Below are 111,401 nucleotides of genomic sequence, written 5' to 3'. Positions count from 1 at the left end.
GCCACGTTGCTGGCCCGGCGTGGCGCGCTGCGGCGCTATTCGATGGGTGATTACGCCGGTGCGATGCGCGACTTTGCCGACAGCGTCGCACTCTTCCCGGACCACGGCTTTGTCCCGGCCATTGGCGAGCCTTTCCATAGCCTTGTTTGCCTGGTGCTGTTCAATGAGGCCGAGGACGATTCGCAGGTATTGCGTACCGTCATCGAGCGGCTCTGCGACGACCGTCGACAGGCAGCGGCCTGCGCTCTGCGGGCTGCGGGGCACCAGTTTGGCTTGTGGGGCTTTGGGCAATCTGCCGAGCAGGCTGGAACGTGGTTGCGCATGGCGGTCAAGCGCCAGTGCGGGCGAGAGGGGCAGGGCTTCGATGTGCTCGATGTGCCGCGCCTGCTCTGGGCTGCCAATCTGCATGAAGCCGCGCACTTTCTGTATGAAGCCTGTGCGGAGCTGAAACTGCCGGATGCGGCCATCGCGCTGTACGACCTGCATCGTGGCTGGCTGGACAACACCCCCGCGCAGTATCTGAGTGCCAAGGCTGCCGAGCACTGGCTGTTGCGGGCGGCGGAATCTGGCCATCCGCTTGCCAAGCTCGACCTGGCCCGTCAGCGTATGGGTTCTCCACAAGGGCTGGAGGACCGCAAGGCAATGCTGGCGGTCAAGCGACTGCTGCTCGACGCAATGGGCGATCCGAACATCCATGCCAAGGCGCAGTTGCAGTTAGGCATCCTGCTGCGCCAGTACGGTGATTCGCTGGAGCGTGTCGAGGCGGTCGACTATCTGCTGGGGCTGGCCGAGCACCCCGATGCCTGGACCGCCGCGCGTGCCTGTGCGGAACTCGGGCTGGCCTGGATGCAGGGCAGCGGTACGCGCAAACAGAGCCGCTTTGCGGCAATCGAATGGGCCAATCGTGCCGTTGCGCTGCAGTCGAGCGATCCGCTCATCGAGGAAATTCAGGCCGAGATCCGCAATTCGCACAGCCGGGTGAAGACGTTGTTCACGGTATGTGGGGCGGCGTTGTTCCGTGGCGACCTGCATGCCAGCGAGCTACCGCCCAAGGCCACCGGCCATCACAGGGCTTCGGCCTGATCGAAATCGGGGGTGACTACTCGTTATCGATTGTTATTCCTGCGACGCTGGCGCCATCCGCGCTTCCAGTTCGGCGACCTGCTTCTCCAGGGCCTCGAGGCGGGCGCGGGTGCGCGCCAGCACGACCATCTGGCTGTCGAATTCTTCACGGCTAACCAGGTCCAGCTTGCTGAAGGCGCCTTGCATCAGCACCTTGAACTGGCTTTCCAGTTCCGCGCGGGGTTGGGCGGTATCGCTGCTGAACAGGCGCGAGGCCTGGTCGCTCAGGGCGTCGAGAAGGGCTTTTGGCGCGAGCATGGGCGGCTGTCCACTGAATACTGAGAAATGGCCCGCAGTGTAGCACGGGGCAGACCTGCACCATTGACCTCAGGCCATTGCACGCTTTTTGAGCAACTCGCCGGGCCTGCCTGCACCGAAGTTGTGCATGTACGCCATGCTGGCGAGTGGCCAATCCCGACTGATTCACATAACTCGCTGTTTTCCGGTGTTTTAACGGAACTGGCAAGGTTTCTGCAAAGACCTGTACGAGCCATGCACTGATGCAGTTCCTTGTGACCAGGCAGTGCGCACGCGGAGCCGGATGCCGACGACGCGTTACAAAGCCAACCGCTGCGCTTAGACTTGAGACGGGTTTGTTTTCCTGGGGCAAGTCCACCAAATCGGGAGAGAGTTTCATGAAGCTAGTCACAGCCATCATCAAGCCGTTCAAGTTGGACGACGTGCGCGAGTCGCTGTCGGAAATCGGCGTGCAGGGCATTACCGTCACCGAAGTCAAAGGTTTCGGCCGGCAGAAGGGCCACACCGAGCTGTATCGCGGCGCGGAGTACGTGGTCGACTTCCTGCCCAAAGTGAAGATCGACGTCGCCATCGACGACAAGGACCTTGATCGAGTGATCGAAGCCATCACCAAGGCAGCCAACACCGGCAAGATCGGTGACGGCAAGATCTTCGTGGTGAATCTGGAGCAGGCGATCCGCATCCGTACCGGCGAAACCGATACCGACGCGATCTAAGCGCCGAAAAAAGCCTCACCAAACCCAACGCCCCAGGAGAAAACAACATGACTCTGCGTAAGATCGCAGGGCTAGGAGCCCTATTGTCCCTCGTAATGCCCGGGCTTGCCCTGGCAGAGGAAGCAGCTGCCCCAGCGCTGAACTCCGGCGACACCGCCTGGATGCTCACCTCGACAGCGCTGGTGCTGTTCATGACCATTCCGGGCCTGGCCCTGTTCTACGGCGGCATGGTGCGTTCCAAGAACGTGCTGTCGGTGATGATGCAGTGCTTTGCCATCACTGGCCTGATCAGCATTCTCTGGGTCATCTACGGCTACAGCATGGCCTTCGATACCACCGGTATGGAAAAGGGCGTGCTCAACTTCAATTCCTTCGTCGGCGGGTTCTCCAAGGCGTTCCTCAGCGGCGTTACCCCGGCCAACCTGACTTCGGCCACCGCGCTGTTCCCTGAAGCGGTGTTCATCACCTTCCAGATGACTTTCGCCATCATCACCCCGGCGCTGATCGTCGGTGCCTTTGCCGAACGCATGAAGTTCTCGGCGATGCTGGTGTTTATGGGCATCTGGTTCACCCTGGTCTACGCACCGATCGCGCACATGGTCTGGAGTGGTGACGGCGCGCTGCTGTGGGACTGGGGCGTGCTCGACTTCGCTGGCGGGACCGTGGTGCACATCAACGCCGGTATCGCAGGCCTGGTCTGCTGCCTGGTGCTGGGCAAGCGCAAAGGCTACCCGACCACCCCGATGGCCCCGCACAACCTGGGTTACACCCTGATGGGCGCGGCCATGCTGTGGATCGGCTGGTTCGGCTTCAACGCCGGTTCCGCCGCCGCCGCCAACGGTACTGCGGGCATGGCCATGCTGGTGACCCAGATCGCCACCGCCGCCGCAGCAATGGGCTGGATGTTCGCCGAGTGGATCTTCCACGGCAAGCCAAGTGCCCTGGGCATCGCCTCGGGTGTGGTCGCCGGCCTGGTCGCCATTACCCCGGCTGCCGGTACCGTGGGCCCAATGGGTGCTTTGGTGATCGGCCTTGCCTCTGGCGTGATCTGCTACTTCTGCGCCACTACCCTCAAGCGCAAGCTGGGTTATGACGACTCCCTCGACGCCTTCGGCGTGCATGGCGTCGGCGGCATCATCGGTGCCATCCTCACCGGCGTGTTCGCAGCACCGGCCCTGGGCGGCTTCGGCGCAGTCACCGACATTGGTGCTCAGGTCTGGGTTCAGGCCAAGGGCGTGATCTTCACCGTGGTCTACACCGCCATCGTCACCTACTTGATCCTCAAGGTGCTGGATGTGGTGATGGGCCTGCGGGTCAACGAAGAAGAAGAGTCGGTCGGCCTCGACCTGGCTCAGCACAACGAACGCGGCTACAACCTGTAACCGCGACGCTGGAAAAACTTGCCCGGTTCGCCGGGCATTTTTTTGCCTGTTTTTTGCCATTTCCCGCAGTGCAAACGGTTTATCACTCACGTTCGCGACGTAGGCCAAAAACTTACAAGTCTTGGGGCGTTTATGGTGCTTTGCTTTTTCCACGGGCGCGCTAGAATGCGCGCCAAAGGGTGTTTGACGAGTAGTCCGCACGCTTTACCAGCCTTTGCTAGGCTTGCCAGTAGCGAGTGGCCAGCAGGGTTCAAGGATTTGTCAGGTCCTGCCAGGAGCAGGGCCTGCTGGGTACCGCCTCCCATCAGGAGCGCCGACCCAAGGGCAGTGGCCTAACCCACGGCCAGTTGAATTTTCACTGGTGGCTGCCGGTCTACGGCTGCACTGGTCTATAACTAACCTGCTTTTCGCAAGTCATGAGGTAGAACATGAGCGACGACGATCTGGAAAATGATGACCTCGAAGTAGGCGACGAAGACGAGGCTGATGAAGGCCTTGAAGCGGCGGCTGACGATGGTGCGGAAGATGCTGGCGATGACGACAGCAGCCCGGCACCGACTGCCAAGGGTAAATCCAAGGCCGCTGTCTCGGTAGACGAGATGCCGAGCATGGAAGCCAAGCAGAAAGAGCGTGATGCCCTGGCCAAGGCGATGGAAGAGTTCCTTTCGCGCGGCGGCAAGGTGCAGGAAGTCGAGGCCAACGTGGTCGCCGACCCGCCCAAGAAACCGGACAACAAGTACGGCAGCCGCCCTATCTGAGTGGCTGAATGCAAAAGAGCCCGCCGTCGCTGCGGGCTTTTTTGTGCCTGTCTGTCAGCGCCAGCGCGCCAAGACGTCCGGCACCTGGGACAGCCGCTGAATCTCTGCATCCGGCGCCTGATCGCCAGCCCAGGCCTTGCCCTGCGGGTTGAACCATACCGCGCGCAAACCGGCGCGCTGGGCCCCGGCAATGTCGTCGCCCGGGTGATCACCAATATGCACCGCCGCACTGGCCTCGACTTCGCCGAGCTTGAGGGCCTCCATGAACGGCGCCGGGTCCGGCTTGCCAATGCCCAGATCCTCCGCGCACAGGGCAAAGCGGAAGTAATCCGCCAGCCCCAGGCGGCGAACATCGGCGTTGCCGTTGGTGACCACGCCCAGGGTGTAGTGATGGCGCAGGATCTCCAGCACCGGCTGCACTTCAGGGAACACTTCGACCTGGTGGCGGGCATGCAGGAACACTTCAAAGCCCTCGTTGGCCAGTTCCTGCGCCTGCTTCTCGCTGTAGCCGACTTCCTCCAGAGCGTGGAACAGCACACGCCGACGCAGGGCGCTGATGCGGTGCTTGAGGCCTGGCTCAGCCTGCACCAGGCGTTCGCGAATGGCGAACAGGTGTTCCACCGGCACACCACCAAGGATCGGGGCGTTGGCTTCGAGCCAGTCGCGCAGCACGACCTCGGCGCTGGCAATCACGGGCGCGGTGTCCCACAGGGTGTCGTCGAGGTCGAAGGTGATCAGCTTGATGCTCATGAGTCTGTGCCTTTGCTGCGTTTGGCCCGAGGGTGGGCGCTGTCGTACACCGCGGCCAGGTGCTGGAAGTCCAGGTGGGTGTAGATCTGCGTGGTGCTGATGTCGGCATGGCCGAGCATTTCCTGTACCGCGCGCAGGTCCTGGGACGATTCCAGCACATGGCTGGCGAAGGAATGGCGAAGCATGTGCGGGTGCAGGTGCTGGCCTAGCTCGCGCTCGCCGGCGGCCTTGACTCGCAATTGGATGGCCCGTGGGCTCATGCGATTGCCTTGGCGGGTGATGAACACTGCGCTGTCGCGCGGGCCGCCGATGCCGCGCAGCTTGAACCAGGCCTGCAAGGCCTCACGGGCCTTGCGGCCAACCGGTAGCACGCGGGTCTTGCTGCCCTTGCCAAGCACCTGCACCAAGCCGGCGGCCAGGTCGAGCTGCTCGAGGTCGAGGTTGTTCAGCTCGGACAGGCGCAAGCCGGAGGAATAGAACAGTTCGAGGATGGCCTGGTCGCGGCGGGCGATGAAGTCGTCGTCGACGCCGCCATCGAGCAGTTGCAGGGCGCGGTCGGTGTCCAGCACCTTGGGCAGCCGACGTTCGCCCTTGGGCGCGCTCAGGCCGGTGGCCGGGTCGTGCTGGCACAGGCCTTCGCGGTTGAGGTAGCGGTACAGGCCGCGCACCGCCGACAGCAATCGCGCCAGGCTGCGCGAGGACTGCCCCTGGTGGTGCTGGCGCGCGACCAGTTGGCGCAGCTGCTGGATCTGCAGCGCGCCCCAGCCGGCGATGCCCTGGCTGTTGCAGTATTCGATGACCTTGTCGAGGTCGCGGCGATAGGCCAGCAGGGTGTGTTCCGACACCTGGCGCTCGTTGCGCAGGTGTGCGCAATAAGCCTCCAGCTGGCGTTCCATCAGCGCACCGAACGCAGGGTCTGGGTCACGCGTGGTACCACGCGGCCGAGCACTTCGGCGATATAGCCGAGGAACAAGGTGCCGACGCTGCTCTTGTAGTGCTGTGGGTCGCGGCTGCCGATCGCCAGCACGCCATGCAGCCCCTGGTATTCGAGGGCGGCAACCGCACTGGAGCCGACTTCCTGCTGCTGCTCCTTGCCGAACAGGAAGGCCAGTTCGTGCTCGCGCAGGTTGCCGCTGACCGTCTTGCCGCCGCCGAGCAGGCCGCCGATGGCTTGCTGGGCTTCGGCATTGCTCACCCAGCGGCCGACGGGGGCTGCATTGTCGCCGAACAGGATCAGGCTGACGAAAGGCACCTGGAATTCCTGGCGCAAGCTGTCTTCGACGGCCATCACCACTTCTTCCAAGCTGCTGGCATCGAGCAGGTCGAGGATCAGCCGGCGGGTCTTGTCGAACAGCCGGTCGTTGTCACGGGCCACGTCCATCAGTTGCGACAGGCGATGGCGCATCTCGATGTTGCGGTCGCGCAGCAGCTTGAGCTGGCGTTCCACCAGCGACACGCTGTCGCCGCGCTGGTGGGGGATGCGTTGCTCGATCAGCAGCTCGTCGTGCTCGGCGAAGAAGGTGGGGTGGGCGCGCAGGTAGGCGACCACCGCTTCGGCATCGAGCTCATCGGGCTGCTGGGGTACTGGCTGATCGGTCATGGCGGTTACTCGCTTAGAGACGAACCTGTCCTTCGAAGACGCGTACGGCTGGGCCGGTCATCAACACGGGCTTGCCGGGGCCGGCCCATTCGATGTTCAGGCGACCACCCGGCAGGTCGAGGGTCACCGGGGAGTCCATCCAGCCCTGGCTGATGGCGGCCACGGCCGCGGCGCAGGCGCCGGTGCCACAGGCCTGGGTCTCGCCAGCGCCACGTTCCCATACCCGCAAGTAGGCGCGGTGGCGGTCGATGACCTGGAGGAAACCGGCATTCACCCGCTGCGGGAAGCGCGGGTGGTTTTCGATTTTCGGGCCCAGTTCATGGACCGGTGCGGTGTGCACGTCATCGACGCGCAGCACGGCATGCGGGTTGCCCATGGACACGGCGGCAATCGAATGCACCCGGCCGTCGACCTCCAGCGGGTAGTTCAACGCCTGTTCTTCGGCAATGAACGGGATGTCTGCCGGGACGAAACGCGGTGGGCCCATGTCGACACATACCTGGCCGTCGTTCTGCACGTCCAGCTCGATGATGCCACCCTTGGTTTCCACGCGGATGCGCTTCTTCGCGGTCAGGCGCTTGTCCAGCACGAAGCGGGCGAAGCAGCGCGCGCCATTGCCGCACTGCTCGACCTCGGAACCGTCAGCGTTGAAGATCCGGTAGCGGAAGTCCACTTCCGGGTTGCTCGGCGCCTCGACGATCAGCAGCTGGTCGAAGCCGATGCCGGTGTGACGGTCGCCCCATTGCTTGGCGTGCTTGGGCTGGATGTGCGCGTGCTGGCTGACCAGGTCTAGGACCATGAAGTCGTTGCCCAGCCCATGCATCTTGGTAAAGCGCAGCAGCATGGGCTCACTCCGGCAGCAGGCTTTCGCCAGCGTACAGTTCGGCGATGGTCTCGCGGCGGCGGACTTCGAAAGCCTGGTCGCCGTCGACCAGGATTTCCGCGCAACGGCCACGGGTGTTGTAGTTCGAGCTCATGACGAAACCATAGGCGCCCGCCGACTGCACGGCCAGCAGGTCACCTTCGGCCAGGTTCAGCACGCGGTCCTTGGCGAGGAAGTCGCCGGTTTCGCAGATCGGGCCGACCAGGTCGTAGGCACGGCCTTCGCCCGCCCGCGGGGCGACCGCGCTGACACCCATCCAGGCCTGGTACAGGGCCGGGCGGATCAGGTCGTTCATCGCCGCGTCGATGATGGCGAAGTCCTTGTGTTCGGTGTGCTTGAGGTACTCCACGCGGGTCAGCAGGGCACCGGCGTTGGCCACGATGTAGCGGCCAGGCTCGAACACCAGGGCCAGGTCACGGGTGCCGACGCGCTCGCGGATGGCCTTGATGTAGTCGGCCACCAGTGGCGGCTCTTCGTCGCGATAGCGCACGCCAACGCCGCCGCCCAGGTCCAGGTGGCGCAGGTGGATGCCGCACTCGGCCAGGCGGTCGACCAGGGCCAGCAGGCGGTCGAGGGCATCGAGGAACGGGTCGACGGTGGTCAGCTGCGAGCCGATGTGGCAGTCGACACCGACCACGTCCAGGTTCGGCAGCTGCGCGGCGCGCACGTAGATGGCTTCGGCGTCGGCGATGGCGATACCGAACTTGTTCTCTTTGAGGCCGGTGGAAATGTACGGGTGGGTGCCGGCATCGACGTCCGGGTTCACACGCAGCGAGATCGGCGCAACCTTGCCCATCTCGGCGGCCACCACTTGCAGGCGCTCGAGCTCATCGGTGGATTCGACGTTGAAGCAGTGCACACCGACTTCCAGGGCGCGGCGCATGTCTTCGCGGGTCTTGCCGACGCCGGAGAACACCACGCGATCAGCGCGCCCACCAGCGGCCAGCACGCGCTCAAGCTCACCGCCGGAGACGATGTCGAAGCCTGCGCCCAGGCGCGCCAGGACGTTCAGCACGCCAAGGTTGGAGTTGGCCTTGACGGCGAAGCAGACCAGGTGCTCGGTGCCCTGCAGGGCGTCGGTGTAGCTGCGGTACTGGGCTTCGATGTGAGCGCGCGAGTACACGTAGGTCGGGGTGCCGAAACGTTCGGCGATGGCCGACAGGGCCACGCCTTCCGCGAACAGTTCACCGTCGCGGTAGTTGAAAGCGTTCATCTGAATTCCTTACTGCTCTGGCGTCTGCTCGGGCTGGATTGGCTGCTCTTCCTGCGGCTGGACCGCTGGAGCGTGCTGGTGCTGGTGCGTCTTTTTCGGGCCTTTGCCGTCCTTGCCGTCTTCTGGCAGGTACAGGGGGCCCTTCTGACCGCAGGCCGAAACGAGGCAGGCAACCGCGACCAGCGCCGCGAGCGAGGAAATCAGGCGCTTCATGGGTGAAATCCTTTGAAATATGCAGTATTGCGCCCGAGTATACCGAGCGACCGGCGGATTGCCTACGCAAGAGCCGGTCCGTCGGGCGGGCTATGCTTAGGGGTTATCGCCGCCGGTAGTGGGCCCGTGCCGGCAGCGGCTAAACCTTTGCATTCATGGCCCGGCGCCCGTATCTTGCCCGGCTTGCCCGTAAAGCAGCCAATTTCGAGGTTCCTGCAATGAGTTTGAGCGAAGCGCGTTTCCATGATCTGGTCGACGCGACCCAACAGGCACTGGAAGACCTGTTCGACGAGAGCGGCCTGGACCTGGACATGGAAAATTCCGGCGGCGTGCTGACCGTCAAGTTCGAAGGCGGCGCCCAACTGATCTTCAGCCGCCAGGAGCCGCTGCGTCAGCTGTGGCTGGCCGACCGTTCCGGCGGCTTCCACTTCGATTACGACGAAGAGAACGGCAAGTGGGTGTGCGAGAAGAGCGAAGAGCTGCTTGGTGAGATGCTCGAGCGCATCGTCTGGGAGCGGGCCGGCGAGAAGCTGGACTTCGACGAGATCTGACATGACCAGCCAGCTGCGGCCACCCAAGCCGCTGTACAGCAACGTCAGCCCGGCGGTGCCTTCACCCTGCATCAGCGTTTGCCGGTTGGATGAGCAGCGGGTATGCACCGGCTGCCACCGGCACGTCGAGCACATCCGCGAATGGCGCTCGGCCGACGACGAACGGCGCCGGCAGATCTGTCGCGAAGCCGAGGCCCTGCGCGTACGGGCTTGAGTATTTGCCCGGCTGTGGTAGTGTCAGGGGGTGCGTCGTTGACGCAAAAGCATTCACAAACCCCGCCCTTGGGCGGGGTTTTGCTTTATCTGCCTGCAGGAAACAGCCTGTTCAAAGGAGTCTGACTGGATCATGAGCACCAAGCCTTCCCTCATCCTCACCCGATTGGACGTACAGCGTCTCGAGCGCCTGATCGAAGGCCTCGACGAAAATACGCCGGGTGTGCTCGCCTTGCAGGAGGAGCTGGACCGTGCCGGTCAGGTGGTCGGCCATGATGAAGTGCCCGCCGGTGTGGTGACCATGAACTCGCGCGTGCATTGCCGTGAGGAAGCCAGTGGCAAGGACTACCACCTGACCCTGGTGTACCCGAAGGATGCGGGTGGCGAGGGCAAGGTGTCGATCCTTGCGCCGATCGGCTGTGCGCTGCTGGGCTTGTCGGTGGGTGAGCAGATCGACTGGCCGGCACCGGGGGGCAAGACCCTGAAGCTGAAGTTGCTGGAAGTCGAATACCAGCCTGAAGCGGCTGGTGATTTCGACCTCTGAGACTGGTCGTTCAGGGGGCGTTCTGCGCCCTGAGCTGGCAGGCGTGAATACAGTTATCGACTATGCGGCTGCGCAGCGACCAATCGGTATTGATGATGTGGAAGCCCTGGATGTAGCTGTCCAGGTCTTTCGAGTCGAACCACTGATCGATCTTGTCGCTGAAATCATCAGGCGTGAACACCACCTTGTTGTACTTCGCGCACTGAATCGAGCGTAGCGTGCCGTCAGGCTTGTAACGCTGGCTATGCTGGTCGATGAACGCTTTCAGTTCTTCTGTGGAGGGCGTGTTCTCACCCATCCAGACCTGCTCCACACCATTCCAGTGGTCCCCGCCGGCGGGATCGTTATAGGCAATGACCACGGTTTTGCCTGGGTGGTCATTCCACAGTTGATCCAGGGTCAGAGCATGCAAGTCATAGGGGATGATGCGCTGCCCCATGTGCTTGTCCAGCATCGCCAGCAGCCACTCATGCTCCCGGGCGCTGAAGTTATCGAATTCATGGAAGTCGAGGATGATGATTTCTCGCTCGTTGGCAGGATCTTCATAGAAAACACCAAGCTCGGACACTACGTCGCCGAGAACAGTGCGTCCCGATGTACTCAGGTGATAGAGCTTGTACCGGTAAGGTGAGTCGGGTGAATACTCGCGGTTTGCCCTTACACGAAGGTCCAGTACGCGAATGCCGGCACGGATCTGCTCGATGCACGGAACGTCCTGGGTCACTTCCTGCGGTGGGACGATATTGTCCGCCTGTTTGTCCATTCCCGAATCATGGCTGCCGGGCAAAATCAGCTGATCAATACGCAGGCGACCCAGTTCAGGCAAGTTACCCATCCAGTTCTGATTGTTCATGATGCACCTCAGTCATTGAATGAGGGCAAAGCATGCCGCTGGCCAGGAGAGCCGTGCAGAAGGAAATGCCTGCTGGTTCAGCAGGCGAGCTCAGCCTGGATCTTTTCCAGCCCCTGATTGAGCGCATACTCCAGCTCGCGCTTGTAACGCAGATACAGGCTGGTCGAACCCTGTTCATCCTCTAGCAGTTCTGAAAGCTCCAGGTCGGTGATATAGCAGCGGTAGTGCCCGGCACTGCGGCGCTGGCCGAGGATCTGCCGGGCGACAACCTCATACAGCTGGTCGCCATGCTCCAGCTCGGAAAACTCCCGCTGGTCGCAATACAGTGTGACCTGTACCTCGCCACCGGCACCGGCCTGCAGAATGGCCTGCACCTCGTAGTAGGGCTGATCGGTGGCAACGCTCGGTGTCGGCCTGGGCTCGATGCAGCGTGCCTTGCCTGGCCCTGAAGGCAGCAATTGCGCGTAGCGGATTTCCAGCGATGCCTGTTGCAGTCTGTCCAGCGGCAAACGCGCGTCGTGGCGCATCACCACCGATCGCAGGAAGCGCTGCATCGGCAGCAGCAGATGGTTTTCATCATGCAGCGGCAGGCGCTGCTGCCACAGGGCATTGTACTCATCCAGCACGTACAGGTCGGCCCAGCCGTCGAGCAAGCGGTAGAACACCTGGATGCAATTGCGCCGACCGTGTTCAAGTACCAGGGGCAGGTCGTAGTCCTGCATCGCATTGCCATCCAGGTGCAGCGGGCTGTAGCGGCTGCGCACTTGGCCCAGGTGATCGAGCACGGCGTCATGCTCCGTCATGGTTGCCAGGCTTACCTGGCCGGGCAACAGTTCCAGCACATGGGTGTATTGCGCTACCTGCAGCAGGTAGCGGTGGTTCAGGCCCTGGTCGAGCAGCAGTTGCGCCGTGTCGAAGACCTCCTCGACACGCTGGCTGATTGCCTGGGCGCGGTTGTGGCAGAAGCAGCGCACCCGTACCTTAGGGCGGTGGCTGCGTTGGCCGAGGCTGTTGAGGAAGTCACGCAGGCAGCGCAGCAGCGCGTGTTCACCGTCGTAGCGCTGCACCAGCACTTCGTTCCAGCTGTTGAGGGTGATCTGGTCGACGGTCAGCACCAGGTTCTCGCGTACGCCAGCGTAGCTCAACGAGTCGGTGCGCTCGGTGGTCATCAGGATGTTCAGGTCGCGGTGATGGCGCAGCGGGTCCACGCCGACGTTGACCAGCAGCAGGATCTCGTCAGCCACGCTTGGTTGCAGCAGGCGCTCTTCGCTGACACTGCCCAGCGGCAGCGGGATGCTCTGCTGCAGGCTACCCAGCAGGTTGAACAGCTCGAACTCGCTGAGGTCGCTGTCGCCCGGGTGCAGGGCAAGCCGTGTGGTACTGTCGATGACGCCGTTGCGGTGGGCCCAGGTCAGCAGTTCGAGCAGCTCGCGGCAGCGCTTGATTGGGCTGAAATGCTCCCATTCGTGCACCCCCAGGTTACCGTTGTACAGCCCCCAGTGGTGGCTGCCAGGCTCCTTGCGGTTTGGCGACTGGACCAGCGTCAAGGTGTCTTCGGCGATGTCCGGGGCAATGCCCGGGTTGATCACTTCGATCTTGCCGGCGCGGCGTTCGAAGGCCGCGTACAGGCGCCGGCCCAGAACATTCAGGTCACGCTGGTCGGCGCGGCTGCTGGCAGCCTGGCTTTGCGCGAACTGGCCCAGAAAGCGATAGCTGTGGTTGAGCTCGGCCACCAGTTCACGGCGTTCGACGGCGACCTGGCGGACCTTCCACTGGCTGCGGCTGTCGAGCATGGCCAGTTGCCGTTCGTCCCAGCCCCACTCATCGGCCAGGCGCTGCAGCAGTTGCCGTTGCCAGCCGTTGCTGCGGCTACGGTCCAGGCCGCTCAGCTTTTTGTTGACCTTCAGGTACAGGCTGCGCCTGACCAATTCGAGCCGCGCGGTTTCGCCGCGTTGCTGCAGGTAGCGCTCGATACGCCGGTACACCATCACATAGGGGTCGAGTTCGTCGAGGTTGAGGTGGTTGGCGAACACTGCCTGCTTGTAGTCCAGGCTCAGGCAGCGCACGGTCGGATGCTCGCTGGCGTAAACCTCGGTCAGCAGCAGCTTGAGCAGCGACTTGTAGGGCGAGTCGATGCCCTTGTACAACTGCCACAGCCCAGCCCCGACATACTCGCCGGGCGGAATATGCGCAAGGTTGCCAAGGTCGAGGGCGTCCTGATTACGGATGAAGCGCTTGGACAGCAGGGTCTCGGTATAGGCCTGATAGTTGTGCTCTTCGTAGACCGGCACCAACCACCACAGCGGCGTGCGCCCGGCGAGCCAGATGGCCGTGCGGTAGAACTCGTCGAGCAGCAGGAAATGCTGGGTAGTGCCGCAGTCATCGGAGCTGAGCTGGCTGTCGCGCAGGCCCTGGGCAAAACTTTGCGGGTCGATCAGGAAGAAATGCGCCTCGGCACCCTGGCTGGCCGCCCAGGTCTCCAGCAGCTGGCATTTGCGGCGCAGTTCCTCACGCTCGGTTTCGGCCAGGCCCGGGGCATGGCACACCCACAGGTCCATGTCGCTCTGTTCGGCCTGGGCCAGTGAGCCGAGGCTGCCCATCAGGAATAGCCCGTGGATCGGGCGTGGCGGGTTGCCGTGGCGCGCCTTGTAGGCGAACGAGCGCGCCAGGCGCTGGGCATCGGCAACCTGTTCGGCATCCGGCTCGAACCCCGCCACCCCGGCCGGTGTGGCGCCGGATACATAACCGGGCAACAGCGGGTGGTTGACGTGGAACAGCAGCGGCAGGAGGGTCAGGACCAGCTGCTGGCGACTCGACAGGCCTTCCATCGCGCGTTCGAGCCGGCACTGGTTGATGTGCAGGAAGCGCGCACGCAATGTCGCCAGCACCTTGCGGTCGATGCCTTCGTCCAGGTCAGGGCGGATTTCGTGGGGGTGGTTCATTGCACACTCAGGGCGGGCCAGAAAAGCTGAGGCGAGTTTAGCCTGAGTGGGGCAGTCGGATAAGCGGAATATGGATTATTGGCGCCATTTTTCTATCGTCTGTTCTGGCCTCTTCGCAGGCTTGCCCGCGAAGAGGTCGGTACAGGGTTATGCGGGCTGTGTGGACTTGAGGATGCTAAGCAACAGTTGGACGCTTTCAGCCGCATCATTCCCGAGGCTGGTGAGGTAGCCACCATCGGGCTGGTCGGTGAGTTCTTTTTCATGAAGGCGCTTGGCAGCAGCGATCAGGGCGGGCGACGCGTTACTGCCAACTTTGATGCCTTCCTGGTGGTTGTCCAGGTTGAACAGGGCGAGCACTTCCAGTTCGGCGATCAGTTCGGGGGTAAAAGACATGGCGACTCCTGACTTCCAGACGAGGATGGCGGCACCGCCAGCGGTGCCTGATCCTGGAGTGTAGTCGGCTTATTCGTCGTCGCCTTGATCCATCTCAGGCGGCAGCTCGGGCAGGGCGCGCAGGGCGGTCTCGTACCACTCGCCGTTGAACGGGCGGTCTTCCTGGAGCATGTTGTCGATTTCGAAGGCCAGCACGTGGGCCATGAGGTTGAGGATGTCTTCGCGCTCGTAGCCGACCAGGGTCAGTTTGTTGAAGGTGGCCTTGGCCGCTGGCGGCTCGCCGCTTTCGATCTGGTTTTCGATGGCTTCGGTCAGCGTCGCTTCGGCGAAGGCTTCGTCGTCATTGCCGATTTCGTCGTGTTCGCTCATGGCGCTACTCCTATGGTGGGACGCACAGTTTGCCATGCCCGCGTCGGCAATGCCCGATCATCGACCCGGTGCATGACGCTGGTCAGGCACCGGCGGACCGTCTATAACAGCCGAGCTATCCCCACACGGCCTGGAGGCTGTAACCCCATGCTCAAGCTTCACGGATTCTCGGTCAGCAACTACTACAACATGGTCAAGCTGGCCCTGCTGGAAAAAGGCCTGCGTTTCGAGGAAGTCACCTTCTACGGCGGGCAGGCACCGCAGGCCCTGGAAGTCAGCCCGCGGGGCAAGGTTCCGGTGCTGGAAACCGAACACGGCTTCCTCAGCGAAACCAGTGTAATCCTCGACTATATCGAGCAGACCGAGGGTGGCAAGGCGCTGCTGCCGAGTGACCCGTTCGGCCGGGCCAAGGTGCGCGAACTGCTCAAGGAAATCGAACTGTATATCGAGCTGCCGGCGCGTACCTGCTATGCCGAGTCGTTCTTCGGCATGGCGGTGGAGCCGCTGATCAAGGAGCGTGCGCGTACCGACTTGCTGGCAGGGTTTGCCACGCTCAAGCGCAATGGCCGTTTCGCGCCTTATGTGGCGGGTGAGCAGCTGACGCTGGCGGACCTGATGTTCTGCTTCTCGGTGGACCTGGCGTACGCGGTAGGCAAGAAAGTGCTGGGCATCGACTTCCTGGCGGACTTCCCGCAGGCGAAGGCGTTGCTGCAATTGATGGGCGAGAACCCGCACATGGCGAGGATCGTTACAGACAAGGAGGCCTCGATGCCGGCCTTCATGGAGATGATTCGTAGCGGTAAACGTTGAAGGCTGGGGCTGCAGGGCAGCCCCAGACTCTACTTAACGCGAAGCCAGCAGGGCCTTGCCGCGCACAACGGCGGCACGTACCTGCGCAGGCGCCGTACCACCGATGTGGTTACGGGCATTCACCGAGCCTTCCAGGGTCAGCACGGCAAACACGTCCTGCTCGATCTGGTCGCTGAACTGGCGCAGCTCGTCCAGGCTCATCTCGGCCAGGTCCTTGCCGGTGTCGACGCCATACTTCACGGCGTGGCCGACGATCTCGTGGCAATCACGGAACGGCAGGCCACGGCGCACCAGGTAGTCGGCGAGGTCGGTGGCGGTGGAGAAACCGCGCAGGGCCGCTTCGCGCATGATGGCGTGCTTGGGCTTGATTGCCGGGATCATGTCGGCGAAGGCGCGCAGCGAGTCGCGCAGGGTGTCTGCGGCGTCGAACAGCGGCTCTTTATCTTCCTGGTTGTCCTTGTTGTAGGCCAGAGGCTGGCCTTTCATCAGGGTCAGCAGGCCGGTCAGAGCGCCGAAGACACGGCCGCTCTTGCCACGCACCAGCTCCGGAACGTCCGGGTTCTTCTTCTGCGGCATGATCGAGCTGCCGGTGCAGAAGCGATCAGGTAGGTCGATGAACTGGAACTGGGCGCTGGTCCAAAGCACCAGCTCTTCGGAGAAGCGCGACAGGTGCATCATCGCCACGCTGGCGGCAGCGCAGAATTCGATGGCGAAGTCGCGGTCCGAAACGCCGTCCAGCGAGTTGCCGGCCACGGCTTCGAAGCCCAGCAACTTGCAGGTCAGTTCACGGTCGATCGGGTAGGTGGTGCCGGCCAGCGCGGCGCTGCCCAGAGGCATGCGGTTGGCGCGCTTGCGGCAGTCTACCAGGCGCTCGTAGTCGCGGCTGAGCATTTCGAACCAGGCCAGCAGGTGGTGGCCGAAGGTGACTGGCTGGGCGGTCTGCAGGTGGGTGAAGCCGGGCATGATGGTCTCGGCTTCACGCTCGGCCTGCTCCAGCAGGCCCTGTTGCAGGCGGGTGATCTCGGCCAGGATCAGGTCGATCTCGTCACGCAGCCACAGGCGGATGTCGGTGGCAACCTGGTCGTTGCGGCTGCGGCCGGTGTGCAGTTTCTTGCCGGTGATGCCGATGCGGTCGGTCAGGCGTGCTTCGATGTTCATGTGCACGTCTTCCAGGTCGACGCGCCAGTCGAAACTGCCAGCCTCGATTTCGCCCTGGATGGTTTTCAGGCCATCGATGATGGTGTCGCGCTCGGCATCGCTGAGAACGCCGACCTGCGCCAGCATGGTGGCGTGGGCGATCGAACCCATGATGTCGTGGCGGTACAGGCGCTTGTCGAAGTCGACCGAGGCGGTGAAACGGGCGACGAAGGCGTCGACGGGCTCACTGAAGCGGCCGCCCCAGGACTGATTGGTCTTGTCGGTGCTCATGGATTCACTCTATGCAGGCGTGAACGAAAAAGTGGCGCCGATAATAGCAGGGTTGGGCCGACTGCCGCAGGGCGTCGGTCGACAGAAACCGGAGGGAAACATCCATAAAGGCAGGGCAGGACGATATTCAACGATTGAACGGCAGTGTTCCACGGACCGTCTACAGTTGGACAGAGGACTGGCAGCGTTTCTGCCGGCTCAGTGAATCTTTGGCCTTCGTATCGGTCTAGAGCGTGACCGCAGCGTCGCTCGACCTGCTCTTGTCTACGCTATACCTGTGCGAGACTCACTCAGGAATCCAGAGCAATTATGAATGTCCTGATCGTTGATGACGAACCCCAAGCCCGTGAACGCCTCACACGGCTATTCGCTGAACTGGAGGGGTATTCCGTGCTGGAGCCCAGCGCCACCAATGGCGAAGAGGCCCTGGCATTGATCGAAAGCCTCAAGCCCGATGTGGTCCTGCTGGACATCGGCATGCCAGGCCTGGATGGCTTGCAGGTCGCCGCTCGCTTGTGCGAGCGCGAGGCGCCACCGTCGGTGGTGTTCTGTACCGGCGACGATGAATACGGTGCAGAGGCCTTCAAGGAAAGCACCCTCAGCCACGTGACCAAGCCGATTCAACCTCAAGCCCTGCGCGATGCCTTGCGCAAGGCCGAAAAGCCCAACCGCGCCCAGCTGGCGGCGTTGACCCGGCCTGGCAGTGAAGGTGGCGGCCCGCGCAGCCATATCAGTGCGCGCACGCGCAAGGGGATCGAGCTGATTCCTTTGCCCCAGGTGATCTATTTCATCGCCGACCACAAGTACGTGACCTTGCGCCACGAAGCCGGGGAAGTGCTGCTCGACGAGCCGCTCAAGGCGTTGGAGGACGAGTTCGGCGAGCGCTTCGTGCGTATCCATCGCAATGCGCTGGTTGCCCGCGAGCGCATCGAGCGTCTGCAACGCACGCCGCTGGGGCATTTCCAGCTGTTCCTCAAGGGCCTGGACGGCGATGCCCTGACGGTCAGCCGCCGGCATGTGGCGGGCGTGCGCAAAATGATGCAGACGCTTTGACGCAGTACCGGCGTCCTCGCCGGTACAGGCCACAACTGGATCCTGACCCACATCTGCTAGCGATGCCGGTGATGCTGTTATCATCAGCGGCATTTCTCTGGATCGGGGCGTTCCATGTCCACTCGCGAAATCCGCATTGCCACCCGTAAAAGTGCCTTGGCCCTGTGGCAGGCCGAATACGTCAAAGCCCGCCTCGAGCAGGCCCACCCCGGTCTGCTGGTGACCCTGGTACCCATGGTCAGCCGCGGCGACAAGCTGCTCGATGCACCGCTGGCGAAGATCGGCGGCAAGGGACTGTTCGTCAAAGAGCTGGAAACAGCGCTGCTGGACAACGAAGCCGACATCGCTGTGCATTCGATGAAGGACGTGCCCATGGACTTCCCCGAAGGTCTGGGCCTGTACTGCATCTGCGAGCGCGAAGACCCACGCGATGCCTTCGTCTCCAATACCTTCGCCAGCCTCGACACCCTGCCGGCCGGCAGCATCGTCGGCACCTCCAGCCTGCGCCGCCAGGCCCAGTTGCTGGCACGCCGGCCGGACCTGAAAATCCACTTCCTGCGTGGCAACGTCAACACCCGCCTGGCCAAACTCGATGCCGGTGAATACGACGCCATCATCCTCGCCGCCGCCGGCCTGATTCGCCTGGGCTTCGAGGAACGCATCACCGATACCATCAGCGTCGACGACAGCCTGCCAGCCGGTGGCCAAGGCGCGGTAGGCATCGAGTGCCGCAGCGCCGACAGCGAAATCCATGCGCTGCTGGCTCCGCTGCACCATGCCGATACTGCTGACCGCGTAGTCGCCGAGCGTGCCTTGAACAAGCGCCTCAACGGCGGCTGCCAGGTGCCGATCGCCTGTTATGCCGTGCTTGAAGGCGATCAGCTGTGGCTGCGCGGCCTGGTTGGCCAGCCAAGCGGCGGTACCCTGCTGGTGGCGGATGCGCGCGCACCGCGTGAGGCTGCCGAAACCTTGGGCGTGCAGGTTGCCGAAGCTCTGCTGGGCCAGGGCGCCGAAGCCATTCTCAAGGAAGTCTACGGCGAGGCCGGGCATCCGTGAGCCCCTGGCGCCTGTTGCTGACCCGGCCTGAAGAGGACTGCGCGGCACTGGCGCAGAGCCTGGCCGCTGCCGGTGTGGCCAGCAGCTGCCTGCCGTTGCTGGCCATCGAGCCCGTCGCTGTGGCTGACGGGCAGCGTCAACAGCTGGCCGGGCTGGCGCAGTACCAGGCGATCATCGTGGTCAGCAAGCCGGCGGCCCGACTGCTGCTTGAGCAGTTGCAGCGTGCTGGCATGCAAGCACCGTCTGCAGGCTGGTTTACCGTGGGCGAGGCAACGGCGGCGGTGTTGCAGGGCGCGGGCCTTCAGGTGAGATTTCCCGGGCAGGGTGACGACAGCGAGGCCTTGCTCGCGCTCCCGGCCTTGCGCCAGGCTATTGCGGCGCCTGGAGCGCGCGTGCTGATCGTGCGTGGCGTCGGAGGTCGCGAACTGCTGGCCGAGCGTCTTGCAGAGCAAGGTGCTAGTGTCGAATATCTGGAACTGTATCGCCGCTGTCTGCCGGAGTACCCGGCGGGCACGCTGATGCGCCGCATAGAAGCGGAACGCCTCAATGGCCTGGTGGTCAGCAGTGGGCAGGGTCTGGAACATTTGCAGCAGATGGCCGCAGCCGATTGGCCGCGAGTAGCCTGCCTGCCGTTGTTCGTACCCAGCCCGCGAGTCGCTGAACAGGCCCGGGCCGCCGGGGCCCAACAGGTTGTGGATTGCCGTGGCGCGAGTGCCACGGCCTTGCTGGCAGCCGTGCAGCGCAGCGCTGCACCTGCTTTTCAAGGCGCTTCGCACTAGCGCGAGGTGCCCCCATGCAAAGGATGGATACGTGAGCGAAACTGTCTTGTCCAACAATGATCAGCCGTCGGCGCAAGCGTCGGCGCAACCCGTCACCGACAAGCCTGTAAAGCGCTCTGGCAGTGGTCTGGCCGTGCTGGCGCTGTTGCTGGGTGCGACCGGGGTCGCAGTAGGGGGTTGGGGTGTGTGGCAGGTGCGGCAACTGCAAGGCAGTGAAGTGAACCAGGGCCAGCACCTTGAAGCCCTCAGCCAGCGCGCTGCGGCACTGCAGCAGCGTGAGCAGCAGATCAGTGCACAACTGGCCAGCCTGCCGGCCGCCAGCGAGCTGGAAGACCGCCGCCGCCAGGTGGCGCAGCTGCAAGGCGACCAGCAGCGTCTCAGCCAGCGTCTGGAAACCGCACTCGGCGAAAGCCGCAAGGAGTGGCGTCTGGCCGAGGCCGAGCACCTGCTGCGCCTGGCTACCCTGCGCTTGTCGGCACTGCAGGACATCACCAGCGCCAAGGCCCTGGTCGAAGGCGCCGACGAAATCCTCCGCGAACAGAGCGACCCGGGCGCCTTTGCCGCCCGCGAGCAACTGGCGCGCAGCCTGGCCACGCTCAACAGCACCCAGCAGCCGGACCGCACCGGCCTGTTCCTCAAGCTTGCCGCCCAGCGTGAACTGGTTCAGGAACTCAGCGCCCAGTCGCCCGAGTTCGCCAGCAACGCCGATGCGCTCGGTGCGCTGACTGCCGATGGTGACGGTGCCAGTCGCCTGTCGCAGTGGTGGGCAGAAATCTCCAAGTACTTCCAGATCGACTTCAACGCCGACGAAAATGTGCGGCCGTTGCTGGCCGGCCAGCAGCTGAACCAGCTGCGCCTGGCCCTGAGCCTGACCATCGAACAGGCGCAGTGGGCTGCGCTCAATGGTGAGGCCAAGGTCTACAGCCAGGCCCTGGATGATGCCCGCAGCGTGCTGCTGGCCAACTTCAATGCCGACAACCCACAAAGCAAGGCGATGCTCGACAGCCTCAATGCGCTGGCTGAGCAGCCCGTCTCGGTAGTAACCCCGGACCTGAGCGAAAGCCTGGCGGCGGTGCAGGCGTACATCCAGCGCCGCCATCTGCCAGCCGAGGCTGAAGGAGGCAAGCCATGAAGCGTGTCTACCTGCTCGCCGTACTGGCGATCGTGGTTGCCGCAGCGCTGGGCATCGCGGTGGCCAAGCACAGTGGTTATGTGCTGATCGCCTACGGTGGTTTCCGTTACCAGTCCGGATTGTGGGCCGCGCTCGCAGCGCTGGCTGCCGTGGTCGGGTTGCTGTTGCTGCTGCGTTACCTGGTAGGCCTGGTGCTGACCTCCAGTGGCGTGGTCAACCCGTGGTCGCGGCGCAACCGTAGCCGGCGTGTGCGGATCGCCATCGAACAGGGCCAGCTGGACCTGGCCGAGGGCCGCTGGGCCAGTGCCCAGCGCCACCTGCATCGTGCTGCCGAGGCCGAGCGCCAGCCGCTGTTGTATTACCTCGGCGCCGCCCGCGCCGCCAATGAACAGGGGCGCACGGAAGACAGCGACAACCTGCTGGAGCGTGCGCTGGAGCGTCAGCCGCAGGCCGAGCTGGCCATTGCCCTGACCCATGCGCAATTGCAGATGGACCGCGGCGAGCGTGATGGTGCGCTGGAGACGCTGTTGGCCATGCAGGAACGGCATCCCCATAACACCCAGGTCCTTCGCTTGTTGCAGCGTCTGCATCTGGAGCGCGGCGACTGGTCGGCGCTGATCCGCCTGTTGCCGGACCTGCGTAAGGGCAAGGTGTTGCCGGCCGATGAGCTGGCGGCGCTGGAGAAGCGCGCCTGGGGCCAGAACCTTGGCCTGGCGACCACCCGTGGCGAGGATGTGCAAAGTGCCCGGCAGGCGCTGGAGCGCGCCTGGCAGCAGCTGACCGCAGCTCAGCGCCAGGAGCCGCAACTGGTGCTGGCCTATGCCGAACAGCTGCGCCAGGTGGGCGCTCAGGGCGAGGCCGAGCAGGTATTGCGCAGCGCGCTCAAGCGTGAGTACGAGAGCCACCTGGCTCGCCTGTACGGCCTCGTGCGCGGTGATGACCCGGCGCGCCAGCTACAAACCGCCGAAGGTTGGCTGAAGGCCCATCCAGAAGACCCGAGCCTGTTGCTGACACTCGGCCGCCTGAGCCTGCAGAACCGCCTGTGGGGCAAGGCGCGCGACTATTTCGAAAGCAGCCTGCGCATGGAGCGTAATCCGGAAGCCTGCGCCGAGCTCGCGCGCTTGTTGGCCAGCCTGGGTGAAACCGAGCGCAGTAATCAGCTGTTCGAGGAAGGCCTTGGCCTGCTCGATGAGCGTCTTCTGGCGCTGCCGCTGCCAGAGGGCGTACGTGCTTGAGCCTTCCATGAGCCCGCGCAGGGGCGCGGGCTCATGGGCTTGGTAACTAGTTCTGCGTTAAAAGTTATATCTGCAATCTCTTCTTCGGAAGTTTCCTACAGCTTGGATGGAGACTTCCCCTGCAATACAGCGACTTGTCACTCCAGTAGTGCCTTGAAACAAGCCTGGCCTTTCCTCTACCGTTCCAAGCCACTTCAACTTCCCGGGGCTGTTCTTCCCATGCCGATGGCCAGTCTGCGCACGCTTTTCATTCCGGCATGCCTTGCTTCGCTGGCAGTGCTGGGTGCGTCCTTCTATCTCGAAAGTGCCGTTGGGCTTGTGCCTTGCCTGCTGTGTTTCAGTCAGCGGCTAATGCTAGCCGTGTATGCACTGGTGTGCCTTTGTGCGGCGCTGCATGCGCCTGGTATTGCCGGGGCACGGCGTTACGCGCGAACGACGTTGCTGTGCGCGGCCAGTGGTGCTTTGCTGGCGGCACGGCATGTGTGGTTGCAGGGCGCGAGTGATGCAAGCCATCTGTGCCCGTTACCCATCGGTCACATGTTCGAACAGTCATGGCGTGAAGCTGCGCGGCAACTGTTGCTGGGCGGCCCCGATTGCAGCTCGCTGACCTGGAGTTTCCTCGACCTGACCTTGCCGGAGTGGAGCCTGCTGGCGTTTCTGCTGCTGACGGCGCTGCCCTTGAGCTGCCTGCTGGCGTATCGTTTCCGCTCACTTGGCAATCCTTGACCTGGCGCATGCTGGCGGTCGATAGCGCGACCAATGGTGGTGCATCGGGGTATTAAACACTTGTATGAACTTTGTCCGCTGCGTACCTTGATGCTAAGCACGCGCGGGAATAATCTCCCAGCACGCATACCGAAAACACAACTGCTCGATGCCGTCCTGCTGATGACACCTTTGTGCTGCACGGTCGTAGTGCGAGGTGCAGCGGCATCTACCCAGAAGGGAAGAGATCGCCATGCTCGATAGTTGTCAGAACGCCCAGGAACGCTGGGGTGGGGTTCACAAGCTGATCGACCGTTGGCTCGAGGAACGCGAGGAGCTGGTTCAGGCTTTCCGCACCTTGCGCGACGCCAAGCCGGCCTTTGCCGACAAGGACACGAACGGCGACTTTTGCACGCTGCTTGTCGACTACGTTTCGGCGTGGCATTTCGAAGTCAGCGAGCAACTGGTCAGTGAAGCGAAAGCGTTCGGCGATACACGAGGCCTGGAACTGGCCACGCAGATCAATCCGCGCATTGATGAAAGCACTCAGTTTGCCTTGGCCTTCAACGACCATTGTGACAAGGGTGAGTGCAAGGACCCTGCGCGCTTCGCCGAAAAGCTCGGCAAGCTGGGCGGCCTTCTGCACGAACGCTTCGAGCTCGAAGACTGCCTGATCGAGGTGCTGCATAACGCGCACAAGGAAGAGGGCGCGGTCGAAGCCTGAAGGTCGGCGTCAGTCGCCGACCGCCAGTAACTCGATTTCAAACACCAGCGGCGTGTAGGGCGCGATCAGGTCACCTGCGCCCTCGGCACCATAGGCCTGTACCGAGGGGATCACCAGGCGCCAGGTCGAACCCGCTTTCATGTGTGGCAGCGCCGCCTGCCAGCCCTCGATCACCGAGTCCAGGTTGAACCATTGCGGTTGCTGGTTCTGGTCGAACACCGAACCATCCGGCAGCCTGCCGACATAGCGCACCTGCACCTTGCCGCCAGCTTTGGGGTGCGCGCCATTACCCGCTTTCAGCTCACTGTACAGAATGCCCTCCGGCAGCTCGTGCACGCCGGCACGGGCCCGCTCGTTGGCCATGAAGCGCGTTTCCACGGCCTGCAGCTTGGTCACTTCGGCTTGCTCGGCGGCGGCGCCGGCCTGCTCTTCGTGCTGCTGGAGAATGGCCTCCATCCGCGCCTTGTCGAGTTTCAATGGCTGGCCCTGATAGGACTGGCGCAGGCCTTCGACCAGCGCATCCAGTTGCAGGCCGGGCACTTCCTGACGCAAGCGCTCACCCAGGCTGGCGCCGAGGCTATAGGCCAGGTCTTGATCGTTGGCAGGGGCGGTATCGTTGGCGGCCAGGGCGAATGGCGCCATCAGGCACAGGCCGAAAGCAAGATAACGCGGCATGTCTAACTCCAGCTCGATGAGCGGGGAAGTATGCCAGCGTTGTTGTCTCGACATGTGTAAATATCAGCAACGTTTTGTTAAGGAATCTCCGAACAAGCCTTCAGTTATGCGAGAATCCCCGCAACACCTGATCCGAGCCGCCCATGAGCCAGATGAGCTTTTCCGACTTTGAGTACGCCGGCAAGCGCAAGCAAACCCGCCGAGAGCGCTTCCTCGCCGAAATGGATCAGGTGGTGCCCTGGGCAGGCCTGCTGGAGCTGATCGAACCGTTCTACCCCAAGGCCGGCGGCGGTAGAAAACCCTATCCTCTGGAAACCATGCTGCGCATCCATCTGTTGCAGAACTGGTTCTCCCTGAGCGACCCGGCCATGGAAGAAGCGCTCTACGAAATCACGCCCATGCGCCAGTTCGCACGCCTGACGCTGAGCGCGCCAATCCCCGAAGACACCACGATCATGAACTTCCGGCACTTGCTGGAGAAGCATCAGCTCGCACCGGCAATCCTTGCGGTCATCAATGGTTATCTGCAGGAAAAAGGCCTGTCGCTGCGCCAAGGCACCATCGTCGATGCCACCATTATTCATGCCCCCAGCTCGACCAAAAATAAAGAAGGCAAGCGTGATCCCGAGATGCACCAGACCAAGAAAGGCGGTCAGTATTTCTTCGGGATGAAGGCGCACATCGGTGCCGATGTCGAGTCCGGCCTGGTGCATCACGTCCATGGCACCGCTGCCAATGTGGCCGATGTCACGCAGGTGGCTGAACTGCTGCATGGCGAAGAAAACGCCGTGTATGCAGATGCCGGTTACACCGGTGTCGAAAGGCGCGAAGAGCATGAAAATCGGGGGGTGATCTGGCAGATTGCAGCGCGTCGCAGCACCTATTCCAAGCTGAACCAGCGCAGCGTACTGTACAAAGCCAAGCGCAAGATCGAGTTCTGCAAGGCTCAGACACGGGCCAAGGTCGAGCATCCGTTTCGCGTGATCAAGCGGCAGTTTGGTTACGTGAAAGTACGTTTTCGTGGGCTGATGAAAAACACGGCTCAGTTGACCACGCTGTTCGCCCTGGCAAACCTGTGGAGGGTTCGAAAACAGCTCATGGGTATGGGTGAGGTTCGCGTTTAACACGGAGAACCGGTCGAAAAAGCTCTCCGTACATGATTTTTCGGTCACTTTTCGTCCAATGACGCTGTAGGTGCCTGGAAAATTGCAACTTGCCGCGGCTGCACGACAAGTTGATCGGAGCATCCTTAAGCAACTACACTTGCACGGAGCTGCAAGACAACAACTTTGCCCAGGCATGCAACGCGGCGCCATCAATACTGTCAACATGCCCTAGCGGCGGTAGCAGCAGAAGCATAGTATGAGCCGCAATCTCGTCAGCCAGGAGGTAAACCATGTCGGCCAAAAAGAAGCCAGTAAGTACGCCGTTACACCTGCTCCAGCAACTTTCGGGCAGCCTGCTCGAACACTTGGAAGAGGCCTGCTCGCAAGCGCTGGCTGATGCGGAGAAATTGCTGGCCAAGTTGGAAAAGCAGCGCGGCAAAGCCCAGGAAAAACTGCACAACGGTCGCCTGAAGTTGCAGGATTCGGCCAAGGCAGGCAAAGCCAAGGCGCAGAACAAGGCACAAAAGGTAATTGGTGAACTTGAAGCACTGCTCGACTCGCTCAAGGAACGTCAGACCCAGACGCGTACTTATATTCAGCAACTCAAGCGCGATGCCCAGGAAAGCCTGAAACTGGCTCAAGGTGTCGGCAAGGTCCGTGAGGCCGCTGGCAAGGCACTCGATCAGCGTGCAGTGGCTGCCAAGACCGCGAAGCCCGCTGCTGCCAAGGCTCCGGCCCGTAGCGCTGCCAAGCCTGCCGCCAAGGCCCCGGCCAAGTCGGCTGCAACCAAGGCCCCAGCCCGCGCCGCCGCTGCCAAACCTGCCGCCAAGCCAGCCACGAAAGCTGCTGCTGCCAAGCCTGCAGCCAAACCAGCGGCCGCCAAGCCTGCAGCAGCCAAAGCACCGGCCAGAACTGCCGCCGCCAAGCCAGCCGCTAAACCTGCCGCTGCCAAGGCTCCTGCCAAGCCAGTAGCCGCCAAGCCTGCAGCAGCCAAGGCCCCGGGCAGAACCGCTGCCGCCAAGCCAGCTGCCAAACCTGCAGCCGCCAAGGTTCCAGCCAAGCCAGCAGCCACTAAACCAGCAGCCAAACCTGCTGCTGTCAAAGCTGCGGCCAAACCTGCAGCCAAACCTGCAGCCGCCAAGCCAACAGCGAGACCTGCAGCGAAGGCTCCAGCAAAACCTGTCGCAGCCAAACCGGCTACTCCAGCCGCCAGTGCGCCAGCAACCAACTCGGCAGCTCCAGCCGCTCCCTCGGCACCCGTCAGCACCCCAGCTCAGACGCCGTCTTCGGTCTCCTGAAGCGCTGCGGCCGCGACGCGCAAGCCAACCAGCGCGTCGTGGCCACGGGCCTGGTCCGGTGCCATCCGGTCCAGCCAATCGCCCGTGGGCTCATGCGAGCCCGTGGGCCATTGTTTTGCACAGGCTTCCAGTCGTTGCAACAACTGCTTCTCCGCCTGTAACTCCAGCCCCTTTACTTGCTCACGCAACGCCGCCAGGTGTGGATCGTGCTGCGCGGGCGTGCGCCATTGCTGGCGCAGACTGCGTAACGGCGCAACCACATCGTGTTGCCACGGCCCGGCAATCGCACGCAGAGCCTGGGCACGTTCTTCACTGAAGGTGACCGCGCGCGCCTGCAACCAGGTCGCACACAGCAGCAGACAGACGTCGCCCCCTATCGCCTGAACGTCCAAGCAAGCCGTTTCGACGCCTGGGCGGGCATATAGCGCCAGGGCATGATTCCACAGGTCGGTGTACATGATTCCACTCACGCTGCGGGCCGAGGAAGCTGGTAGACTCCGCGACCACTATGATCAGACTATCCAACCTCACTTTACAGCGTGGTCCGCAGCGCTTGCTAGAAGGCGCCGAGATGACCCTGCACGCCGGTCACAAGGCCGGCCTGATCGGCGCCAACGGCGCCGGAAAATCCAGCCTGTTCGCCCTGCTGCGCGGCGAACTGTCGCCCGATGCCGGTGATTGCCAGCTGCCCGGCGACTGGCGCATTGCCCACATGCGTCAGGAGGTCGATACCCTCGACCGCCTGGCCGTGGACTATGTGCTCGACGGTGACGCCCGCCTGCGCAAGGTCCAGGCCGAGCTGGCCGTGGCCGAACAGGCCCACGACGGCACCGCCCTGGCGCGCCTGCACAGTGAGCTGGAAGTTGCCGACGGCTACACCGCCGATGCCCGCGCCCGTAAATTGCTGGCTGGGCTGGGCTTCACCAACGAGCAGATGGATCGCCGCGTCGGTGACTTCTCCGGTGGCTGGCGGATGCGCCTGAACCTGGCCCAGGCGTTGATGTGCCCGTCCGACCTGCTGCTGCTCGACGAGCCGACCAACCACCTCGACCTCGATGCAATCCTGTGGCTGGAAGACTGGCTCAAGGGTTACCCGGGCACGCTGTTGCTGATCTCCCACGACCGCGATTTCCTCGATGCCGTGGTCGACCATGTGCTGCACGTCGAGCAGCGCAAGCTCAACCTGTACAAAGGTGGTTACACCGCCTTCGAGCGCACCCGTGCCGAACGCCTGGCGCAGCAGCAACAGGCCTACGAGAAGCAGCAGGCGCAGCGCGCGCACATGGAAAAGTACATCGCCCGCTTCAAGGCCCAGGCCACCAAGGCCCGCCAGGCGCAGAGCCGGATCAAGGCCCTGGAGCGCATGGAAGAACTGTCGGCGGCGCATGTGGATTCGCCGTTCGATTTCGTCTTCCGCGAATCGCAGAAAATCTCCAGCCCGCTGCTGAGCCTGTCCGAAGGCCGCCTGGGCTATGGCGACAAGGCGATCCTCGACAAGGTCAAGCTGCAGCTGGTCCCGGGTGCACGCATCGGCCTGCTCGGCCCCAACGGCGCCGGCAAGTCGACCCTGATCAAGAACCTCGCCGGTGAACTCGAGCCGCTCTCGGGCCGCCTGGTGCGTGGCGAGAACCTCGCCGTCGGCTACTTTGCCCAGCACCAGCTCGACTCGCTGGACGACAAGGCCAGCCCGCTCTTGCACCTGCAGCGCATTGCGCCGACCGAACGCGAGCAGACCCTGCGCGACTTCCTCGGCGGCTTCGACTTCCATGGCGACCGCGTCGACGAGCCGGTGGTGAACTTCTCCGGTGGCGAGAAGGCCCGCCTGGCCCTGGCGCTGATCGCCTGGGAGCGGCCTAACCTGCTGCTGCTCGACGAACCGACCAACCACCTCGACCTGGAAATGCGCCTGGCGCTGACCATGGCCCTGCAGGAATTTGCCGGTGCCGTGGTGGTGGTTTCCCACGACCGTCACCTGCTCAAGAGCACCACTGACGACTTCCTGCTGGTGGCCGATGGCAAGGTCGAGACCTTCGATGGCGACCTCGACGACTACAGCCGCTGGCTGGTCGAGTACCGCCAGCGCAGTGCGCCGGCCAGCAACGCTCCGGTCAATCCGGACAAGACCGACAAGAAGGCCCAGCGTCAGGCGGCGGCGGCCTTGCGTCAGCAGTTGGCACCGCACAAGAAGGCGGCCGACAAGCTGGAGACCGAACTCAACCAGGTGCATGCGCAGCTGGCCGAGATCGAGACTGCACTGGGTGACGGAGGGGTGTACGAGGCGGCGCGCAAGGATGAGTTGCGCGATCTGCTGGCTCGGCAGACCAAGTTGAAGCAGCGTGAGGGTGAGCTTGAGGAAGCCTGGATGGAAGCGCTGGAAACGCTCGAGACCATGCAGGCTGAGCTTGAGACTTTGTCCTGATCCATTGATGTCGCCTGTACTGCCCCCTCGCGGTGCAGGCAACAGTAATCCCGCAGAATTTGCTGGTTATTTTTTCGCCAACGCCTTAGCTTAACGTTTTGCAACAATGGTTGAGCGAGGTGTGTGATGTCGATGGAAGTGTGGTTGGGCTTCTTTGCCGCGTGCTGGGTGATCAGCCTGTCGCCGGGTGCCGGGGCGATTGCCTCGATGTCCAGCGGGCTTCAATACGGTTTCTGGCGTGGATACTGGAATGCCCTGGGCCTGCAACTGGGTCTGATCGTGCAGATCGCCATCATTGCCGCCGGCGTCGGCGCCATCCTCGCGGCTTCTGCCACCGCCTTCCAGGTCATCAAGTGGTTCGGTGTGGGCTACCTGGTCTACCTGGCCTATAAGCAATGGCGTGCCCTGCCCATGGACATGACCGACGAATCGGGCGTGCGCCCGATCGGCAGGCCGCTGAGCCTGGTGTTCCGTGGCTTCCTGGTCAACGTCAGCAACCCCAAGGCGCTGGTATTCATGCTGGCGGTGCTGCCGCAGTTCATCAACCCGCACGCGCCGCTGCTGCCACAGTACATCGCGATCACCGTGACCATGATCTGCGTCGACATGCTGGTGATGGCGGGTTACACCGGGCTGGCTTCGCGGGTATTGCGCCTGCTGCGCACGCCCAAGCAGCAGAAGCGCCTGAACCGTACCTTTGCCGGATTGTTCATCGGCGCGGCGACCTTCCTCGCCACGCTGCGCCGGGCGCCGATCTGATCGAATACCGGGGCTGCCTTGCAGCCTCGGTCATTTCTGCTTGTCCACCAATCCCTTGAGCAAATCGACTGGCAGCGGAAAGACGATGGTCGAGCTCTTGTCCCCTGCGATCGTCCCCAGCGTCTGCATGTAGCGCAGCTGCATCGCTCCAGGCTCCTTGCTGAGCATCTGCGCGGCCTGCATCAGCTTTTCCGACGCCTGCAGCTCGCCCTCGGCATGGATCACCTTGGCCCGCCGTTCCCGTTCGGCCTCCGCCTGACGGGCGATGGCGCGGACCATCGATTCGTTGAGGTCGACGTGCTTGATCTCGACGTTGGCGACTTTGATGCCCCAGGCATCGGTCTGTGCGTCCAGTACCTGGCGGATGTCCAGATTCAGCTGCTCGCGCTCGGCCAGCAGTTCGTCCAACTCGTGTTTGCCCAGCACCGCACGCAAGGTGGTCTGCGCCAGCTGGCTGGTGGCGACGAGGAAATCCTCGACCTGGATGATCGCCTTCTGCGGGTCGAGCACGCGGAAATACAGCACCGCATTGACCTTTACCGACACGTTGTCGCGGGTGATCACATCCTGTGGCGGCACATCCAGCACCACGGTACGCAGGTCGACCCGGACCATCTGCTGGATGACCGGAATCAGCAGGATCAGCCCCGGCCCCTTGACCTGCCAGAAGCGCCCCAACTGGAACACCACGCCACGCTCGTACTCGCGCAGGATGCGGAATGCCGACAGCAACAGCATGGCCAGCACGATCAGCACGGCACCGAAACCCACTTGCATGAACATCGTCAGCCTCCTTGCGCCGCGGGCGTGGCGGCGCTCACTTCCAGCATCACGCCATGGCGTGCCAGGACCCGGACGTTCTGCCCGGCCTGCAGCGGCGTGTCGCACTGGACTTGCCATTGTTCGCCCTGGGCCTGGACCGAGCCACAGAACGGGTTGTCGGTCCTCACCTGGGTGACCATCACCAGGCTGCCGACCAGGCCGGCGTCGCCGCTGACCAGCGCCCGTCGTCGCGCCTTGATGGCCATGCCCAGTACACCGCCTATCAGCAGCGCCGAGAGCACGGCGAGGGTGGCGATCAGCGCCAGCGGGATACCGAAACCTGGAGCATCGGTGTCGATCAGGATGACCGCACCGACCACGAAGGCGACGATGCCACCGAAACCAACCACGCCGAAGCTGGGCAGGAACGCCTCGGCGATCATGAAGGCGATGCCGAGCAGGATCAGCGCCACGCCGGCGAAGCTCACCGGTAGCAGCTGTAGGGCATACAGCGCCAGCAGCAGGCAAATGCCACCGACCACGCCGCCCAGTGTCGAGCCGGGGTTCATGAACTCGAACAGCAGGCCGTAGACCCCGATCATGATCAGGATCAGCGCCACGCTGGGGTTGGTGATGACGGCCAGCAGGCGTGTGCGCCAGTCCGGCAGATGCTCGATCAAGGCGGCAGTCCGGGTTTGCAGGAGTTGCGGCTGGCCAGCGGCAATCAGCGTCTTGCCGTCGAGCTGGCGCATCAGGTCGGGCAGGTCGTTGGCCACCTGGTCGATCACCCTCAGGCGCAGCGCCTCGCTGGCTGACAGGCTGACGGCCTCGCGCACCGCCTGTTCCGCCCAGTCGGCGTTGCGTCCGCGCAGTTGGGCCAGGCCACGGATATAGGCAGCGGCATCATTGACCTGTTTGCGGGCCAGGGTCTGTTCATCGTCGCTGGGCTTGGCCTTGTCATCCTTCGGCACCCCGGGCGGGCCACCGATCTGCTCGGGCGTGGCGGCGCCGAGGTTGGTCCCCGGGGCCATGGCGGCGACGTGGCTGGCATAGAGGATGTAGGTGCCGGCGCTGGCGGCACGGGCGCCGCTGGGGGCAACGTAGCTGGCCACTGGCACCGGGCTTGCGAGAATCGCCTTGATCATCTGGCGCATGGCGCTGTCCAGCCCGCCGGGGGTGTCCAGGCGCAGCACCACCAACTGAGCTCCCTGGGCCTTGGCCTGTTCGAGGTTGCGCACCAGATAGTCGGCGCTGGCCGGGCCGATGGCGTCATCGATGCCTAGCACCCAGACACTGCCGGGCGCTGCCTGGCTGGCCGGGGCAAGGCCAAGCAGCAGCAACAGCAGCAAGCAGCGGCAACATCGAGTGAACACCTGTCGTCACCTCGTTGACCTCTCTGTTTGAAGTTTAGCCATGCCTGCCAGCCCAAGGCCTAAAATTGGAAGTTGGGGGGCGAAACCGGAGGTGCATCATGCGTATGGCCAAGACCCTGCAGCAGCGCCTGGACCAGGCCAACTGCGATTACGACATCATTCCCCACCCACACTCGGCCACCAGCCTTGAGTCGGCGCGTACGGCTGGCGTACCTGCCGAGCGGGTGGCCAAGTCGGTCATGCTCGACGACCGTCATGGCAACTACATCATGGCCGTGCTACCGGCCAACCGGCACATGGACATGAGCAAGGTGCGCATGTCCGGCGCCTGGCAACTGACCCGCGAAAGCGCCTTGCCGATGCTGTTCGGCGATTGCGAAAGGGGCGCCATCCCGGCAATGGGTGACGCCTATCAGATAAAGATGCTGCTCGATTCGAGTCTTACCCGCCAGGGCGATGTCTACCTTGAGGCGGGTGACCACGATCACCTGATCCACATGAGCATGGAGCAGTACCTGAAACTGGTACCGCAAGCCGAAGTACGAGAACTGTGCTGATGATAACCAACCCATGCCGGGCCGCAGGCATTGCTGAGCGGTCCGGTGCTAAGGAGGCAACATGGAAAAACCGAACCACCACTTCTCGGAAATCTTCAAGCAACTGGGGCTGCCTGACGACCCTGTTGAAATCGAGCGCTTCATCACCACGCACTCGCCGTTGGATGACGGTGTGAAGCTGGTGGATGCGCCCTTCTGGAGCGAAGGGCAGCGCGCATTTCTCAAGGAAAGCTATACCGCCGATGCTGACTGGATACCCATGATCGACCAGTTGAACGAGGCACTGCATCCGAAGAAAAAATAAGTGCCGAGCGGCACCTGACGAGTGATCGGCCGTTGCTATGCTCAGGAAAAACAATAGGGGATAGCGCGATGAAAGATCCCTACGCACCAGGTTTCTGGTGCTCCGTGACGATCCTGGGCACCCTGACGGCCGGTTACTTCTACGGCATCCGCCACACCCAGCAGATGAACCAGGCGATACAGTTTCTCTATGCTGCCGCCGCCGTCACGGGCGCGGTCGTGCTGGTGGCGCTGACCTGGATTGCCTGGCAGCAGTTGCGTCTGAACAAGCGCGAAGTGATTCAGGGGCGAACCTTGCTGACCATCTGGAACACCAAGGTCGCGCTACGCCGCGTCGAGACCGTGTTCGACCGTTATTTCTGGGGCAGCTACTGGCATTCCGGGCGCACCTTCGAGGAGGTGATGGGTGAGCTCAAGGGCACCCCATTGGAGCAGAGTCTGGATGCATTGAAACGCCAGTGCCGGGCGCTCGACCGGGAAATCCACGACCATCACCATCACTGGCTGGCCAATGCCCGCGACCTGTCCAGCGTGGCCACGGCCATGGCCCGCGAGCGTTACCAGCTGGATCTGTGCGAACCGTCGAGCAACGGCCATGGCAATACCGCCGTGCTCAACCGTGACCTGGAGGTACTGGTGTACACCTGGTCGGCGCGCCTGCGCAGTTTCGACCATCAGCTGGACGAACTGGAGCGCGCCTACCACTGAGGCGCCATCATTCGCCGCGGATGTACTGCTCCAGTTGCTTGATCAGGCTGGCCTGCTCGGCGATGGTTTCCTTCACCAGGTCACCAATCGACAGCAGCCCGAGCAGCTTGCCGTTCTCGACGACGGGCAGGTGACGCAGGTGGCGGTCGGTCATTTGCTGCATGCAGTAATCCAGGTTGTTCTTCGGCTCCACCGTGATTACTGGCTTACTCATGATCTCGCGCACCGGCGTGGCGGCCGAGGAGCGGCCCTTGAGCACCAGCTTGCGCGCATAGTCCCGTTCACTGACGATCCCCACCACCTGATCGTTCTCGACGACCGGCAAGGCACCGACGTTTTTCTCCGCCAGCAATCTCAGGGCGTCGAGCACCGAGTCATCCGGGCCGATGGTGTACACGGTCTGGTGCTGGGACTTGCTCTTGAGGATTTGTTCGACGGTCTTCATACGGGCCTCTGCGGGTGAAAAAGACGAGCGCTTGGAGTAAATAAAGCATCCGGCACGCCGGCCTGCACGGCAATGCAGGAAACGGCATGGAGTCGATTGAAAAACGTCATGGGTGTTTCCTGTACCGGCCTCTTCGCGGATTTAGCCGCGAAGAGGCCGGTACAGCTATCTCAGAGCTTCGGCATCTGCCCGATCCGCGCCACCATTTCGCTCACCACCTGCAGGTCGAGCATGAACTGTTCCACGGTCTTGAACTCGTTGTCGTTGTGCCCGGTGTACTTCACATCCGGCATGGCCAGGCCGAACTGCACGCCGTTGGGCAGGTCATGCACCGAGGTGGCGCCGGCCGAGGTGCCGAACTCGTGTTTCATGCCCAGGTTCTCGCTGGCCACATCGAGCAGCGCCTTGACCCATTCGCCTTCGGGGTTGCGGAACATCGGCTCGTCGAGGCTGTAGTCGAAGGCCACCGAGGTGTGGCTCTGGCGAGTCCATTTGCCCAGTTTGTCGGCCAGCTGGTCCTTGAGCGTGGCCAGTGGCTTGCCTTTGGGAATGCGCAGGTTCACGGCCAGCTTCAGGCCCTTGGCATCCACGCCGACGAAGGTCAGCGAGGTGGTCAGTGGGCCCATGAACGCATCTTCAAAGCCGATGCCGAGCTTTTTGCCCAGGTAGTCCAGGCCCCAGTTGTCGGCGGCGTATCGGGCGGCATCGGTGAAGTGGTTGTGCTTGAGCGGCACCTGCGGGCCCAGGCCATTTAGGAAGTCGAGCATGCGGGCCACCGGGTTGACGCCGGACTCTGGTTCCGAGGAGTGGGCCGAAACGCCGGTCACGGTGAGCAGCACGTTCTTGCCGTCGACCTTGGCGTCGATGCTGAAGTCATTGCCATTGCGTTTCACGTAGTCGGCGCCGGCTTTCTCCAGACGCTTGGCCAGATCCTGCGGGTTGTCTGCCACCAGCGTCGCTACCGACGTGGTCGGAATCTGGTTGGTCGCCAGGCCGCCGGTCAGGTTGACGATTTCCGCGCCCTTGCCCGTGGCCGGGCGTTTGCTGAAGCTGGCCATCACCGTGCCGTAGCCTTTTTCGGCAATCACCACCGGGTAGCCGCCATCGAGCGCCAGGTTGTAGTCGGGGGTAGGGTTGCGCTCAAAGTAGTAGGGGATGGCGTCGCCGCTGGTTTCTTCGGTGGTATCGATCAGCAGCTTGAACTGGCGGGCCAGGGGCAGGTTTTCGTCCTTGGCCACTTTCAACGCATACAGCGCGACGATGATGCCGTTCTTGTCGTCCTCGGTGCCACGGCCGTACATGCGGTCGCCGACCAGGGTGACCTTGAACGGGTCGAGGCGGGTGCCGTCGGCCAGCTTCCAGTTGTCCGGGTTGACCGGCACCACGTCAGCGTGGGCGTGGATGCCGACCACTTCCTTGCCTTCGCCCAGCGTAATCTCGTAGACGCGGTTGTCGACGTTGCGGAAGGCCAGGCCGAAGCTTTCGGCCAGGGCCTTGATTTTGTCGGCGATCTTCAGGAACTCGGGGTTCTCGTGTTGAGGAACACCGTCGACACTGAAGGTAGGGATGGCCACCAGTTCACGCAGGTTTTCCGTGGCGGCCTTGGCGTACTTGATGCGGGTGTACAGGCCGAGCAGGCGGTTGATCTCGTTCTGCTGCTCGGCGGCGAGCGGCTTGCCGGCCAGGTAGGCGTCGAGGGTGGCAGCAAGGTTGTCGGCCTTGGCCAGGTCGCTACCTTTGAGTTTGCCGAGGAACTGCTTGAAGTCGGCCGGGTTGCTGCCGTCAAAGGCTTTGACGATGGCGGCAGACTGTTGCTGTGTCAGGTTGGCCTGGGCCGGTTGGGTGAACAGGCCGATGCTGGCCAGCAGCAGGGCAGTGGCGGTGAGCTTTTTCAGGTGCATGAGCGCGCATTCCTTGGCGAATCATTGTGATGGGGTGCCCGTCGCAAACGGGAGGGGACCCACGCTAACATCAATGACCCATGGCACGGGAGTGCCAGGAACGCGACATGTCGCACAAATGAAAAAGCCCCGGGAGTTATCCCAGGGCTTTCTGATATGGCGCACTCGGCGGGATTCGAACCCACGACCCCTGCCTTCGGAGGGCAGTACTCTATCCAGCTGAGCTACGAGTGCAACGCGCACGCATGATACCCACCCGGTGGGCATGCGTCTAGCGGCTACCGGTCTATGTGGCGATTTGGGGCAGTGTCACACCTAGATGGGAGTGGTTGGTGGCGCAAAACCTACCCGGACGCTTGCCTGAGCGCAAGAGAAATCAGTATCAGGACGCTGTATTGAGGAGCAGTGTTGCTGGCTCGACCTCCAGTGCACCTGCGAGCCTCTGGATGCTGTACAGCGTTGCGTTCTTCTCGCTGCGCTCCAGCATGCCTATGTAGGTGCGGTGAACGCCTGCTCGCTCTGCCAACTCCTCTTGCGAGATACCGAGCTCCAGGCGTCTGCGTCGAACGTTTGCTGCAAATACAGCAACGAGTGGGCAGTCTTGAGGTTTGATAGTCATGCTTGCAAATGTGATTGCCTGCATACTATGGTTCTACATACTAAAGTTAGCAGTGTGCGCCGGGTAGCTAATCCGGGTGCAGTACGAGCGGCTGCGGTAAGCTTTCAGGCTGCTGCTTTGTCAGGCCGACGGTCGATCAGCACTGCTCGTGATGGAAAATAACCTCAAACGGCTAAGACCAAGGAAGCGTGGATATGCGAATTAAGTTTCTAATTTTTCCCTTCATGTTTGTATCGCTCAGCCAATTGCTTTCAGGTTGTGCAGCTCAGATCGCTGCGCAAAATGCAATGCTTGATCAATGTATGGAGAGAAATATACAAGGGGCAAAGTATGTAAGTGGGCGCACGCTGCCGAGTGAAGTTGTCAAAATCGCGCATATGGAATGTGAGCATGAGTTCTTCAAGGGAGGTATGGGCTCTAGTCAGCAGCCGAAGATGAGTCCAGAGCAAAAGCGCGCCTATGAGCAGTTGGCTAGTAACAAAATCTCTCAGTCACCGCGCTACAGATTTGCAGTCAAGAATGATAAGTACAAGAACGAAGTTTCCGTCAGTGGGATTGACTACATCTCGAATTCAGGGTCGTCAGAAAACTACTACACCAAAGCTATCCTTTCAGCCCAGAAGGTCGACGGTGGGAAGGTAAGGTACTACATCCAGGTCTTGCGTAGAGGTTTAGAAAAGGCGGAGCTCAAAGTTGCTTATTTCAAAGGTGGAAACAAGCTGGATGCGACCCCTGTTGGCGGCGATGTCAATTGTGTGAATAGAGTTTTCTGCTTCTGGACGGAAGGGGCGGTGGTTGAGATTCCTCAAGATTTTTTGTCCGGTGGAAAACCTCTTGACTTTAAGATGTCCGGTCGAGTTGATAGCGATTCCGTTGAGATTCCCTCAGATTACATCTCTATGTTTATGACTGAAGTTAGCAAGGCTATGTAATGATGACGTGAAGGCTTGGGGCAGCTTCAACTGGCCTTTTGGATTAACTGTTGAAGTCCCCCCTTTCTATACCAAGTAGGGTAATCGTCGCGCCAGCAGCTCTCTGAGGGCTCTTCCGGGGCTCTCAGGCGTGTCCTGTGAGGGGGCGAGCGGTCGCGATAGAGGCTGCTCACTCAGCTTCTGCGGGCTCGTACAGGCCCTTAGGGGTATCTTGGATGAGCCGGGGGAACGTCAGGCCGGTCTCTTTGCCGCGATATCAACGCTCTGTCTCCCGTCTCAATTGAGCGGAAATCAAGGTTTGTTTCCCTGGAGGTAGGTCGTAGGCGCCAGCCAATGCCGGGTTGATCTGCACCGACAAACCGTTTTTGATAGAGTAGAAGCACCAGCGAATCGCTGAGCTACCGGCTCGCAAGTTAACGATGCGTTGGCTGAAAATTAGACAAGAGGTGGCGATGACTGACATAGATTTCAGCATCGCCTAGTCAAATTATGACGGGCAGGTTACTAACAAGGTTGATGGCATGAGTGATATTCAGCTTTTTCGCCTGAGCGTTGCAGGCGGTGCTTGTGAGTTGCCGGGTCGTGCAGTCGCGATAGAGAGACAGCTACAAAGTTTGATCGAAGCGCAGATGGAAACCTTTCTCGGGGTGCGCTTTATTGCGACCGAGTACACCACCGGTAAAACCCACAAAGGCCGTATCGACTCTCTGGGCTTAGACGAAAACGGCTGTCCTGTGATCATAGAATATAAGCGCCACAGCAACGAGAATGTAATTAATCAGGGCCTGTTCTATCTTGACTGGTTACTGGATCATCAGGCCGAGTTCCGCTGGCTAGTGATGGAAAAATTGGGTAAGGATGCAGCCGATCAAATTGAGTGGAGCGGCACGCGACTGTTATGTATAGCTGCAGACTTCACCCGCTACGACCAGCATGCCGTACAGCTGATTCAACGCAACATTGAGCTCATCCGCTACAAGCTATTTGGAGATGATCTGCTTCTCCTTGAGCTGGTCAATGTGGTAAGCGTGGCGGACACCACCGCCACAGCTAAGTCTGTGGACAGTGGCACAGGAAAACCAGCATCTATCAGTAAGGACAAGACCTGGCAGGAGCAGCTAGCCCAAGCTCCGTCAGAAATCGCTAGACTCTTCGAGCAGACGACTAGCTACCTGCACTCCCTCGGTGATGATGTTCAAGAGAAGCCTCTGAAGCTCTACTTGGCTTTCCGTCGCCTGAAAAACTTCGCCAGCGTAGTGGTGCAATCTAAGCGGCTACAGCTTTACCTCAAACTCAATCCAGATTCAGTCGAACTTATCGAGGACTTCAGCCGCGATGTGCGCGCCATCGGCCACTGGGGCACCGGCGATTTGGAACTGAGCCTGCGCACCCAGGCGGACTTGGAAAGGGCCAAAGCGTTGATTGAGCGTAGCTATCAGGAGAACTAGACCTGAGTGCTTCACTCGGTGTTTGTGGGCGCGTAAAGGCTTTCAGGGGCATCCTGGATGATCTCTAGTGCAGTCAGTCCCGCGATTCTCCCCGAGTACCAGCGTTTGGCTTCACGCCTCAATTGGGCGGAAATGAAAGTCTGTTTCCCCGGCGACAGCTCGTAAGCACCAGCCAATGCCGGGTTGATCTGCACTGACAATCCATTTTTGACAGCGTAGAAGCTCCAGCGAATCGCAGAATGTCGTGGGTCTCGCTCAATCGGTTCACCGGGCGCCTGGAACATCAGGTCAGAATCTGCCTCTCCTTTGATGGCTTGCAGGGCCATGCGAAGAGGTGTCTTGCCCGTAGCGGAGAATCCGGCTGGACCGATGATCAGACCATGCAAGTGCCAACGTCTGCGGCTGGACTCATCAGTAAGGGCTGCTGGCGCTTTTTCGATGCCGTACAAAAACTCCGCGCCAGCACCCACTGCTCTTGGAATGAGTCGTGTGAGCTGATCCCGGATGTATTCCAGAGCGGTCTTGTCACCATTGTCGATGCGGTCGCTGAGCTCCTTGCTGAGGATGAGAGTGAAAGTTTTGAGCTTCCAGCCCTTTTTCTTTGCCATCCAATGCAAAGGGGTCGCTGCTTCTGTAAGCTTGGTGTACTCGTCAGCCTGTTTCCAAGGCTTCAGGATGGCTTCACCGGGAATAGGTTGATTGAGAAGAGTCTTGGCTCTCATCCTTCGTTGAGGGAGATGAGGAGAGTCGTTTGTTAAGATACTCCTCTTATGTATGTGTTGCTCCTTTGCATGCACCGCCGCTCCTACGCTTGAAGGCTTTTTAACAGGCCGTGGTTTTACGGTTTTTTGCTTCAGGGGCAAAGAAAGGCCGGAGTCTTCCGCACCATGAGCAGCACGAGAAAGAGACGCCGCAAAGCTACCTGTAAGCTCGTCTGAGAGGGGATCCTGCTCTAGGGTAGGGGATGGGGCGATTTCGTGTTTCGTGCTCATAACGGGCTCTCAGGCCTCTCAGCGAGGATGATTTTCAAAATTGTGATCTACTGGATGAGACCAGGGGAGTGAATACTTACACCGCGTTCTAAGGGTTTGACACCTGCCCGGTCATCATCCGGGCAAGATTAGGTCAGGGCCTTCACTAATGACGTCTTCATCATGCTGCTGAATATGCGCTAAGCGTCTGCTTTCAAGCCAGCGCAATGTCTCCAACTCATCCTCAATGCCTTGAACATCCCCTTCTAATTCCGCCTCCTCTAGCCGCTGCTGCGCGCGCATCTCCGCGACGTCTGCGTCATCCATGATGTGTATTTTCAACTCCGGGAGCTCTTCAATGTCGAGAGCTTGATTCAGCTTTTCAAGGGGGAGGGCTCGTCGTGTCACGTCCTGCGTCAGCTTGAGTGCAGTGGATGCTGCTGCAAGCGAGCGGAAGACAATCGGGTTGGTCGGGTCGAGCACTTCAAGAGCATTCGCAAGCTTGGTCCGGATTTGCTGGTTCAGCGCCAGCTCATCAGCCACCAGCGAGGCTGCTGTTTGCTGTACGGCGTCCAAGGAGAATGCTGTGGTGAGCAGTTCTTCTCTGGCCTTCTCAATCAGCGCCTGAGTACCGGCGCCAGCAACAGCATTGTGTTTCTTGAGCAGCCGTTGCGTCGTGCTGACACTGATAGACATCCGCTGTGCAATCGCTGTGACTGTCCATCCCGCCTCTCGGAGTATCACCGCTTGGGCAGCTTGATCCGGCGTTTTCTGTTTACCAGCCATCATCATTCCCCTCTCGCGTTGATTGTGGACTTGCTGGCGCAAGCTCGTTTCACTGCGGCAAGTGGTTCAGCTGTTTCCTGAATGGTGCCTGAGTTCTCTGTCAGCGAGCGCTTGATGCGGTACACGGTGGCCACGCCGCAATCAGCCAGTTTGGCGATCTTGTCAGCAGGCATGGTTGGATGCTTCTGCATCAGCGACTGTACCTCCGCCCATGTGGCAGCGTTCCGGCCTTTGCCTGTTGGCTTCCACTCAGGATCAGCAGCACGCTTGTTTTCCAGCCCTTGCTTGATACGCTCCACGCGCTTCTCCTGATCCAGTCGCGCCATGGTGGCCATCAGGTCTATCAGCATATTGTTGATCACATCCATGATCTGGCCAGTGATGCCTTTGGCTTCAACCAGCATATGACTGGTGGGTAGATCAGCTACTACCAACCGAAGTCCTTTGGCCTTGATGGTGCTCTTGAGAATGTCCCAATCAGCTTGTGAGAGGCGGCTGAGGCGGTCTACGGACTCGACTAAGAGCACCTCTCCACTCCGGGCAGTTTCGAGCAAGGAGAGCAGCTCAGGGCGGTTGAGCTTGGTTCCACTGATGTTCTCAGCGTAGATGCCAGTGATGCTCAAACCCTTTTCGGCAGCGAACAACTCCAGGGCGACTTTTGCGCGGTTGGCATCTTGGTCTTTCGTTGACGCTCGGAGGTAGAGGTGGGCATTCATGGCTGATTATCCTTTGCTCCTGTATCGGATAGATCAATGATAATTGAATCATATATCTATCATCAATAGCTATTTGATAGCTCCTGACGGGCCGCTATCGGACTACCGTTTAGGTCTACTACTTTGATAGTTACAGGAGGGCTGCTGCGCGAGCTTTTCGGTTGAGTTGGAGGTCTGCTATAGGTTCATAGAACGGCAGTGGGTATCAGCCTGCCGGTCAGCACCGGCAGTATCGACTAGAAGCTATCATTCACTGACTAGTCATGGGAGCGTGGAGAGATCGCGCTAGCCCCTTTCAGCCACTGTCTTGTCATACTCTTCCCAACTGGCAAACCCAATGGGGCGTTTCGGTTCTTCCGGGCTAGCGCGCTTCTGGCGAACCAGCAGGACATTAATCTGGCTAACGTGCTGAATGAGCTTCACTGGTGAACCATCAGGCCTAGTGCCATGGAACCCAATAAGGGAAGGATTCCAATAGGTGAGTTCAGTGAACGAAAAGGTGATTTCATTACCGAAGCTAACCAGCTGTCCTCCAACCTCGTACTCATTGGCAAGCTCTCTGTGAAAATCATTAATCCACTCCACAAGGCGCCAGTAAAATTCGCTGGCATGGTTTGGGTCGGTGAAGTCGATGATCGGTGGATGACTGTATTGTGCCACCAGGTCGTAAGGTGAAGTCATTCGATATGTCCCCATATGGAAAAATGGCTAGGCGGTACGAGCATAGTCGAGCCGCAGTGAGCCAAGGAGCCTTTGTACTGTCTTTTTGGCAGAGTTGGTCAGTACGGACGCTCGACGCAGAGCAGCATTTCTTTAAGCTACACCGTTATCTATCAATGCTTTACGTAGGCCTTCTTTCCGCCAGATGTAATGCAGTAATGCCCGCCCCGAGGCCCATAGCAAAAATTTCCGCCGCCGCAGCTGCAGTCAGGTTCGGAGTAGCCGCCAACGGAGCTGGCTTTGGCCGAGCTGGTTGAGGCTTTGGGAAGTTTTATGGCTTTGACCTGCTCGACCCGGCTGGCCACAAAAGGGTCCATGTTCTTCACGTTGCGAATGATCCGGCACTCAAGCACGGTCAGCATTGCTGCGCCGAATTGCGCATCGCTCTTACCCAATTTTTCAAAGGCTTCAATGACGTTATTTCGCTGATTCACGTTAGTGTTGTATGCGTACACATATTTGGTACGCATAGGTTCTTTGGCAGCCTGCTGAAGCATTGATGAGAATGCAGGGGCAACGGGGTGGTCCAAGGCACGCAGTCGTGCCACAACCTGCGTTGATGCGCCTTCGCGACCCACCAAATCCTCTGATAAGTCAGCCCACAAAACCTCTGACATCAGCTTAGTGAGCATTGCCAACTGCTGCGTATTCAGCGATGGGAAGAAGTGCTTTTCAAGGTTCGGCTCCGAGCAATTCTGGGTGTAGAACTGCTCAAGATCTTGTCCGGGTTCCCACGGAGACGCACCGGCGGCAAACACATATGCAGCCGGCCAGATGGTCGCAATCCAAAGTACAAATAATCGAAACATAAAATAATCCTTACCTACTACTTCTTTGAGCAGGAGCTGAATGCACTCGTGCTATATACTGATCACTGCGCTGAGCCCCGCTGGTCACTCTGTCTGATTCAGCCCATGCTCGTCGCGGTGGCGCTGAACATCGTACTTCAGCCTGTGACCAAGCCGCTTCTCAAAATCAGCATACGTGACGCCTGAGAGATCAACCGGAACGGTCAGCCCTTCGAGTACGGTCTGCTTCTTGTGTAGGTTGAATCCATTTCCATATCTCGCAATCTGCCCTTCCTTGCTCCTTGAGTGTCCGGTGATATCTGGAGCTACAAGGTATGCCTCTTCACCAGATTCGCGAGCCATGTCCACGAAGGTGTGACGGAAGCTATGAAAGTTCTTCCGGTCTGTTCTACCTTCTGCGTCTCGTTCGCGAATGCCGCATTTGTAGAAATAGCCACTTGCTGTCGTGCTTGGGCTTGGGAATCGGCAGAAAAAATGTGTCGCACGGCTTCCCCATCCTTTTTTGGGATCGTAAGTCAGGCCATCCGAAAACAATTTTTCACGACCTTCCCTCACAGCTTGGGTGACAAAATCCAAAAAGCCCATGCGGATGAGATCGCTGTGGATGGGTACGACTCTTCGGCTTGATTGGTTTTTGAGCACCTTTGGCAATGGACGATCACGTTCGTCGTCCATCATGTTGATGGTCCAAATACCTTCCTTTTCGCTCACGTCCTCAGTGTCAAGTTGGCACAGCTCATTGAGCCTGCCGCCGGTATGCAGACCCAAGAGAGGTAGCCAGAACTGAAAGGGGTAGACTCCCCGACTTTTCTCTGGCTCCGTACCCGCATAGAGGTAGCCGGAAAAAATGGCCTGCAAATCTGACTTCGAGAAAGCTTTTGGGGTCGAGTCTGCGCCCGGTGGGTTGTGGTCCAGTTTGGGTTTGTCTGGGAGCTCAGGCGGGATGACTGTCAGTTTTTTTCTGAAGGCAAATTTATGCAGCACACCCAGCCGGATCATGAGCTTTTCAATGGTGGTTGACCTGATGCGCTGGTCATCCGGTCCCTGTGCCAGAATTGACTCTCTCGGAGAATCTAGGGCCGGCAATTGACTGCCTCGGCTCGGACGGATGTCGCAGATGTCGAGATAAATTTGCTCAAAGTCGGTCAGCGTTAGCCGATTGATCGGCTTGTTGCCGCTAAGGATGTTCAGCCGCCGAGCATGACCCTGTTCGTCCTCCTTGGTCCGTGCGCTCTTCTGCCGCCCCTTGTTCAGCCGCTCTTGGTTATCCCATTCCAATTGCCAGACTTCATATAGCGTCGGCCCGTCAGCTTCCAAGGGCTGCGTGGGTTGCGTGAGCACCGAAGCTGGGTGGGGCCGTGGCTCAAGCGCCAGCCTTTCTATGAGCTTCGGTAATAGCTGTCGAAGCTGGCGTATAGGTAAGTGGCGGCCTTCTGTGAAAAGGCGCTCAGCAAGCTCTTGAGAGGCTTTCGGTATGGGTCTAGTTGGGTGTCCGATCAGTGCCTGGGCTATGAGGGCTTTGCGTTGCTCATCCTCCAGCTCTTGCCATTCCCGGTCAGACAGCTGGGATATGAACTCTGTGGGTGGCTCAGACGGTTTTGCATCGCTCCAATCCGTATGGAGGTCAGCTTTTTCGATCTGAGCCATAAACAGCTCATAGTCCTCATCTGAGGGTTGATAGTCGTCTTTCTCTACCACAGCAAGCATCCTGTCGAAAATGGCGTCATACCGGGCAATGTATTGCCGCGCACGACGAAGCGCCAGCCGTTGGCTGTCTGTCTTGAGTGAGCGCCGAATTTCTCGTTGAGAGCTGAATGCTGAGCGTAGGGGTTTGGGGATCACCAACCGGAAATAGTAGGTGCCGTGGCGGTTGAGAGTGAGGAAGGAGGGCTGAGCTGGCATTGCGACACCTTTGCGATGTCCCACCTAGAAGCACTACACAGTGCCCCACCAGCCTCTAAAACCCTGTACTTGTCGGAAAAGCTTGTTCCGACAAGCAGTTAGCTCAACTGGAATCGGTGGCGGGATTCGAACCCACGACCCCTGCCTTCGGAGGGCAGTACTCTATCCAGCTGAGCTACGAGTGCAACGCGCACGCATGATACCCATCTGATTCGGCGGCGTCCATCGCCTTGATCTATGGCTGTTTTTCCACTGTGGCCGGCTCAGGCGAGCGAAAATCCATCTATCCATATGCGATATCAGTATTTCCTTAGGAGTGCTTATGCCCTCTATGCTCTGGTCACAACTTGTTATAACAAGTCATCGATCAGCGAAGAGATCCCATGGCCGAACTGCTCCCCTTGTCCCCGGTACCGCTCTACACCCAGCTCAAGGAATTGCTGCGCGAGCGCATCCTCGACGGTACTTACCCACCACACAGCCGCATGCCCTCGGAAAGCGAACTGGGCAAGGCTTTCGAGGTCAGCCGCATCACCGTGCGCCAGGCGCTGGGTGATCTGCAGAAAGAAGGGCTGATCTTCAAGATCCACGGCAAAGGCACCTTCGTCGCCAAACCCAAGGCGTTCCAGAACGTCAGCACCCTGCAGGGCCTGGGCGAGTCGCTGACGCAGATGGGCTACGAAGTGATCAACCGCCTGCGCAGCTTCCGCCATGTGCCGGCCAATGCGCTGGTCGCCGCGCGGCTGCAGGTCGAGGAGGGCAGCCTGGTTACCGAGATCCGCCGGGTACGGCTGATCAACCGCGAGCCGGTGTCGCTGGAGCTGACGTGGCTGCCCAGGGCCGTTGGCGAAAAGCTGGAAAAGGCCGACCTGGTCACCCGCGACATCTTCCTGCTGCTGGAAAACGACTGCGGCATCGCCCTGGGGCACGCTGACCTGGCCATTGACGCAGTGCTGGCCGACAGCGACCTGACCCAGGCGCTGGAGGTGGAAGAAGGAGCGCCGATCATGCGCATCGAACGCCTGACCCACGCTGCCGACGGCACGCCGCTGGACGTCGAACACCTGTACTACCGTGGCGATGCCTTCCAGTACCGCCTGCGCATCGACCGCCAGAAGGGGGGCAAGGCATGAGCATCGAGACCCAGGACTACGACATCATCGTCATCGGTGGAGGCACCGCCGGGCCGATGGCGGCGATCAAGGCCAAGGAGCACGACAAGCACCTGCGCGTGCTGCTGCTGGACAAGGCTAACGTCAAGCGCAGCGGTGCCATCAGCATGGGCATGGACGGCCTGAACAACGCCATCATCCCCGGCCATGCCACGCCCGAGCAGTACACCAAGGAAATCACTGTGGCCAACGACGGCATCGTCAACCAGGCCGCCGTGCATGCCTATGCCACCCACAGTTTCGAAACCATCGAGCAGCTCGACCGCTGGGGGGTGAAGTTCGAAAAGGATGAAACCGGCGACTACGCGGTGAAGAAGGTCCACCACATGGGCGCCTACGTGCTGCCCATGCCCGAAGGCCACGACATCAAGAAGGTGCTGTACCGCCAGCTCAAGCGCGCCCGGGTCGAGATCAGCAATCGCATGGTCTGCACCCGCGTGCTGCTCGATGGCGAAGGTGCCGCTGCCGGTGTATTGGGCTTCGACTGCCGTAGCGGCGAGTTTCGCGTGGTGCGGGCCAAGGCGGTGATCCTCGCCTGCGGCGCCGCCGGGCGCTTGGGCCTGCCGTCGTCGGGTTACCTGATGGGCACCTACGAGAACCCGACCAATGCCGGCGATGGCTATGCCATGGCCTACCATGCCGGCGCTGAACTGGCCAACCTCGAGTGCTTCCAGATCAACCCGCTGATCAAGGACTACAACGGCCCGGCCTGCGCCTACGTCACCGGCCCGCTGGGCGGCTACACCGCCAACAGCAAGGGTGAGCGCTTCATCGAGTGCGACTACTGGAGCGGGCAGATGATGTGGGAGTTCCACCAGGAGCTCGAAGGTGGCAACGGCCCGGTGTTCCTCAAGCTCGACCACCTGGCCGAGGAAACCATCCAGAACATCGAAGAGATCCTGCACAGCAACGAGCGCCCCAGCCGTGGCCAGTTCCATGCCGGGCGTGGCACCGACTACCGCCAGCACATGGTCGAGATGCATATCTCGGAAATCGGCTTCTGCTCGGGGCATTCGGCCTCGGGGGTGTGGGTCAACGAGAAGGCCGAGACCAGCGTCAAGGGCTTGTATGCCGCCGGTGACATGGCTGCGGTGCCGCACAACTACATGCTCGGCGCGTTCACCTACGGTTGGTTTGCCGGTGTCAACGCCGCGCGGTACGTGGCCGGGCGCGAACTTGCCGAGGTTGATGCCGTGCAGGTCGAGCGCGAGCGCGCGCGGGTGTTCGCCCCGCTGCAACGTGAGCATGGCCTGCCGCCGGCACAGGTGGAATACAAATTGCGACGCATGGTCAACGACTACCTGCAACCGCCCAAGGTGACCAAGAAGATGGAAATCGGTCTGGCTCGCTTTGCCGAGATCGAGCGTGACCTTGCGCAGATGAAGGCCAGTAACCCTCACGAACTGATGCGTGCAATGGAGGTTTCGGTGATTCGCGACTGTGCCGAGATGGCGGCGCGGGCATCGTTGTTCCGCGAGGAAAGCCGCTGGGGTCTTTATCACCGCCGGGTGGACTTCCCCGAGCGCAACGATGGCGAATGGTTCTGCCACTGCCATCTGAAAAAGGGCGAAAACGGTGAGATGACCAGCTTCAAGAAGGCGGTCGAGCCCTACCTGATCGCTCTGGATGCCGAAGAGCAGACTGCCTATGACCGGCTGCGGGTGAAAGCCGACGCTGCCTGAATGAAACAGAGGGCCGAAGGCCCCAAGGACCCCGTGAAATGGCCTACCAGCCCCAGGAAATATTCTTTCGCAGCAGCGCCCCGGTGACCATCGACGAAGACAAGTGCATCGCCGAAAAAGGCTGCACCGTCTGCGTCGAGGTCTGCCCCATGGACCTGCTGGCGATCAACCCGGCCACGCAAAAGGCTTACATGGCCTTTGACGAGTGCTGGTACTGCATGCCCTGCGAGAAAGACTGCCCCACCGGCGCCGTCAAGGTCGACATCCCGTACCTGCTGCGCTGATTCATCCCCGTCATCCGCCGCTAAGGATCGCGTCATGACTGAACGAAGCACCGACAACCCCGAGATTCTCGAACTGCTGCCACGGCTCGAAGCCGATGATGCAGGCGTGCGGCGCATTGCCTTGATCGAACTGGCTGATCTGGAAGACCCTGATGCCTTGCCATGGCTGACCGACGCGCTGTTGGTCGATGGAGCCGACGAAGTGCGCGCCGAGGCCGCGCGCCTGCTGGAAGCTTGGGAGGAACCAGAAGTGGTACAGGCCTTGTGCGCCGCCCTGGCGGATGGTGCAGACTCGGTACGCCTGGCTGCCGCGCAGAGCCTCAGCGAGTTGAAGAGCCCGGAAGCCGGCCAGCTGATCTTGCCATGGACGAGCCATGCCGATGCCTTCGTCCGTGCCAGTGCCTTGCGTGCCCTGCGTGAGCTGCGCCTGGAGGACGCCGCCCGGCCTGCGCTGCGGGCGCTGGAGGATCAGGACGCAGCGGTGCGGCGTGAAGCCGTGGGTATTCTGGGTTGGCTCAAGCACCACCCCGCGCTGCCTGCTTTGGCGAAGCTGGCCGAGCACGAGGCCGACACCGAGGTACGTCGCGCCGCCATGGGTGCCTTGGGGATGGCGCGTGACCTCGCCGTTTTGCCAGCACTGATTGGCGCCTTGCGCGATCCCGCCTGGCAGGTACGTGAAGAAGCCGCGACGACGTTGGGCAAGGTTGGCCATGTTCAGGCGGGGCCGGCACTGGTGGAGGCATTGGGCGATGGATTCTGGCAAGTGCGCCTGCGCGCAGCCCGCTCGCTGGGTCGCCTGCGCCACGCCGAAGCGCTGGATGCCCTGGCCGATCTGCTTGGTCATGGCATCGCCAACTTGCGCAAGGAAGCTGCGCTGGCGCTCGGTGAACTGGGCCTGGCCCGCGCCTTGCCGGCGTTGCAGGTCGCTGAAGCGGACAGCGATCCGGAAGTGCGCAAGGCTGTGCGCATTGCCTTGGCTCAGCTTCGCGGAGCCGCTTGATGGATAGCCCTAGCGCAATACGCAATCAGCGCGAGAATGGATTGCTGACTTTGCAGTGGGTCGATACCGAAGCAGTCATCAGCCATGCCCGGCTTCGCGGCGCCTGCCCCTGTTCGCAATGCCGGGCGGCAGGCTTGCAGGGACGGGTCCCGATGGTCAGGGCCGACATACGCATCGAGCGAATTGTGGCGCAGGGCTATGGAGTGCAGTTGGTGTTCAGCGATGGGCATGAACGTGGCATATATCCCTGGCAATACCTTCGTGAACTTGGCTGACCCTGGCATTGCCGGCGCAATCTAGTTGCCGCCAGAGGCTATAGCGCGATCAACTCAGGCCTCAGGCCTTCTACACGGCGGGGCGGCGGAAGGTAGCCGCCGTCACCGGTGATCTGGTGCAGAACCCGCTCGCGCAAAGCGTGCAGGGCTACACCGGTACGCAGGCGCGGGTGGGGCAGGTCGATTTCCACCACCGATTTGATCCGCCCGGGACGCGGCTCCAGCACCACCACCCGGTCGGCGAGGTACGTGGCTTCCTCAGCATCGTGGGTTACCAGCAAGGTGGTGATGCCGGCGCGTTCACGGATGGCCAGCAGTTCGTCCTGCAGCTGCTGGCGGGTCAGGGCATCGAGCGCGCCGAACGGCTCGTCGAGCAACAGGATACGCGGGCTGGCCACCAGGCCTCGGGCGATGGCCACGCGCTGGGCCATGCCGCCGGAAAGCTGGTGTGGGTAGGCCGATTCGAAACCGACCAGGCCGACCAGTTGCACGAACTCGTGCACTCGGCGGGCGCGCTCACCCTGGGTAAGGTGCTCGTTGACCAGGCCCAGGGCGATGTTCTGCTCAACCGTCAGCCAGGGGAACAGGCGATGCTCCTGGAACACGATGCCACGCTCGCCGCCGATGCCGCGGACCGCCTGGCCGTCTACGCGGATGCTGCCGCTGTAGTCGGTGTCCAGCCCGACCAGCAGGCGCAGCAGGGTCGACTTGCCGCAACCCGAGGCGCCAACGATGGCGATGAACTCGCCTTCGTTGATGGCCAGGTTGAAGTTGCGGATGGCCTCCAGGGGCTGGCCATCGACACTGAAGACTTTGCCGACGCCTTCGAAGCTGACCAGCGGCGGTGTGGTGTCGGCCTGATTGGCCGCGAGCAGGTGTGAAGCATTGAAGGCATTCATGCGGTTCTCCAGCGCGTGGCGCGCGATTCGAGGCGTTGGCCGAGGGCGCCGAGCAGGGCGCCGACCAGGCCGATCAGGACCATTGCGGCCATGACCTGGTCCATGCGGAACAGTTGCTGGGCGCCGATCATCAGGCTGGCGATGCCGCCGTCCGAGGGCATGAAGTACTCGGCACCGATAGTGCCCAGCCAGGCGTAGATCAATGACAGACGCAGGCCGGCGAATATCGCCGGTGCAGCGCCGGGCAGCACCAGCAGGCGCAGTTGTTGCCACAGGTTCAGGCGCAGTGTGCGCGCCGCTTCGCCCAGCTGCGGTGAGAGGCCGGCGATGCCGCGTTGGGTGGCGATCAGCAGTGGAAAGAACGCCGCCAGGCCGACGAACACATTCTTGGCCCCTTCGCCGAGGCCGAACCAGGCCGTGAGCAAAGGTACCCAGGCAAACAGCGCCACTTGCCGCAGGGCCGAAAGGCTTGGCCCGAAGAGTCGTTCGGCGTTATGCGAAAGCCCCAGCAGCAGCCCGCTCAGCAAGCCGGCGCCGCCACCCAGGAACAGGCCGGTCAGGGTGCGCTGCAGGCTCAGCAGCATGGCTTCAGGCAGCGAGCCATCGGCCAGGCCGCTGAACAGGGTGCGCAAAACGTCCAGTGGGGACGTGAGGATGTTCGGGTCGATCCAGCCGAAGCTGTTGCTGGCCTGCCACAGCGCAACCAGTGCCGCCGGGAGCAGCAGGCTTTGCCAGCCCCGTGGAATGGGCCCGCGCTGTTGTTCGCCGGTGGCCGGTTGCGGCCAGTACAGCAGGCGCTTTTCCAGAGTTGAGAAACCACGCTCCAGCAACCCACCGACAAGGCCGATCACCAGGATGCACAACAGCACCAGGTCGAGCATGAACAACTGGCGGCCCCAGACCATCAGGTAGCCGATGCCTTCACTGGAGGCCAGCAATTCGACGGCCAGCAACGAGGTCCAGCCCGTAGCCAGGGCCAGGCGCACGCCGGTGAGGAAAGCGGGCAGAGCGGCCGGCAGCAGCAGACGCAGCAACAGTAGGTGACGTGGCAGGCGCAGCGCGGCGGCGGCTTCGCGCAGCTTGGGCTGGGCATCGCGCACGCCGACCAGGGTGTGCAGGGTGACCGGCACCACCACGGCCTTCACCAGCACCACCAGCTTGAGCAGTTCGCCGATACCGAAGAACAGCATGAACAGCGGAATCCAGGCCAGGGTAGGGATCTGCGCCAGGGCCACGAAGGTCGGCAGCACCAAGGTCCGTGCATGGCGTGAAGTGCCCAGCCAGGCGCCGAACAGCAAGCCACTGCTGACACCCGCCAACAGCCCCCAGAACAGCCGCTGCAAACTTATCCACAAGTGCCCCCAAAGCTCGCCGGAGCCAAACTCCAGCGCGCTTTGCCACACCAGCGAGGGTGGCGGCAGGATCTGCTCGCTCATCCAGTGCTGCCGGCTCGCCACGACCCACAGCAGCGCAATGAAGACTGGCAGTAACCAAGGTAGTACCCGCTCTCCAGAAAGGGCGCGCTCTCTGTGAGAGCGGCCTTGCGCCGCGAATGGGTCGCGTTGCGGCCCCCCTCGATTCCTGCTCAGAACTCCATTCATCGGCCATCTCTCGAAGCGTTCCAATGTTATTCGCTTATGGAATTAAAAGTTCACAGAAGCGGCTTTCAAGAGATAAGAGCATGGAGTCCCTGCATGCGGAACCCTCTCGTCATTGCGTTTTCCTCATATTTTCGATGCGTTTCGCGCAAGCAGTCCCGCGCCCCGCATGAATGCTCATTTATGTCTTTCAGTTACTAAAAAATGAAGTTTTGGTCTTTGTAGGTTCTAACCAGACCTGCCTAGCTTCTGGCCAGCGCCGGCCATCGCCGGTGGCAGCCTGCCAAGGAGCCTTGCCATGAAAACCCCTCTGCGCCACCTGATCACCACCCTGGGTCTGGCCTTCACCCTGAGCGCCCACGCAGCCGAGCCGGCCAAGCCGGAAAGCATCCGCATCGCCGTGCCCGACCTGAGCGCCGGCAGCAAGCACAGTGCTGGCGGCGTGGTCGATGTACTGCGTGACCAGCAACTGCTGGAGAAGGAATTCGCCAAAGACGGCATACGCATCGACTGGCATTTCTTCAAGGGCGCAGGTCCTGTGGTCAACGAAGCCTTGGCCAATGGCCAGGCAGACTTCGCCTACCTGGGCGACCTGGCGGCGATCGTCGGCAAGGCCAACGGCCTCGATACCCGTGTGCTGACGGCAGGGGTGCGTGGAGTGAAGAGCTACCTGGGGGTGGTGCCGGGTTCCGGCATCAAGACCCTGCACGACCTCAAGGGCAAGCGCGTAGCGGTGTTCCGCGGCACCGCCAACCAGCTGTCGTTCGCCAGTGCCCTGGCCAGCCAGGGGCTGACCGAGCGTGACCTGAAAGTGATCAACCTCGACTTCAACGCCGCCAACGCCGCGTTGGCCGCCAAACAGATCGACGCCACCTGGGGCCTCTCCAGCCTGCTGTCGCTGCGTGAACGCGGGCTGGTCGAGCTGCCTGTCAATTCCCGTGACCTGGCCGGCGCCGGCAGCACCCAGGCGGTTTTGCTTGGCACCGGCGATTTCATCCGCAAATACCCCGAGCTGGTGCAGCGCCTGGTCAACGCCCAGGAGCAAGCCGCCAGTTGGCTGCGCGACGAGCATAACCGCGAGGCCTATGTCGACCTGGTGGCGAGCAACGCCAATTGGCCTCGCAGCATCCTCAGCGATGACCTGGCCAAGGAAGACCTCGCCCATTACTTCGACCCACGGCTGGACGCCGATTTCGTTGCCCAGCTGCAGCAGGGCGTCGACCTGGCCGCCCGTGAGCGCCTGATCCGCCGTGGCTTTCAGGTTTCCGAGTGGATCGAACCGCGATTCCTCGATGCCGCACTGCAACACCAACAGGCCGTGCAGGCCGCCCGCTGAACCCAAACCCGACCATGACCGCAAGGACCACGACCATGAGCAATGCCGCACTGGCCTCCGCGCCACACGCCCTCGAACTCGACATCCACCCGGTTGCCGGCCGCATCGGCGCCGAAATCCGTGGATTGAAGCTGTCCGCCGACCTCGACGCCGCTACCATCGATGCCATCCAGGCTGCCCTGGTGAAGCACAAGGTGATCTTCTTCCGTGGCCAGGCTCACCTGGACGACCTTAGCCAGGAAGGCTTCGCCAAGCTGCTCGGCGAGCCGGTTGCCCACCCCACCGTGCCTGTGGTGGACGGCACCAGCTACCTGCTGCAACTGGACGGTGCTGAAGGCCAGCGTGCCAACTCCTGGCACACCGACGTGACCTTCGTCGATGCCTACCCCAAGGCCTCGATCCTGCGCAGCTTGGTGGCGCCGGCTTCCGGCGGCGATACCGTCTGGGCCAACACGGCGGCGGCCTACGAGGAACTGCCCGAGCCACTGCGCGAGCTGGCTGACAAGTTGTGGGCGGTGCACAGCAATGAATATGACTACGCGAGCATCAAGCCCGATGTCGACCCGGCCAAGCTTGAGCGTTATCGCAAGGTGTTCACCTCGACCGTGTACGAGACTGAGCACCCGGTGGTGCGGGTGCACCCGATCAGTGGAGAACGGGTGTTGCAGCTGGGGCACTTCGTGAAGCGCATCAAGGGCTACTCGCTGGCCGACTCGCAGCACCTGTTTGCGGTGCTGCAGGGGCATGTGACGCGGCTGGAGAACACCGTGCGCTGGCGTTGGCAGGCGGGGGATGTGGCGATATGGGATAACCGCGCCACGCAGCATTATGCGGTAGATGACTACGGCACCCAGCCGCGGATCGTTCGTCGAGTGACCCTGGCCGGGGAAGTGCCGGTCGGGGTGGATGGGCAGTTGAGCCTCACAACCCGCAAAGGCTAAGCCTTGCAGTGAGTCTTGTAGGAGCGGGACAAGCCCGCTCCTACAGAGATTCCACCGAATGCCTCATGTCTCGGTATCACAGGCAATCAGTTGCCTGACCAACCCCTGAGCCAACGGCGACAAGCCATACCCCACCCGGCTCACCACCCCATAGCGGGTATAGAACGCCTCTTCCTGCTCCGCTGCCAGGTCCACCAGTTTCAATGCCACCAGCCCCCGCTCCATCTGGTAAGGCCGCAAGTTGGCATTGCAGGCGATGCCAATGGTGTCCGAATGCATCACCACATTCAGCAGCGCATAACCATGCTCGCACTCCACCGTCGGCAGAAAGTCCTGGCGGCCGCTGAGATCACTGAGGATCTTGCGAATGTTCGGCGGGCGGAATGTGGTTGCCAGCGGGTAGTCGAACACATCCCGTGCGCGTACCTCGGCCTGCTCGGTCAGCGGGTGCCCGGCCCGGCAGCAGAAGTGCCAGCGCTGCGGTGCCAGCTTGTGCACGCGGTAATCCGGGTCGGACTCGAACTGGCGCGTATCGGCCACGAAGAACTCGATCTCTTCGGCAATCAGCTTGCGGTTCAGCACCTGCCAGTTATCCACCTGGAAGCAGGTGCGCGCCGCCGGGTACTCGGCCACGAAGCGCGCCACTGCCCGCGGCACCAAGCCGCCTGCGGGTGCCGGGCCGGAGCCGAAGCGCACCACGCCAGTGGTGGCTCCATTGAACTGGTGGATCTCATTGACCAGATTATGCGCGCCATGCACCAGGCGCCGCGAGTGCTCCAGCACCAGCAGGCCCTGGCGGGTGGGTGAAAGTTCCTTGCTGGCACGGTCGACCAGGCGGCAGCCGATGTTGTGTTCCAGGGTCTGGATGCTGCGGCTGAAGGCCGATTGCGACAGGTTTACTGCCGCAGCTGCGGCGACAAAACTGCGGTGCTCGACAAGGGCAATGTAGTGGCGCAGCTGACGCAGATCGATATGCATTTTCTACATTAAAACCTTCGGTCAAATGCAATTGCTGACAAGGGCGAGTCCCCTTATAAAGGGAGTCACTTATTCCACAAAATATGAATTACAAATATTTATATTTCTTAAAAGAATATAAGCCCAACTGACCGCGATTCGGTTCCGCCAACGGAAATGCTCGCCCAGGGCCCACGCCTCAAGGAGCATTTGCATGTCCGGACTTTCCCGTTGGCCTGCGCGCGCGTCGCGTTTCACCTTGCAACCCTTGGCCGCCGGCGTGTTGCTGGCGGCATCCAACGGCAGCTTTGCCGAAGACCCCGTCAGCGTTACCCCGGCTGTTGAACAGGAAGCCAAGCTTGGCACTGTCACGGTCAATGCCCGTCGCCGCGAAGAAACCGCGCAGAGTGTGCCCACGCCAATCAGTGTGCTCAGCAGCGAAACCCTGGAAACCCAGCGCATCTACCGTGTGCAGGATCTGCAACAGCTGGTGCCCAGCACCAACGTCGCCTATGTGCATGCACGGCAGTCGAGCATCTCGATTCGTGGCCTGGGCAACAACCCGGCCAGCGATGGCCTGGAAGGCAGCGTTGGTATCTACCTGGACAACGTCTACCTCGGCCGCCCGGGCATGGCGGTGTTCGACCTGCTCGATGTCGAGCAGCTGGAAGTGCTGCGTGGCCCGCAGGGCACGCTGTTCGGCAAGAACACCACGGCGGGGGTGCTGAACATCACCACGCGCAAGCCGACCTTTCACCCGGAAGGGAGCATCCAGCAGTCGATTGGCGAGGACGGCTACCTGCAGACCCAAGGCAGCTACTCCGGGCCGATTACCGAGACATTGGCCGGGCGCATCAGCGCCTACCACACCGAAGACGACGGCTATGTGAAGAACATCTACAACGGCGATGAGCTTAATGGCGGCAAGCGCCAGGGCTTTCGAACCCAGTTGCTGTACCAACCGAGCGAAAGCTTCAATCTGCGCTGGATCGGCGAGTACAACGAGGAAGACTCCAACAACGGCATCCTCAGCCTGTACAGCACCGGGCCGACCATCAATGGCGTCAACCGTTACGAGAGCCTGGCGGCCCAGGCCGGCGCGACGCTGGTGTCGGGCAAGGATCGCAAGGTCAACTTCGATGCCGACCAGCAGGTGACGGTGTTCCAGGGCGGTACTTCGGTCGAGGCCAACTGGACTCTGCCCAATGATTTCACCCTGACCTCGATCAGCGCCTACCGCTGGTGGGACTTCACCCCGCGCAACGACGACGGCCTCAATGTACCGGTGTTCTACAGCGCCGGGGTATCGGTGCGCGACAAGCAGTATTCGCAGGAAATCCGCCTGGCGTCGCCTACCGGTGGCCTCTTCGACTATGTGCTGGGTGCGTACTACTTCAAGCAGGACCTGGACAACAAGTCGTTCACTTATTACGGCCCCCAGGCCGACATCTGGAACCTCACCCCGGCCGGCGCCCTGGCCAACGTCGACACCATCGGCAACGGCCATATCGATACCGACAGCTACGCGCTGTTCGCCCAGGGCACCTGGCATGTCACTGAGCGCCTGGACTTCACCGCCGGCATCCGCGGCACCTACGAGGAAAAAAGCGCCTGGGTGACCCGCGATGCGCCAACCGGCGGTGCTGCCGTGACCGGGGCTGCGGCTGCTGCGCGCCAGGGCAGGGTCGGGGCGTACGACTCGGGTGACCTCAACCAGTACAGCTTCAGCCCCTCCGGCCTGCTCGGTTTGAGCTACCGCTTCAACGAGCAATTGCTGGGTTACGCGACCCTGACCCACGGCGAGAAGTCTGGTGGCGTGAACCTCACCGTCGGTGCCGCGCCACGCCTGGGCACCGACTCACTGCTGGTAGGCACCGAGCGGGCCAACAACGCCGAGTTGGGCCTCAAGAGCACACTGTTCGACAACCGCCTGCAACTCAACACCAACCTGTTCTGGACCGAGGTGCATGGCTACCAGGCCAACGTCTACGACCAGATCAACCGTGTGCAATACCTGGCCAACGCCGGCAGCGTGCGCTCGCGCGGCCTGGAATTCGAAGCCACGGCGCTGCCGATCAAAGGCCTGACAGTGAACTTCAACGGTTCATGGAACGACGTCCGCTACCTGAAGTACGACGACGCTCCGTGCCCGCCAGAGGTGAGCCTGGCCAATGCCACGGCCACCTGCGACCTGTCCGGTCACCAGGTGGTCGGCGCCTCCAAGTACATCGCCAACCTCAACGGCGAATACAAGTGGCAGGCCAGCCAGCACGTCGAGCCCTACGTCACCGCCAGCTACGCGTTCCGCTCCAGGGCGGTGGGCACCATCGACGATTCCGACTTCGGCCAGATCCCCAGCTACGCGCTGGTCAACCTCTCCGCCGGAGTGCGCCTGGACCAGGGTGACGGCGTGGTCGACCTGTCGCTGTGGGTGAAGAACGCCGGCGACAAGACCTATTTCACCAGCCTGTGGAACTCCGCCAACGGTGGTTATGCCGGCGTGCTCGGTACCCCGCGCACCTTCGGCGCCACCGCCCGTTACGACTTCTGAGTAAAAAGGAGCTTTGCCATGAATGCCCAGACTGAAACTCCCGTACTGCCCGAAGGTGCCTGCCTCACGGCCAAGGTCCCCGAACGCGCCGAGGCGCTGCTCGGCGACGTGGTGGTCAACCCGTACCGCCTGGCGCCGTTGACCGCGATCATCCGCGACGGTGGGCGCAGCCTGAGTGACGCCCATGTGCGGGTGCGCGGCCGCGGCGAGCGCGGTGTGGACATCGCCTATGAGGTTTCGGATCGCTCGCTGTGGACTTACGGCGGCATCCCGGTATTTGGCCTGTACCCAGATCACGTCAACCAGGTAGAGGTGACCTACAAGCTCGACGGCGAGCGCATCCGCGAGCAGTACCAGATCTACGCCCCGGCCGTGCGCCTGCCGGTGGTGGCGAAACAGACCGCCGCGCTGCCGGAGGTGGAGCCGGTCAAGGTGGCACCAGGCTTCGAACAGCGTCTGTACTTGTTCAACCATCTGCAAGGTGACATCCCCGGTGGCCGCGCCTTCAAGTGGAACGGCCTGGGCGGCGCCGCCGAGTGGGACCAGGTCGGCAACAACTGGATCGCCGACAGCAATGGCGACGTGCGCTGGTACCTGGACATCGAGCAGATCCACGATTCCAACCGCCGCGACGGCCTGGGCGGGACCATGGGCTTCCAGCAGACCCGCGACGGCAAGCTGATTTGGGGGCAGGGCCAGACCTACTCCAAGTTCGACCTGCTGGGCCGGCGCATCTGGCAGCGCAACCTCCCAGACAAGTTCGCCGACTTCTCCCACGAGATTCGCGAAACCGTCAATGGCACCTACCTGCTGCGCGTCGGCACCAGCGATTACCGGCGCCCGGATGGCAAGCGGGTGCGCTCGATCCGTGACCACATCATCGAGGTCAATGAAGCAGGCGACGTGTTGGACTTCTGGGACCTGAACCAGATTCTCGACCCCTATCGTGGCGACTTGCTGGAAACCCTGGGCAAGGCGGCGATTCAACTGCCTGAAGGTGTACAGAAGCAGGATGATCGGCTGGCCAACGAACTGGCAGAAGGCGACTTGCCGTTCGGTGATTCCCCGGGCGTGGGCACCGGGCGTAACTGGGCGCACGTCAATGCCATTGACTACGATGCCGATGACGACAGCATTATCGTTTCAGCTCGCCATCAGGGTGTGGCCAAGATCGGCCGTGACAAGCAGGTGAAGTGGATTCTCGCTTCTCCACGAGGCTGGCCGCAGCACCTGCGCGAGAAGGTCCTGACCCCCGTTGCACGCGAAGGCTTCGACTGGTCCTGGACCCAGCACACCGCCTGGCTCACCGGCAAAGGCACGCTGACCGTGTTCGACAACGGCTGGGGCCGCGACTTTGCGGCCACCAAGCTCAGCGGTAACTACAGCCGGGCGGTGGAGTACAAGATCGATGAAGCCCAGGGCACGGTCGAGCAGGTGTGGGAGTACGGCAAAGAGCGTGGCGACGAGTGGTACAGCCCGGTGACCTCGGTGGTTGCCTACCGGCCAGAGACCGATACCCAGTTCATCTATTCGGCTTCGGTCAACTTCCTCACGCCCGAGAAACTGACCACCACGGTGCTCAATGAGGTGCGCCGTGGGACCCAGGAGGTGTTGGTGGAGCTCAAGGTGCACAGCCGCCAGCCGGGTTCCGTTGGTTACCGGGCGCTGGTGATCGACCTGGCCAAGGCGTTCTGATTCACATTATTTTCAGCTCGTTCGTCTAACCTGTACTGGCCTTTTCGCGGGGCAAGCCCGCTCCTACAAGATCTGCGTTTGCGCGGTCATTGTAGGAGCGGGCTTGCCCCGCGAAAGGGCCGGTTGCCGTTGTGCAGGGTTATGAAATTTTCGATGGACTGTTCGACCATTCGTTCTTTTTTTCGAACAGCCTATTGTCCAACACCCCAGCAGCCGCTTAGCATTCGTTTGAGATTTCAAACGCTCGATGCCCTGCCTTGGGCGCTTTTCAAACAATCAACAATTCGGGAAGCCGACATGCAGCTCAAAGACGCTCAGTTGTTCCGCCAGCAAGCCTTCATCAACGGTGAGTGGCTGGATGCGGACAGCGGCCAGACCATCAATGTGACCAACCCGGCCACTGGTGAAGTCATCGGTACCGTGCCGAAGATGGGCACTGCGGAAACCCGCCGCGCCATCGAAGCCGCCGACAAGGCCCTGCCGGCCTGGCGTGCACTGACCGCCAAGGAGCGTTCGGCCAAGCTGCGTCGCTGGTTCGAACTGATGATCGAGAACCAGGACGACCTGGCTCGCCTGATGACCACCGAACAAGGCAAGCCACTGGCCGAAGCCAAGGGCGAAATCGCCTACGCAGCCTCGTTCATCGAGTGGTTCGCCGAAGAAGCCAAGCGCGTCTACGGCGACACCATCCCGGGCCACCAGCCCGACAAGCGTCTGATCGTCATCAAGCAGCCGATCGGCGTTACCGCGGCCATCACCCCGTGGAACTTCCCGGCCGCCATGATCACCCGTAAAGCCGGCCCGGCCCTTGCCGCTGGCTGCACCATGGTGCTCAAGCCTGCGTCGCAGACCCCGTACTCCGCCCTGGCCCTGGTCGAGCTGGCCAACCGTGCCGGTATCCCGGCTGGCGTGCTGAGCGTCGTTACCGGCAGCGCTGGCGAAGTCGGCGGCGAGCTGACCGGCAACTCCCTGGTACGCAAGCTGTCCTTCACTGGCTCGACCGAGATCGGTCGCCAGCTGATGGAAGAATGCGCCAAGGACATCAAGAAGGTTTCCCTGGAGCTGGGCGGCAACGCTCCGTTCATCGTGTTCGACGACGCCGACCTGGACAAGGCGGTCGAGGGCGCGATCATCTCCAAGTACCGCAACAACGGCCAGACCTGCGTCTGCGCCAACCGTATCTACGTGCAGGACGGCGTCTACGACGCCTTCGCCCAGAAGTTGGCCGCAGCTGTTGCCAAGCTGAAGATCGGTAACGGCCTGGAAGAAGGCACCACCACTGGCCCGCTGATCGACGGCAAGGCTGTCGCCAAGGTCCAGGAGCACATCGACGACGCCGTTGGCAAAGGCGCCAAGGTGCTGTCCGGTGGCAAGCTGATCGAAGGCAACTTCTTCGAGCCGACCATCCTGGTCGACGTGCCGAACACCGCTGCTGTCGCCAAGGAAGAGACCTTCGGCCCACTGGCGCCGCTGTTCCGCTTCAAAGACGAAGCCGAAGTCATCGCCATGTCCAACGACACCGAATTCGGCCTGGCCTCGTACTTCTACGCCCGTGACATGAGCCGTGTGTTCCGTGTCGCCGAGGCCCTGGAATACGGCATGGTGGGTATCAACACCGGCCTGATCTCCAACGAAGTCGCGCCATTCGGTGGCATCAAGGCTTCGGGCCTGGGCCGCGAAGGTTCCAAATACGGTATCGAGGACTACCTCGAAATCAAATACCTGTGCATCAGCGTCTGATCGCCGGGTAAAAGGTTTTACCTCTGCCAGCGGGGCGCGAGAGCGACGTCTCGCTGGCCTTTTTGACATCGCAGTACCTGGTGGCCAGGGCGTTTACGGCAGTCGATCAACGAATACTGTTCGCGAGCACACCCAGCCACCCCCGAATAAAAGCGCCGCTGATCGGCGCAAATGAGGGCATTATGAGCAAGACCAACGAATCCCTGATGCAACGTCGTGTCGCCGCCGTCCCACGTGGCGTTGGCCAGATCCACCCGATCTTCGTCGAATCCGCGAAGAACTCGACCGTGATCGACGTTGAAGGCCGCGAACTGATCGACTTCGCTGGCGGCATCGCAGTACTGAACACCGGTCACCTGCACCCGAAAGTGGTTGCAGCCGTGCAAGAGCAGCTGACCAAGGTCAGCCACACCTGCTTCCAGGTGCTGGCCTACGAGCCTTACGTCGAGCTGTGCGAAAAAATCAACAAGCTGGTCCCAGGCGACTTCGACAAGAAGACCCTGCTGGTTTCCACCGGCTCCGAAGCCGTTGAAAACGCCGTCAAGATCGCCCGCGCCGCCACTGGCCGTGCTGGCGTGATCGCCTTCACCGGCGGCTACCACGGCCGTACCATGATGACCCTGGGCCTGACCGGCAAGGTAGTGCCGTACTCCGCTGGCATGGGCCTGATGCCAGGTGGCATCTTCCGCGCCCTGTTCCCGAGCGAACTGCACGGTGTCAGCGTTGACGACGCCATCGCTTCGGTCGAGCGCATCTTCAAGAACGACGCCGAGCCGCGCGACATCGCCGCAATCATCCTCGAGCCAGTACAAGGCGAAGGCGGCTTCCTGCCAGCGCCCAAAGAGCTGATGAAGCGCCTGCGCGAGCTGTGCGACAAGCACGGCATCCTGCTGATCGCCGACGAAGTGCAGACCGGCGCTGGCCGTACCGGCACCTTCTTCGCCATGGAACAGATGGGCGTTGCGCCTGACCTGACCACCTTCGCCAAGTCCATCGCTGGCGGTTTCCCGCTGGCCGGTGTGTGCGGCAAGGCCGAAATCATGGACGCCATCGCTCCGGGCGGCCTGGGCGGCACCTACGCCGGTTCGCCGATCGCCTGCGCCGCGGCCCTGGCCGTTATCCAGGTGTTCGAGGAAGAGAAACTGCTGGACCGCAGCAAGGCCGTTGGTGAGCACCTGACCACTGGCCTGCGCAAGATCCAGGAAAAGCACCCGATCATCGGCGACGTCCGTGGTCTGGGCTCGATGATCGCTGTGGAAGTCTTCGAAAAAGGCACCCACACCCCGAACGCTGCTGCCGTTGCCCAAGTTGTAGCCAAGGCACGCGACAAGGGTCTGATCCTGCTGTCCTGCGGCACCTACGGCAACGTCCTGCGTATCCTGGTTCCGCTGACCGCCGAAGACGCGCTGCTGGACAAAGGCCTGGCCATCATCGAAGAGTGCTTCGCTGAACTCGCCTGATGTGACGCGCTTCATGAAAAAACCCGCCTAGGCGGGTTTTTTTTGTGCCCAGAAAAGCCGGGTGAAGCTATGGTGGTGACAGGATTCGCCTCGGAAGCTGCGAAGGACTGTGTGTCAGGGATAACCAGGAGTTGACCATGAGTGCTGCAGACCCCACCCCACCTTGCGTATTGATCGCCGAAGGCGACCCTTGGGTGCGCGAAATGCTGAGCGAAATGCTGCTCAGCGTGCGTTGCGACGCCCGCTTGCAAGTCTGCGCCGATGGCTCGCAGGCGCTCACGGCGCTGGCCAGCAAACCTGACCTGATCATCGCGGCCCGTGAACTGGCGGGGCTCGATGGTCTCGACCTGCTGCGCAAGGTGCGCGCCAAAGGTCCGGGGCTGCCGTTCATCCTCATGAGCGACCGCAGCGATAGCGCCAGCGTGCGCGAAGCATTGCCGCTGCACCCCACGGCTTACCTGAGCAAACCGCTGAACCTGGACAAGCTGCGCAAGAGCCTGGAAGAACTGCTGCTGGCCGTGGGCGAGCAGATCGCCTGCCCGGTGCCGCCGTTGCAGCCTGGCGCCAACCTGCCGGCCTATCTCGAGCAACGCCGCGCCACCGCCGACGGCGGGCCGCTGTTCGCCGATGTGCAGGTGGCGATCAAGCGTGCACTCAACCCGCAGGGCCTGAACCTCAGGGTGCTCGAAGAGGAAGTGCGCGACGACCCGCAGATCACTGCGGTGCTCATCGCCGCTGCCAACAGCGCCAGCCTGCACCGTGACGCACCTGTGCAAACGCTGATGCAGGCGCTGAACAAGCTCGGCAGCACCCAGAGCATGAACCTGATTCTCGGCCTCACCCTCAAGCGCAGTGCACGGCTGAGCGACCCGCTGCTGACGCAACACGCCACGCATTACTGGAACCTGTCGCTGCACACGGCCGAGTACGCCCGCACGCTGGCGCGCATGCTCGAACTGGATCAGGAGCGCTGCTATTGCGCCGGCCTGCTGCATTGCCTGGGCGACCTGGCGGTGCTGCGCTGCCTGCAGGAGTGGCGGCTGGCCGGTGGTGAGCTGGACGAGGACCGGGTGCAGCTATCGCTCAATGAGTTCGGTGCAGCGTTCGGCTCGGCGCTGCGTACCCGCTGGCGTTTGCCGCTGAGCCTGCGCGAGCTGATTGCGGCGATCTACCAGCTGGGGGGCGGGGTGTATTCGCGAGAGATCCTGGCCTTGAACCTGGCCGGGCAGCTGGCACGCTTGCCGGCGGATCAGGGGCTGGAGAAGATCGCCAACAACAAGACCGCGCGCTTGCTGAAGGTTGGGTTGCCGGAGCTGAGCCGGTTGCGCAAGGTGGAGAATCCTGAGGTGAAGCCGCAGGAGGAAGTGAAAGAACCAGTGGTGGATGCCAAGGCTGAGGAACCGTCTGCCCCAGAAGACCAAACTTCGACTTGAGACACTGGGGCCGCTTCGCAGCCTTTTCGCGAAGCGGCCCCAGTCAGCCTCGGACTATCTGGTTCTTGCCCTGCCGCTTGGCCCGATACATCGCCGCATCGGCACGGGCGAACAAGCTGTCCAGCGACTCGTCCTCATCCGTCAGCCCGGTCAGCCCCTGGCTCACCGTAACGCTGTAGGCCTCATGACCGTGGCTGAAGCCCAGCCGCTGAATCTCCCGCTGCAACCGCTCGGCAATCTGCTCGGCTACCTGTGCGTTGCAACCCGGGAATACCGCTGCGAACTGCTCCCCGCCAATTCGCCCGAACAGGTCGCCACGGCGTAGCACGGCCTTGCCGCTGTCGGCGATGCGTTGTAGCACCTGGTCGCCTTCCTGGTGCCCGTAGCTATCGTTGATGCGCTTGAAGTCGTCGATGTCCAGTAACAGGAAGGCCAGTGGCGTGCCGTCTTCGCGGGCACTATCAAAGGCCTGTTGGGCGCATTCGAAGAAGTGCCGGCGGTTGCTGCTCTGGGTCAGCACGTCGGTGGTGGCCAGGCGCTGCAATTCGCCTTCGAGCTGCTTCTTTTCGGTGATGTCTTCGGCGATGCCGACGATGATCACTCGGTCGCCGTCGTTCTGCTGGTTGATGTAGCACTTGTCGCTGAGCCAGCGCACCTGGCCGCTGGCGTTGAGGATGCGGTATTCGCGGTCTTCCACTGCGCCCTTGAGCAGCACCTGGGCCAGGCTGCGTTCGGCGAATTCCAGGTCATCGGGGTAGATGCTGTCGCGCCATTCGTTGTAGTCGGCCAGCACCAGGCTGGCCGGGCGACCGAAGATGCGTTCGTAGGCGGGGCTGACGTAGAGCACCTGGCGGGTTTCCCAGTCGAAGGCCCAGAGCACGGCGTTGACGCTGTCGAGCAACGAGCTGTAGAGCTGTTCGCGTTCACTCAGGCGGGCGACCTCGCCCTGGGCGTGGAGCAGGGCCAGCAAGGTTTGCGCAGCTTCGGGAGGCGAGGTGCCTGACAACGACGGAGGGAGGTTCTTGGCCATGAGCACGGAGCAGTTCTCATTGATAAGGCGCGCGGCCACGAACCGGCCCGCCGCGCGGGCGATGTGCCGGGTTTGAGTGGATTTTCAGGGGGGAAGTTCCAGCAGGCACGCCCCGTTGCAGGGCGTGCCGATCAGCGGCTATCAGGCGGTGGGGCGCAGGGAGTAGGTTTTCAGCTGTGCTGCGAAGTCGTGCAGGGCATGGATGCCGCTGGCCTCGGCCTCGTGTACCCAGTCCTTCATGGCCGCCAGCATATCGTGGCCATTGGCGCTGGTGCGGGCCCAGATCTGTTGCAGGGCCAGGCGCTTCTCGTAGATGGTCTTCAGTGCCTGGCTGTGGGCCAGCAGGCTCTCGATGCGCACGTGGTGGCGGTCTTCCAGCAGGCTGGTTTCACGCGACAGCAGCCGCTTGGCACGACGGAAGCGGTGGCGTACCGAAGCGTCGACCTTGGCCAGCTCCTGCTTGACCAGCGGGCCGATCACCAGCTTGCGGTACTGGGCCATGATCTGGAAACGGTTGTTGAGGATGGCCATGGCTGTGTCCATGTCCAGGCTGGCCTTGCCCTCGACGCGGTGGGCGATGGGCGCAACACGCTGCACCTTGGCCAGGCGCAGCAGGCAGAACAGGCGGATCCACGCCCAGCCCATGTCGAACTCCCAGCGCCTGACCGACAGCTTGGCCGAGTTGGGGTAGGTGTGGTGGTTGTTGTGCAGCTCTTCGCCACCGATGACGATACCCCACGGCACCAGGTTTGTGGCAGCGTCGCGGCATTCGAAATTGCGGTAGCCGACCGCATGGCCCAGGCCGTTGACCACGCCGGCGGCCCAGAACGGAATCCACATCATCTGGACCGCCCAGATGGTGATGCCAATGGTGCCGAACAGCAGTAGGTCGATGACCGCCATCAGCACGATGCCGCCGAGCTTGTAGCGTGAATAGAGATTGCGTTCGATCCAGTCTTCCGGGCAGTTCTTGCCGTAGATGCGCAGGGTCTCGGGGTTGCGTGCCTCTTCGCGGTAGAGCTCGGCGCCCTTGCGCAGCACCGTGCCCAGGCCCTTGTACACCGGGCTGTGCGGGTCGTCCGGGGTTTCGCACTTGGCGTGGTGCTTGCGGTGCACGGCCGTCCATTCGCGGGTGTTCTGTGCCGTGGTCAGCCACAGCCAGAAACGGAAGAAGTGCTTGAGCGCGCCATTGAGCTCCAGAGCGCGATGGGCGGAGTAGCGATGCAGGTAGATGGTGACGCTGACGATGGTCGCGTGGGTCATCAGCAGGGTGACGCCAACCAGTTGCCAGGCCGACAAGTCGAGCAGACCGTTGTACCACATAGGTGTAGAAGCCCTCGGGAATGCAGGGGAAAGGGGTGATTATCCCTTGGCGGGGAAATAAAACCAGTCACCCTTTCAGATAGGAAGTCACGGCATGTTTCAGCCTTTATAATGCCCCATCCTTTTCCATGGGCTTTCCCCCCCGACATGTCTGTTTCCGTTCGCGACGCCTTGCGCATGGCCGCGCTGTATGTGGTGCTCTCGTTCCTCTGGCTGGTGCTGGCCGAGGTGGTCCTGCGCAGTATGTCTGACGACCCTCTGGCATTGACCGTGGGCCGGCAGATCAACGTGGTGATGTGGGTACTGGTCAGTGCCTTGCTGATCTTTGTGTCCCGTGCCCGTCTGCTCAACTTCATCGGTATCGGCGCGCGCTTGCGCAGCGAGGACCGCGAGCGCCTGCGCATGGCCGCGGCGGTGTTCGACAGCACCCTGGAGGGGGTGTTGGTCACGGACCGCCAAGGCCTGATCGTGCATGTCAATCGGGCCTTCATGCGCATCACCGGCTACCAACAGGACGAGGTGCTGGGCCATCGCCCCAGCAAGTTCAAGTCGGGCCGCCACGGCGCGCCGTTCTACCAGCAGATCTTTGCGGCCCTGGCCGAGAAGGGGGAGTGGAGCGGCGAGATCTGGAACCGCCGTAAAAGCGGTGAAATCTACCCACAGTGGCAGACGATCTGCGCCATCCACGACGACAGTGGCGAGCTGAGCCATTACGTGGCGGTGTTCAGCGACATCAGTGCAATCAAGCATTCCGAGCAGGAACTGGCCTACCTGGCGCACCATGACCCGCTCACCGGCCTGCCCAACCGCCTGCTGTTCAACGATCGCGCCGAGCAGGCGCTGGCTTCGGCGCAGGCCAACAAGCGCGGCTGCGCTTTGCTGTTGCTCGACCTGGATCACTTTCAGAGCATCAACGACGGCCTTGGCCATACCATCGGCGACCAGCTGCTCAAGCTGGTGGGCGAACGCCTGCGTGAGACCGTGGGCAGCAACGTGACCCTGGCGCGTCTGGGCGGGGACGAGTTTGGCGTGCTGGCCGAGAACTGCCAGCAGGTTGGTCAGGCCGGCAAGTTGGCGCAGGGCATCATCGAGCGCATGCGTGAGCCCTTCGAGTTTGATGGCCACCGGCTGTTCATCAGTGCCAGCGTAGGGATCAGCCTGTTCCCCAATGACGCCCTGAGCGCCGAGCAATTGTTGCGCAATGCCGATTCGGCGCTGTTCAAGGCCAAGGGCAATGGCCGTGCCTGCTATGCGCTGTACACCGAGGAGCTGACCGCCCACGCCCAGCACCGGGTGGAAACCGCGGGCGAGCTGCGCCGGGCGCTGGCCCAAGATGAGCTGCGGGTGTTCTTCCAGCCGGTGCATGATCTGGCTACAGCGAAGATGGTCGGGGTCGAGGCACTGGTCCGCTGGCAGCACCCGCAGCGAGGATTGGTGCCGCCGAGCGATTTCATCCCCATCGCCGAGCGCACCGGCCTGATTGCCGAGATCGATGCCTGGGTGTTGCGCGAAGCCTGCCGGCAGATGGTCCAGTGGCGGGAGGATGGGCGCATGCTGGCGTTCGTTGCCGTCAATATTTCCAGCCGCTTGTTCGGCCAGCGCGAGTTGTACCGGCAGGTGGCCGATGTGCTGCATCAGACAGGGTTGGAGCCGTCGCTGCTGGAGCTGGAAGTGACCGAGAGCGCGGTCATGGAAGACCCGGAGGTGGCGCTGGAGCAGCTGCACCGCCTGCGCGAGCTGGGCCTGAACCTGGCCATCGATGACTTCGGCACGGGGTACTCGTCGTTGCTGCGGCTCAAGCGCTTGCCGGTGCAGAAACTGAAGATCGACCAAGGCTTCGTGGCCGGCTTGCCGCAGGATGACGATGACATCGCCATCGTGCGGGTGATTGTCGCGCTGGCACGGAGCATGGGCATGCAGGTACATGCCGAGGGGATCGAACAGGCAGAGCAGGCGCGTTTCCTGCTGGAGCAGCAATGCCAGCTGGGGCAGGGGTATTGGTTCGGGCGGCCGGTGCCGGCTGCGGATCTGCGCTGGGGCTGAGGGGTACGGCGAGAGATTTTGTGCGCCTGTGAAACCGAGCGCCGCCCGCGCGGCGCATCGCGAGCTTTGCTCGCTCCTACGTTTGTTTTTGGCCAGTAACGCCTGTGGCAGGTGCGCGCGACCGCCTTGTTGGTACGACGCGATATCGCGTCATGCGCCAAGGCGTCCGCGCGCAAATCCCACTGGAGGCATTGGCCCGAAATAAACGTAGGAGCGAGCAAAGCTCGCGATGCGCCGCGCGGGCGGCGCTCGATCTCACAGGCGCCACACCCCCCCTGTCAGGCACTTCAGCGTTTATTCAACCCTTTCGCCAACCGGTCCCCACCCAGCTGGATCAGCGCGACCAAAGCCACCAGCATGGCAATCACGGTCAACATGATCTGGCTGTCGAAACGCTGATACCCGTACCGATAGGCAATATCCCCCAGCCCACCCGCGCCAATCGCCCCGGCCATCGCCGAAGAATTGATCAGCGTCACCAGGGTAATGGTGAACCCGCCCACGATCCCCGACAGTGCTTCTGGCAGCAGCACATGCCAGACGATGTGCCAACGCCGGCAACCCATGGCCTGCGCTGCCTCCACCAAGCCGTGGTCGACCTCGCGCAGGCTCACCTCGGCAATCCGTGCGAAGAACGGCGTCGCGGCGATGGTCAGTGGCACCACGGCGGCCCACACACCATAGGTGGTGCCCACCACCAGCCGGGTGAAGGGGATCAGCGCGACCATCAGGATCAGGAACGGGATCGAGCGGAACAGGTTGACGAAGGCGCCCAGCACCCGGTTCAGCAGCGGTGCCTCGAAGATCCCGCCCTTGTCGCTGGTGACCAGCAGTATCGCCATTGGCACCCCCAGCAGCAGCGCGACCAGCGAGGACACGCCCACCATCAGCAGGGTGTCGAGCAGGCCTTCGAGCAAGCGATCAAACCACATGGCCCAGTACCTCTACGTCTTCGGCCCAGCGGCGGGCGCGTTCGAGCAATTGATGGGTGTCATGCGGCGAGCCCTGAATCGACAGGATCAGCTGCCCGAGCGCATGTTCCCCGATGGTCTCCACACCGCCCTGAAGCAGGCGCACGCGCCCGCCCAGTTCGGCGAACAGGTCGGATAGCGCCGGCTCGCCAAGCAGTGTGAGTTTGAGCACCACTGCGCTGTCACGGCCCGCCGGGCTGGCGCGAAGGTTTGCCTGTAAAGCCGCGGGCAGCTTGGCCTGCAACGGTGCCAGCAGGGTGCGGGTAACCTCATGGCGTGGGCTGCCGAACACGCGCCAGACTTCGCCCTGCTCGACGATCGCGCCACGCTCCAGCACCACCACGCGGTGACAGATGTCGCGGATCACTGCCATCTCGTGGGTGATCAGCACCACGGTCAGCCCCAGGCGCTGGTTGATGTCGCGCAGCAGTTCGAGGATCGATGCAGTAGTTTCGGGGTCCAGCGCCGAAGTGGCTTCGTCGCACAGCAGAATTTCCGGGTCATGCACCAGCGCCCGGGCAATGCCGACCCGCTGCTTCTGCCCGCCGGACAGCTGCGCCGGGTAGACGTGATATTTTTCCTGCAAACCCACCAGCTCCAGTAGCTCTCGGACCTTGCGCTGGCGCTCGGCCTTGGCCACGCCGGCCACCTTCAGCGGCAGCTCGACGTTCTGCCACACTGTCTTGGCCGACATGAGGTTGAAGTGCTGGAAGATCATGCCGATACGTCGGCGCAGGGCTACCAGGCGATCCTCGTCAAAGGGGGCGATGTCCACCTGGTCGATCAGTACACGGCCCTGGCTCGGCTGCTCGAGGCGGTTGATGGTGCGCAGCAGCGATGACTTGCCCGCACCACTGCGGCCGATGATGCCGAAGATCTCGCCACGGCGGATATTCAGGTCGATGCCGTGCAGCGCTGGCAGTTGCTGGCCAGCGTAGGTCTTGCCCAGGCCGATGAAGCGCACATGGGCTTCGTTGGCCTCCGGGCGCAGGGCCTGCTCCCTGGCCGTAGTCGGAGAGGGTTGTGTGGTGAGCGCCCGGAGCGCGCTGGCCTGGCTCATGTCAGCCCTCCCAACCGGCCTGGTACAGGCTGCCATGGGCCTTGTTCAAGGCCGAACGCACGGCAGGCGAGTGTTGGTAGATGTCGACGAACCTGGCCAGGCGCGGGTCGTCCTTGCTCTGCGGGCGGATGACGAACTGGATCACGTACTCCTTGTTTTCCAGGCCATCGAACAGCAAAGCCGAAGTGGCATCGAAGCTGTTGGCCAGGCGGATGTAGGCCGGGTAGCCCTGGACCAGGTCGGCATCATCGTAGGCACGCACCAGTTGCACGGCTTCGACTTGAAGGATCTTCAGCTGCTTCGGGTTGGCGACGATGTCATCTTCGGTAGCCTTGTAACCTACCCCCGGCTTGAGGGTGATCAAGCCAGCCTTGGCCAGCAGCTGCAGGCCGCGGCCGCTGTTGATCGGGTCGTTGGCGATGGCCACGCTGGCGCCTTCGGGCAGGTCGGCGAAGCTTTTGTACTTTTTCGAGTACAGGCCGACGTTGTTGATGATGCCCGGGGCATAGGGCACCAGATTGAAACCGGCCGCAGCCTTGGCGTTCTCCAGGAAGGGAATGTGCTGGAAGTAGTTCACGTCGATGTCGCCGCTGTTGAGGCTGACATTCGGCGCGATCCAGTCGCTGAACTCGATCAGCTTCACCTCCAGACCCTGCTTGTGGGCTTCTTCCACCGCCGCTTCCAGGGGGATGGCGAAGGCCGCGGTGGTGCCGATCTTCAGCGGCTCGGCAGCGAAGGCGCTGGTGGACAGGCCGAAGGTGATGGCGATGGCCGCGACGGGCCGGAACAGTTTTTCAAGCATGGTGCAGGGATCCAGTCGGGGTAGGGGTTGGGGTGTTGCGGTAGGTGGAACCTGGGTGGTCGGCGGGCAGGTGCGGGTGGTCGCTGGCAAAAAGCTTCTCGCGCAGGGTGCCGTCGGCGTAGGCGGTCTTGTAGCGGCCACGTTGCTGCAGTTGCGGGATCACCAGCTCGATGAAGTCCTCATAGCTTTCCGGGGTGACGGTGCGGGTCAGGTTGAAGCCGTCCAGGCCGGTTTCGTCGATCCAGGCGATCAGCTGTTCGGCTACCTGATCGGGCGCGCCGACCAGGGTTACATAGCGCCCGCCAAGGGCGTGTTGCTCCAGTAGACGGCGGCGGGTCCAGGCGTTCTCCTGCAGCTGGCGGGTGGCCGACTGGATGGCGTTGCCCTTACTGGCGCCAATCGGCTCGTCCAGCCCGTAGGCGGCGAAGTCGATGCCGGTAGAGGCGGCGAAGTGCGCCACGCCGGCTTCCGCGCTGGCATGCTGCAGATACTCGGCATGCTTGGCCTGGGCCTGTTGCTCGGTGGGGGCGACGATCACGGTGATACCCATGAACACCTTCACCGCCTGCGGATCGCGGCCGGCGGCCCGGGCAGCCGCGCGGACCTTGTCGACCTGGGCGCGGGTGGCGGCCTTGTCCTGGCCGCTGATGAACACGCACTCGGCATGGTTGCCAGCGAAGGCCAGGCCGCGCGGCGAACTGCCCGCCTGGAACAACACCGGCGTACGCTGTGGCGAGGGTTCGCACAGGTGGTAGCCCTCGACCTTGTAGAACTCGCCCTGGTGGCGGACCTTGCGCACCTTGCTTGGCTCGGCGTACACCCGGCGTTGGCGGTCGTTGACCACGGCATCATCGGCCCAGCTGCCCTCCAGCAGCTTGTACAGCACCTGCAGGTATTCGTCGGCCTGGTCGTAGCGGCGGTCGTGCTCGGGCTGTTGCTCCAGGCCCATGGCGCGGGCGGCGCTATCGAGGTAACCGGTGACGATGTTCCAGCCGACCCGGCCGTTGCTCAGGTGGTCGAGGGTGGAGAGGCGCCGGGCGAACAGGTATGGCGCCTCGTAGGTGAGGTTGGCGGTGAGGCCGAAGCCCAGGTGGCGGGTGGTGGCGGCCATGGCCGAGACCAGCAGCAGCGGGTCGTTGACCGGCAGCTGGATCGACTCCTTCAGGGTGACGTCCACGGAGTTGCCGTAGATGTCGTAGGTGCCGACGATGTCGGCGATGAACAGGCCGTCGAACAGCCCGCGCTCGAGCAGGCGCGCCAGGTCGGTCCAGTATTCCAGGGTCTTGTACCGGGTCGAGGTGTCCCGTGGGTGGGTCCACAGGCCGTGGTTGATGTGCCCGATGCAGTTCATGTTGAAGGCATTGAGCAAGATCTGCCTGGCCATCAGATGGTCCCCCGGCGTGGTGGGTTTTCCTGGTTCAGGTAGTAGTTGCCGATGGCGTGGTACTTCCAGCGCACCGGGTCGTGCAGGGTGTGCACACGGGCGTTGCGCCAGTGGCGGTCGAGGTTGTGCTCGGCCAGGGTGGCCTGGCTACCGGCCAGTTCGAATAGCGTGGTGCCGGCGGCGAGGGAGACTTCCGTGCTGATTGCCCGTGCTTCGGCAACGGCAATGGAGGCAGCGGCGACGGTGTCGGCATTGCTGTCGGCCTGGGCGCGGTCGAGGAACTCGCCGGCGCGTTCGAGCAACGCTTCAGCGGCATGCAGGCGGCTCACCAGCTGGCCGAAGCTTTTCAGGGTCAGCGGGTCGTCGCTGGCCTTGTCCAGGCCGGAGTCGACCCACGGTCGGCTGCGTGTGCGCACGAAGTGCAGGGCATCATCCAGCGCGGCGCGGGCGATACCGGTGTCGATGGCCGCGTGGAGAATCTGCGCCAACGGGCCGACCGGTGTCGGGCGCTCGAAGGCACTCTGGAACGGCACCACGTCGTTGGCATCGACCCAGACGTTGTCGAAGGTCACCGAGCCGCTGCCGGTGGTGCGCTGGCCGAAGCCGCTCCAGTCGTCGATCACCAGCAGGCCCTGGCTGTCGGCAGGGACGAAAGCCAACTGCTGGCGGCCCTGGTCGTCGATCACCGAGGTCGGGATGCGCTGGGCATACAGCGCGCCGGTGGCGTAGAACTTGCGGCCGTTGACGCGGTAGCCGGCGCCGTCGCGGGTCAGGCGGGTGGTGCGATCGTGGGCGGTTTTCGTGCCCAGTTCGGCCAGGGCGTTACCGAAGCGGCGGCCGGCCAGCACTTCGGCGTAGAGGCGCCGCTGCTGCTCGGGACTGCCGTTTACCCGCAGCACTTCGAGGGCGTAGAAGTGATTCTGGGGAATCTGGCCGAGGGAGGCATCGGCCTGGGCGATGCGGGCGATGACCTGGGCCAGAGTGATATTGGACACGCCCGCGCCGCCGAAGGTTTTGGGGACGCTGATGGCCCACAGGCCGGAGCGGGTGAACAGCTCCAGCTCGGCGTGGGGCAGGCGGCGTTCGCGGTCGCGCAGGGCGCTGTCGCGTTTGAGTTGCTGGGCGATGTGCTCGGCGACGGAAAGTGCCTGGGCGTCGCTGGTTATAACTGATGTTGTCATGGTGTTCTCCGGGGCCATTGGGGCTGCAAAGCAGCCCCCAAGGGCCTCAAGTCAGATCCAGGAATGCCGGGCGGGCAGGGTGCCGTTGAGGTGATAGGCGCCAATCGCGTGGTACTTCCAGCGTACCGGGTCGTGCAGGGTATGCACCCGGGCATTGCGCCAGTGCCGGTCGAGGTTGAACTCGGCCAGGCTTGCGCGGCTGCCCGCCAGCTCGAACAGCTTCTCGCTGGCCTGCAGCGAGATCTCGGTGGTCAGCACCTTGGCCTCGGCCACGGCAATCGACGCCCGCGCTGCGGCAGCGGCATCGACCGGCCCGGCATTGACCTCGTCGAGCACGCGCGCGGCCTTGCGCAGCAGCGCCTCGGCGGCATGCAGCTCAAGCTTCAGGCGGCCGATGTCGGCAATCACGTAAGGGTCATCGCTGGCGCGCTCGACCTTGGCCTCGATCCACGGCCGGGACTTTTCGCGGACGAAGGTGATGGCGTCGTCGATGGCGGCCTCGGCGATGCCGGCATCGATCGCCGCCTGAATCAGCTGCGAGGCCGCGCCCTGGATATTGGGGAGATCGCGCTGGCGCCAATTGTCGATGACCAGCTCGGCATCGACCGGTACCTGGTCGAGCAGCACGGTACCGCTGGCAGTGGTGCGCTGGCCGAAGCCGGACCAGTCGTCGACGATACGTAGCCCCGGGCTGCCGCGGCGGACGAAGGCCAGGCGCTGGCGGCCTTCGTCGTCCAGCGCCTTGACCGCCACCCAATGGGCGAACAGCGCGCCGGTGGAATAGAACTTTTCACCGCTGATGCGATAGCCGTCACCGCTGCGGGTGATCCTGGCCTTGAGCGTCAGGGTGTCCTTGGTGCCGCGCTCGGGGCCGGCATTGCCGATGCGCCAGCCGTCCAGCACGTTGCGGAAGATCAGCGCCTGCTGGGCCTCGGTAGCGGTCAGGCGCAGCAGTTGCAGCATGCCGAACTGGTTCTGCGGGATCTGCCCCAGGGCCGGGTCGGCGGCGCTGATCAGGCGGAACACCTCGGCGACAGTTTCAAACGAGACGTCCGGGCCGCCATGGGCCTTGGGCACGCTGATGCTGCCAAGGCCACTGCGGGTGAACTGTTCGATTTCTGCCCAGGGCAGCTTGCGTTGCTGGTCACGACGGGCGGCCTGCTCGCGGGCACTTTCGGCCAGTTCGCGGGCGGCTTGCAGGGCCTCGGCATCGTTGCGCAGGACCTTGGCCGGCAGCAGCAGGGGCGAGCTGTCGAGGTCACTGTGGAATTGGGTATTTGGCTGGGTGGTCATCAGAACCGAACCTCACAAAGTGGATGCGTCGCTTCAGCTGATGGCGACAGACATTTGCTGGTCCGGTGGTCCGGTTCATATACCCTAAAGGCTTATTAAAAGTTTATGAACTAACTTTTTGGAATATTTATAGAAGAGGGATTTGCATTGGATGTGCCGGCCTCTTCGCGGAACAAGCCCGCTCCTACAGGTGATCGTGCCGCCTGTAGGAGCGGGCTTGTCCCGCGAAAGGGCCAGCGAAGGTTTATTCGGAGGCAGCAGTCCCGAGGAACTTGCGCAGGAACTGCCGGGTACGCTCTTCCTTCGGATTGGCGAACAGCGCCTTGGCCTCGCCCTGTTCCACGATCACACCCTTGTCGAAGAAGATCACCCGATTGGCCACGTCCCTGGCAAAGCTCATCTCGTGGGTAACGATGATCATGGTGCGCTTCTCCTCGGCCAGGCCGCGGATGGTCGCCAGCACCTCGCCGACCAGCTCCGGGTCGAGGGCCGAGGTGGGTTCGTCGAACAGGATCACTTCAGGTTCCATGGCCAGCGCACGGGCAATCGCCACGCGCTGCTGCTGGCCGCCGGAAAGACGCCGCGGGTAGGCGTCTTCCTTGCCCGCCAGGCCGACCTTGGCCAGCAACCGCCGGCCCAGGTCGATGGCCTGTTCGCGAGGCGTCTTCTTGACGATCACCGGGCCTTCGATGACGTTTTCCAACGCGGTGCGGTGGGGGAACAGGTTGAAGTTCTGGAACACGAAGCCAGCCTGCTGGCGCAGGCGGCGGATCGCACTTTGTTGGCCGGCGAGCGGGCGGTTGGCATCGATGCTGATGTCACCGATCTGGATCTGCCCGGCATCCGGGGTTTCCAGCAGGTTGAGGCACCGCAGGAAGGTGGTCTTGCCCGAGCCGCTGGGGCCGATGATGGCCACCACTTCACCGGGTTGCACGGTCAGGTCGATACCGTTGAGCACGGTCTGGCCCTTGAACTGCTTGGTCAGGCCTTTGGCGACGATCATCTCATTGCTCCTGGTCGTGCTGGTTGACCCGCGCTTCCATGCGGTTCTGGAAGTGCGCGAGGATGCTGCAGAGGATCCAGTAGATCACGGCAACGGCCAGGTACATGGTGAACACTTCGAAGGTGCGCGCGGTAATCAGCTGCGCCTGGCGGAACAGCTCGGGCACCTGGATGGTCGCTGCCAGGGCGGTGTCCTTGACCAGCGAGATGAAGCTGTTGCCCAGCGGTGGCAGCGCGGTGCGCAGTGCCTGGGGCAGGATCGCCCGGCGCATGGCCTGGGTGCGGGTCATGCCGATGCTGGCTGCGGCTTCCCACTGGCCGCGGTCGATCGAGGAGATCGCCGCACGCAGGATTTCGCAGATGTAGGCCGCCATGTTCAAAGACAGGCCGATCAGCGAGGCCGGAATCGGGTCGAGCTCGATACCGATCTGCGGCATGCCGAAGTAGATCACGAACAGCTGCACCAGCAGCGGCGTGCCGCGGAAGAACGACACGTAGACCCGGGCCAGCCAGTTCAGCGGCAGGATCTTCGACAGCCGCATCAGTGCCAGGGCAAAGCCCAGTACCAGGCCGAAGAACATGCCGCCAACACTGAGCAGCACCGTATAGCCCGCGCCCTTCAGCAGGAAGGGCGTGGAGTCGGCAACGAGTTGCAGGCTTTCAGCGATCATTTGGTGACATCGGCACCGAAGTATTTCTCCGACAGCTTGGCCAGCGTGCCGTCGGCCTTGAGCTTGTCGATGGCCTTGTTGATCGCGGCCAGCAGCTCAGGCTCACCTTTGCGCAGGGCCACGCCGCTTTCAAGGCGCGAGAAGGCGTCGCCAGCCAGCTCGGTGTCCTTGGCCTTCTGGGCGTATTCCAGCGCAGCCAGGCGGTCGATCAGGATGGCGTCGATGCGGCCGTTGCGCAGGTCGGCGAATTTGCTCGGGTCGTCCTCATAGGTGCGCACGTCAGCCTTCGGCACGTCCTGCTTCACCCATTGCTCGTAGTTGGTGCCAAGGCCCACGCCAACCTTCTTGCCGGCCAGGTCCTGCGCACTCTTGATGTTCAGCTGCTCGGCCTTCTTCTTCAGGACCAGCGCCTGGATGCCGGAGATGGTGTAGGGCTCGGAGAAGTCGTACTTCTTCTTGCGCTCCTCGGATATGGTCACCTGGTTGACCACCACGTCCAGGCGCTTGGATTCCAGCGCGGCGAGGATGCCGTCCCATTTGGTCGGCTGGATCTTGGCCTTGACCCCCAGCTCCTTGGCCAGCAATTCGGACAGCTCCACCTCGAAGCCGGTCAGCTTGCCGTTTTCATCCTGGAAGCTGAACGGCGGGTACGTACCCTCAAGGCCGACGTTGATCACGCCTTTTTCCTCGATGGTCTTCAGTTGCTCGCCGGCAAAGGCCTGGCCGAGCAGGCCGGCACCCAGCAGGATGGCCAGGCTGGCGTTGAGAAGCGGTTTGGCAAATTTCGACATGTCAGGCCCCGCGCTTGTTGTTGAAGTAGTGGGTGGCGACTATAGAGTTGGCTTGATAGGCCAGGAAATAATAAAAACTTATTTTGTTATTTCCATTTTGATCTATGCCAGGTTTTGGCTGCTTTGAGGGTAGGCCAGGATAGTGCCGCCGTCATCGCGGCTTATGCCCGACTTAGCGCAGGATGGAATAAAGCGTTGTTTTTTCCAAGGGACAGATTTGCCGTAGAGTGGAACGCATAACGACAGATTGGCCACCTTCGGCAGGAGAACATCGTGAGCGAACAACCTTCATCTGGGCACTGGCAACTGCACAGCATTGTCAGTGGCCTGCGCGGTGCCCGCGAGCAATGGCGCAGCCGCAATGGCCGCAGCAGTGGCGAACAGGGCGGGCGCGAGCTGCCTTCGCGCGAGGCCATGCGGCAGATTCTCGAACAGCTGTGCGGGGCGCTGTTCCCGATGCGCCTGGGCCCGGTAGACCTGCGTGAAGAGAGCGAGGACTTCTATGTTGGCCATACCCTCGACGCGGCGCTGACGGCCTTGCTCGCGCAGGCGCGGCTGGAACTGCGCTACGCCGCCCGCCAGAGCAGGACGGAACTGCAGGGTATCGACGCCCAGGCCTTGCGCCTGATCCAGGACTTCGCGGCGGCCTTGCCGGGCCTGCGTGTGCTGCTCGATACCGATGTGCTTGCGGCCTATCACGGCGACCCGGCGGCGCGTAGCGTTGACGAGGTACTGCTGTGCTATCCGGGGATCCTGGCGATCATCCATCACCGTCTGGCTCACCACCTTTACAAGGCAGGCCTGCCGCTGCTGGCGCGGATCAGCTCGGAGCTGGCGCATTCGGCCACCGGTATCGACATTCATCCCGGCGCGCAGATCGGCCAGAGCTTCTTCATCGACCACGGTACCGGCGTAGTGATTGGCGAGACCGCGATCATCGGTGAGCGGGTGCGCATCTATCAGGCGGTTACCCTGGGCGCCAAGCGCTTCCCAAGCGATGAGTCTGGGACGCTGCACAAAGGGCTGCCACGCCACCCGATCGTCGAGGACGATGTGGTGATCTATGCCGGGGCGACGATCCTGGGGCGCATTACCATCGGCAAGGGCTCGACCATTGGCGGTAACGTCTGGCTGACCCGCAGTGTGCCGGCCGATAGCAACATCACCCAGGCCAACCTGCAACTGGATTGCCAGGACAAGAACTGATTCACAAGGGGCGCCAATCGGCGCCCCGGTTCGCTTTGAAAGCCGATCCATGTTTAACTTGAACGCTTGTTCAATGAAAAACGCTGGTCCGCTGCCGGTGTTCAACAGGAGGATTCCTTTGCTGAACCCGTTCATTCCGAACCTCACGTCGATCGACGAGGTGCCTGTTTCATGAGTGCACCGTCCCCATCCCTTGCCAATGGCAAGATCCGCATGAACCCGCCGGTGTTCTACTTCGCGGCTAGTTTCATTCTTATCTTCGGCCTGGTGGTCGTCGCCTTCCCGCAGGCATCCGGTGAGTGGTTGCTGGCGGCGCAGAACTGGGCGGCCAACACGGTCGGCTGGTACTACATGCTGGCCATGACCCTGTATCTGGTGTTCGTGGTGGTCACGGCCTTGTCTGGCTACGGCAAGATCAAGCTCGGGGCCGACCATGACGAGCCCGAGTTCAGCTATTTGTCCTGGGCCGGCATGTTGTTCGCCGCCGGTATCAGCATCACGCTGTTCTTCTTCTGCGTGTCCGAACCGCTGACCCACATGCTCACCCCGCCCCAGGGTGAAGGGGGCACGGCCGAGGCCGGGCGCCAGGCAATGGAGATCCTGTTCCTGCACTGGGGCCTGCATGGCTGGGGCGTGTTCGCCTTCGTCGGCATGGCGCTGGCCTACTTCGCCTACCGGCACAACCTGCCGCTGGCCCTGCGTTCGGCGCTGTATCCGCTGATCGGCAAACGTATCAATGGCCCGATCGGCTATGCCGTCGACGGCTTCGGCATCATTGCCACGGTGTTCGGCCTGGGCGCCGACATGGGCTTTGGTGTGCTGCACCTGAACGCCGGCCTCGACTACCTGTTCGGCATCAGCCACAGCCAGTGGGTGCAGGTGATCCTCATCGCGCTGATGATGGGCGCGGCGGTGGCGGTAGCCGTGGCGGGTGTGGAAAAGGGCGTGCGGGTGATGAGCGACATCAACCTGTTCCTGGCCTGTGCATTGCTGCTGTTCGTGCTGTTCGCCGGGCCCACCCAGCACCTGTTCAATACCCTGATCCAGAACCTCGGCGATTACCTCGGTGCCTTGCCGCGCAAGAGCTTCGACGTGTACGCCTATGGCGAGCAACGTGACTGGCTGGGTGGCTGGACGGTGTTCTACTGGGCCTGGTGGATTGCCTGGGCGCCGTTCGTGGGCTTGTTCATCGCGCGCATCTCGCGTGGCCGCACCATCCGTGAGTTCGTTTTCGGCGTGCTGCTGATCCCGTTGGGCTTCACCCTGGCGTGGATGTCGATCTTCGGCAACAGCGCGCTGGACCAGGTGATCAACCACGGCATGACCGCGCTCGGCCAGTCGGCGTTGGACAACCCGTCGATGAGCCTGTACCTGCTGCTGGAAACTTACCCGTGGAGCAAGACGGTGATTGCCGTGACGGTGTTCATCAGCTTCGTGTTCTTCGTCACCTCGGCCGACTCCGGCACCGTGGTGCTGTCGACCCTGTCCGCCAAGGGCGGCGGTGCTGATGAAGACGGGCCGAACTGGTTGCGCATCTTCTGGGGCGCGATGACTGCGCTGATCACCAGCGGCCTGTTGTTCGCGGGCAGTATCGATTCGCTGAAGTCCGCGGTGGTGCTGACCTCGCTGCCGTTCTCGCTGATCTTGCTGTGCATGATGTGGGGGTTGCACAAGGCCTTCTACCTGGAGAGCCAGCGGCAGATCGCGCAGATGCACTCGCTGGCACCGTTCGCCCAGTCACGCCGTGGTCGTGGTGGCTGGCGTCAACGCCTGAGCCAGGCCGTGCATTTCCCGTCGCGGGACGAGGTGTACCGCTTCATGGACGACGTGGTACGCCCGGCGATAGCCGAAGTGCGTGAGGTGTTCGAGCAGAAGGGCCTGGTGCTGGTGACCCAGGACGATCCGAGCCATGACAACGTCAGCCTGAAGGTTGGCCATGGCGAGGAACAGCCGTTCATCTACCAGGTGCAGATGCGTGGCTACTTCACGCCGTCGTTCGCGTTGGGTGGGCTGGGCACGCAGGAGTTGAAGAACCGCCGGTACTACCGGGCCGAGGTGCACCTGAGCGAAGGCAGCCAGAACTATGACCTGGTGGGCTACAGCAAGGAGCAGATCATCAACGACATCCTCGACCAGTACGAGCGGCACATGCAGTTCCTGCATCTGGTCAGGTAGTAGTCTGTACCGGCCTCTTCGCGGGACAAGCCCGCTCCTACAAGGGCAATACGATTCCTGTAAGAGCGGGCTTGTCCCGCGAAGAGGCCAGAGCAGGGAAACCATTCAGAAGGGCGCATCTCCGAGGATTGTGGCCCGGTGCATCACCCGCCGATTGGGCCGGTAATCATCCACCGCAAAATGCTGGGTCACGCGGTTGTCCCAGAACGCCACGTCATTCTCCTGCCAACGCCAGCGAATGCTGAACTCCGGCCGCGTCGCATGGGCGAACAGCAGCTTCAGCAGCGCCTCGCTTTCCAGCTCGCTCAGCTCATTGATGCGCGTGGTGAACCCTTCATTGACAAACAACGCCTTGCGCCCGCTCACCGGATGCGTGCGCACCACCGGGTGCGACAACGGCGGGTTGTTGCGCCGGGCCACTTCCCAGCGCGCCAGGTCCTCGGCGGTGGTGCCAAAGCGCTCCAGCGGGAACGACTTGGTGAAGTCGTGGGTGGCGGTCAGGCCATCGAGCATCTCGCGCAGCGGCGCCGACAAGGCTTCGAACGCAGCGATACCGCTGGCCCACAAGGTGTCGCCGCCGTAGGCCGGCAACTGCTTGGCGCTGAGCACCGCGCCCAGCGCCGGGGTCGGCAGGAACGTCACGTCGGTGTGCCACACGGCGTTGTCGCGCACATCGGTGACTGCCGTGTCGAGGATCAGCACCTGCGGCGTCTCTGGCACGTTGGGGTAGATCGGGTGGATGTGCAGGTCGCCGAAACGGGCGGCGAAGCGCGCCTGTTGCTCCGGGTTGATCGGCTGGTCGCGGAAGAACAGCACCTGGTGCTGAAGCAGCGCCTGCTCGATGGCATCGCGCTGTTCGGCGGTGATGTCGCGGCTGATGTCCACGCCGCTGATCTGTGCGCCGAGCGCCGGGCTGAGGGGAGTGATGGTCAGGCTCATGTCGGTCTCTTCAATCAGGCGCCAGGCTGCTGGCGTGGTCAACAGGAATTCAGTGGCTCTGCCCGTGCCAGGGCACCAGCTTGCGTTGCAGGGCGCGCAGGCCCATTTCCAGGGCGAAGGCGATCAAGGCGATCAGCAGGATGCCCAGCACCACCACGTCGGTGACCAGGAACTGCGCCGCCGACTGCACCATGAAACCCAGGCCGCTGGTGGCAGCGATCAGCTCGGCGGCGACCAGGGTCGACCAACCGACCCCGAGGCCGATGCGGATGCCGGTCAGAATGTCGGGCAGAGCGCTGGGCAGGATCACGTGGCGGATCAGCTGCACCTTGGTTGCGCCCAGCGACTGCGCCGCGCGCAGCTTGGCCGGGTCGACGGTGCGCACGCCGGTGGCGGTGGCGATGGCAATCGGGGCGAAGATCGCCAGGTAGATCAGCAGCACCTTGGACAGCTCGCCGATGCCGCACCAGATGACGATCAGCGGCAGGTAGGCCAGCGGCGGGATCGGCCGGTAGAACTCGATCAGCGGGTCGAGGATGCCACGGGCCACACGGTTGTAGCCGATGGCGATGCCGACCGGGATGGCAGTCAAGGTCGCGGCGACCAGGGCCAGGCCTATGCGGCCCAGGCTGGCGCCCAGGTGCTGCCACAGGCTGGCGTCCATGTAGCCCTGGGTGAGCAGGGTCCAGGCCTTGGCCAGGATGTCGCTGGGCGAGGGCAGGAACAGCGGCTCGATCCAGCCTGCGGCCGTCACCAGCCACCAGGCGAGCAGCAGGCTGGCCAAGGTCAGGGCGCTGATCCAGCGGGTAGACAATGGGCGGCGGGCCCGGGGGGCGGGCCGGGTTTGATTGTCGCGTTTGCCGGCGACCGGCAGATCCAGGCTGCTCATGCGCGCTCCTGCAGGTTTTGGCGTTGGGAGAACACGCGGGCCAGTACATGCTCGCGGGTCTCGATGAAGCGTGGATCGGACTTGATCGCCCGGGCCGACTCGCCAGCGGCATAGCGCTGGCCGAAGTCCAGCTGCAGGCGCTCGACCACGCGGCCGGGGTTTGGGGCCAGCAGCACCAGCTCGCTGGCGAGGAACACCGCTTCCTCGATGTCGTGGGTAATCAGGAATACCGGTTTGGCGGTGCGCTGCCAGACCTGCAGCAGCAGCTCCTGCATCTGCTCACGGGTGAAGGCATCGAGGGCGCCGAACGGTTCGTCCATCAGCAGCACCCGCGGGTCGGCGGCCAGTGCCCGGGCCAGCCCCACGCGCTGCTTCTGGCCACCGGACAGTTGCCAGATGCGCCGCTCGCCGAAGCCGTCGAGGTCGACCAGGGCCAGCATCTCGCGGGCCTTGGCCTCACGCTGTTCGCGTGGCACTCCGGCCAGCTCCAGGCCAAAGGCGACATTGCCCAGCACGTTCTGCCAAGGCAGCAGGGCATCATCCTGGAACACCACGCCACGCTCGGCCCCCGGGCCCTGTACCGGCATGCCGTCGAGGGTGATGCGCCCGCTGCTCGGGGCGACGAAGCCGGCGATCAGGTTCAGCAGCGAGGTCTTGCCACTGCCGGATGGCCCGAGGGCCACCAGCAGTTGGCGCGGCCCCAGGCTCAGGTTGATGTCGGCCAGCACCGGGGCGGTGGCGCCGGGGTACTGTGCGCTGATGCGCTCCAGTTCGAGCAAGGCCATGGCAGGCTCCGTGCGGTTGCAGTCTTAGTTGGGGATGTACTGGGCGCTGACGTACGGCGAGTAGTCCGGCAGCACCGCGTCGACCTTGCCTTGCTGCTTGAGGAAGGTGGCCGTGTCGGTCAGCGCCTGGGTGGTGGGTGCGCCTAGTTCCCTGGTTTGGTCGGCGGCCAGCGGGTAGACGTTGCCCTGCAGCAGCACCGGGATATCAGCCAGTTTGGCGCCGGACAGCTTGGCCAGCTTGGCGACGTTGTCCGGGTTGGCCAGCCAGGCTTGAGGGTCCTTGCGGTAGTCGGCGTAGGCGTCGAGGGTGACCTTGGCGAAAGCCTTGACCACCTCTGGGTGCTTGGCGGCGAAGTCCTTACGCACGATCCAGGCATCGAAGGTCGGTGCGCCTTTTTCGGCCAGTTCGCCCGAGGTGATCAGCACCTTGCCGTTTTCCTTGGCCACGCCCAGGGCCGGGTCCCAGACGTAGGTGGCGTCGATGTCTCCGCGCTTCCAGGCGGCAATGATCGCCGGTGGCGCGAGGTTGAGGATCTGTACTTTGGATGGGTCGATGTTCCAGCTTTTCAGCGCGGCCAGCAGGCTGTAGTGGCCAGTGGAAACGAACGGCACGGCGACTTTCTTGCCGATCAGGTCCTGCGGGGTCTTGATGCTGTCGCGGGCGACCAGGGCCTCGCCGGCACCGATCTGGGTGGCGATGAGGAAGGTCTCGACCGGCAGCTTGCGGGTCGCTGCGGCAGCCAGCGGGCTGGAGCCGAGGTAACCGATCTGCACGTCGCCGCTGGCCACGGCGGTGATCACGTCCGCGCCGTTATCGAACTTGCGCCAGTCGATGCTGGCCTTGCTGGCTTTTTCGTAGTTGCCATCGACCTGGGCCACCTTGGCCGGGTCGACGGTGGTCTGGTAGGCAACGGTGAGGTCGGCGGCCTGGGCCAACCAGCTGGCGCTGGCGAGGGTCAGGGCGGCGAACAGGCGCAGCGGAGCATGCGGGATCATGGTGAACCTCTCGTCAGGCAATGGATGTATTGGATGACGACAAGGCTAAATGATCTAAGAAATAGAAAATAAATAACTTTTTAGAATTAGCTTAGGAGCCAAACGCTTTAACGCTCGCCATAGCCGGAAAAGGCACCTGGCGCAACGGCGATCCGCTGCTAATCTTTTTTCCCTTCGTAAGGGTGTGTGACCGGTTGCTGGTCGGCAAACGTTTGCAAATAACCTAAAGGTATGATTGACAGCGCCGATACAACTTTTCGCAGTAAAGGTTCCTACGATATTCCGTAAAAATCTTACTAATTCATAAAACGGTCATTTTGGATTTATAGGATTGTCATTATCCTGTAGCGCAGGGGGCGTCTTAGACCAAAGTCGAGAAACGTTTAGAAACTATTGACTTAATGGTCACGCTTTGGGGCTAATCGCCCATCCACGGTTGAGCGGGGCAACAGATCCTGCCGCCAGAGATACACAAGAATTAGAACGTAGAGGAGCAAAACATGTACAAGTCCAGCCTGGCCGTGGCCGTGGCACTGGGGGTTTTCGCCCAAACAGCAGGCGCTGCCGGTTTCGTTGAAGACAGCAAACTGTCGCTGAGCTCGCGCACCATGTACTTCAACAACGATAACCGCGATGGCGGTAACGACAACCGTGAATCGGGTCAGGGCTTCAAGCTCGACTACATCTCCGGTTTCACCCCAGGCACCGTTGGTTTCGGTGTCGACGCCCAGGCCCTGTGGGGTATTCACCTGGATGGCGGTCGCGGCAAGCACCCGGATAACAGCAGCTTCTTCCCAAGCGACAGCGACGGTTCGGCTGTAGACCAGTGGACACGCTTCGGCGCCAACGCCAAGGCCCGCTTCTCGAAGACCGAGGTTCACTTCGGTAGCGCCCTGGCGCCAAACCTGCCGATCCTGGTGTCCAACGACGGTCGTCTGCTGCCGCAGACCTTCGAGGGTGGCACCATCCAGTCGAAGGAAATCGATAACCTGACCGTCAACGCCGGTCAGCTGACCCACGCCATGGGTCGTGCTTCGAGCAACCGCACCGGCCTGTCGGTCGCCGGCGCCACTGCCGACAGCAACAAGTTCCGCTTCGGCGGCCTGGACTACAAGCTCACTCCAGACCTGACCCTGCAGTACTACTACTCGAACCTGGAAGACTTCTACAAGCAGCACTTCCTGGGCGCGACCCACGTCTTCAAGATCGCTGACGACCAGTCGTTCAAAACCGACCTGCGCTACTTCGACAGCAGCAGCGACGGCAACAACGGTCACGGCGGCGGCTACAACTTCAACAACAACGGTGGCTATGCCAAGAACACTGGCAAGGTCGACAACAAGACCTGGTCTGCCATGTTCACCTACACCCTCGGTGGCCATGCGCTGATGCTCGGTCGTCAGCAAGTCAGCGATGACGGCGGTTTCGTCTGGCTGAACCAAGGCAGTGTGGTTGACGGCAACGGCCGCAACGAAGGTGCTGGTGGTTCCAGCTTCTACCTGTTCACCGACAGCATGATCAACCAGTTCGCCCGTGCTGGCGAGAACACCAACTTCGGTCAGTACTCCTATGACTTCGCCTCGCTGGGCGTTCCAGGCCTGAAGGCTTCGGTTGCCTACCTGCGTGGTGACGACATTCGCTACAAGAGCGGCCACGGCACCTACAACGAATGGGAACGTGACGCACGCGTCGACTACACCATTCAGCAAGGCACCCTCAAAGGCTTGGGCTTCAGCCTGCGTCAGGGCGTCTACCGTGGTGGCAGCAACGAAGCCAGCGCCGACCAGGATCAGACTCGCTTCATCGTGAACTACACTTACAGCTTCCTGTAAGTCGTAGCCACACCAAAAGCCTCGCCTAGTGCGAGGCTTTTTTATGGCCGCGATTTCGTATGCGTAAAAGTTATAAATAAATCGTTATTTATTCTTTTTGTTTCTCATCGAATGCAGGCACATTGAACCCACACGCCAGAACACAGCACAGGAGCCGCACCCCATGAGCCTCAAACTCGGCGACATCGCCCCGGACTTCGAGCAGGAATCCAGTGAAGGCAAGATCCGCTTCCACGAATGGCTGGGCAGCAGCTGGGGTGTGCTGTTTTCCCACCCGGCAGACTTTACCCCGGTATGCACCACCGAACTGGGCCTGACTGCAAAGCTCAAGGAAGACTTCGCCAAGCGCGGCGTGAAGGCCATCGCTCTGTCGGTCGACCCGGTCGATTCGCACCACAAGTGGATCGAGGATATCAATGAGACCCAGAACACCGTGGTCAACTTCCCGATCATCGCCGACGCCGACCGCAAGGTGTCCGACCTGTACGACTTGATTCACCCCAATGCCAGCGACACCCTCACCGTGCGTTCGCTGTTCGTCATCGACCCGAACAAGAAGGTGCGCCTGACCATTACCTATCCGGCCAGTACCGGGCGCAACTTCAACGAAATCCTGCGGGTGATCGACTCGCTGCAGCTCACCGACAACCACAAGGTCGCCACGCCAGGTAACTGGCAGGACGGCGACGAGGTTGTGATCGTGCCTTCGCTGAAGGACGAAGACGAGATCAAGCAGCGCTTCCCGAAAGGTTATCGGGCGGTGAAACCCTATCTGCGGCTGACCCCGCAGCCTAATCGCTGATGAATTTCTCGTTGCATTGCTCTTAGCCATAGCAGGGATTTTCGGGCCGTTTCGACGGCCCTTTTTTATGGCTGTAAAAACCTGAATGACTCAAATTAAAATGGAATAAACAAATGAAAAAATATGATTTCTAGATATATGTACGGGCTGGTAATGTCACTCCAACAGAACACCAGGCAACGCCGAAACTACTGACCGGCCGAGCCATTGCTCCACCACCTTACTCGCCCGCCAACGAGGCAAGCAGGTGCAACCCGAACCTCAATCGCACAGGAGAGCGCCATGCGCACAGTCTTCTTGCGTCGTGGTCTGGTCGCCCTGTTTGCGGCGGCTGTGTCCTTCGGCGCCATCACCCAAGCCCAGGCCGAAAGCCTGCGAATCGGTTACCAGAAGTACGGCACCCTGGTGTTGCTCAAGGCCAAAGGCACGCTGGAAAAGCGCCTGGCCGAGCAGGGTGTGCAAGTGCAGTGGACCGAGTTCCCTGGCGGCCCACAGCTGCTTGAAGGGCTGAACGTCGGCTCGATCGACTTCGGTGTCACCGGCGAGACACCGCCCGTGTTCGCCCAGGCCGCTGGCGCCGACCTGCTCTACGTGGCCTATGAGCCGCCAGCGCCGCACAGCGAAGCCATCCTCGTGCCGAAAGGTTCGCCGATCCAGTCGGTGAAAGAACTCAAAGGCAAGAAAGTCGCCTTCAACAAAGGCTCCAACGTTCATTACCTGCTGGTCCGCGCTCTGGAAGATGCCGGCCTCAATTACAGCGACATCCAGCCCGTCTACCTGCCGCCTGCCGATGCCCGCGCCGCCTTCGAGCGTGGCAGTGTCGATGCCTGGGTAATCTGGGACCCGTACCAGGCCGCCGCCGAGCAACAGCTGCAGGCCCGTACCCTGCGTGACGGCAAGGGCCTGGTCGACAACCACCAGTTCTACCTGGCTACCCGCAACTACGCCACCCAACACCCGGCGGTGATCAGCACCCTGATCGACGAAGTGCGTGCCGTGGGCCAGTGGTCCCAGGCCAACCCGCAGGAAGTCACCGACCAGGTCGCGCCATTGCTCGGCCTGCCCGGCGATATCACCCTGACCTCGGTCAAGCGCCAAGGATACGGTGCCCAGCCGCTCACCCCGCAAGTGGTGGCCGCACAACAGAAGATCGCCGACACCTTCCAGGCGCTCAAGCTGATTCCCAAGCCGCTGAGCATCAAGGACGTGATCTGGACACCCCCGGCCAAGGTCGCCACCGCGCCTTGATTGATTCGCCTGCGCCGGGGCACCGCCCTGGCCCTCGCCACCCTTGAGGAGACAACTCCAATGAGCCTTAACATATTCTGGTTCCTTCCTACCCACGGTGACGGCAAGTACCTGGGCACTTCCGACGGCGCCCGCGCGGTCGATCACGGTTACCTGCAGCAAATCGCCCAGGCCGCCGACCGCCTGGGTTTCGGAGGGGTGTTGATCCCTACCGGGCGTTCCTGCGAAGACTCCTGGTTAGTGGCGGCGTCGCTGATTCCGGTGACCCAGCGCCTGAAGTTCCTGGTAGCCCTGCGCCCAGGCATCATTTCGCCGACCGTGGCCGCACGCCAGGCCGCGACCCTCGATCGGCTGTCCAACGGCCGTGCGCTATTCAACCTGGTGACCGGGGGCGACCCGGATGAACTGGCCGGTGACGGCCTGCACCTGAACCACCAGGAGCGCTACGAAGCCTCGGTCGAGTTCACCCGCATCTGGCGCAAGGTGCTGGAAGGCGAAACCGTCGACTACGACGGCAAGCACATCCAGGTGAAGGGCGCCAAGCTGCTCTATCCACCGATCCAGCAGCCGCGTCCGCCGCTGTACTTTGGTGGTTCGTCGGACGCGGCCCAGGACCTCGCAGCCGAGCAGGTCGAGCTTTACCTGACCTGGGGCGAGCCGCCGAGCGCCGTTGCCGAGAAGATCGCCCAGGTACGTGAGAAAGCTGCCGCTCAGGGCCGGGAAGTACGCTTCGGCATCCGCCTGCACGTGATCGTGAGGGAGACCAACGAAGAAGCCTGGGCTGCCGCTGACAAGCTGATTTCGCACCTGGACGACGACACCATTGCCCGTGCCCAGGCCTCGCTGGCGCGTTTCGACTCGGTCGGCCAGCAGCGCATGGCGGCCCTGCACAAGGGCAACCGCGACAACCTGGAAGTCAGCCCCAACCTCTGGGCCGGTGTCGGCCTGGTGCGTGGCGGTGCCGGCACCGCGCTGGTCGGCGATGGCCCGACCGTGGCGGCACGGGTCAAGGAATACGCCGAGCTGGGTATCGATACCTTTATCTTCTCTGGTTATCCACACCTGGAAGAGTCGTACCGGGTGGCCGAACTGCTGTTCCCGCACCTCGATGTGCAGCGCCCGGAGCAGGCCAAGGCTGGCGGCTACGTGAGCCCGTTCGGCGAAATGGTCGCCAACGACATCCTGCCCAAGTCCGTCGCGCAGAGCTGAGGGCCGGGCCATGAGTCGTGCAACCTCCACCACCCTTAGCCAGCGTCTGGCGCCATGGGCCCTGCCAGTGCTGCTGCTGGCGGCCTGGCAACTGGCGGTCAGCGCCGGCTGGCTGTCGACCCGCATCCTGCCTGCGCCGAGTTCGGTGGTCAGTGCGGGTATAGAGCTGGTGCGCAGCGGTGAAATCTGGACCCACCTGGCCATCAGTGGCTGGCGGGCCGGGATTGGCTTCGTGATCGGCGGCAGCATCGGCCTGGTGCTGGGTTTCATCACCGGCCTGTCGAACTGGGGCGAACGCCTGCTCGACAGCTCGGTGCAGATGATCCGCAACGTGCCACACCTAGCGCTGATCCCGCTGGTGATCCTGTGGTTCGGTATCGACGAGTCGGCGAAGATCTTCCTGGTCGCGCTGGGCACGCTGTTCCCGATCTACCTGAACACCTACCACGGCATTCGCAATGTCGACCCGGCACTGGTGGAGATGGCCCGTAGTTATGGCCTGTCCGGCTTCGGCCTGTTCCGCCAGGTGATCCTGCCCGGTGCGCTGCCTTCGATTCTGGTCGGGGTGCGCTTCGCCCTGGGCTTCATGTGGCTGACGTTGATCGTCGCCGAGACCATTTCGGCCAATGCCGGCATCGGTTACCTGGCCATGAATGCGCGAGAGTTCCTGCAAACCGACGTGGTGGTGCTGGCCATCGTCCTGTATGCCGTGCTCGGCAAGCTCGCCGACCTCGCCGCCCGCGGCCTGGAACGGATATGGCTGCGCTGGCACCCGGCCTATCAAGTGGCGAAGAAGGAGGGCGCATGACCGTGCTCAAGGAACAGCCGCCACGCCTGTTGCGTGGCATCCCGCTGGCCGCCAGCGGCCTGCGTAAGACCTTCGGCCAGCGGGATGTGTTGAAAGGCATCGACCTGCACATTCCGGCCGGCCAGTTCGTCGCCATCGTCGGTCGCAGTGGTTGCGGCAAGAGCACCTTGCTCCGTCTGTTGGCGGGGCTCGACCAGCCGACCTCCGGCGAGTTGCTGGCTGGCGCCGCGCCGCTGAGTGCGGCCCGTGAGGAGACCCGCCTGATGTTTCAGGACGCGCGCCTGCTGCCATGGAAGAAGGTGATCGACAACGTCGGCCTGGGCCTGCGCGGTGATTGGCGCCAGCGTGCGCTGGATGCCCTGGAGGCGGTTGGCCTGGCCGATCGCGCCAATGAATGGCCGGCCGCGTTGTCCGGTGGCCAGAAGCAGCGCGTGGCCCTGGCCCGTGCCTTGATCCATCAACCGCGCTTGCTGCTGCTGGATGAGCCGCTGGGCGCGCTGGATGCGCTGACTCGCATCGAGATGCAGCAACTGATCGAACGCCTGTGGCGTCAGCACGGTTTTACCGTGCTGCTGGTGACCCACGACGTCAACGAGGCGGTGGCCGTCGCTGACCGGGTAATCCTGATCGAGGACGGCGAAGTCGGCCTGGACCTCACTGTCGATCTGGCTCGGCCCAGAGCGCGTGGTTCGCAGCGCCTGGCCGCGCTGGAAAGCGAAGTGCTCAACCGTGTTCTGTCGGCCCCGGGCACGCCGCCCGAGCCGGACCCCGTAGCCCCTTTGCCCACGCAATTGCGCTGGGCGCACTGAATGACCCACTGACCAGACTGAAGCCAAAGAGAAGGAATCAAGCCATGACCATCAAAGCCATCAACGTCCGCAACCAGTTCAAAGGCACCGTGAAAGAAATCCTCGAAGGCCCGGTACTGTCGGAAATCGACGTGCAGACAGCGTCGGGTATCGTCACTTCGGTGATTACTACCCGCTCCGTGAAAGAGTTGGAACTGCAGGTGGGCAGCGAAGTGATCGCCTTCGTGAAATCGACCGAAGTGTCTATCGCCAAGCTGTAAGCATTCACCACCTGGGCTGCCTGCCAGCCCAGGTGGTGATGCTGGCTCAACCGGCCGGCCGCAGGTTGGCGAACAGTCGGCTGGCTTGCGTTTCGCTCATGCTTCCCCGCCAGGCGCCTGTGCCCAGGTCGCGTTCACTGGCCAGTTTCAGGTGCCCCGCTTCCAGCCGTGAGAAACCCTGCGCCGGTTTCTGCCGGAAGTGAAAGTGGGCATACCACAGTGGCTGCCCGGTACCCAGGTCATTGATGCGGTATTCCTCCAGATATTCGATCGGCTTGCCCTTGTGGTCCAGTTTCGGCTTCAACGTGCGGGACCAAGCCACCTCCACCTCATGCTGTTCAACCAGGTATTCCAGGTAGCCGACGGTCGGTTTGCGGGTGGCCTTGGTCTGGGCGATTCGTAGCTGGCGGCCAAGGTCCTGCATCTGCTCGGCGGCAGCTTCCAGTCTTTGCGAAAGGGCAGTGTGCTCGGGGATGATCGAGCGGCCGGCCTTCTGGCGGACCCTGTCGGCAATGAAGCGCAGTTGCTGGGCATGCCCCTGGGCGATGTCTTCCAGGTCAAGAGGGACTGCATCGGCTGTCTGATAGCGGCGCAACCTGGCCTGCTGCCTGGCGACATCATCCAGTCGGGCGTTGGCAGCATCCACCAGGTTCGACAGTGACTGCGTGGGGGCTGCGCGCTCGGCTGTGGATAACCGCCACCGGCCTGCATCATCCTTGGCATAGACCGTGTGCAGGCGGTCGGAGTTGGGCTGATTGATGCGCATGCGTGGCTGCCCCCGCTCGCTGAAGGCTTCGCCGATAAGCGGCCCCTCCACGGTCTCGAACAAGCGCGGGCGGCTGGGGCCGCGATCAGGCTGGATGTCTGGGCGATGCCGGCCGGCGGTGGTCCTGCCGAGATGCTCCTCGATGTCATCCATGAGCTGGCGCATCAGTTGGCGGAACGCACGGGTTTCGTTTGGCGACAGCAAGTCGTGGAAGTTGTCCTCCCAAGCCGTGAGATGGCTCAGGTAGCGAGCGTAGCGGTTTTGCGCGCTGCTCAGAAATGTACGCTCCTGGGCGCGGGAAAGCCCGGCCCTGGGTAATTTCAGGTGACTGAAAAGGGTACTGCGCAAGGCAACCCCTTGCTCATGGAAGTGATCCATGAACGAGCTCAACAGGGAGTGTTCCACGGCGCTTTCGTTGAACAACGTGGTCGAGAGGATTGATGCCCGAACCAGGCGTGCACTGTCGACGTCCAGGGTAAGTCCTGTACTTTCTGCCAGCTTGAGGTACTCGGCCCGTGCATTGCCCTGCAGGTGAATGAGCCTGGCTTGGTGACGTATGGCCAGGCGCTCGATCTCCTGCAAGGTTTCGATCATTTCCTGGTTCGCCCTCAGTGAGGCCAGGGTCAGGGGTTTCACCACTGCAACAGGGGCTGAAGGGGCGGGCAGGGCCTGGATGGCGGCGGCCGCGAGTTCCACTTGGGCCGCAGCAAAGGTGAGGCGAGCAGACGCCAGGCGCATGTCGAGCACGCTCATTTCGCTGATGTTTGCCTCGCACAGCGCCGTGAACCTGCTGTAGTCCGCCCTGCTCAGCGTTGCACGCTGCTCCCTCAGACGCGCGATACTGCGTGCGTTGAACTCGATATTCCGGTTGAGTTCATCGCTCAGTTGTTTGCGTGCACTGACGATCGCCGCGCGTTGAGAGTCGCTTGGTTGAGCTCCTTCGGCGACCGCATGTACGGCCATGCGGTAGTCCGCTTGCTTGGCACCCATACGGGTTCTGATGCGTTTCAGTTCGTCGTTTATGTCATGCGCGAGGTCCATGCCGGTCAGTTGTCGTGGTTGTCGACGAATGGCTTGACGCCAAAAGGCAACCCCTTGGTTGTAGAGCGTGGTGAGGGCACCGCCGCCACCCTCCAGGCCATTGTCGACCAGCAGCCCGCTGAGCCTGCCGGGGGTTTCCCAGATGCCCTGTTCACTCAGCCGTACGGGTTGCCGATAAGAACGAGTACCTTGGGGTTTGAGCCTCCAGGTGAGATATGCCGGGTCCCACTCGACGGTGTACCAAGTGCCGTTCCTCGATATGTAGCGCTGCCGCGTTGCCACGTGTTCGAACACGCCCGCCCCTTGCGGTAACGTCGAGGGCAGCATGGGGCCGGTTGGCAATTCTGCCTCGTAGCCCACGAATGGGCTGAGGGGCGCCTTGCGAATGGCGGGCAACGGTCGCAGCGGGTCAAGGCGCTGTCGTTGCTGGGTCAGCAGTCGGGCCGCTACTGCAGGATTGCCGGGGGTGGCAGCCAGCGGCACGAGCGACATCATGGCATCGGTCAATGACTGCAGCAGGCTGACCAGATGCTGAAGGCCCTCTTCCTGCTGGCCATGCTCGAAGGCCCTGACCGCAGCGAACGATGCATGCCAGCCATCGTACAGTGCCATGGCCGTACCAACGCCCGGCAAGATGCCGAACGCTATTCTCAAACCCAGGAACAAGTGTCGAATGGCAATTTCAGGCTCGGCGAGGGCCAGGTCGTCCTGGCTGCGTGACGTGGCGCGGTGTTTGCGTATGTGCTCGCCCATCTCCTGGCGGCATTCATGTGTAGGCAAGGACTCGGAACGTGTTGGGCCTGGCTCGATGAAGCCTTGGAAGTTTTGTTGCAGGGCGGTGTTGATGTAGCTTTCAAGGTGATCGGGGTTGCCCGATTGGGACTGGGTGGCCAGGTATTGAGCCATCTTGCTGTCCAGCGCCATGTCCTGCAGTGCCTGGCAGGCAGCTGTGGGGCTTGGGTACTGGCTGATGACTTTGCCATTAGGCGCATCGGGCATGTACAACAGTACGGGACCAGCAGCGCCCTCGATCAGGTAGATGCCCGACAGCCCCACGCTGTCGCTGGAGCCATTTGCTGCCGTGCCTGGCTTGAGCATCACCGAATGGTACTTGATCGTTCTGCTGGTAACGGCGTCGAGCTGTTCGCTGCAGAACGTTTCCAAAAGCTGCTGACCGTCGGCTGCCAGGCTGGTCGGTCGGCTCGTCGTCAGCAGTTGCAGGCGAATTTCGTATGGGGTGCGAAGGGTTTCCTGGCGCCATTGCACTTGCCAGTCAGACTCGTGTTCAAAGCCAAGATACGTTTGGGTGATGCGTTTTTCGTAGCTCCCGGCGATATCCAGCTGCTGAATCAGGTCGGCCAGGTAGGCAGGCGTCAATGTGCGTTGCAGAGAGAGATCTGCCGCTGGCTCGAACCTGACGTTGGCATTGTTCAAACGCAGGCGCCGCTGATCATCCAGTGCCCATAACATGAAAGACGCCAGCGTCACTTCGCTACGCGACGTGCTGAATACGGGCACTTCTCGTGATCCAGCTCCACCTAGCGCCGATTGGCCCGTCACTTCGCGCCTGATGGTCACGCTGTCGGCGATGTCGAGGGTAATGTGCGGTAATGACTGCCGGGAGAACTCACGGCGTAGATGGGCATTCAGCCTGAGCTGCGCAAAGTGCTTGCGTGATGGCAAGCTCAGCTTGAGCAGCTCGCTGGAGGCACACAGCGCATCTTTCAGGGCGTCGGTCTGGGCGCTCAGCGCGGTGAGCTGGTTTGCGTCAAGGTGGCGCAACGCACTCAATTGCTCGTGGATGTGGCTGCTGCGGTTCTGTTCAGCAAAGCGTGCCAAGGCTACCGCCCTGGCGCGGTTCTCGCTTATGCACAGGCGCTGCCGGGCTTGCTCCCGGCTGGTGTCGGCAGGCAAGCCGGCTGCAATGGCCTGCACGCAGTGCTGCATGAAATGCGACGACACGGGAACGTGGGTGAAGGTCACCGAAGGTGAGTCCGACAATGCTTGCAGGATCTGCATTTCATCGGCTGGCTGCGTCGACTCCAGCAGGGCATCGGGCCATGCGCCTTGAAGCGTGGCAAGCAGTCGCCTGGCAAGCGCTGATTCGTCTTCGAAGGCCATCAGTCCGCCACGCAGGCCTGGACGGTACAGCAGCACCGTTTGGTCTTCTGCCTCCTCGTCATCCTTCGGGATGGCGCGAAACGTCATGTAGCCACGCAACTGCCACTTGCGATCTACGCTGACCAGTTCCAGTGTGCTGGCTTGCACTGGGCGTTGCAGGCTTGCTTCAGGCCTTTCGACGAGCCTTTCTATCCAGTCCAGGTGGCTGGCGGACAGATCACTCAATGTATGCTGCAGGCGCGCTTCTTTCAGCAAAGCCTGACACAGCCCGTCGGCGATCTGTTCTATCCGCGTTACTGCACCTACGCGCTGCTGCAGGTCGGTACTGGTCACTGGATCGGGCAGCTCCAGAAGGTATGTGTCATGCGCGTCCTGCAGCTGGTCGAGCAACGCCTGGCGCTCTCGTAACAGCGATACCTTGTCTGAGGTGAGTTTCAGGTCACTGCCCAGGTACTGTTCCAGCAGCGTTTCCTGGCGCTCGACAAGCCGTTGGCGCCAGCCTGTGGGCAAGTGTTGCTCCAAACAGGCAAAGTGCACTTCCTCTTCCGGCAGCGCAGCATCTTTGGTGATCACTTCATCGATGGCTGCTTCGACGGTAGGGTCCAGAGCCTTTGGAACCATTTCGCCACGCTCGTTTTCCCAAGCCTGCAAGGCGGTCCACTCCAAAGGATCGGTTTCACTTTGCCTGCAGGCCTCGAGCAGGTAGTGGTCAATGATTTCCTGATGCTGGCGCAAGGTCTGTTCCATGAACAGGCTGATGCCGTCGCCTTGAACCTCGGTGACCAGAACGTCGTCGCGGGTGCCGGCCGTTATCGGATCCCTTGGGTCCGACCAGAACCTGAAGCGATTCTGGTAGATCCAGTCGCGCAGACTCTTGAGGTTGACGAATTGCTGCACACTGTTCAGCGTGCCCGGAATATAGATCAGCCAATGCGCCTGGCCGGGCGCGGGGGCGATCACCAGCGCAGCCGTGCTGGTCAGTGTTCTGCCAGTCGCCAGTCGCCATTGCAACTGCGCGTGGCGTGGTGATGGTTGCCGGCCTTGCTGCCAACTGTTGATGCTCAGTGCGCCCCGGCCGTATGCAATGTCCAGGCTGCAGTTGAAATGCAGACGTAGCAGATTGACTGCGTGGGTTTGCCGTGAAATGTCTGTCCCCGGCATACGCCCTCCCCAGTAGTTGAGCGGAGTGTGCAGCTTCGCCGCGTTCACGATCGGGATGAGGTGGGTCGCCCACTGTGCGGCGGTCATTTGCGCGTGTGCTGTGCTCTCGTCGAAGCCCCAGGTAGACCAGTGCGCAAAAGGATTGGCGAACACCGGGCTAGCCAGCAGGCGGGCGGCGAAGGTCAGCAAGGTCACTTGGCTATCGGCATGGCGCAAGCCGCAGGCGTCAGGCGAGATCTGCAGGTTCGCCTGCAATGCGTTACGCACGGTCTGATGCAGGTTGGGCGCCTGGCTCAACAGGTTTCGTAGCTGCCTGGCGGCTGGGGTCAAGGTTCTTCGAGCGGCTGCAAGCAGGTTGCCCATGCCTGGCAGCTGATGGTCGTGACTGACACGGCCGGCCAAGTCGAGCGTTTCGAGGGTGACGGCAAGGGGCGCTTTTGAAGGGGGCATGAACAAGGGTCTCTCTGAGGTTGCGCGTACGCTGAAACCTCATTGAAACGATCGTTGTGTTGCGCCCGGTGGTAGTTATTACTGCTCAGGCGTCGATGCGTCTTGGCAGGAAGGGTGGCAGATAGAGCGCCAGATACGCCTCGAACACCCGCATGCCTTCTTCTGCCATACGCGGCGTGATCTGCTCGAACAACTGCATCGAACGCGCATAGACGCGGTCGCTCAGCTCCATGGCCAAGGCAAATACATCGACATCGCTCGGCATCACCGGCAACTGGAAGTGACGACTGAACAAGCTGTGCATCAGGTCGCCCAGCTCCATGTCGTGCAGCCTGTCGGCCTGGACCACTTCACTCAGGCCATGCTGGGCAAGGATCAGCTGTCGAGCCGCGGCATCCTCGCGGTAGATGTCGAGCATGCGCTGCTCGATCAGCCGCGACAGTTGGTGCCAGGTGGTGAGGGTACTGCTGTCGATCGGTGCACTCAAAGCCTCGCGAAATGCCCTGTGCACATCAGCGGTCAACGCTTCCAGCAAGGCCGGGACGCTGGCAAAGAAGTGGTAGACCGACGACGGTGGAATCTGCGCCCGCTCGGCCACGTTGTAGATCGACAGGGCTGCCACCCCTTGTTCAGCCAGCAGCTCGCGCGCGGCCGCCAGGATCGCTTCGATCCTGGCCTGGCTGCTGGCGCGGGGCTTGCGCGGGGTAGCGGTGCGGCTCATCAGTTGCTGATCGCCAGAATGCTGGCCTGGTAGGCGCCAACGAACAGGTCGAAGTCACCGACCTCTTCTTGTTCCAGCTCGGACTGCTTGGCGAGCGACTCGCGCGCCAGGGTCTCGAAGGCCTGTTGCTGCTCGGCTGACAGTGGCTGCTCGCGGAAAGTCTCGGCGTGCAGGCGGCTCTGGCGCAGGGAGAACTGGACGAAAGTTTCGTCATGCTCGGTCATGCGCGCCAGCACTTGGGCCGACGGGGTCAGCGAGGCGTCCTCGACCTTGGCCTGCTGGGTGGCTAGGGCCTTGGCGTGCTCGTTGCCACCCTGGGCGCGGTCGAGCAACTCCGCCAGCTTGCCGATGCGGCTGATCAGCTTGGTGGCCCATTCGCGCAGGGCGATGGGCTGGCCGTTGCGCTGCAGTTCCAGGCCCGGGCGACGGCCTTCCTTGACCACGGTAAGGAAGTTGCTGGTGCACTGGCCGCACTCGCCGTTGTCCAGCTGCGGGCTTTCTTCGAGGGCACAGAACAGCAGGAAGGCGTCGAGGAAGCGCGCTTCGGTCAGGTCGATGCCCACCGGCAGGAACGGGTTGATGTCCAGGCAGCGCACTTCGACGTACTGCACGCCGCGCGAAGTCAGCGCCTGGATCGGCCGCTCGCCGGTGTAGGTGACGCGTTTAGGGCGGATGTTCGAGTAGTACTCGTTCTCGATCTGCAGGATGTTGGTGTTCAGCTGCACCCATTCGCCATCCACATGCGTACCGACCTCGACGTAAGGTGGGTAGGGCGTGCCCACGGCCTTGCGCAGGCTGTCGGTGTAGCTGGCGAGGTTGTTGTAGCAGGGCGTTAGGCCGGCCTGGGCGTTGCTCTGGTAGCCCAGGTCGCTCATGCGCAGGCTGGTGGCGTAGGGCAGGTACAGGGTTTCGGCATCGAGCTCTTCGAGCTGGTGCGGGCGGCCACGCAGGAAGCCTTTGTCCAGTGCCGGCGAGGCGCCGAACAGGTACATCAGCAGCCAGCTGTAGCGGCGGAAGTTGCGGATCAGCGCAATGTACGCCGAGGACTGGTAGTCGCGGTCGCTTTCCTCGCTGCCTTCGCTATCGCGCAGCAACGGCCACAGCGCTTCGGGCAGCGAGAAGTTGTAATGAATGCCGGCGATGCACTGCATGGTGCGGCCGTAACGCAGGGCCAGGCCCTTGCGGTAGACGTGCTTGAGCTTGCCGATGTTCGAGGTGCCGTACTCGGCGATCGGGATGTCCTCCTCGGCCGGCAGCGTGCAAGGCATCGACGGGCTCCACAGGTATTCGTCGCCAAGCTTGCTGTAGACGAAGCGGTGGGTCTGCTCGAGGCTTTCGAGCACCTTGGCCGGGTCGGCCAGGGCTGGAGTGATGAACTCCAGTAGCGACTCGGAATAATCGGTGGTGATCTGCTCGTTGGTCAGCGCCGATCCCAGTGCCTCGGGGTGCGGGGTCTGGGCCAGGCGACCTTCGTCGGTCACGCGCAGGCATTCGCGCTCAATACCGTGCAGGCACAGCTTGAGCAGGGGAAGATTGGCGCCGAGCAGGCTCAGGCGGCGGTTGAGGAGGTCGCTCAAGATGTATTCCTTCACGCGTCAGTCGCCCCAATATGGGGGTAGAGATGACGGTCTACAAGGGTAGGAAAAAAGGAACTGGCGTTGTCGCCTGGTTTACGCGGTTCCGGCAGTGCCAGCGCACTGCCGAAAAATACCGCAGATACCCCTTGGTGAGCTAGAGAACCGCGAAGGTTCCTTGCGCTTTCGCCACCAGTTTGTCGCCTTGAACTACGTCGGCGTCGACCACCAGGGTACGGCGCCCGGCGTGCAGCACTCGGGCGGTGCACAGCACTTCACCATCGCTGACGGCGCGCATGTAGTTGATCTTGCATTCGATGGTCACGCTCTGCTGGTCGAAACCGTGGCTGGCCGAGCAGGCCAGGCCCATGGCGATGTCCACCAGGCTGAAGATTGCCCCGCCGTGCAGCTTCTGGCCGCGGTTGCGCAGGTGCGGCTCGAGCGCCAGGGCTACCTCGGCAACGCCTGTATCCAGGCGTTGCACGCGGCAGCCAAGGAGCTGGCTGTAGGCGCTTTGGAGCACTTCCTTGGGGATGTCCATTACTTCTTCTTCAGCTGCTTGGCGTTGGCGAACAGGGCGGCCATGGCATTGTTGGCCGGGGCTGCAGTGACGGTTTCACGCTGGCGCGGCGCCTGCTGCTGGCGGTTGCCGCCATTGCCACGGTTGCCGCCACGGTTGCCTTCAACTTTCTCGCCCGGGGTGTCGCTCATGCGCATGGACAGGCCGACCCGCTTGCGCGGGATGTCCACTTCCATGACTTTGACCTTGACCACGTCGCCGGCCTTGACCGCTTCACGCGGGTCCTTGACGAACTTCTCCGACAGCGCCGAGATGTGCACCAGGCCGTCCTGGTGCACGCCGATGTCGACAAAGGCACCGAAGTTGGTGACGTTGGTCACCACGCCTTCGAGGATCATGCCCGGCTCCAGGTCCTTGAGGTCCTCGACGCCGTCCTGGAAGGTGGCGGTCTTGAACTCCGGGCGTGGGTCACGGCCGGGTTTGTCCAGTTCCTGGAGGATGTCGGTGACGGTCGGCAGGCCGAAGGTCTCGTCGGTGAACTTTTTCGGGTCCAGGCGCTTGAGGAAACCGCTGTCGCCGATCAGCGAGCGGATGTCGCGGTCGGTGTCGGCGGCGATGCGCTGCACCAGCGGGTAGGCCTCAGGGTGCACGGCGGAGGCGTCGAGCGGGTTGTCGCCGTTCATCACACGGAGGAAGCCGGCGGCCTGTTCGAAGGTTTTCTCACCGAGGCGGCTGACCTTTTTCAGTGCTGCACGGGTAGTGAACGGGCCGTTGGCGTCGCGGTGGGCGACGATGTTCTGCGCCAGGGTCGCGTTCAGGCCCGAAATACGGGTCAGCAGCGCCACCGAAGCAGTATTCACGTCGACGCCGACGGCGTTCACGCAGTCCTCGACCACGGCGTCCAGGCCACGGGCCAGCTTGATTTGCGAAACGTCGTGCTGGTACTGGCCGACCCCGATGGATTTCGGGTCGATCTTCACCAGTTCGGCCAGCGGGTCCTGCAGGCGGCGGGCAATCGACACGGCACCACGGATCGATACGTCCAGATCCGGGAATTCGCGGGCGGCCAGTTCAGACGCCGAGTACACCGACGCTCCTGCCTCGGAGACCATGATCTTGGTGATCTTCAGTGCCGGGTACTTCTTCACCAGCTCGGCCACCAGCTTGTCGCTCTCGCGGCTGGCGGTGCCGTTGCCGATGGCGATCAGCTCCACCGAATGCTTGGCGCACAGGGCGGCCATGATGGAAATGGTGCGGTCCCAGTCGTTCTTCGGCGCGTGCGGGTAGACCGTGGTGTGGTCCAGCAGTTTCCCGGTGGCATCGACCACGGCGATCTTGCAGCCGGTGCGCAGGCCCGGGTCGAAGCCCAGGGTGGCGCGCGGGCCGGCCGGGGCGGCCAGCAGCAGGTCGTGCAGGTTGTGGGCGAAGACGTTGATCGCCTCGCCTTCGGCGTTGTCGCGCAGCTCGCCGAACAAGTCGGTTTCCAGGTGGGTGTAGAGCTTGACCTTCCAGGTCCAGCGCACCACCTCGCCCAACCATTTGTCGGCTGGGCGGCTGCGGTTTTCGATGCCGACGTGGTTGCCGATCATCAGTTCGCAAGGGTGCAGGGTGCCGGGCAGCTCTTCGCCGACCTTGAGCGAGGCGCTCAGCACGCCCTCGTTGCGCCCGCGGAAGATCGCCAGGGCACGGTGCGACGGGGTGGTGCGCAGCAGTTCGTCATGCGCGAAGTAGTCGCGGAACTTGGCGCCTTCTTCTTCCTTGCCGGCCACCACGCGGGCGCTGAGCACCGCTTCCTGCTTGAGGAAGTTGCGCAGCTTTTCGAGCAGGGCGGCGTCCTCGGCGAAGCGCTCCATGAGGATGTACTTGGCGCCTTCCAGCGCGGCCTTGACGTCGGACACGCCTTTTTCCGCGTCGATGAAGCGTGCGGCTTCGCTTTCCGGGGCCAGGTTCGGGTCGTTGAAGAGGCCGTCGGCCAGTTCGCCGAGGCCTGCTTCCAGGGCGATCTGGCCCTTGGTGCGGCGCTTCTGTTTGTACGGCAGGTAGAGGTCTTCGAGGCGGGTCTTGGTGTCGGCCAGCTTGATCTCGCGGGCCAGTTCCGGGGTCAGCTTGCCCTGTTCCTCGATGCTGGACAGGATGCTGGCGCGGCGCTCGTCGAGTTCGCGTAGGTAGCGCAGGCGCTCTTCCAGGTGGCGCAGCTGAGTGTCGTCGAGGCTACCGGTCACTTCCTTGCGGTAACGGGCGATGAAAGGCACGGTCGAGCCTTCGTCCAACAGGCCCACGGCCGCCTCGACCTGCTGGGGGCGTACGCCCAGTTCCTCGGCGATACGGCTGTTGATGCTGTCCATGTAAACCACCTGACATTTGTGAATACGGGGGTCGCCGGTGGGCATTAGGCCCGGTGGCGCTGGATGAAAGCCGCGCATTATACCCATCGCAAACGGCTTGCGGTGATGGCGCCCGGCCAGCCGGAACTGGCGTCCGGGGAAAAATCTGCTAACAATGCTCACGCAACGTGCAGCAATGGCTACGCCATAATGCGCGGCGATATCAGAGGAGTTATTCATGACCGGCACCGCAAACACCGCTGAAGGTGACAAGATTCTCATCGTCGACGACGATCCGGGGCTGAGCAGCCTGCTGGAACGTTTCTTCACCAGCAAGGGCTACCGCGCCCGCGCGGTGCCCAACACCGAACAGATGGACCGCCTGCTGGCGCGCGAAGTGTTCAACCTGGTGGTGCTCGACCTGATGCTGCCAGGCGAAGATGGCCTGTCTGCCTGCAAGCGCCTGCGCCAGTCGAACAACCAGATTCCGATCATCATGCTCACCGCCAAGGGTGACGAGCTCAGCCGCATCAAGGGCCTGGAGCTGGGCGCTGACGACTACCTGGGCAAGCCGTTCAACCCTGACGAGCTGATGGCGCGGGTAAAGGCCGTGCTGCGCCGCCAGGCACCGAGCGTGCCGGGTGCCCCGGGCAGCGAGGACGAGTCGGTCACGTTCGGCGACTACGAGCTGTCGTTGGCCACCCGTGAACTCAAGCGTGGCGACGAAGTGCACATGCTCACCACCGGTGAGTTTGCCGTGCTCAAGGCGCTGGTGATGCACGCCCGCGAGCCGCTGACCCGCGACAAGCTCATGAACCTGGCCCGTGGCCGCGAGTGGGACGCCCTGGAGCGCTCCATCGACGTGCAGATCTCGCGCCTGCGCCGCATGATCGAACCGGACCCGTCCAAGCCACGCTACATCCAGACGGTCTGGGGCGTAGGCTACGTGTTCGTACCAGACGGAAACGCTGGCAAATGATGCTTCGCCGTCGATGAAAACGCCGCTCTGGTTCCCGCAAAGCTTCTTTGCCCGCACCCTGTGGCTGGTACTGATCGTTGTCCTGTTCTCCAAGGCACTGACGCTGGTCTACCTGCTGATGAACGAGGACGTGCTGGTCGATCGGCAGTACAGCCACGGTGTGGCACTGACCCTGCGCGCCTATTGGGCGGCGGATGAAGAAAACCGTGACAAGATCGCCGAAGCCGCCGGGCTGATCCGGGTCACCGGTTCCGGCGTGCCCGAGGGTGAGCAGCACTGGCCTTACAGCGAGATCTACCAGCGGCAGATGCAGGCCGAGCTGGGTGAAGACACCGAGGTGCGCCTGCGCATACATGCGCCACCAGCGCTGTGGGTGAACGCACCGAGCCTGGGCCCGGGCTGGCTCAAGGTGCCGTTGTACCCGCATCCGCTGCGTGGGCAGAAGATCTGGAACGTGCTGGGCTGGTTCCTGGCCATCGGCCTGTTGTCCACCGCCTCGGCGTGGATCTTCGTGCGCCAGCTGAACCAGCCGTTGAAACGCCTGGTATTCGCCGCCCGGCAGGTAGGCCAGGGGCGCAGCGTGCGCTTGCCGATCAGCGACACGCCAAGCGAAATGACCGAGGTTTACCGGGCCTTCAACCAGATGGCTGAAGATGTCGAACAGGCCGGTCGTGAGCGAGAGCTGATGCTGGCGGGGGTTTCCCATGACCTGCGTACGCCGCTCACGCGCCTGCGGCTGTCGCTGTCGCTGCTGAACAGCGACAACGAGCTGAGTGATGACATGGTCCGCGACATCGAGGACATGGACGCGATTCTCGACCAGTTCCTCGCGTTCATTCGCGATGGGCGGGACGAGCCGGTCGAGGAGGTCGACCTGGCCGACCTGGTGCGCGAGGTGGTGGCGCCCTATAACCAACCGGAAGAACGTGTGCGCCTGTGCCTGGAGCCGATTCCGCCGTTCCCGCTGCGCAGGGTTTCGCTCAAGCGCATGCTCGGCAACCTGATCGGCAATGCACTGCATCACGCTGGCAAGGGCGTCGAGGTGGCGGCCTATGTGTCTGGAGACGAGAGCGCGCCGTATGTGGTGCTCAGCGTGTTGGACCGGGGTACCGGCATCGACGAATCGGAGCTGGAAACCATCTTCAATCCGTTCATTCGCGGGGACCGTGCACGCGGGGGCAAGGGAACCGGGTTGGGCTTGGCTATCGTCAAGCGGATCGCGGCGCAGCATGGCGGGAATGTCGAGTTGCGCAACCGCTCCGGCGGTGGGATCGAGGCACGGGTGCGACTGCCTCTAGGCTTGCTGTTGCCGCGTAATGCGGTGTGAGGTGCACCGGCCTCTTCGCGCTAAAGTCGCTCCCACAGGGGCCGGTGCAGGCTTGAATCAGCCTTTGCCTTTGGTGCGGGTCTGATTCGGCCCGCCATTCTTCTCCAGGTGCTCGATGATCATCGCAGCCACGTTCTTGCCGGTGGTCGTTTCGATCCCTTCCAGCCCAGGCGACGAGTTCACTTCCATCACCAGCGGCCCGTGGTTGGAGCGCAGGATATCCACACCCGCGACGCTCAGCCCCATCACCTTGGCGGCACGAATGGCCGTCATGCGCTCTTCGGGGGTGATCTTGATCAGGCTGGCTACCCCACCGCGGTGCAGGTTGGAGCGGAACTCTCCTGGTTTGGCCTGGCGTTTCATCGACGCGATTACCTTGTCGCCTACCACGAAGCAGCGGATATCCGCACCGCCGGCCTCCTTGATGTATTCCTGGACCATGATGTTCTGCTTCAGCCCCATGAACGCCTCGATCACCGACTCGGCGGCCTTGGTGGTTTCGCACAGCACCACACCGATGCCTTGGGTGCCTTCCAGCACCTTGATCACCAGTGGCGCGCCATTGACCATCTGGATCAGGTCGGGGATGTCATCCGGCGAGTGGGCGAAACCGGTAATCGGCAGGCCAATGCCACGACGCGACAGCAATTGCAGCGAGCGCAGCTTGTCACGCGAACGGGCAATGGCCACCGATTCGTTCAGCGGGTACACACCCATCATCTCGAACTGACGCAGCACCGCGCAGCCGTAGAAGGTCACTGAGGCGCCGATGCGCGGGATTACCGCATCGAAGCCTTCCAGCGGCTTGCCGCGGTAGTGGATCTGCGGCTTGTGGCTGGCGATGTTCATGTAGGCCCGCAGGGTGTCGATCACCACCATTTCATGGCCCCGCTGGGTACCGGCTTCGACCAGACGGCGGGTGGAATACAGACGCGGATTGCGCGACAGCACAGCGATCTTCATGCAGCACCTGTGACAGGGGAGAGGGTGGCCGGATAGGCCGGTTTGTCTTGTACGTATTTCAGGCCGGGGTTGACCACCAGTTGGCCGTGTATGAGCGCTTTGGAGCCCAGCAGCAGGCGATAGCGCATGTTCTTGCGGCAGGCCAGGGTGAACTCGACTTCCCAGACCGCATCGCCCAGGGCCAGAGTGGTGCGAATCACATAACGGGTCTGCGCCTGGCCGTTGGAGCTCTTGATGGTCTTCATGGTCACCAGCGGCGCTTCACAGCGGCGGTGGCGCAGTTGCACGACCGAGCCAAGGTGGGCGGTGAAGCGCACCCATGGTTTGCCGTCACGCTCGAACGGCTCGACTTCGGTGGCATGCAGGCTGGAGGTGCTGGCGCCGGTGTCGATCTTGGCGCGCAAGCCCGCCACGCCGAGGTCGGGCAGGGCCACCCACTCGCGCAGGCCGATGACTGTCAGATGGTCAAATTTCTTCACAAAGCACACCCTGCGGATAAGGTGGTGAACTGTAAGCACGGCGGGGACTTTTTGCATCCGTCAGTTACGGTAGTACAGTTCGATGAAAGACAGAATTCGAGGTAACGAGATGGCACAAAAAGCCGAGGAAGACGACAAGGTCCGCCTGGACAAATGGCTGTGGGCGGCGCGGTTCTACAAGACCCGCGCGCTGGCCAAGGCGGCGATCGAGAGCGGCAAGGTGCATTGCCGGGGTGAGCGCTGCAAACCGGGCAAGGAGCCGCGGGTGGGCGATGAGTTCGTGCTGCGTACCGGGTTCGACGAGCGCACGGTCGTGGTCAAGGGGCTGTCGCTGGTGCGGCGTGGGGCGCCGGAAGCGCAGACGCTGTATGAAGAGACTGAAGAGAGTGTGCGCCGCCGCGAGCAGGCTGCCGAGATGCGCAAGGCAGGGGCGATGGGGGTGACTACCGATGGCCGGCCGAACAAGAAGCAGCGGCGGCAGATTCACCAGCTGCATGGGAGCTTTGAATAGCTGGGGCCGCCGTGCGGCCCTTTCGCACCTCAAGGGAGCGCGTGCACCTGTAGGAGCGGACCTTGTGTCGCGAAAGGGCTACAAAGCAGCTCCAGGGCCCTAGCGGATCACCGCCAATCGCCCGACCAACGGCACTTTCTTAACGATAGCGAACAACGGCGCCGTCCAGCGCAGCAGCAAGGCACTGCCCTTGGCCGCCAACGGCGTATGACAACTCCAGCCCAACGCCAGTACCGCCATCAGCAGGCCGCCAATGTAATCGTCCTGCCCCCAGTGCGCCCCGGCCACCAGCCGCGGCATCATGAACAGGAACGCCAGGCCCCAGACCACAAGGTGCTGCACCAGGCGGCGGCTGAACAGACTCATGAACAGTGCCCAGATCAGCAGCACCGAGGCGTGATCACCTGGGAAACTGTTGCTGGAACGGTCCTTCAGCTCCCAGGCTTTTTCCAGGTTCGGGTAGTAGCTGCTGAGGTGCACCACGTTGTCGAACACCATCGATGGGCTTTCATGTTGCCAACCCATTGCATCCACCCACTTGGAAAACAGCGCGCGAATCACCACTAATAGGAGCAGCGTGACCAGAAAGCCAAAGAAGGCTTCGCGAACCTGGCTGGCCTTGAACACCCAGTTGCCACGAATCAGCACGGCCAGAAGGGTCAGGCCGACGACGATGTCGAAGGGGCGCAGGCTGCCGATGGTCCAGATGTAGCGCCAGGTCGTGTTGTCGGCCAGTGGCGTGTTGAGGCTATGGAATAGCCACTCGTCGAAAGTCAGGCACAGTATCTGGCCAATAGGCCATAACCAGAAACACAGTAGAGCGATGGGAAGCAGCGTACAGGCTGCCAATGGTCCCCAGGACCACCTTGCTTGGAACAGTGGTCGATTGTCCATAAAATACCTCTATTGCAAACAGTAATCAGAGCGCTTCGTGAGCGCTCAACCACGGGATATCGCAGTGATTCGACATCTCGTGTAACTATTTTGTCATCATTTTCAGATAGCCAAAACCTATGAGCGATTTGCCTGATACCGATTTCACCCAACGTTTCATCTTCGACGAGCGCGATGTGCGCGGCGAGTGGGTGTCTCTCGATGACAGCTACGCCGCGGTGCTGGCGCGTCATGAGTACCCGCAGCCGGTGCAGGCATTGCTTGGCGAACTGATGGCCGCTACCGCCTTGCTGGTGGGCGCGCTGAAGTTCGACGGCCTGCTGATTCTGCAGGCGCGTTCCGAAGGGCCGATCCCGCTGCTGATGGTCGAATGCTCGGGCGAGCGCGACATCCGCGGCATGGCCCGCTATGAAGCGGAGCAGATCCCGGCCGATGCCACCCTGGAGCAGTTGATGCCCGGCGGCCACCTGACCTTGACCATCGATCCGGTCAAGGGCCAGCGCTACCAGGGCACCGTCGATCTGGACGGCGCCAACTTGTCGGAGTGCTTCACCAACTACTTCGTGCAGTCGCAGCAGCTCAACACCCGCTTCTGGCTCAACGCCGAAGGTGGCAAGGCCCGTGGCCTGCTGCTGCAGCAGCTGCCGCGCGATCGCCAGCCGGACGATGAAGAACGCGAAGACAGCTGGCAGCACGTGATTGCCCTGGCCAAGACGCTCAAGCCCGAAGAGTGGTCGGAAGACAACGAAACCCTGCTGCACCGTCTTTATCACGAAGACGCGGTACGCCTGTTCGACATCCAGCCGCTGCGCTTCAAGTGCAGCTGTTCGCGCGAACGTTCCGGCAATGCGCTGGTCAGTTTGGGCGAGCACGATGCCAAGGCGCTGGTCGAGGAGTGCGGCGGCACGGTGGAGATTGATTGCCAGTTCTGTAACCAACGCTATTTCTTCGATGCCAGCGATGTTGCGCAACTGTTTGCCGGTGGCGGCACGGATGCGGCGTCAGAAACTCGCCACTGAAACGTTTAATTACAGGGGAATCTCCTGTCGAATTGCGCAAAAGCGCAGTTCTGACAGGAGGGGCCTACTTTTTTTGGGCGTTTCTGGCATAATCCGGCCACTTTTTTCGCTGTAGTAGTTTTTTCGAGACAACTACAAAACGTTTGGAGCACTCGGCCTCGGGCCGGATGGGGTATCTCATGACGCAAGCCAACAACACCGTGTACACCGACCTGAGCGTCGATAAGCTGGTTGAAGAAGCGCTGCAACGCGGTGAAGGCGTGCTGGCCGATACTGGCGCACTGGTAGTCGAAACTGGCCACCGTACTGGCCGCTCGCCGGCTGACCGTTTCATCGTCGAAGAACCTTCCACCCAGGCTGCCATCGCCTGGGGCCCGATCAACCGCAAGTTCCCGGCCGACAAGTTCGATGCCCTGTGGGACCGCGTCGAGGCGTTCAACAACGCCCAGGATCACTTCGTTTCCTACGTTCACGTAGGGGCTGCTGCCGAGCACTACCTGCCGGTGAAGATGACCACCCAGACTGCCTGGCAGAACCTGTTCGGCCGTTGCCTGTTCATCAACCCGGAGCCAGGCCAGTTCAACCCGGCCGGCCGTGACCAGTGGCAGATCCTCAACGTTGCCAACTTCGTTTGCGAGCCTGAGCGTGACGGTACCAACTCCGACGGCTGCGTGATCATCAACTTCGCCCAGAAGAAAGTGCTGATCGCTGGCATGCGCTACGCCGGCGAAATGAAGAAAGCCATGTTCTCGGTGCAGAACTTCCTGCTGCCGGCTGCCGACGTGCTGCCGATGCACTGTGCTGCCAACATCGGCGAAGAAGGCGACGTCACGCTGTTCTTCGGCCTGTCCGGCACTGGCAAGACCACCCTGTCGGCCGACGAGAGCCGTTACCTGATCGGTGACGACGAGCACGGTTGGGGCGAAGGCGTTGTCTTCAACATGGAAGGTGGCTGCTACGCCAAGTGCATCGACCTGTCCGAGAAGAACGAGCCGGTCATCTGGAAAGCCATCAAGCATGGCGCCGTGCTGGAAAACGTCGTGCTCGACGCCAACAAGCACGCCGACTACGCCGATGTCAGCCTGACCCAGAACAGCCGCGCTGCCTACCCGCTGGAGCACGTCGCCAAGCGCGCCGACGCCAACCTGGGTGGCGAGCCGAACGCCGTCATCTTCCTGACCTGCGATCTGACCGGTGTTCTGCCTCCGGTGTCGATCCTGAACAACGAGCAGGCGGCCTACCACTTCCTGTCCGGTTACACCGCGCTGGTCGGTTCCACCGAAATGGGTTCGGGCGGCGGCATCAAGTCGACCTTCTCCACCTGCTTCGGCGCGCCGTTCTTCCCGCGCCCAGCTGGCGAATACGCCGAGCTGCTGATCAAGCGCATCAACGCCTTCGGCTCCAAGGTCTACCTGGTCAATACCGGCTGGACCGGCGGTGGCTACGGCGTTGGCAAGCGCTTCAGCATCCCGACCACCCGTGGCGTGATCGCCGCCATCCAGAGCGGTGCTCTGGTCGGCGCCGAAACCGAGCACCTGGAAATCATCAACCTGGACGTGCCGAAGGCCGTTCCGGGCGTTGAAACCGAGCTGCTCAACCCGCGCGCCACCTGGGCTGACAAGGCTGCCTACGACGAGGCCGCCCAAGGCCTGGCCAAGCTGTTCATCGAAAACTTCAAGAAGTTCGAAGTTTCCGACGCCATCAAGGCTGCTGGCCCACAGCTGTAAGCTGACCCCAGCCGCAACGAGAAAGCCGCCCCTTGGGGCGGCTTTTTTGTATCTGGTTCAGGGCCACTGCTGTCGTGCATGGAGGATGCGGATGATTTCTATACGATCATCCATCACCCGGTAAATCATCACGTAGTTTGACCTTACGACAATTTCTCGCGTTCCTGGGGATCTGCCAGCCTTGTAGAGCGTTGGTGTCAGGCTGTTGCGCCTTGCTTTGTCTCTGAATGTCTAGTCCAACAAAATGGCAGCGGTAGGGTTGTCCTCGGAAATGTGCTCCATGATGCATCTACGGTCTTTCAGAGCCATTTCTCGCCAAACCAGGCGCATCAGCGAATCTTGGTTTTGAGGTTGGCGCGCAAGGCAGCGAACTGCCGCTCTGCATCATCGTCCTCGACCACTGGGGATGGATCTTTGAGGCTCGCCTCGACCTGTTCGGCAAACCAGCCTTCATAGGCTGCTGCCTCATGAGCTCGTTTGAGTGCCAGAGCACGGTCAGGACGCTGGTAGGTGCTCAGTTGGTTCGGGTCGAAGGTAGACGCATCGACCTGAAAATGGTCAATACCGAGGTCGAGCAGGTAGGTCACCAAGGTTTCGAATTTCTTGAACAGCCTGACATTGCCACTGCGTTGAGCAATGAGCACATGTTCTTGCTGGTTGACGTCAACCTGTACTGCCCAACCCCCGGGCTGCCCTACAATGTGCGTTGCTTTGATTCGGCCTGATTCTGCCATTCGGCTAAGGTTTGCATGGTCCAGCTGATGAGTGGGCACTGGTGTGATTCTCGATTTCATTGGGATGCACCATGCTATGCAATCTATAGTTGATTGCGACTATAGGCCTTCCTGATGTTGTGGAAAGCTTCTCTCCGATGTAACTAATTGTGGATAACTCATGACCGAATCCCCCAATCGCACGGCCTTCTCCCACTTCCACCCAATCCTCACCCGCCCCCAGGATAACGACGCCAACGGCCACATTGCCGGAGCTACTGTGCATGGCTTCTTCGAAACCGCCATCCAGGCCTTTCTCGCCGAACAGGCCGACCTGGATCTGCGCGATGGCGAGCTGGCAGCTTTCGTGGTCAGTTCGGCGGCGGACTTCTTCGCCTTGCCGGGCTTCCCGGATGTGCTGGAGGTGGGGCTGGGGGTGACACGGCTGGCAGGCAGTACCGTGGAGTACCGCCTGGCGCTATACCGCCCGGGGGAAACCGATGCGTGCGCGGCAGGGACGGTGGTGCAGGTGTTCGTCGAGCGCACCAGCGGCAGGCCGGTGCCGCTGCCCGAGACTTTGCAGGTGATCCTGGCCGGCCTGCAACTCGACCCGCAGGCATGAAAAAGCCCTGCCGGTGAGGGCAGGGCTCTTTTTACCCACAGGCCAGGCCTCAGGTATCAGTCACGC

At 62.2% G+C, this 111,401-nt stretch carries 106 protein-coding genes and 1 tRNA gene (2 of these 107 cut by a window edge); 52 read left to right on the top strand and 55 right to left on the bottom strand.

Annotation, left to right across the window (positions count from 1 at the left end; all coding sequences use genetic code 11):
- A protein-coding gene (locus tag ACOKS3_RS28520; RefSeq protein ID WP_103448520.1) for a DUF4034 domain-containing protein crosses the window boundary here: on the top strand, positions 1-1,083 show its 3' portion. 930 nt of this gene lie to the left of the window's left edge; only the last 1,083 of its 2,013 coding nucleotides appear in the window; its start codon lies beyond the left edge, outside the window; the stop codon is at positions 1,081-1,083.
- Positions 1,084-1,116: 33 nt separating this feature from the next.
- Here the strand turns inward: ACOKS3_RS28520 and ACOKS3_RS28515 are convergent, their stop codons facing one another.
- A complete protein-coding gene (locus ACOKS3_RS28515) occupies positions 1,117-1,380 on the bottom strand; it encodes an accessory factor UbiK family protein (protein WP_103448521.1) in 264 nt (87 codons plus the stop codon).
- A 377-nt stretch (positions 1,381-1,757) separates the two neighbouring features.
- On the opposite strand from ACOKS3_RS28515, the gene glnK reads away from it, so the two are divergent.
- The 3 genes from glnK (at position 1,758) to sutA (ending at position 4,236) form a co-directional block, all read left to right on the top strand.
- A complete protein-coding gene (glnK, locus tag ACOKS3_RS28510; RefSeq protein ID WP_002555808.1) occupies positions 1,758-2,096 on the top strand; it encodes a P-II family nitrogen regulator in 339 nt (112 codons plus the stop codon).
- Positions 2,097-2,143: 47 nt separating this feature from the next.
- Entirely contained in the window at positions 2,144-3,478 is a 1,335-nt protein-coding gene (locus ACOKS3_RS28505; protein ID WP_103448522.1) for an ammonium transporter, read from the top strand.
- A 428-nt stretch (positions 3,479-3,906) separates the two neighbouring features.
- The gene (gene sutA, locus ACOKS3_RS28500) at positions 3,907-4,236 is read left to right on the top strand and encodes a transcriptional regulator SutA (RefSeq protein ID WP_056794110.1); all 330 of its coding nucleotides are present in this window, start codon (positions 3,907-3,909) and stop codon (positions 4,234-4,236) included.
- A gap of 54 nt (positions 4,237-4,290) precedes the next feature.
- Here sutA and ACOKS3_RS28495 read toward each other — a convergent pair whose 3' ends face one another.
- Genes ACOKS3_RS28495 through lptM form a run of 6 tightly spaced genes read right to left on the bottom strand, consistent with a single transcriptional unit; the run spans position 4,291 to position 8,895 of the window.
- A complete protein-coding gene (locus ACOKS3_RS28495; protein WP_103448523.1) occupies positions 4,291-4,986 on the bottom strand; it encodes an HAD family hydrolase in 696 nt (231 codons plus the stop codon).
- Complete coding sequence (xerC, locus tag ACOKS3_RS28490; RefSeq protein ID WP_103448524.1) at positions 4,983-5,882, bottom strand: tyrosine recombinase XerC; 900 nt, start codon at positions 5,880-5,882, stop codon at positions 4,983-4,985. Before xerC ends, ACOKS3_RS28495 begins: the two co-directional genes overlap by 4 nt.
- On the bottom strand, positions 5,882-6,586 hold the full coding sequence (locus ACOKS3_RS28485) for a DUF484 family protein (RefSeq protein ID WP_103448525.1): 705 nt from the start codon (positions 6,584-6,586) through the stop codon (positions 5,882-5,884). Before ACOKS3_RS28485 ends, xerC begins: the two co-directional genes overlap by 1 nt.
- Positions 6,587-6,599: 13 nt before the next feature.
- Positions 6,600-7,430, bottom strand: coding sequence for a diaminopimelate epimerase (dapF, locus tag ACOKS3_RS28480; protein ID WP_103448526.1), 831 nt, complete (start codon positions 7,428-7,430; stop codon positions 6,600-6,602).
- A gap of 4 nt (positions 7,431-7,434) precedes the next feature.
- Positions 7,435-8,682 carry a diaminopimelate decarboxylase gene (gene lysA, locus ACOKS3_RS28475; RefSeq protein WP_103448527.1) on the bottom strand — a complete coding sequence of 416 codons (1,248 nt, stop codon included), beginning with the start codon at positions 8,680-8,682 and terminating at the stop codon, positions 7,435-7,437.
- Positions 8,683-8,691: 9 nt separating this feature from the next.
- Positions 8,692-8,895, bottom strand: coding sequence for an LPS translocon maturation chaperone LptM (gene lptM, locus ACOKS3_RS28470; RefSeq protein WP_060507625.1), 204 nt, complete (start codon positions 8,893-8,895; stop codon positions 8,692-8,694).
- 218 nt (positions 8,896-9,113) lie between these two features.
- On the opposite strand from lptM, the gene cyaY reads away from it, so the two are divergent.
- From cyaY to rnk, 3 genes are all read left to right on the top strand, one after another.
- Entirely contained in the window at positions 9,114-9,446 is a 333-nt protein-coding gene (gene cyaY / locus ACOKS3_RS28465; RefSeq protein ID WP_159412799.1) for an iron donor protein CyaY, read from the top strand.
- Position 9,447: 1 nt separating this feature from the next.
- Complete coding sequence (locus ACOKS3_RS28460) at positions 9,448-9,660, top strand: DUF1289 domain-containing protein (RefSeq protein WP_422763568.1); 213 nt, start codon at positions 9,448-9,450, stop codon at positions 9,658-9,660.
- A 132-nt stretch (positions 9,661-9,792) separates the two neighbouring features.
- Positions 9,793-10,203 carry a nucleoside diphosphate kinase regulator gene (gene rnk / locus ACOKS3_RS28455; RefSeq protein WP_103448530.1) on the top strand — a complete coding sequence of 137 codons (411 nt, stop codon included), beginning with the start codon at positions 9,793-9,795 and terminating at the stop codon, positions 10,201-10,203.
- A 10-nt stretch (positions 10,204-10,213) separates the two neighbouring features.
- On the opposite strand, the gene ACOKS3_RS28450 is transcribed toward rnk, so the two are convergent.
- The 4 genes from ACOKS3_RS28450 to ACOKS3_RS28435 form a co-directional block, all read right to left on the bottom strand.
- Positions 10,214-11,056: a PI-PLC domain-containing protein gene (locus ACOKS3_RS28450; protein WP_103448531.1), complete on the bottom strand. Its 843-nt coding sequence runs from the start codon at positions 11,054-11,056 to the stop codon at positions 10,214-10,216.
- Positions 11,057-11,133: 77 nt separating this feature from the next.
- The gene (locus tag ACOKS3_RS28445) at positions 11,134-13,998 is read right to left on the bottom strand and encodes a class I adenylate cyclase (RefSeq protein ID WP_103448532.1); all 2,865 of its coding nucleotides are present in this window, start codon (positions 13,996-13,998) and stop codon (positions 11,134-11,136) included.
- Between the two features lie 147 nt (positions 13,999-14,145).
- Positions 14,146-14,391, bottom strand: coding sequence for a TIGR02647 family protein (locus ACOKS3_RS28440; RefSeq protein ID WP_103448533.1), 246 nt, complete (start codon positions 14,389-14,391; stop codon positions 14,146-14,148).
- Positions 14,392-14,460: 69 nt separating this feature from the next.
- Positions 14,461-14,760: a hypothetical protein gene (locus tag ACOKS3_RS28435; protein WP_103448534.1), complete on the bottom strand. Its 300-nt coding sequence runs from the start codon at positions 14,758-14,760 to the stop codon at positions 14,461-14,463.
- A gap of 147 nt (positions 14,761-14,907) precedes the next feature.
- Between ACOKS3_RS28435 and ACOKS3_RS28430 the strand changes: the two genes are divergently transcribed.
- A complete protein-coding gene (locus tag ACOKS3_RS28430) occupies positions 14,908-15,570 on the top strand; it encodes a glutathione S-transferase (protein WP_103448535.1) in 663 nt (220 codons plus the stop codon).
- A gap of 33 nt (positions 15,571-15,603) precedes the next feature.
- Here the strand turns inward: ACOKS3_RS28430 and argH are convergent, their stop codons facing one another.
- Positions 15,604-16,998 (bottom strand): argininosuccinate lyase, encoded by a 1,395-nt coding sequence (argH, locus tag ACOKS3_RS28425; RefSeq protein WP_027916957.1) that lies wholly within the window; start codon positions 16,996-16,998, stop codon positions 15,604-15,606.
- Positions 16,999-17,307: 309 nt separating this feature from the next.
- On the opposite strand from argH, the gene ACOKS3_RS28420 reads away from it, so the two are divergent.
- From ACOKS3_RS28420 to rsd, 7 genes are all read left to right on the top strand, one after another.
- A complete protein-coding gene (locus ACOKS3_RS28420; protein WP_103448536.1) occupies positions 17,308-18,051 on the top strand; it encodes a LytR/AlgR family response regulator transcription factor in 744 nt (247 codons plus the stop codon).
- Between the two features lie 114 nt (positions 18,052-18,165).
- Positions 18,166-19,107, top strand: coding sequence for a hydroxymethylbilane synthase (hemC, locus tag ACOKS3_RS28415; RefSeq protein ID WP_103448537.1), 942 nt, complete (start codon positions 18,166-18,168; stop codon positions 19,105-19,107).
- Complete coding sequence (locus ACOKS3_RS28410) at positions 19,104-19,886, top strand: uroporphyrinogen-III synthase (RefSeq protein WP_103448538.1); 783 nt, start codon at positions 19,104-19,106, stop codon at positions 19,884-19,886. The genes hemC and ACOKS3_RS28410 overlap by 4 nt, the downstream gene beginning before the upstream one ends.
- Positions 19,887-19,917: 31 nt before the next feature.
- The gene (locus tag ACOKS3_RS28405; protein ID WP_422763567.1) at positions 19,918-21,018 is read left to right on the top strand and encodes a uroporphyrinogen-III C-methyltransferase; all 1,101 of its coding nucleotides are present in this window, start codon (positions 19,918-19,920) and stop codon (positions 21,016-21,018) included.
- On the top strand, positions 21,015-22,253 hold the full coding sequence (locus ACOKS3_RS28400; protein WP_103448540.1) for a heme biosynthesis HemY N-terminal domain-containing protein: 1,239 nt from the start codon (positions 21,015-21,017) through the stop codon (positions 22,251-22,253). Before ACOKS3_RS28405 ends, ACOKS3_RS28400 begins: the two co-directional genes overlap by 4 nt.
- 219 nt (positions 22,254-22,472) lie before the next feature.
- Complete coding sequence (locus ACOKS3_RS28395) at positions 22,473-22,979, top strand: disulfide bond formation protein B (RefSeq protein ID WP_103448541.1); 507 nt, start codon at positions 22,473-22,475, stop codon at positions 22,977-22,979.
- Between the two features lie 232 nt (positions 22,980-23,211).
- Complete coding sequence (gene rsd / locus ACOKS3_RS28390) at positions 23,212-23,682, top strand: sigma D regulator (RefSeq protein WP_103448542.1); 471 nt, start codon at positions 23,212-23,214, stop codon at positions 23,680-23,682.
- Positions 23,683-23,691: 9 nt separating this feature from the next.
- Here the strand turns inward: rsd and ACOKS3_RS28385 are convergent, their stop codons facing one another.
- Positions 23,692-24,357: an FKBP-type peptidyl-prolyl cis-trans isomerase gene (locus ACOKS3_RS28385; protein WP_103448543.1), complete on the bottom strand. Its 666-nt coding sequence runs from the start codon at positions 24,355-24,357 to the stop codon at positions 23,692-23,694.
- Between the two features lie 143 nt (positions 24,358-24,500).
- On the opposite strand from ACOKS3_RS28385, the gene ACOKS3_RS28380 reads away from it, so the two are divergent.
- Both ACOKS3_RS28380 and ACOKS3_RS28375 read left to right on the top strand, forming a co-directional pair.
- Entirely contained in the window at positions 24,501-25,481 is a 981-nt protein-coding gene (locus ACOKS3_RS28380) for an IS5-like element ISPa41 family transposase (RefSeq protein WP_014003920.1), read from the top strand.
- A 272-nt stretch (positions 25,482-25,753) separates the two neighbouring features.
- Positions 25,754-26,761, top strand: coding sequence for an AlgP family protein (locus tag ACOKS3_RS28375; RefSeq protein ID WP_422764481.1), 1,008 nt, complete (start codon positions 25,754-25,756; stop codon positions 26,759-26,761).
- Here the strand turns inward: ACOKS3_RS28375 and ACOKS3_RS28370 are convergent.
- A complete protein-coding gene (locus tag ACOKS3_RS28370) occupies positions 26,737-27,219 on the bottom strand; it encodes a TIGR02444 family protein (RefSeq protein ID WP_103448545.1) in 483 nt (160 codons plus the stop codon). The two genes, ACOKS3_RS28375 and ACOKS3_RS28370, sit on opposite strands and share 25 nt — an antisense overlap.
- A 50-nt stretch (positions 27,220-27,269) precedes the next feature.
- On the opposite strand from ACOKS3_RS28370, the gene ACOKS3_RS28365 reads away from it, so the two are divergent.
- Positions 27,270-29,180: an ATP-binding cassette domain-containing protein gene (locus ACOKS3_RS28365; protein ID WP_103448546.1), complete on the top strand. Its 1,911-nt coding sequence runs from the start codon at positions 27,270-27,272 to the stop codon at positions 29,178-29,180.
- Between the two features lie 126 nt (positions 29,181-29,306).
- A complete protein-coding gene (locus tag ACOKS3_RS28360) occupies positions 29,307-29,939 on the top strand; it encodes a LysE family transporter (protein ID WP_103448547.1) in 633 nt (210 codons plus the stop codon).
- 30 nt (positions 29,940-29,969) lie between these two features.
- Here ACOKS3_RS28360 and ACOKS3_RS28355 read toward each other — a convergent pair whose 3' ends face one another.
- Positions 29,970-30,722: a slipin family protein gene (locus tag ACOKS3_RS28355; RefSeq protein ID WP_060507606.1), complete on the bottom strand. Its 753-nt coding sequence runs from the start codon at positions 30,720-30,722 to the stop codon at positions 29,970-29,972.
- A gap of 2 nt (positions 30,723-30,724) precedes the next feature.
- Positions 30,725-32,074 (bottom strand): NfeD family protein, encoded by a 1,350-nt coding sequence (locus ACOKS3_RS28350; RefSeq protein WP_103448548.1) that lies wholly within the window; start codon positions 32,072-32,074, stop codon positions 30,725-30,727.
- A gap of 98 nt (positions 32,075-32,172) precedes the next feature.
- Between ACOKS3_RS28350 and ACOKS3_RS28345 the strand changes: the two genes are divergently transcribed.
- The 3 genes from ACOKS3_RS28345 (at position 32,173) to ACOKS3_RS28335 (ending at position 33,642) form a co-directional block, all read left to right on the top strand.
- Complete coding sequence (locus tag ACOKS3_RS28345) at positions 32,173-32,631, top strand: aminoacyl-tRNA deacylase (RefSeq protein WP_027916942.1); 459 nt, start codon at positions 32,173-32,175, stop codon at positions 32,629-32,631.
- A 61-nt stretch (positions 32,632-32,692) separates the two neighbouring features.
- Positions 32,693-32,935 carry a DUF2789 domain-containing protein gene (locus tag ACOKS3_RS28340; protein WP_103448549.1) on the top strand — a complete coding sequence of 81 codons (243 nt, stop codon included), beginning with the start codon at positions 32,693-32,695 and terminating at the stop codon, positions 32,933-32,935.
- Positions 32,936-33,003: 68 nt separating this feature from the next.
- Entirely contained in the window at positions 33,004-33,642 is a 639-nt protein-coding gene (locus ACOKS3_RS28335) for an NADH:ubiquinone oxidoreductase subunit N (protein ID WP_103448550.1), read from the top strand.
- Positions 33,643-33,649: 7 nt separating this feature from the next.
- On the opposite strand, the gene ACOKS3_RS28330 is transcribed toward ACOKS3_RS28335, so the two are convergent.
- The 4 genes from ACOKS3_RS28330 to ACOKS3_RS28315 all read right to left on the bottom strand — a co-directional run bounded on the left by ACOKS3_RS28330 (position 33,650) and on the right by ACOKS3_RS28315 (position 36,607).
- The gene (locus ACOKS3_RS28330) at positions 33,650-34,087 is read right to left on the bottom strand and encodes a CBS domain-containing protein (RefSeq protein WP_103448551.1); all 438 of its coding nucleotides are present in this window, start codon (positions 34,085-34,087) and stop codon (positions 33,650-33,652) included.
- 170 nt (positions 34,088-34,257) lie between these two features.
- On the bottom strand, positions 34,258-35,988 hold the full coding sequence (locus ACOKS3_RS28325; protein WP_422764480.1) for a dipeptidase: 1,731 nt from the start codon (positions 35,986-35,988) through the stop codon (positions 34,258-34,260).
- 157 nt (positions 35,989-36,145) lie between these two features.
- Positions 36,146-36,222 (bottom strand) — tRNA-Arg (locus ACOKS3_RS28320).
- Between the two features lie 148 nt (positions 36,223-36,370).
- On the bottom strand, positions 36,371-36,607 hold the full coding sequence (locus tag ACOKS3_RS28315) for a helix-turn-helix domain-containing protein (protein ID WP_422764485.1): 237 nt from the start codon (positions 36,605-36,607) through the stop codon (positions 36,371-36,373).
- Positions 36,608-36,801: 194 nt separating this feature from the next.
- Between ACOKS3_RS28315 and ACOKS3_RS28310 the strand changes: the two genes are divergently transcribed.
- Together ACOKS3_RS28310 and ACOKS3_RS28305 are read left to right on the top strand one after the other, a co-directional pair.
- The gene (locus ACOKS3_RS28310) at positions 36,802-37,539 is read left to right on the top strand and encodes a hypothetical protein (RefSeq protein WP_422764479.1); all 738 of its coding nucleotides are present in this window, start codon (positions 36,802-36,804) and stop codon (positions 37,537-37,539) included.
- 521 nt (positions 37,540-38,060) lie between these two features.
- Positions 38,061-38,987: a DUF5655 domain-containing protein gene (locus tag ACOKS3_RS28305; protein ID WP_096010206.1), complete on the top strand. Its 927-nt coding sequence runs from the start codon at positions 38,061-38,063 to the stop codon at positions 38,985-38,987.
- 11 nt (positions 38,988-38,998) lie between these two features.
- Here ACOKS3_RS28305 and ACOKS3_RS28300 read toward each other — a convergent pair whose 3' ends face one another.
- From ACOKS3_RS28300 to ACOKS3_RS28275, 6 genes are all read right to left on the bottom strand, one after another.
- Positions 38,999-39,979, bottom strand: coding sequence for a hypothetical protein (locus ACOKS3_RS28300; RefSeq protein WP_422764478.1), 981 nt, complete (start codon positions 39,977-39,979; stop codon positions 38,999-39,001).
- 114 nt (positions 39,980-40,093) lie between these two features.
- Positions 40,094-40,744, bottom strand: a complete 651-nt coding sequence (locus tag ACOKS3_RS28295; protein ID WP_126867732.1) for a helix-turn-helix domain-containing protein — start codon at positions 40,742-40,744, stop codon at positions 40,094-40,096.
- A gap of 2 nt (positions 40,745-40,746) precedes the next feature.
- Entirely contained in the window at positions 40,747-41,460 is a 714-nt protein-coding gene (locus ACOKS3_RS28290) for a recombinase family protein (RefSeq protein WP_422764477.1), read from the bottom strand.
- 285 nt (positions 41,461-41,745) lie between these two features.
- Positions 41,746-42,141: a DUF6173 family protein gene (locus ACOKS3_RS28285; RefSeq protein ID WP_422764476.1), complete on the bottom strand. Its 396-nt coding sequence runs from the start codon at positions 42,139-42,141 to the stop codon at positions 41,746-41,748.
- A gap of 152 nt (positions 42,142-42,293) precedes the next feature.
- Entirely contained in the window at positions 42,294-42,989 is a 696-nt protein-coding gene (locus ACOKS3_RS28280) for a hypothetical protein (RefSeq protein ID WP_422764475.1), read from the bottom strand.
- Between the two features lie 84 nt (positions 42,990-43,073).
- Positions 43,074-44,891 (bottom strand): DUF6538 domain-containing protein, encoded by a 1,818-nt coding sequence (locus tag ACOKS3_RS28275; RefSeq protein ID WP_422764474.1) that lies wholly within the window; start codon positions 44,889-44,891, stop codon positions 43,074-43,076.
- Between the two features lie 383 nt (positions 44,892-45,274).
- Here ACOKS3_RS28275 and ACOKS3_RS28270 point away from each other — a divergent pair, with 383 nt between their 5' ends.
- The 5 genes from ACOKS3_RS28270 to ACOKS3_RS28250 are packed head-to-tail and all read left to right on the top strand — an operon-like array spanning position 45,275 to position 49,304.
- On the top strand, positions 45,275-46,024 hold the full coding sequence (locus ACOKS3_RS28270; protein WP_422764473.1) for a GntR family transcriptional regulator: 750 nt from the start codon (positions 45,275-45,277) through the stop codon (positions 46,022-46,024).
- Positions 46,021-47,745: a fumarate reductase/succinate dehydrogenase flavoprotein subunit gene (locus ACOKS3_RS28265; protein ID WP_103448554.1), complete on the top strand. Its 1,725-nt coding sequence runs from the start codon at positions 46,021-46,023 to the stop codon at positions 47,743-47,745. Before ACOKS3_RS28270 ends, ACOKS3_RS28265 begins: the two co-directional genes overlap by 4 nt.
- Positions 47,746-47,783: 38 nt before the next feature.
- On the top strand, positions 47,784-48,029 hold the full coding sequence (locus ACOKS3_RS28260) for a 4Fe-4S dicluster domain-containing protein (RefSeq protein WP_008096634.1): 246 nt from the start codon (positions 47,784-47,786) through the stop codon (positions 48,027-48,029).
- Positions 48,030-48,063: 34 nt separating this feature from the next.
- On the top strand, positions 48,064-49,029 hold the full coding sequence (locus ACOKS3_RS28255; protein ID WP_103448555.1) for a HEAT repeat domain-containing protein: 966 nt from the start codon (positions 48,064-48,066) through the stop codon (positions 49,027-49,029).
- Positions 49,029-49,304, top strand: coding sequence for a DUF971 domain-containing protein (locus tag ACOKS3_RS28250; protein WP_103448556.1), 276 nt, complete (start codon positions 49,029-49,031; stop codon positions 49,302-49,304). Before ACOKS3_RS28255 ends, ACOKS3_RS28250 begins: the two co-directional genes overlap by 1 nt.
- 38 nt (positions 49,305-49,342) lie before the next feature.
- Here the strand turns inward: ACOKS3_RS28250 and ACOKS3_RS28245 are convergent, their stop codons facing one another.
- Together ACOKS3_RS28245 and ACOKS3_RS28240 are read right to left on the bottom strand one after the other, a co-directional pair.
- The gene (locus ACOKS3_RS28245; protein WP_103448557.1) at positions 49,343-50,203 is read right to left on the bottom strand and encodes an ABC transporter ATP-binding protein; all 861 of its coding nucleotides are present in this window, start codon (positions 50,201-50,203) and stop codon (positions 49,343-49,345) included.
- Positions 50,200-51,804, bottom strand: a complete 1,605-nt coding sequence (locus ACOKS3_RS28240) for an ABC transporter permease (protein WP_258035892.1) — start codon at positions 51,802-51,804, stop codon at positions 50,200-50,202. Before ACOKS3_RS28240 ends, ACOKS3_RS28245 begins: the two co-directional genes overlap by 4 nt.
- 295 nt (positions 51,805-52,099) lie before the next feature.
- Here ACOKS3_RS28240 and ACOKS3_RS28235 point away from each other — a divergent pair, with 295 nt between their 5' ends.
- Both ACOKS3_RS28235 and ACOKS3_RS28230 read left to right on the top strand, forming a co-directional pair.
- Positions 52,100-53,137, top strand: a complete 1,038-nt coding sequence (locus ACOKS3_RS28235) for an ABC transporter substrate-binding protein (protein ID WP_103448559.1) — start codon at positions 52,100-52,102, stop codon at positions 53,135-53,137.
- A 35-nt stretch (positions 53,138-53,172) separates the two neighbouring features.
- Positions 53,173-54,078: a TauD/TfdA dioxygenase family protein gene (locus ACOKS3_RS28230; protein ID WP_422764472.1), complete on the top strand. Its 906-nt coding sequence runs from the start codon at positions 53,173-53,175 to the stop codon at positions 54,076-54,078.
- A 63-nt stretch (positions 54,079-54,141) separates the two neighbouring features.
- Here ACOKS3_RS28230 and ACOKS3_RS28225 read toward each other — a convergent pair whose 3' ends face one another.
- Positions 54,142-55,056: a LysR family transcriptional regulator gene (locus ACOKS3_RS28225; protein ID WP_103448561.1), complete on the bottom strand. Its 915-nt coding sequence runs from the start codon at positions 55,054-55,056 to the stop codon at positions 54,142-54,144.
- A 193-nt stretch (positions 55,057-55,249) separates the two neighbouring features.
- On the opposite strand from ACOKS3_RS28225, the gene ACOKS3_RS28220 reads away from it, so the two are divergent.
- The 5 genes from ACOKS3_RS28220 (at position 55,250) to ACOKS3_RS28200 (ending at position 63,914) form a co-directional block, all read left to right on the top strand.
- Positions 55,250-57,586, top strand: a complete 2,337-nt coding sequence (locus ACOKS3_RS28220; protein ID WP_422764471.1) for a TonB-dependent receptor — start codon at positions 55,250-55,252, stop codon at positions 57,584-57,586.
- A gap of 18 nt (positions 57,587-57,604) precedes the next feature.
- Positions 57,605-59,281: an aryl-sulfate sulfotransferase gene (locus tag ACOKS3_RS28215; protein WP_103448563.1), complete on the top strand. Its 1,677-nt coding sequence runs from the start codon at positions 57,605-57,607 to the stop codon at positions 59,279-59,281.
- A gap of 297 nt (positions 59,282-59,578) precedes the next feature.
- A complete protein-coding gene (gene gabD, locus ACOKS3_RS28210; protein WP_103448564.1) occupies positions 59,579-61,021 on the top strand; it encodes an NADP-dependent succinate-semialdehyde dehydrogenase in 1,443 nt (480 codons plus the stop codon).
- A gap of 182 nt (positions 61,022-61,203) precedes the next feature.
- On the top strand, positions 61,204-62,481 hold the full coding sequence (gabT, locus tag ACOKS3_RS28205; RefSeq protein ID WP_054887246.1) for a 4-aminobutyrate--2-oxoglutarate transaminase: 1,278 nt from the start codon (positions 61,204-61,206) through the stop codon (positions 62,479-62,481).
- Positions 62,482-62,618: 137 nt separating this feature from the next.
- Positions 62,619-63,914, top strand: coding sequence for an HDOD domain-containing protein (locus ACOKS3_RS28200; RefSeq protein ID WP_422764470.1), 1,296 nt, complete (start codon positions 62,619-62,621; stop codon positions 63,912-63,914).
- A gap of 43 nt (positions 63,915-63,957) precedes the next feature.
- On the opposite strand, the gene ACOKS3_RS28195 is transcribed toward ACOKS3_RS28200, so the two are convergent.
- Entirely contained in the window at positions 63,958-64,944 is a 987-nt protein-coding gene (locus ACOKS3_RS28195) for a GGDEF domain-containing protein (RefSeq protein WP_422764484.1), read from the bottom strand.
- Positions 64,945-65,085: 141 nt separating this feature from the next.
- The gene (gene desA, locus ACOKS3_RS28190; RefSeq protein ID WP_422764469.1) at positions 65,086-66,267 is read right to left on the bottom strand and encodes a delta-9 fatty acid desaturase DesA; all 1,182 of its coding nucleotides are present in this window, start codon (positions 66,265-66,267) and stop codon (positions 65,086-65,088) included.
- A 147-nt stretch (positions 66,268-66,414) separates the two neighbouring features.
- Here desA and dibA point away from each other — a divergent pair, with 147 nt between their 5' ends.
- Positions 66,415-68,310, top strand: coding sequence for a phosphodiesterase DibA (dibA, locus tag ACOKS3_RS28185; RefSeq protein ID WP_103448568.1), 1,896 nt, complete (start codon positions 66,415-66,417; stop codon positions 68,308-68,310).
- A 287-nt stretch (positions 68,311-68,597) separates the two neighbouring features.
- Here dibA and ACOKS3_RS28180 read toward each other — a convergent pair whose 3' ends face one another.
- From ACOKS3_RS28180 to tcyJ, 9 genes are all read right to left on the bottom strand, one after another.
- Positions 68,598-69,242, bottom strand: a complete 645-nt coding sequence (locus ACOKS3_RS28180) for a methionine ABC transporter permease (RefSeq protein WP_103448569.1) — start codon at positions 69,240-69,242, stop codon at positions 68,598-68,600.
- On the bottom strand, positions 69,232-70,341 hold the full coding sequence (locus ACOKS3_RS28175; RefSeq protein WP_103448570.1) for a methionine ABC transporter ATP-binding protein: 1,110 nt from the start codon (positions 70,339-70,341) through the stop codon (positions 69,232-69,234). Before ACOKS3_RS28175 ends, ACOKS3_RS28180 begins: the two co-directional genes overlap by 11 nt.
- Position 70,342: 1 nt before the next feature.
- Positions 70,343-71,143, bottom strand: coding sequence for a MetQ/NlpA family ABC transporter substrate-binding protein (locus ACOKS3_RS28170; protein WP_103448571.1), 801 nt, complete (start codon positions 71,141-71,143; stop codon positions 70,343-70,345).
- On the bottom strand, positions 71,136-72,527 hold the full coding sequence (locus ACOKS3_RS28165; protein WP_422764468.1) for an LLM class flavin-dependent oxidoreductase: 1,392 nt from the start codon (positions 72,525-72,527) through the stop codon (positions 71,136-71,138). Before ACOKS3_RS28165 ends, ACOKS3_RS28170 begins: the two co-directional genes overlap by 8 nt.
- Entirely contained in the window at positions 72,527-73,708 is a 1,182-nt protein-coding gene (locus ACOKS3_RS28160; RefSeq protein ID WP_422764467.1) for an SfnB family sulfur acquisition oxidoreductase, read from the bottom strand. Before ACOKS3_RS28160 ends, ACOKS3_RS28165 begins: the two co-directional genes overlap by 1 nt.
- A gap of 51 nt (positions 73,709-73,759) precedes the next feature.
- A complete protein-coding gene (locus ACOKS3_RS28155; protein ID WP_103448573.1) occupies positions 73,760-75,001 on the bottom strand; it encodes an SfnB family sulfur acquisition oxidoreductase in 1,242 nt (413 codons plus the stop codon).
- A gap of 244 nt (positions 75,002-75,245) precedes the next feature.
- On the bottom strand, positions 75,246-76,004 hold the full coding sequence (tcyN, locus tag ACOKS3_RS28150) for an L-cystine ABC transporter ATP-binding protein TcyN (protein WP_103448574.1): 759 nt from the start codon (positions 76,002-76,004) through the stop codon (positions 75,246-75,248).
- A gap of 1 nt (position 76,005) precedes the next feature.
- Entirely contained in the window at positions 76,006-76,674 is a 669-nt protein-coding gene (gene tcyL / locus ACOKS3_RS28145) for a cystine ABC transporter permease (RefSeq protein ID WP_027917633.1), read from the bottom strand.
- Complete coding sequence (tcyJ, locus tag ACOKS3_RS28140; protein WP_103448575.1) at positions 76,671-77,465, bottom strand: cystine ABC transporter substrate-binding protein; 795 nt, start codon at positions 77,463-77,465, stop codon at positions 76,671-76,673. The genes tcyL and tcyJ overlap by 4 nt, the downstream gene beginning before the upstream one ends.
- A 273-nt stretch (positions 77,466-77,738) precedes the next feature.
- On the opposite strand from tcyJ, the gene epsC reads away from it, so the two are divergent.
- Entirely contained in the window at positions 77,739-78,671 is a 933-nt protein-coding gene (gene epsC / locus ACOKS3_RS28135) for a serine O-acetyltransferase EpsC (protein ID WP_103448576.1), read from the top strand.
- Positions 78,672-78,884: 213 nt separating this feature from the next.
- Positions 78,885-80,846 (top strand): choline transporter BetT, encoded by a 1,962-nt coding sequence (gene betT / locus ACOKS3_RS28130; RefSeq protein WP_422764483.1) that lies wholly within the window; start codon positions 78,885-78,887, stop codon positions 80,844-80,846.
- A gap of 105 nt (positions 80,847-80,951) precedes the next feature.
- Here betT and tauD read toward each other — a convergent pair whose 3' ends face one another.
- The 4 genes from tauD to tauA are packed head-to-tail and all read right to left on the bottom strand — an operon-like array spanning position 80,952 to position 84,455.
- Positions 80,952-81,785 (bottom strand): taurine dioxygenase, encoded by an 834-nt coding sequence (tauD, locus tag ACOKS3_RS28125; RefSeq protein WP_103449861.1) that lies wholly within the window; start codon positions 81,783-81,785, stop codon positions 80,952-80,954.
- Between the two features lie 49 nt (positions 81,786-81,834).
- Positions 81,835-82,674 carry a taurine ABC transporter permease TauC gene (gene tauC, locus ACOKS3_RS28120; RefSeq protein ID WP_103448578.1) on the bottom strand — a complete coding sequence of 280 codons (840 nt, stop codon included), beginning with the start codon at positions 82,672-82,674 and terminating at the stop codon, positions 81,835-81,837.
- Positions 82,671-83,459 carry a taurine ABC transporter ATP-binding subunit gene (tauB, locus tag ACOKS3_RS28115; RefSeq protein ID WP_103448579.1) on the bottom strand — a complete coding sequence of 263 codons (789 nt, stop codon included), beginning with the start codon at positions 83,457-83,459 and terminating at the stop codon, positions 82,671-82,673. Before tauB ends, tauC begins: the two co-directional genes overlap by 4 nt.
- Before the next feature lie 24 nt (positions 83,460-83,483).
- Positions 83,484-84,455: a taurine ABC transporter substrate-binding protein gene (gene tauA / locus ACOKS3_RS28110; protein WP_103448580.1), complete on the bottom strand. Its 972-nt coding sequence runs from the start codon at positions 84,453-84,455 to the stop codon at positions 83,484-83,486.
- A gap of 500 nt (positions 84,456-84,955) precedes the next feature.
- Here tauA and ACOKS3_RS28105 point away from each other — a divergent pair, with 500 nt between their 5' ends.
- The 7 genes from ACOKS3_RS28105 (at position 84,956) to ACOKS3_RS28075 (ending at position 91,423) form a co-directional block, all read left to right on the top strand.
- Complete coding sequence (locus ACOKS3_RS28105) at positions 84,956-86,287, top strand: OprD family porin (protein ID WP_422764466.1); 1,332 nt, start codon at positions 84,956-84,958, stop codon at positions 86,285-86,287.
- 163 nt (positions 86,288-86,450) lie between these two features.
- Positions 86,451-87,089, top strand: a complete 639-nt coding sequence (locus tag ACOKS3_RS28100) for a peroxiredoxin (protein ID WP_027917624.1) — start codon at positions 86,451-86,453, stop codon at positions 87,087-87,089.
- A gap of 282 nt (positions 87,090-87,371) precedes the next feature.
- The gene (locus ACOKS3_RS28095; protein ID WP_103448582.1) at positions 87,372-88,337 is read left to right on the top strand and encodes a sulfonate ABC transporter substrate-binding protein; all 966 of its coding nucleotides are present in this window, start codon (positions 87,372-87,374) and stop codon (positions 88,335-88,337) included.
- A 60-nt stretch (positions 88,338-88,397) separates the two neighbouring features.
- Positions 88,398-89,546, top strand: a complete 1,149-nt coding sequence (gene ssuD / locus ACOKS3_RS28090; protein ID WP_103448583.1) for an FMNH2-dependent alkanesulfonate monooxygenase — start codon at positions 88,398-88,400, stop codon at positions 89,544-89,546.
- Between the two features lie 10 nt (positions 89,547-89,556).
- Positions 89,557-90,354: an aliphatic sulfonate ABC transporter permease SsuC gene (gene ssuC, locus ACOKS3_RS28085; protein ID WP_422764465.1), complete on the top strand. Its 798-nt coding sequence runs from the start codon at positions 89,557-89,559 to the stop codon at positions 90,352-90,354.
- Entirely contained in the window at positions 90,351-91,163 is an 813-nt protein-coding gene (gene ssuB, locus ACOKS3_RS28080; RefSeq protein ID WP_103448585.1) for an aliphatic sulfonates ABC transporter ATP-binding protein, read from the top strand. Before ssuC ends, ssuB begins: the two co-directional genes overlap by 4 nt.
- 44 nt (positions 91,164-91,207) lie before the next feature.
- A complete protein-coding gene (locus tag ACOKS3_RS28075; protein ID WP_008095172.1) occupies positions 91,208-91,423 on the top strand; it encodes a TOBE domain-containing protein in 216 nt (71 codons plus the stop codon).
- A gap of 46 nt (positions 91,424-91,469) precedes the next feature.
- Here ACOKS3_RS28075 and ACOKS3_RS28070 read toward each other — a convergent pair whose 3' ends face one another.
- From ACOKS3_RS28070 to ACOKS3_RS28050, 5 genes are all read right to left on the bottom strand, one after another.
- Positions 91,470-96,962 (bottom strand): dermonecrotic toxin domain-containing protein, encoded by a 5,493-nt coding sequence (locus ACOKS3_RS28070; protein WP_422764464.1) that lies wholly within the window; start codon positions 96,960-96,962, stop codon positions 91,470-91,472.
- 85 nt (positions 96,963-97,047) lie between these two features.
- Positions 97,048-97,683: a TetR/AcrR family transcriptional regulator gene (locus ACOKS3_RS28065; protein ID WP_103448587.1), complete on the bottom strand. Its 636-nt coding sequence runs from the start codon at positions 97,681-97,683 to the stop codon at positions 97,048-97,050.
- Positions 97,683-99,260, bottom strand: a complete 1,578-nt coding sequence (gene gshA / locus ACOKS3_RS28060) for a glutamate--cysteine ligase (protein WP_181004527.1) — start codon at positions 99,258-99,260, stop codon at positions 97,683-97,685. The genes ACOKS3_RS28065 and gshA overlap by 1 nt, the downstream gene beginning before the upstream one ends.
- 154 nt (positions 99,261-99,414) lie before the next feature.
- Positions 99,415-99,798 carry a PaaI family thioesterase gene (locus ACOKS3_RS28055; protein WP_422764463.1) on the bottom strand — a complete coding sequence of 128 codons (384 nt, stop codon included), beginning with the start codon at positions 99,796-99,798 and terminating at the stop codon, positions 99,415-99,417.
- Positions 99,798-102,122, bottom strand: a complete 2,325-nt coding sequence (locus ACOKS3_RS28050; RefSeq protein WP_103448590.1) for a Tex family protein — start codon at positions 102,120-102,122, stop codon at positions 99,798-99,800. The genes ACOKS3_RS28055 and ACOKS3_RS28050 overlap by 1 nt, the downstream gene beginning before the upstream one ends.
- Positions 102,123-102,339: 217 nt before the next feature.
- Here ACOKS3_RS28050 and ompR point away from each other — a divergent pair, with 217 nt between their 5' ends.
- The gene (ompR, locus tag ACOKS3_RS28045; protein ID WP_085273867.1) at positions 102,340-103,080 is read left to right on the top strand and encodes an osmolarity response regulator transcription factor OmpR; all 741 of its coding nucleotides are present in this window, start codon (positions 102,340-102,342) and stop codon (positions 103,078-103,080) included.
- Positions 103,081-103,093: 13 nt separating this feature from the next.
- Positions 103,094-104,407, top strand: a complete 1,314-nt coding sequence (locus tag ACOKS3_RS28040; protein ID WP_103448591.1) for an ATP-binding protein — start codon at positions 103,094-103,096, stop codon at positions 104,405-104,407.
- Positions 104,408-104,464: 57 nt separating this feature from the next.
- Here ACOKS3_RS28040 and rimK read toward each other — a convergent pair whose 3' ends face one another.
- Both rimK and rimB read right to left on the bottom strand, forming a co-directional pair.
- Positions 104,465-105,370, bottom strand: a complete 906-nt coding sequence (gene rimK / locus ACOKS3_RS28035) for a 30S ribosomal protein S6--L-glutamate ligase (protein WP_103448592.1) — start codon at positions 105,368-105,370, stop codon at positions 104,465-104,467.
- Positions 105,367-105,849, bottom strand: coding sequence for a retropepsin-like aspartic endopeptidase RimB (gene rimB / locus ACOKS3_RS28030; RefSeq protein WP_422764462.1), 483 nt, complete (start codon positions 105,847-105,849; stop codon positions 105,367-105,369). Before rimB ends, rimK begins: the two co-directional genes overlap by 4 nt.
- 109 nt (positions 105,850-105,958) lie before the next feature.
- Between rimB and ACOKS3_RS28025 the strand changes: the two genes are divergently transcribed.
- Positions 105,959-106,360 (top strand): RNA-binding S4 domain-containing protein, encoded by a 402-nt coding sequence (locus ACOKS3_RS28025; protein WP_103448594.1) that lies wholly within the window; start codon positions 105,959-105,961, stop codon positions 106,358-106,360.
- Positions 106,361-106,459: 99 nt separating this feature from the next.
- Here ACOKS3_RS28025 and ACOKS3_RS28020 read toward each other — a convergent pair whose 3' ends face one another.
- Entirely contained in the window at positions 106,460-107,254 is a 795-nt protein-coding gene (locus ACOKS3_RS28020) for a phosphatase PAP2 family protein (protein ID WP_103448595.1), read from the bottom strand.
- 119 nt (positions 107,255-107,373) lie between these two features.
- Here ACOKS3_RS28020 and hslO point away from each other — a divergent pair, with 119 nt between their 5' ends.
- Both hslO and ACOKS3_RS28010 read left to right on the top strand, forming a co-directional pair.
- Entirely contained in the window at positions 107,374-108,273 is a 900-nt protein-coding gene (gene hslO, locus ACOKS3_RS28015) for an Hsp33 family molecular chaperone HslO (RefSeq protein WP_103448596.1), read from the top strand.
- Between the two features lie 179 nt (positions 108,274-108,452).
- Complete coding sequence (locus tag ACOKS3_RS28010) at positions 108,453-110,000, top strand: phosphoenolpyruvate carboxykinase (RefSeq protein ID WP_103448597.1); 1,548 nt, start codon at positions 108,453-108,455, stop codon at positions 109,998-110,000.
- Between the two features lie 57 nt (positions 110,001-110,057).
- On the opposite strand, the gene ACOKS3_RS28005 is transcribed toward ACOKS3_RS28010, so the two are convergent.
- A complete protein-coding gene (locus ACOKS3_RS28005; protein WP_422764482.1) occupies positions 110,058-110,153 on the bottom strand; it encodes a type II toxin-antitoxin system RelE/ParE family toxin in 96 nt (31 codons plus the stop codon).
- 176 nt (positions 110,154-110,329) lie between these two features.
- On the bottom strand, positions 110,330-110,794 hold the full coding sequence (locus ACOKS3_RS28000; RefSeq protein ID WP_422764461.1) for a hypothetical protein: 465 nt from the start codon (positions 110,792-110,794) through the stop codon (positions 110,330-110,332).
- A gap of 100 nt (positions 110,795-110,894) precedes the next feature.
- On the opposite strand from ACOKS3_RS28000, the gene ACOKS3_RS27995 reads away from it, so the two are divergent.
- A complete protein-coding gene (locus tag ACOKS3_RS27995; RefSeq protein ID WP_103448599.1) occupies positions 110,895-111,335 on the top strand; it encodes an acyl-CoA thioesterase in 441 nt (146 codons plus the stop codon).
- A 56-nt stretch (positions 111,336-111,391) separates the two neighbouring features.
- Here the strand turns inward: ACOKS3_RS27995 and ACOKS3_RS27990 are convergent, their stop codons facing one another.
- Positions 111,392-111,401, bottom strand: partial view of a glycine zipper domain-containing protein gene (locus ACOKS3_RS27990; protein WP_463581494.1) — the end only. Its footprint extends 410 nt past the window's final position; the window shows 10 of its 420 coding nt (coding positions 411-420); its start codon lies off the right edge, out of view; the stop codon is at positions 111,392-111,394.

Origin of the sequence: Pseudomonas sp. HS6-2, assembly GCF_049325675.2 — a bacterium.
Taxonomy (GTDB): Bacteria; Pseudomonadota; Gammaproteobacteria; order Pseudomonadales; family Pseudomonadaceae; genus Aquipseudomonas; species Aquipseudomonas putida_N.
Note: the sequence above shows the minus strand (reverse complement) of the source record. Positions and strands in the feature narration are given on the sequence as shown.

Bases quoted from the DNA above. Each gene is read 5' to 3' on its own strand.
- ACOKS3_RS28515 (WP_103448521.1), bottom strand. From the start codon at position 1,380: ATGCTCGCGCCAAAAGCCCTTCTCGACGCCCTGAGCGACCAGGCCTCG.
- glnK (WP_002555808.1), top strand. From the start codon at position 1,758: ATGAAGCTAGTCACAGCCATCATCAAGCCGTTCAAGTTGGACGACGTG.
- ACOKS3_RS28505 (WP_103448522.1), top strand. From the start codon at position 2,144: ATGACTCTGCGTAAGATCGCAGGGCTAGGAGCCCTATTGTCCCTCGTA.
- sutA (WP_056794110.1), top strand. From the start codon at position 3,907: ATGAGCGACGACGATCTGGAAAATGATGACCTCGAAGTAGGCGACGAA.
- ACOKS3_RS28495 (WP_103448523.1), bottom strand. From the start codon at position 4,986: ATGAGCATCAAGCTGATCACCTTCGACCTCGACGACACCCTGTGGGAC.
- xerC (WP_103448524.1), bottom strand. From the start codon at position 5,882: ATGGAACGCCAGCTGGAGGCTTATTGCGCACACCTGCGCAACGAGCGC.
- ACOKS3_RS28485 (WP_103448525.1), bottom strand. From the start codon at position 6,586: ATGACCGATCAGCCAGTACCCCAGCAGCCCGATGAGCTCGATGCCGAA.
- dapF (WP_103448526.1), bottom strand. From the start codon at position 7,430: ATGCTGCTGCGCTTTACCAAGATGCATGGGCTGGGCAACGACTTCATG.
- lysA (WP_103448527.1), bottom strand. From the start codon at position 8,682: ATGAACGCTTTCAACTACCGCGACGGTGAACTGTTCGCGGAAGGCGTG.
- lptM (WP_060507625.1), bottom strand. From the start codon at position 8,895: ATGAAGCGCCTGATTTCCTCGCTCGCGGCGCTGGTCGCGGTTGCCTGC.
- cyaY (WP_159412799.1), top strand. From the start codon at position 9,114: ATGAGTTTGAGCGAAGCGCGTTTCCATGATCTGGTCGACGCGACCCAA.
- ACOKS3_RS28460 (WP_422763568.1), top strand. From the start codon at position 9,448: ATGACCAGCCAGCTGCGGCCACCCAAGCCGCTGTACAGCAACGTCAGC.
- rnk (WP_103448530.1), top strand. From the start codon at position 9,793: ATGAGCACCAAGCCTTCCCTCATCCTCACCCGATTGGACGTACAGCGT.
- ACOKS3_RS28450 (WP_103448531.1), bottom strand. From the start codon at position 11,056: ATGAACAATCAGAACTGGATGGGTAACTTGCCTGAACTGGGTCGCCTG.
- ACOKS3_RS28445 (WP_103448532.1), bottom strand. From the start codon at position 13,998: ATGAACCACCCCCACGAAATCCGCCCTGACCTGGACGAAGGCATCGAC.
- ACOKS3_RS28440 (WP_103448533.1), bottom strand. From the start codon at position 14,391: ATGTCTTTTACCCCCGAACTGATCGCCGAACTGGAAGTGCTCGCCCTG.
- ACOKS3_RS28435 (WP_103448534.1), bottom strand. From the start codon at position 14,760: ATGAGCGAACACGACGAAATCGGCAATGACGACGAAGCCTTCGCCGAA.
- ACOKS3_RS28430 (WP_103448535.1), top strand. From the start codon at position 14,908: ATGCTCAAGCTTCACGGATTCTCGGTCAGCAACTACTACAACATGGTC.
- argH (WP_027916957.1), bottom strand. From the start codon at position 16,998: ATGAGCACCGACAAGACCAATCAGTCCTGGGGCGGCCGCTTCAGTGAG.
- ACOKS3_RS28420 (WP_103448536.1), top strand. From the start codon at position 17,308: ATGAATGTCCTGATCGTTGATGACGAACCCCAAGCCCGTGAACGCCTC.
- hemC (WP_103448537.1), top strand. From the start codon at position 18,166: ATGTCCACTCGCGAAATCCGCATTGCCACCCGTAAAAGTGCCTTGGCC.
- ACOKS3_RS28400 (WP_103448540.1), top strand. From the start codon at position 21,015: ATGAAGCGTGTCTACCTGCTCGCCGTACTGGCGATCGTGGTTGCCGCA.
- ACOKS3_RS28395 (WP_103448541.1), top strand. From the start codon at position 22,473: ATGCCGATGGCCAGTCTGCGCACGCTTTTCATTCCGGCATGCCTTGCT.
- rsd (WP_103448542.1), top strand. From the start codon at position 23,212: ATGCTCGATAGTTGTCAGAACGCCCAGGAACGCTGGGGTGGGGTTCAC.
- ACOKS3_RS28385 (WP_103448543.1), bottom strand. From the start codon at position 24,357: ATGCCGCGTTATCTTGCTTTCGGCCTGTGCCTGATGGCGCCATTCGCC.
- ACOKS3_RS28380 (WP_014003920.1), top strand. From the start codon at position 24,501: ATGAGCCAGATGAGCTTTTCCGACTTTGAGTACGCCGGCAAGCGCAAG.
- ACOKS3_RS28375 (WP_422764481.1), top strand. From the start codon at position 25,754: ATGTCGGCCAAAAAGAAGCCAGTAAGTACGCCGTTACACCTGCTCCAG.
- ACOKS3_RS28370 (WP_103448545.1), bottom strand. From the start codon at position 27,219: ATGTACACCGACCTGTGGAATCATGCCCTGGCGCTATATGCCCGCCCA.
- ACOKS3_RS28365 (WP_103448546.1), top strand. From the start codon at position 27,270: ATGATCAGACTATCCAACCTCACTTTACAGCGTGGTCCGCAGCGCTTG.
- ACOKS3_RS28360 (WP_103448547.1), top strand. From the start codon at position 29,307: ATGTCGATGGAAGTGTGGTTGGGCTTCTTTGCCGCGTGCTGGGTGATC.
- ACOKS3_RS28355 (WP_060507606.1), bottom strand. From the start codon at position 30,722: ATGTTCATGCAAGTGGGTTTCGGTGCCGTGCTGATCGTGCTGGCCATG.
- ACOKS3_RS28345 (WP_027916942.1), top strand. From the start codon at position 32,173: ATGCGTATGGCCAAGACCCTGCAGCAGCGCCTGGACCAGGCCAACTGC.
- ACOKS3_RS28340 (WP_103448549.1), top strand. From the start codon at position 32,693: ATGGAAAAACCGAACCACCACTTCTCGGAAATCTTCAAGCAACTGGGG.
- ACOKS3_RS28335 (WP_103448550.1), top strand. From the start codon at position 33,004: ATGAAAGATCCCTACGCACCAGGTTTCTGGTGCTCCGTGACGATCCTG.
- ACOKS3_RS28330 (WP_103448551.1), bottom strand. From the start codon at position 34,087: ATGAAGACCGTCGAACAAATCCTCAAGAGCAAGTCCCAGCACCAGACC.
- ACOKS3_RS28325 (WP_422764480.1), bottom strand. From the start codon at position 35,988: ATGCACCTGAAAAAGCTCACCGCCACTGCCCTGCTGCTGGCCAGCATC.
- ACOKS3_RS28315 (WP_422764485.1), bottom strand. From the start codon at position 36,607: ATGACTATCAAACCTCAAGACTGCCCACTCGTTGCTGTATTTGCAGCA.
- ACOKS3_RS28310 (WP_422764479.1), top strand. From the start codon at position 36,802: ATGCGAATTAAGTTTCTAATTTTTCCCTTCATGTTTGTATCGCTCAGC.
- ACOKS3_RS28305 (WP_096010206.1), top strand. From the start codon at position 38,061: ATGAGTGATATTCAGCTTTTTCGCCTGAGCGTTGCAGGCGGTGCTTGT.
- ACOKS3_RS28300 (WP_422764478.1), bottom strand. From the start codon at position 39,979: ATGAGCACGAAACACGAAATCGCCCCATCCCCTACCCTAGAGCAGGAT.
- ACOKS3_RS28295 (WP_126867732.1), bottom strand. From the start codon at position 40,744: ATGGCTGGTAAACAGAAAACGCCGGATCAAGCTGCCCAAGCGGTGATA.
- ACOKS3_RS28290 (WP_422764477.1), bottom strand. From the start codon at position 41,460: ATGAATGCCCACCTCTACCTCCGAGCGTCAACGAAAGACCAAGATGCC.
- ACOKS3_RS28285 (WP_422764476.1), bottom strand. From the start codon at position 42,141: ATGACTTCACCTTACGACCTGGTGGCACAATACAGTCATCCACCGATC.
- ACOKS3_RS28280 (WP_422764475.1), bottom strand. From the start codon at position 42,989: ATGTTTCGATTATTTGTACTTTGGATTGCGACCATCTGGCCGGCTGCA.
- ACOKS3_RS28275 (WP_422764474.1), bottom strand. From the start codon at position 44,891: ATGCCAGCTCAGCCCTCCTTCCTCACTCTCAACCGCCACGGCACCTAC.
- ACOKS3_RS28270 (WP_422764473.1), top strand. From the start codon at position 45,275: ATGGCCGAACTGCTCCCCTTGTCCCCGGTACCGCTCTACACCCAGCTC.
- ACOKS3_RS28265 (WP_103448554.1), top strand. From the start codon at position 46,021: ATGAGCATCGAGACCCAGGACTACGACATCATCGTCATCGGTGGAGGC.
- ACOKS3_RS28260 (WP_008096634.1), top strand. From the start codon at position 47,784: ATGGCCTACCAGCCCCAGGAAATATTCTTTCGCAGCAGCGCCCCGGTG.
- ACOKS3_RS28255 (WP_103448555.1), top strand. From the start codon at position 48,064: ATGACTGAACGAAGCACCGACAACCCCGAGATTCTCGAACTGCTGCCA.
- ACOKS3_RS28250 (WP_103448556.1), top strand. From the start codon at position 49,029: ATGGATAGCCCTAGCGCAATACGCAATCAGCGCGAGAATGGATTGCTG.
- ACOKS3_RS28245 (WP_103448557.1), bottom strand. From the start codon at position 50,203: ATGAATGCCTTCAATGCTTCACACCTGCTCGCGGCCAATCAGGCCGAC.
- ACOKS3_RS28240 (WP_258035892.1), bottom strand. From the start codon at position 51,804: ATGAATGGAGTTCTGAGCAGGAATCGAGGGGGGCCGCAACGCGACCCA.
- ACOKS3_RS28235 (WP_103448559.1), top strand. From the start codon at position 52,100: ATGAAAACCCCTCTGCGCCACCTGATCACCACCCTGGGTCTGGCCTTC.
- ACOKS3_RS28230 (WP_422764472.1), top strand. From the start codon at position 53,173: ATGAGCAATGCCGCACTGGCCTCCGCGCCACACGCCCTCGAACTCGAC.
- ACOKS3_RS28225 (WP_103448561.1), bottom strand. From the start codon at position 55,056: ATGCATATCGATCTGCGTCAGCTGCGCCACTACATTGCCCTTGTCGAG.
- ACOKS3_RS28220 (WP_422764471.1), top strand. From the start codon at position 55,250: ATGTCCGGACTTTCCCGTTGGCCTGCGCGCGCGTCGCGTTTCACCTTG.
- ACOKS3_RS28215 (WP_103448563.1), top strand. From the start codon at position 57,605: ATGAATGCCCAGACTGAAACTCCCGTACTGCCCGAAGGTGCCTGCCTC.
- gabD (WP_103448564.1), top strand. From the start codon at position 59,579: ATGCAGCTCAAAGACGCTCAGTTGTTCCGCCAGCAAGCCTTCATCAAC.
- gabT (WP_054887246.1), top strand. From the start codon at position 61,204: ATGAGCAAGACCAACGAATCCCTGATGCAACGTCGTGTCGCCGCCGTC.
- ACOKS3_RS28200 (WP_422764470.1), top strand. From the start codon at position 62,619: ATGAGTGCTGCAGACCCCACCCCACCTTGCGTATTGATCGCCGAAGGC.
- ACOKS3_RS28195 (WP_422764484.1), bottom strand. From the start codon at position 64,944: ATGGCCAAGAACCTCCCTCCGTCGTTGTCAGGCACCTCGCCTCCCGAA.
- desA (WP_422764469.1), bottom strand. From the start codon at position 66,267: ATGTGGTACAACGGTCTGCTCGACTTGTCGGCCTGGCAACTGGTTGGC.
- dibA (WP_103448568.1), top strand. From the start codon at position 66,415: ATGTCTGTTTCCGTTCGCGACGCCTTGCGCATGGCCGCGCTGTATGTG.
- ACOKS3_RS28180 (WP_103448569.1), bottom strand. From the start codon at position 69,242: ATGTGGTTTGATCGCTTGCTCGAAGGCCTGCTCGACACCCTGCTGATG.
- ACOKS3_RS28175 (WP_103448570.1), bottom strand. From the start codon at position 70,341: ATGAGCCAGGCCAGCGCGCTCCGGGCGCTCACCACACAACCCTCTCCG.
- ACOKS3_RS28170 (WP_103448571.1), bottom strand. From the start codon at position 71,143: ATGCTTGAAAAACTGTTCCGGCCCGTCGCGGCCATCGCCATCACCTTC.
- ACOKS3_RS28165 (WP_422764468.1), bottom strand. From the start codon at position 72,527: ATGGCCAGGCAGATCTTGCTCAATGCCTTCAACATGAACTGCATCGGG.
- ACOKS3_RS28160 (WP_422764467.1), bottom strand. From the start codon at position 73,708: ATGACAACATCAGTTATAACCAGCGACGCCCAGGCACTTTCCGTCGCC.
- ACOKS3_RS28155 (WP_103448573.1), bottom strand. From the start codon at position 75,001: ATGACCACCCAGCCAAATACCCAATTCCACAGTGACCTCGACAGCTCG.
- tcyN (WP_103448574.1), bottom strand. From the start codon at position 76,004: ATGATCGTCGCCAAAGGCCTGACCAAGCAGTTCAAGGGCCAGACCGTG.
- tcyL (WP_027917633.1), bottom strand. From the start codon at position 76,674: ATGATCGCTGAAAGCCTGCAACTCGTTGCCGACTCCACGCCCTTCCTG.
- tcyJ (WP_103448575.1), bottom strand. From the start codon at position 77,465: ATGTCGAAATTTGCCAAACCGCTTCTCAACGCCAGCCTGGCCATCCTG.
- betT (WP_422764483.1), top strand. From the start codon at position 78,885: ATGAACCCGCCGGTGTTCTACTTCGCGGCTAGTTTCATTCTTATCTTC.
- tauD (WP_103449861.1), bottom strand. From the start codon at position 81,785: ATGAGCCTGACCATCACTCCCCTCAGCCCGGCGCTCGGCGCACAGATC.
- tauC (WP_103448578.1), bottom strand. From the start codon at position 82,674: ATGAGCAGCCTGGATCTGCCGGTCGCCGGCAAACGCGACAATCAAACC.
- tauB (WP_103448579.1), bottom strand. From the start codon at position 83,459: ATGGCCTTGCTCGAACTGGAGCGCATCAGCGCACAGTACCCCGGCGCC.
- tauA (WP_103448580.1), bottom strand. From the start codon at position 84,455: ATGATCCCGCATGCTCCGCTGCGCCTGTTCGCCGCCCTGACCCTCGCC.
- ACOKS3_RS28105 (WP_422764466.1), top strand. From the start codon at position 84,956: ATGTACAAGTCCAGCCTGGCCGTGGCCGTGGCACTGGGGGTTTTCGCC.
- ACOKS3_RS28100 (WP_027917624.1), top strand. From the start codon at position 86,451: ATGAGCCTCAAACTCGGCGACATCGCCCCGGACTTCGAGCAGGAATCC.
- ACOKS3_RS28095 (WP_103448582.1), top strand. From the start codon at position 87,372: ATGCGCACAGTCTTCTTGCGTCGTGGTCTGGTCGCCCTGTTTGCGGCG.
- ssuD (WP_103448583.1), top strand. From the start codon at position 88,398: ATGAGCCTTAACATATTCTGGTTCCTTCCTACCCACGGTGACGGCAAG.
- ssuC (WP_422764465.1), top strand. From the start codon at position 89,557: ATGAGTCGTGCAACCTCCACCACCCTTAGCCAGCGTCTGGCGCCATGG.
- ssuB (WP_103448585.1), top strand. From the start codon at position 90,351: ATGACCGTGCTCAAGGAACAGCCGCCACGCCTGTTGCGTGGCATCCCG.
- ACOKS3_RS28075 (WP_008095172.1), top strand. From the start codon at position 91,208: ATGACCATCAAAGCCATCAACGTCCGCAACCAGTTCAAAGGCACCGTG.
- ACOKS3_RS28070 (WP_422764464.1), bottom strand. From the start codon at position 96,962: ATGCCCCCTTCAAAAGCGCCCCTTGCCGTCACCCTCGAAACGCTCGAC.
- ACOKS3_RS28065 (WP_103448587.1), bottom strand. From the start codon at position 97,683: ATGAGCCGCACCGCTACCCCGCGCAAGCCCCGCGCCAGCAGCCAGGCC.
- ACOKS3_RS28055 (WP_422764463.1), bottom strand. From the start codon at position 99,798: ATGGACATCCCCAAGGAAGTGCTCCAAAGCGCCTACAGCCAGCTCCTT.
- ACOKS3_RS28050 (WP_103448590.1), bottom strand. From the start codon at position 102,122: ATGGACAGCATCAACAGCCGTATCGCCGAGGAACTGGGCGTACGCCCC.
- ompR (WP_085273867.1), top strand. From the start codon at position 102,340: ATGACCGGCACCGCAAACACCGCTGAAGGTGACAAGATTCTCATCGTC.
- ACOKS3_RS28040 (WP_103448591.1), top strand. From the start codon at position 103,094: ATGAAAACGCCGCTCTGGTTCCCGCAAAGCTTCTTTGCCCGCACCCTG.
- rimK (WP_103448592.1), bottom strand. From the start codon at position 105,370: ATGAAGATCGCTGTGCTGTCGCGCAATCCGCGTCTGTATTCCACCCGC.
- ACOKS3_RS28025 (WP_103448594.1), top strand. From the start codon at position 105,959: ATGGCACAAAAAGCCGAGGAAGACGACAAGGTCCGCCTGGACAAATGG.
- ACOKS3_RS28020 (WP_103448595.1), bottom strand. From the start codon at position 107,254: ATGGACAATCGACCACTGTTCCAAGCAAGGTGGTCCTGGGGACCATTG.
- hslO (WP_103448596.1), top strand. From the start codon at position 107,374: ATGAGCGATTTGCCTGATACCGATTTCACCCAACGTTTCATCTTCGAC.
- ACOKS3_RS28010 (WP_103448597.1), top strand. From the start codon at position 108,453: ATGACGCAAGCCAACAACACCGTGTACACCGACCTGAGCGTCGATAAG.
- ACOKS3_RS28000 (WP_422764461.1), bottom strand. From the start codon at position 110,794: ATGAAATCGAGAATCACACCAGTGCCCACTCATCAGCTGGACCATGCA.
- ACOKS3_RS27995 (WP_103448599.1), top strand. From the start codon at position 110,895: ATGACCGAATCCCCCAATCGCACGGCCTTCTCCCACTTCCACCCAATC.